This window comes from Vibrio sp. SCSIO 43135, assembly GCF_023716665.1.
GTDB classification, from domain to species: Bacteria; Pseudomonadota; Gammaproteobacteria; order Enterobacterales; family Vibrionaceae; genus Vibrio; species Vibrio paucivorans.
The window spans coordinates 2,302,307-2,417,649 of the sequence record NZ_CP071859.1; the positions used below are offsets into that span (position 1 = coordinate 2,302,307).

General features: G+C 45.0%; 103 protein-coding genes, 17 tRNA genes and 3 pseudogenes (2 of these 123 running past the window's edge). 50 read left to right on the top strand and 73 right to left on the bottom strand.

Going from position 1 to position 115,343, the window contains the following annotated elements; translation table 11 throughout:
* Positions 1-310, bottom strand: the 5' end (the start) of a protein-coding gene (prfA, locus tag J4N42_RS10210; RefSeq protein WP_252027772.1) for a peptide chain release factor 1. It extends 779 nt beyond the left edge of the window; the window shows 310 of its 1,089 coding nt (coding positions 1-310); its start codon is at positions 308-310; its stop codon lies beyond the left edge, outside the window.
* Positions 311-367: 57 nt separating this feature from the next.
* On the bottom strand, positions 368-1,627 hold the full coding sequence (hemA, locus tag J4N42_RS10215; RefSeq protein WP_252027773.1) for a glutamyl-tRNA reductase: 1,260 nt from the start codon (positions 1,625-1,627) through the stop codon (positions 368-370).
* A 161-nt stretch (positions 1,628-1,788) separates the two neighbouring features.
* On the opposite strand from hemA, the gene lolB reads away from it, so the two are divergent.
* From lolB to J4N42_RS10315, 20 genes are all read left to right on the top strand, one after another.
* Positions 1,789-2,400, top strand: coding sequence for a lipoprotein insertase outer membrane protein LolB (gene lolB, locus J4N42_RS10220; protein WP_286036645.1), 612 nt, complete (start codon positions 1,789-1,791; stop codon positions 2,398-2,400).
* Entirely contained in the window at positions 2,401-3,273 is an 873-nt protein-coding gene (gene ispE / locus J4N42_RS10225) for a 4-(cytidine 5'-diphospho)-2-C-methyl-D-erythritol kinase (RefSeq protein WP_252027775.1), read from the top strand. It abuts the gene before it with no gap.
* Between the two features lie 28 nt (positions 3,274-3,301).
* A complete protein-coding gene (locus J4N42_RS10230; RefSeq protein WP_252027776.1) occupies positions 3,302-4,246 on the top strand; it encodes a ribose-phosphate pyrophosphokinase in 945 nt (314 codons plus the stop codon).
* Positions 4,247-4,406: 160 nt separating this feature from the next.
* Positions 4,407-4,997, top strand: a complete 591-nt coding sequence (gene pth / locus J4N42_RS10235) for an aminoacyl-tRNA hydrolase (RefSeq protein WP_252027777.1) — start codon at positions 4,407-4,409, stop codon at positions 4,995-4,997.
* A 10-nt stretch (positions 4,998-5,007) separates the two neighbouring features.
* The gene (ychF, locus tag J4N42_RS10240) at positions 5,008-6,099 is read left to right on the top strand and encodes a redox-regulated ATPase YchF (protein WP_252027778.1); all 1,092 of its coding nucleotides are present in this window, start codon (positions 5,008-5,010) and stop codon (positions 6,097-6,099) included.
* A gap of 283 nt (positions 6,100-6,382) precedes the next feature.
* A tRNA-Met gene (locus tag J4N42_RS10245) sits at positions 6,383-6,459 on the top strand.
* A gap of 49 nt (positions 6,460-6,508) precedes the next feature.
* Positions 6,509-6,593: transfer RNA gene (locus J4N42_RS10250), tRNA-Leu, on the top strand.
* A gap of 43 nt (positions 6,594-6,636) precedes the next feature.
* Positions 6,637-6,711 (top strand) — tRNA-Gln (locus J4N42_RS10255).
* A gap of 82 nt (positions 6,712-6,793) precedes the next feature.
* Positions 6,794-6,870 (top strand) — tRNA-Met (locus tag J4N42_RS10260).
* A gap of 56 nt (positions 6,871-6,926) precedes the next feature.
* Positions 6,927-7,011: transfer RNA gene (locus tag J4N42_RS10265), tRNA-Leu, on the top strand.
* Positions 7,012-7,025: 14 nt separating this feature from the next.
* A tRNA-Met gene (locus J4N42_RS10270) sits at positions 7,026-7,102 on the top strand.
* Positions 7,103-7,155: 53 nt separating this feature from the next.
* Positions 7,156-7,240 (top strand) — tRNA-Leu (locus tag J4N42_RS10275).
* Between the two features lie 56 nt (positions 7,241-7,296).
* A tRNA-Gln gene (locus J4N42_RS10280) sits at positions 7,297-7,371 on the top strand.
* Between the two features lie 68 nt (positions 7,372-7,439).
* A tRNA-Leu gene (locus J4N42_RS10285) sits at positions 7,440-7,524 on the top strand.
* A gap of 56 nt (positions 7,525-7,580) precedes the next feature.
* Positions 7,581-7,655, top strand: a tRNA-Gln gene (locus tag J4N42_RS10290).
* A gap of 68 nt (positions 7,656-7,723) precedes the next feature.
* Positions 7,724-7,808 (top strand) — tRNA-Leu (locus J4N42_RS10295).
* A 56-nt stretch (positions 7,809-7,864) separates the two neighbouring features.
* Positions 7,865-7,939: transfer RNA gene (locus J4N42_RS10300), tRNA-Gln, on the top strand.
* A 68-nt stretch (positions 7,940-8,007) separates the two neighbouring features.
* Positions 8,008-8,092, top strand: a tRNA-Leu gene (locus tag J4N42_RS10305).
* A 56-nt stretch (positions 8,093-8,148) separates the two neighbouring features.
* A tRNA-Gln gene (locus J4N42_RS10310) sits at positions 8,149-8,223 on the top strand.
* Between the two features lie 68 nt (positions 8,224-8,291).
* A tRNA-Leu gene (locus J4N42_RS10315) sits at positions 8,292-8,376 on the top strand.
* Positions 8,377-8,857: 481 nt separating this feature from the next.
* Here J4N42_RS10315 and J4N42_RS10320 read toward each other — a convergent pair.
* From J4N42_RS10320 to J4N42_RS10390, 15 genes and pseudogenes are all read right to left on the bottom strand, one after another.
* Entirely contained in the window at positions 8,858-9,991 is a 1,134-nt protein-coding gene (locus J4N42_RS10320; protein WP_252027779.1) for a flagellin, read from the bottom strand.
* Positions 9,992-10,462: 471 nt separating this feature from the next.
* Positions 10,463-11,602 carry a flagellin gene (locus tag J4N42_RS10325; protein WP_252027780.1) on the bottom strand — a complete coding sequence of 380 codons (1,140 nt, stop codon included), beginning with the start codon at positions 11,600-11,602 and terminating at the stop codon, positions 10,463-10,465.
* A gap of 359 nt (positions 11,603-11,961) precedes the next feature.
* Positions 11,962-13,155: a flagellar hook-associated protein FlgL gene (gene flgL, locus J4N42_RS10330; protein WP_252027781.1), complete on the bottom strand. Its 1,194-nt coding sequence runs from the start codon at positions 13,153-13,155 to the stop codon at positions 11,962-11,964.
* Positions 13,156-13,166: 11 nt separating this feature from the next.
* The gene (flgK, locus tag J4N42_RS10335; RefSeq protein ID WP_252027782.1) at positions 13,167-15,041 is read right to left on the bottom strand and encodes a flagellar hook-associated protein FlgK; all 1,875 of its coding nucleotides are present in this window, start codon (positions 15,039-15,041) and stop codon (positions 13,167-13,169) included.
* A gap of 190 nt (positions 15,042-15,231) precedes the next feature.
* On the bottom strand, positions 15,232-16,140 hold the full coding sequence (flgJ, locus tag J4N42_RS10340; RefSeq protein ID WP_252027783.1) for a flagellar assembly peptidoglycan hydrolase FlgJ: 909 nt from the start codon (positions 16,138-16,140) through the stop codon (positions 15,232-15,234).
* Between the two features lie 11 nt (positions 16,141-16,151).
* Complete coding sequence (locus J4N42_RS10345) at positions 16,152-17,243, bottom strand: flagellar basal body P-ring protein FlgI (RefSeq protein WP_252027784.1); 1,092 nt, start codon at positions 17,241-17,243, stop codon at positions 16,152-16,154.
* Between the two features lie 57 nt (positions 17,244-17,300).
* Positions 17,301-18,081: pseudogene (flgH, locus tag J4N42_RS10350) on the bottom strand (flagellar basal body L-ring protein FlgH).
* A gap of 21 nt (positions 18,082-18,102) precedes the next feature.
* Positions 18,103-18,891, bottom strand: coding sequence for a flagellar basal-body rod protein FlgG (gene flgG, locus J4N42_RS10355; RefSeq protein WP_252027785.1), 789 nt, complete (start codon positions 18,889-18,891; stop codon positions 18,103-18,105).
* A 21-nt stretch (positions 18,892-18,912) separates the two neighbouring features.
* Entirely contained in the window at positions 18,913-19,662 is a 750-nt protein-coding gene (flgF, locus tag J4N42_RS10360; protein ID WP_252027786.1) for a flagellar basal-body rod protein FlgF, read from the bottom strand.
* 203 nt (positions 19,663-19,865) lie between these two features.
* Positions 19,866-21,170 carry a flagellar hook protein FlgE gene (gene flgE, locus J4N42_RS10365; protein ID WP_252027787.1) on the bottom strand — a complete coding sequence of 435 codons (1,305 nt, stop codon included), beginning with the start codon at positions 21,168-21,170 and terminating at the stop codon, positions 19,866-19,868.
* 27 nt (positions 21,171-21,197) lie between these two features.
* Positions 21,198-21,908, bottom strand: coding sequence for a flagellar hook assembly protein FlgD (flgD, locus tag J4N42_RS10370; RefSeq protein ID WP_252027788.1), 711 nt, complete (start codon positions 21,906-21,908; stop codon positions 21,198-21,200).
* A 17-nt stretch (positions 21,909-21,925) separates the two neighbouring features.
* The gene (gene flgC, locus J4N42_RS10375; protein WP_252027789.1) at positions 21,926-22,342 is read right to left on the bottom strand and encodes a flagellar basal body rod protein FlgC; all 417 of its coding nucleotides are present in this window, start codon (positions 22,340-22,342) and stop codon (positions 21,926-21,928) included.
* A gap of 4 nt (positions 22,343-22,346) precedes the next feature.
* Positions 22,347-22,742 (bottom strand): flagellar basal body rod protein FlgB, encoded by a 396-nt coding sequence (gene flgB / locus J4N42_RS10380; protein WP_252027790.1) that lies wholly within the window; start codon positions 22,740-22,742, stop codon positions 22,347-22,349.
* A gap of 241 nt (positions 22,743-22,983) precedes the next feature.
* Positions 22,984-23,811, bottom strand: a complete 828-nt coding sequence (locus J4N42_RS10385) for a protein-glutamate O-methyltransferase (protein ID WP_252027791.1) — start codon at positions 23,809-23,811, stop codon at positions 22,984-22,986.
* A gap of 10 nt (positions 23,812-23,821) precedes the next feature.
* Complete coding sequence (locus J4N42_RS10390) at positions 23,822-24,748, bottom strand: chemotaxis protein (protein WP_252027792.1); 927 nt, start codon at positions 24,746-24,748, stop codon at positions 23,822-23,824.
* Positions 24,749-24,823: 75 nt separating this feature from the next.
* On the opposite strand from J4N42_RS10390, the gene flgA reads away from it, so the two are divergent.
* From flgA to J4N42_RS10405, 3 genes are all read left to right on the top strand, one after another.
* Complete coding sequence (gene flgA, locus J4N42_RS10395) at positions 24,824-25,570, top strand: flagellar basal body P-ring formation chaperone FlgA (RefSeq protein WP_252027793.1); 747 nt, start codon at positions 24,824-24,826, stop codon at positions 25,568-25,570.
* 117 nt (positions 25,571-25,687) lie between these two features.
* Positions 25,688-26,005 carry a flagellar biosynthesis anti-sigma factor FlgM gene (gene flgM, locus J4N42_RS10400; protein ID WP_252027794.1) on the top strand — a complete coding sequence of 106 codons (318 nt, stop codon included), beginning with the start codon at positions 25,688-25,690 and terminating at the stop codon, positions 26,003-26,005.
* 29 nt (positions 26,006-26,034) lie between these two features.
* Positions 26,035-26,460: a flagella synthesis protein FlgN gene (locus J4N42_RS10405; protein ID WP_252027795.1), complete on the top strand. Its 426-nt coding sequence runs from the start codon at positions 26,035-26,037 to the stop codon at positions 26,458-26,460.
* 70 nt (positions 26,461-26,530) lie between these two features.
* Here J4N42_RS10405 and flgP read toward each other — a convergent pair whose 3' ends face one another.
* Together flgP and J4N42_RS10415 are read right to left on the bottom strand one after the other, a co-directional pair.
* The gene (gene flgP, locus J4N42_RS10410; protein ID WP_252027796.1) at positions 26,531-26,962 is read right to left on the bottom strand and encodes a flagellar assembly lipoprotein FlgP; all 432 of its coding nucleotides are present in this window, start codon (positions 26,960-26,962) and stop codon (positions 26,531-26,533) included.
* Between the two features lie 9 nt (positions 26,963-26,971).
* Positions 26,972-27,607, bottom strand: a complete 636-nt coding sequence (locus J4N42_RS10415; protein ID WP_252027797.1) for a FlgO family outer membrane protein — start codon at positions 27,605-27,607, stop codon at positions 26,972-26,974.
* Between the two features lie 162 nt (positions 27,608-27,769).
* Between J4N42_RS10415 and J4N42_RS10420 the strand changes: the two genes are divergently transcribed.
* From J4N42_RS10420 to J4N42_RS10430, 3 genes are all read left to right on the top strand, one after another.
* On the top strand, positions 27,770-28,903 hold the full coding sequence (locus J4N42_RS10420) for a flagellar assembly protein FlgT (protein ID WP_252030824.1): 1,134 nt from the start codon (positions 27,770-27,772) through the stop codon (positions 28,901-28,903).
* A gap of 322 nt (positions 28,904-29,225) precedes the next feature.
* Positions 29,226-29,302: transfer RNA gene (locus J4N42_RS10425), tRNA-Arg, on the top strand.
* A 210-nt stretch (positions 29,303-29,512) separates the two neighbouring features.
* Entirely contained in the window at positions 29,513-30,019 is a 507-nt protein-coding gene (locus J4N42_RS10430) for a Fe3+-citrate ABC transporter substrate-binding protein (protein WP_252027798.1), read from the top strand.
* Between the two features lie 85 nt (positions 30,020-30,104).
* Here the strand turns inward: J4N42_RS10430 and gltX are convergent, their stop codons facing one another.
* The 3 genes from gltX to J4N42_RS10445 all read right to left on the bottom strand — a co-directional run bounded on the left by gltX (position 30,105) and on the right by J4N42_RS10445 (position 33,499).
* Positions 30,105-31,532 carry a glutamate--tRNA ligase gene (gene gltX / locus J4N42_RS10435; protein WP_252027799.1) on the bottom strand — a complete coding sequence of 476 codons (1,428 nt, stop codon included), beginning with the start codon at positions 31,530-31,532 and terminating at the stop codon, positions 30,105-30,107.
* Between the two features lie 106 nt (positions 31,533-31,638).
* Complete coding sequence (locus tag J4N42_RS10440; protein ID WP_252027800.1) at positions 31,639-32,271, bottom strand: YccT family protein; 633 nt, start codon at positions 32,269-32,271, stop codon at positions 31,639-31,641.
* 103 nt (positions 32,272-32,374) lie between these two features.
* Entirely contained in the window at positions 32,375-33,499 is a 1,125-nt protein-coding gene (locus J4N42_RS10445; protein ID WP_252027801.1) for a porin, read from the bottom strand.
* Between the two features lie 475 nt (positions 33,500-33,974).
* Here J4N42_RS10445 and J4N42_RS10450 point away from each other — a divergent pair, with 475 nt between their 5' ends.
* Both J4N42_RS10450 and J4N42_RS10455 read left to right on the top strand, forming a co-directional pair.
* On the top strand, positions 33,975-36,671 hold the full coding sequence (locus J4N42_RS10450) for a heavy metal translocating P-type ATPase (protein WP_252027802.1): 2,697 nt from the start codon (positions 33,975-33,977) through the stop codon (positions 36,669-36,671).
* A gap of 15 nt (positions 36,672-36,686) precedes the next feature.
* Positions 36,687-37,130 (top strand): DUF411 domain-containing protein, encoded by a 444-nt coding sequence (locus J4N42_RS10455; RefSeq protein ID WP_252027803.1) that lies wholly within the window; start codon positions 36,687-36,689, stop codon positions 37,128-37,130.
* Between the two features lie 76 nt (positions 37,131-37,206).
* Here the strand turns inward: J4N42_RS10455 and J4N42_RS10460 are convergent, their stop codons facing one another.
* Complete coding sequence (locus tag J4N42_RS10460; protein WP_252027804.1) at positions 37,207-37,872, bottom strand: porin; 666 nt, start codon at positions 37,870-37,872, stop codon at positions 37,207-37,209.
* Between the two features lie 443 nt (positions 37,873-38,315).
* Positions 38,316-40,973, bottom strand: coding sequence for a beta-N-acetylhexosaminidase (locus tag J4N42_RS10465; protein ID WP_252027805.1), 2,658 nt, complete (start codon positions 40,971-40,973; stop codon positions 38,316-38,318).
* A 402-nt stretch (positions 40,974-41,375) separates the two neighbouring features.
* Here J4N42_RS10465 and J4N42_RS10470 point away from each other — a divergent pair, with 402 nt between their 5' ends.
* Positions 41,376-42,245, top strand: coding sequence for a TraB/GumN family protein (locus J4N42_RS10470; RefSeq protein ID WP_252027806.1), 870 nt, complete (start codon positions 41,376-41,378; stop codon positions 42,243-42,245).
* A gap of 102 nt (positions 42,246-42,347) precedes the next feature.
* Entirely contained in the window at positions 42,348-42,764 is a 417-nt protein-coding gene (locus J4N42_RS10475; protein ID WP_252027807.1) for a hypothetical protein, read from the top strand.
* 469 nt (positions 42,765-43,233) lie between these two features.
* Here the strand turns inward: J4N42_RS10475 and J4N42_RS10480 are convergent.
* Positions 43,234-43,310: transfer RNA gene (locus J4N42_RS10480), tRNA-Pro, on the bottom strand.
* Between the two features lie 256 nt (positions 43,311-43,566).
* Between J4N42_RS10480 and J4N42_RS10485 the strand changes: the two genes are divergently transcribed.
* From J4N42_RS10485 to rluF, 3 genes are all read left to right on the top strand, one after another.
* The gene (locus J4N42_RS10485) at positions 43,567-43,707 is read left to right on the top strand and encodes a DUF3149 domain-containing protein (protein ID WP_252027808.1); all 141 of its coding nucleotides are present in this window, start codon (positions 43,567-43,569) and stop codon (positions 43,705-43,707) included.
* 180 nt (positions 43,708-43,887) lie between these two features.
* Positions 43,888-44,469, top strand: coding sequence for a DNA endonuclease SmrA (gene smrA, locus J4N42_RS10490; RefSeq protein ID WP_252027809.1), 582 nt, complete (start codon positions 43,888-43,890; stop codon positions 44,467-44,469).
* Between the two features lie 79 nt (positions 44,470-44,548).
* Positions 44,549-45,592 carry a 23S rRNA pseudouridine(2604) synthase RluF gene (gene rluF, locus J4N42_RS10495; RefSeq protein ID WP_252027810.1) on the top strand — a complete coding sequence of 348 codons (1,044 nt, stop codon included), beginning with the start codon at positions 44,549-44,551 and terminating at the stop codon, positions 45,590-45,592.
* A gap of 54 nt (positions 45,593-45,646) precedes the next feature.
* Here rluF and upp read toward each other — a convergent pair whose 3' ends face one another.
* Positions 45,647-46,273: a uracil phosphoribosyltransferase gene (gene upp / locus J4N42_RS10500; protein ID WP_252027811.1), complete on the bottom strand. Its 627-nt coding sequence runs from the start codon at positions 46,271-46,273 to the stop codon at positions 45,647-45,649.
* Positions 46,274-46,450: 177 nt separating this feature from the next.
* Between upp and purM the strand changes: the two genes are divergently transcribed.
* On the top strand, positions 46,451-47,491 hold the full coding sequence (gene purM, locus J4N42_RS10505; RefSeq protein ID WP_252027812.1) for a phosphoribosylformylglycinamidine cyclo-ligase: 1,041 nt from the start codon (positions 46,451-46,453) through the stop codon (positions 47,489-47,491).
* A 2-nt stretch (positions 47,492-47,493) separates the two neighbouring features.
* Positions 47,494-48,135, top strand: a complete 642-nt coding sequence (purN, locus tag J4N42_RS10510; RefSeq protein WP_252027813.1) for a phosphoribosylglycinamide formyltransferase — start codon at positions 47,494-47,496, stop codon at positions 48,133-48,135.
* 94 nt (positions 48,136-48,229) lie between these two features.
* Here the strand turns inward: purN and J4N42_RS10515 are convergent, their stop codons facing one another.
* On the bottom strand, positions 48,230-49,075 hold the full coding sequence (locus tag J4N42_RS10515; RefSeq protein WP_252027814.1) for a class II glutamine amidotransferase: 846 nt from the start codon (positions 49,073-49,075) through the stop codon (positions 48,230-48,232).
* A gap of 57 nt (positions 49,076-49,132) precedes the next feature.
* Positions 49,133-49,708, bottom strand: a complete 576-nt coding sequence (gene lpcA, locus J4N42_RS10520) for a D-sedoheptulose 7-phosphate isomerase (RefSeq protein ID WP_252027815.1) — start codon at positions 49,706-49,708, stop codon at positions 49,133-49,135.
* Positions 49,709-50,016: 308 nt separating this feature from the next.
* Here lpcA and fadE point away from each other — a divergent pair, with 308 nt between their 5' ends.
* A complete protein-coding gene (gene fadE / locus J4N42_RS10525) occupies positions 50,017-52,461 on the top strand; it encodes an acyl-CoA dehydrogenase FadE (protein WP_252027816.1) in 2,445 nt (814 codons plus the stop codon).
* 189 nt (positions 52,462-52,650) lie between these two features.
* Here the strand turns inward: fadE and J4N42_RS10530 are convergent, their stop codons facing one another.
* Positions 52,651-53,901: a TIGR03503 family protein gene (locus J4N42_RS10530; protein ID WP_252027817.1), complete on the bottom strand. Its 1,251-nt coding sequence runs from the start codon at positions 53,899-53,901 to the stop codon at positions 52,651-52,653.
* A gap of 8 nt (positions 53,902-53,909) precedes the next feature.
* Positions 53,910-54,650 (bottom strand): DNA polymerase III subunit epsilon, encoded by a 741-nt coding sequence (dnaQ, locus tag J4N42_RS10535; RefSeq protein ID WP_252027818.1) that lies wholly within the window; start codon positions 54,648-54,650, stop codon positions 53,910-53,912.
* A gap of 56 nt (positions 54,651-54,706) precedes the next feature.
* On the opposite strand from dnaQ, the gene rnhA reads away from it, so the two are divergent.
* Positions 54,707-55,171: a ribonuclease HI gene (gene rnhA, locus J4N42_RS10540; RefSeq protein WP_252027819.1), complete on the top strand. Its 465-nt coding sequence runs from the start codon at positions 54,707-54,709 to the stop codon at positions 55,169-55,171.
* A 186-nt stretch (positions 55,172-55,357) separates the two neighbouring features.
* On the opposite strand, the gene J4N42_RS10545 is transcribed toward rnhA, so the two are convergent.
* A complete protein-coding gene (locus J4N42_RS10545) occupies positions 55,358-56,098 on the bottom strand; it encodes a methyltransferase domain-containing protein (protein ID WP_252027821.1) in 741 nt (246 codons plus the stop codon).
* Positions 56,099-56,137: 39 nt separating this feature from the next.
* On the opposite strand from J4N42_RS10545, the gene gloB reads away from it, so the two are divergent.
* The 3 genes from gloB to J4N42_RS10560 all read left to right on the top strand — a co-directional run bounded on the left by gloB (position 56,138) and on the right by J4N42_RS10560 (position 59,206).
* Positions 56,138-56,896 carry a hydroxyacylglutathione hydrolase gene (gene gloB, locus J4N42_RS10550; RefSeq protein ID WP_252027823.1) on the top strand — a complete coding sequence of 253 codons (759 nt, stop codon included), beginning with the start codon at positions 56,138-56,140 and terminating at the stop codon, positions 56,894-56,896.
* 70 nt (positions 56,897-56,966) lie between these two features.
* Positions 56,967-58,532 carry a lytic transglycosylase gene (locus J4N42_RS10555; RefSeq protein ID WP_252027825.1) on the top strand — a complete coding sequence of 522 codons (1,566 nt, stop codon included), beginning with the start codon at positions 56,967-56,969 and terminating at the stop codon, positions 58,530-58,532.
* Entirely contained in the window at positions 58,529-59,206 is a 678-nt protein-coding gene (locus J4N42_RS10560) for a YIP1 family protein (RefSeq protein WP_252027827.1), read from the top strand. The genes J4N42_RS10555 and J4N42_RS10560 overlap by 4 nt, the downstream gene beginning before the upstream one ends.
* Positions 59,207-59,220: 14 nt before the next feature.
* Here J4N42_RS10560 and J4N42_RS10565 read toward each other — a convergent pair whose 3' ends face one another.
* From J4N42_RS10565 to rpsB, 21 genes are all read right to left on the bottom strand, one after another.
* Entirely contained in the window at positions 59,221-60,087 is an 867-nt protein-coding gene (locus tag J4N42_RS10565) for an endonuclease/exonuclease/phosphatase family protein (protein ID WP_252027829.1), read from the bottom strand.
* A 42-nt stretch (positions 60,088-60,129) separates the two neighbouring features.
* Positions 60,130-60,468 carry a nitrogen regulatory protein P-II gene (gene glnB, locus J4N42_RS10570; RefSeq protein ID WP_038203435.1) on the bottom strand — a complete coding sequence of 113 codons (339 nt, stop codon included), beginning with the start codon at positions 60,466-60,468 and terminating at the stop codon, positions 60,130-60,132.
* A 211-nt stretch (positions 60,469-60,679) separates the two neighbouring features.
* Positions 60,680-60,994, bottom strand: coding sequence for a c-type cytochrome (locus J4N42_RS10575; protein WP_252027831.1), 315 nt, complete (start codon positions 60,992-60,994; stop codon positions 60,680-60,682).
* Positions 60,995-61,046: 52 nt separating this feature from the next.
* The gene (gene tilS, locus J4N42_RS10580) at positions 61,047-62,357 is read right to left on the bottom strand and encodes a tRNA lysidine(34) synthetase TilS (RefSeq protein WP_252027833.1); all 1,311 of its coding nucleotides are present in this window, start codon (positions 62,355-62,357) and stop codon (positions 61,047-61,049) included.
* A gap of 137 nt (positions 62,358-62,494) precedes the next feature.
* Entirely contained in the window at positions 62,495-63,454 is a 960-nt protein-coding gene (gene accA, locus J4N42_RS10585; protein WP_252027835.1) for an acetyl-CoA carboxylase carboxyl transferase subunit alpha, read from the bottom strand.
* Between the two features lie 43 nt (positions 63,455-63,497).
* Complete coding sequence (dnaE, locus tag J4N42_RS10590) at positions 63,498-66,977, bottom strand: DNA polymerase III subunit alpha (protein ID WP_252027837.1); 3,480 nt, start codon at positions 66,975-66,977, stop codon at positions 63,498-63,500.
* Positions 66,978-67,074: 97 nt separating this feature from the next.
* Positions 67,075-67,704 carry a ribonuclease HII gene (gene rnhB, locus J4N42_RS10595; protein WP_252027839.1) on the bottom strand — a complete coding sequence of 210 codons (630 nt, stop codon included), beginning with the start codon at positions 67,702-67,704 and terminating at the stop codon, positions 67,075-67,077.
* A 2-nt stretch (positions 67,705-67,706) separates the two neighbouring features.
* Positions 67,707-68,855, bottom strand: a complete 1,149-nt coding sequence (gene lpxB, locus J4N42_RS10600) for a lipid-A-disaccharide synthase (RefSeq protein ID WP_252027841.1) — start codon at positions 68,853-68,855, stop codon at positions 67,707-67,709.
* 92 nt (positions 68,856-68,947) lie between these two features.
* Entirely contained in the window at positions 68,948-69,736 is a 789-nt protein-coding gene (lpxA, locus tag J4N42_RS10605) for an acyl-ACP--UDP-N-acetylglucosamine O-acyltransferase (protein WP_252027843.1), read from the bottom strand.
* Position 69,737: 1 nt separating this feature from the next.
* On the bottom strand, positions 69,738-70,190 hold the full coding sequence (fabZ, locus tag J4N42_RS10610) for a 3-hydroxyacyl-ACP dehydratase FabZ (protein WP_252027845.1): 453 nt from the start codon (positions 70,188-70,190) through the stop codon (positions 69,738-69,740).
* 97 nt (positions 70,191-70,287) lie between these two features.
* Positions 70,288-71,322 carry a UDP-3-O-(3-hydroxymyristoyl)glucosamine N-acyltransferase gene (gene lpxD / locus J4N42_RS10615; RefSeq protein WP_252027847.1) on the bottom strand — a complete coding sequence of 345 codons (1,035 nt, stop codon included), beginning with the start codon at positions 71,320-71,322 and terminating at the stop codon, positions 70,288-70,290.
* A 7-nt stretch (positions 71,323-71,329) separates the two neighbouring features.
* Positions 71,330-71,839, bottom strand: coding sequence for an OmpH family outer membrane protein (locus tag J4N42_RS10620; protein WP_252027848.1), 510 nt, complete (start codon positions 71,837-71,839; stop codon positions 71,330-71,332).
* Positions 71,840-71,853: 14 nt separating this feature from the next.
* Positions 71,854-74,268, bottom strand: coding sequence for an outer membrane protein assembly factor BamA (bamA, locus tag J4N42_RS10625; protein ID WP_252027850.1), 2,415 nt, complete (start codon positions 74,266-74,268; stop codon positions 71,854-71,856).
* Between the two features lie 39 nt (positions 74,269-74,307).
* Complete coding sequence (gene rseP, locus J4N42_RS10630; RefSeq protein ID WP_252027852.1) at positions 74,308-75,666, bottom strand: sigma E protease regulator RseP; 1,359 nt, start codon at positions 75,664-75,666, stop codon at positions 74,308-74,310.
* Positions 75,663-76,871 carry a 1-deoxy-D-xylulose-5-phosphate reductoisomerase gene (gene ispC, locus J4N42_RS10635; protein WP_252027853.1) on the bottom strand — a complete coding sequence of 403 codons (1,209 nt, stop codon included), beginning with the start codon at positions 76,869-76,871 and terminating at the stop codon, positions 75,663-75,665. The genes rseP and ispC overlap by 4 nt, the downstream gene beginning before the upstream one ends.
* A 42-nt stretch (positions 76,872-76,913) precedes the next feature.
* Positions 76,914-77,756, bottom strand: a complete 843-nt coding sequence (locus J4N42_RS10640; protein WP_252027854.1) for a phosphatidate cytidylyltransferase — start codon at positions 77,754-77,756, stop codon at positions 76,914-76,916.
* Positions 77,757-77,769: 13 nt separating this feature from the next.
* The gene (gene uppS / locus J4N42_RS10645) at positions 77,770-78,525 is read right to left on the bottom strand and encodes an undecaprenyl pyrophosphate synthase (RefSeq protein WP_252027855.1); all 756 of its coding nucleotides are present in this window, start codon (positions 78,523-78,525) and stop codon (positions 77,770-77,772) included.
* Between the two features lie 108 nt (positions 78,526-78,633).
* Positions 78,634-79,191 carry a ribosome recycling factor gene (frr, locus tag J4N42_RS10650; protein ID WP_252027856.1) on the bottom strand — a complete coding sequence of 186 codons (558 nt, stop codon included), beginning with the start codon at positions 79,189-79,191 and terminating at the stop codon, positions 78,634-78,636.
* A gap of 96 nt (positions 79,192-79,287) precedes the next feature.
* Entirely contained in the window at positions 79,288-80,019 is a 732-nt protein-coding gene (gene pyrH, locus J4N42_RS10655; protein ID WP_252027857.1) for a UMP kinase, read from the bottom strand.
* A gap of 161 nt (positions 80,020-80,180) precedes the next feature.
* Positions 80,181-81,023 (bottom strand): translation elongation factor Ts, encoded by an 843-nt coding sequence (gene tsf, locus J4N42_RS10660; protein ID WP_252027858.1) that lies wholly within the window; start codon positions 81,021-81,023, stop codon positions 80,181-80,183.
* 131 nt (positions 81,024-81,154) lie between these two features.
* The gene (rpsB, locus tag J4N42_RS10665; protein ID WP_252027859.1) at positions 81,155-81,883 is read right to left on the bottom strand and encodes a 30S ribosomal protein S2; all 729 of its coding nucleotides are present in this window, start codon (positions 81,881-81,883) and stop codon (positions 81,155-81,157) included.
* Between the two features lie 346 nt (positions 81,884-82,229).
* Between rpsB and map the strand changes: the two genes are divergently transcribed.
* The 3 genes and pseudogenes from map (at position 82,230) to J4N42_RS10680 (ending at position 86,334) form a co-directional block, all read left to right on the top strand.
* A complete protein-coding gene (map, locus tag J4N42_RS10670) occupies positions 82,230-83,108 on the top strand; it encodes a type I methionyl aminopeptidase (RefSeq protein WP_252027860.1) in 879 nt (292 codons plus the stop codon).
* A gap of 101 nt (positions 83,109-83,209) precedes the next feature.
* Positions 83,210-85,835 (top strand): annotated as a pseudogene (glnD, locus tag J4N42_RS10675) (bifunctional uridylyltransferase/uridylyl-removing protein GlnD).
* Positions 85,836-85,950: 115 nt separating this feature from the next.
* The gene (locus tag J4N42_RS10680; RefSeq protein ID WP_252027862.1) at positions 85,951-86,334 is read left to right on the top strand and encodes a DUF3461 family protein; all 384 of its coding nucleotides are present in this window, start codon (positions 85,951-85,953) and stop codon (positions 86,332-86,334) included.
* Between the two features lie 77 nt (positions 86,335-86,411).
* Here J4N42_RS10680 and pgpA read toward each other — a convergent pair whose 3' ends face one another.
* The 16 genes and pseudogenes from pgpA to vcdP all read right to left on the bottom strand — a co-directional run bounded on the left by pgpA (position 86,412) and on the right by vcdP (position 100,294).
* Positions 86,412-86,915 carry a phosphatidylglycerophosphatase A gene (gene pgpA / locus J4N42_RS10685; RefSeq protein WP_252027864.1) on the bottom strand — a complete coding sequence of 168 codons (504 nt, stop codon included), beginning with the start codon at positions 86,913-86,915 and terminating at the stop codon, positions 86,412-86,414.
* Between the two features lie 2 nt (positions 86,916-86,917).
* Complete coding sequence (thiL, locus tag J4N42_RS10690; RefSeq protein ID WP_252027866.1) at positions 86,918-87,886, bottom strand: thiamine-phosphate kinase; 969 nt, start codon at positions 87,884-87,886, stop codon at positions 86,918-86,920.
* Positions 87,887-87,984: 98 nt separating this feature from the next.
* Positions 87,985-88,452, bottom strand: coding sequence for a transcription antitermination factor NusB (gene nusB, locus J4N42_RS10695; RefSeq protein WP_252027868.1), 468 nt, complete (start codon positions 88,450-88,452; stop codon positions 87,985-87,987).
* Positions 88,452-88,922: a 6,7-dimethyl-8-ribityllumazine synthase gene (gene ribH, locus J4N42_RS10700; RefSeq protein ID WP_004415274.1), complete on the bottom strand. Its 471-nt coding sequence runs from the start codon at positions 88,920-88,922 to the stop codon at positions 88,452-88,454. Before ribH ends, nusB begins: the two co-directional genes overlap by 1 nt.
* Positions 88,923-89,079: 157 nt before the next feature.
* Positions 89,080-90,188: pseudogene (gene ribBA, locus J4N42_RS10705) on the bottom strand (bifunctional 3,4-dihydroxy-2-butanone-4-phosphate synthase/GTP cyclohydrolase II).
* Positions 90,189-90,225: 37 nt separating this feature from the next.
* Positions 90,226-90,879 carry a riboflavin synthase gene (locus J4N42_RS10710; protein WP_252027870.1) on the bottom strand — a complete coding sequence of 218 codons (654 nt, stop codon included), beginning with the start codon at positions 90,877-90,879 and terminating at the stop codon, positions 90,226-90,228.
* A gap of 2 nt (positions 90,880-90,881) precedes the next feature.
* Positions 90,882-92,018 carry a bifunctional diaminohydroxyphosphoribosylaminopyrimidine deaminase/5-amino-6-(5-phosphoribosylamino)uracil reductase RibD gene (ribD, locus tag J4N42_RS10715; protein WP_252027872.1) on the bottom strand — a complete coding sequence of 379 codons (1,137 nt, stop codon included), beginning with the start codon at positions 92,016-92,018 and terminating at the stop codon, positions 90,882-90,884.
* A gap of 12 nt (positions 92,019-92,030) precedes the next feature.
* Positions 92,031-92,480 carry a transcriptional regulator NrdR gene (gene nrdR, locus J4N42_RS10720; RefSeq protein WP_252027874.1) on the bottom strand — a complete coding sequence of 150 codons (450 nt, stop codon included), beginning with the start codon at positions 92,478-92,480 and terminating at the stop codon, positions 92,031-92,033.
* Positions 92,481-92,658: 178 nt separating this feature from the next.
* The gene (locus tag J4N42_RS10725; protein WP_252027876.1) at positions 92,659-93,447 is read right to left on the bottom strand and encodes a hypothetical protein; all 789 of its coding nucleotides are present in this window, start codon (positions 93,445-93,447) and stop codon (positions 92,659-92,661) included.
* 127 nt (positions 93,448-93,574) lie between these two features.
* Complete coding sequence (locus J4N42_RS10730) at positions 93,575-94,825, bottom strand: glutamate-5-semialdehyde dehydrogenase (protein WP_252027878.1); 1,251 nt, start codon at positions 94,823-94,825, stop codon at positions 93,575-93,577.
* Between the two features lie 18 nt (positions 94,826-94,843).
* Positions 94,844-95,983 (bottom strand): glutamate 5-kinase, encoded by a 1,140-nt coding sequence (proB, locus tag J4N42_RS10735; RefSeq protein WP_252027879.1) that lies wholly within the window; start codon positions 95,981-95,983, stop codon positions 94,844-94,846.
* Positions 95,984-96,105: 122 nt separating this feature from the next.
* Entirely contained in the window at positions 96,106-96,495 is a 390-nt protein-coding gene (crl, locus tag J4N42_RS10740; RefSeq protein ID WP_252027881.1) for a sigma factor-binding protein Crl, read from the bottom strand.
* A gap of 101 nt (positions 96,496-96,596) precedes the next feature.
* Positions 96,597-97,844, bottom strand: coding sequence for an esterase FrsA (frsA, locus tag J4N42_RS10745; RefSeq protein ID WP_252027883.1), 1,248 nt, complete (start codon positions 97,842-97,844; stop codon positions 96,597-96,599).
* A 92-nt stretch (positions 97,845-97,936) separates the two neighbouring features.
* Positions 97,937-98,401, bottom strand: a complete 465-nt coding sequence (gene gpt / locus J4N42_RS10750) for a xanthine phosphoribosyltransferase (protein WP_252027884.1) — start codon at positions 98,399-98,401, stop codon at positions 97,937-97,939.
* A gap of 36 nt (positions 98,402-98,437) precedes the next feature.
* Positions 98,438-99,727 (bottom strand): NCS2 family permease, encoded by a 1,290-nt coding sequence (locus J4N42_RS10755; RefSeq protein WP_252027886.1) that lies wholly within the window; start codon positions 99,725-99,727, stop codon positions 98,438-98,440.
* Positions 99,728-100,207: 480 nt separating this feature from the next.
* On the bottom strand, positions 100,208-100,294 hold the full coding sequence (gene vcdP, locus J4N42_RS22660) for a small protein VcdP (RefSeq protein ID WP_016767614.1): 87 nt from the start codon (positions 100,292-100,294) through the stop codon (positions 100,208-100,210).
* 450 nt (positions 100,295-100,744) lie between these two features.
* On the opposite strand from vcdP, the gene J4N42_RS10760 reads away from it, so the two are divergent.
* The gene (locus tag J4N42_RS10760) at positions 100,745-102,217 is read left to right on the top strand and encodes an aminoacyl-histidine dipeptidase (protein WP_252027888.1); all 1,473 of its coding nucleotides are present in this window, start codon (positions 100,745-100,747) and stop codon (positions 102,215-102,217) included.
* A 60-nt stretch (positions 102,218-102,277) separates the two neighbouring features.
* On the opposite strand, the gene J4N42_RS10765 is transcribed toward J4N42_RS10760, so the two are convergent.
* Positions 102,278-102,817 carry a DUF3332 domain-containing protein gene (locus J4N42_RS10765; protein ID WP_252027890.1) on the bottom strand — a complete coding sequence of 180 codons (540 nt, stop codon included), beginning with the start codon at positions 102,815-102,817 and terminating at the stop codon, positions 102,278-102,280.
* A gap of 358 nt (positions 102,818-103,175) precedes the next feature.
* Between J4N42_RS10765 and J4N42_RS10770 the strand changes: the two genes are divergently transcribed.
* Genes J4N42_RS10770 through J4N42_RS10780 form a run of 3 tightly spaced genes read left to right on the top strand, consistent with a single transcriptional unit; the run spans position 103,176 to position 105,572 of the window.
* Positions 103,176-103,616, top strand: coding sequence for an ATP-dependent zinc protease family protein (locus J4N42_RS10770; protein ID WP_252027892.1), 441 nt, complete (start codon positions 103,176-103,178; stop codon positions 103,614-103,616).
* Entirely contained in the window at positions 103,616-104,521 is a 906-nt protein-coding gene (rimK, locus tag J4N42_RS10775; RefSeq protein ID WP_252027894.1) for a 30S ribosomal protein S6--L-glutamate ligase, read from the top strand. Before J4N42_RS10770 ends, rimK begins: the two co-directional genes overlap by 1 nt.
* On the top strand, positions 104,481-105,572 hold the full coding sequence (locus tag J4N42_RS10780; protein ID WP_252027895.1) for a succinylglutamate desuccinylase/aspartoacylase family protein: 1,092 nt from the start codon (positions 104,481-104,483) through the stop codon (positions 105,570-105,572). The genes rimK and J4N42_RS10780 overlap by 41 nt, the downstream gene beginning before the upstream one ends.
* Positions 105,573-105,682: 110 nt before the next feature.
* Here the strand turns inward: J4N42_RS10780 and J4N42_RS10785 are convergent, their stop codons facing one another.
* Positions 105,683-107,044 carry a sodium-dependent transporter gene (locus J4N42_RS10785; RefSeq protein WP_252027896.1) on the bottom strand — a complete coding sequence of 454 codons (1,362 nt, stop codon included), beginning with the start codon at positions 107,042-107,044 and terminating at the stop codon, positions 105,683-105,685.
* A 336-nt stretch (positions 107,045-107,380) separates the two neighbouring features.
* Between J4N42_RS10785 and J4N42_RS10790 the strand changes: the two genes are divergently transcribed.
* Entirely contained in the window at positions 107,381-109,924 is a 2,544-nt protein-coding gene (locus tag J4N42_RS10790; RefSeq protein WP_252027897.1) for an Ig-like domain-containing protein, read from the top strand.
* A 91-nt stretch (positions 109,925-110,015) separates the two neighbouring features.
* On the opposite strand, the gene J4N42_RS10795 is transcribed toward J4N42_RS10790, so the two are convergent.
* Both J4N42_RS10795 and J4N42_RS10800 read right to left on the bottom strand, forming a co-directional pair.
* Positions 110,016-110,759 carry a YggN family protein gene (locus tag J4N42_RS10795; RefSeq protein ID WP_252027898.1) on the bottom strand — a complete coding sequence of 248 codons (744 nt, stop codon included), beginning with the start codon at positions 110,757-110,759 and terminating at the stop codon, positions 110,016-110,018.
* Positions 110,760-110,845: 86 nt separating this feature from the next.
* Positions 110,846-111,322 (bottom strand): GreA/GreB family elongation factor, encoded by a 477-nt coding sequence (locus J4N42_RS10800; protein ID WP_252027899.1) that lies wholly within the window; start codon positions 111,320-111,322, stop codon positions 110,846-110,848.
* Positions 111,323-111,408: 86 nt separating this feature from the next.
* Here J4N42_RS10800 and J4N42_RS10805 point away from each other — a divergent pair, with 86 nt between their 5' ends.
* Entirely contained in the window at positions 111,409-113,352 is a 1,944-nt protein-coding gene (locus J4N42_RS10805) for a RecQ family ATP-dependent DNA helicase (RefSeq protein ID WP_252027900.1), read from the top strand.
* A gap of 48 nt (positions 113,353-113,400) precedes the next feature.
* Here the strand turns inward: J4N42_RS10805 and dinB are convergent, their stop codons facing one another.
* Positions 113,401-114,465: a DNA polymerase IV gene (gene dinB, locus J4N42_RS10810; RefSeq protein WP_286036651.1), complete on the bottom strand. Its 1,065-nt coding sequence runs from the start codon at positions 114,463-114,465 to the stop codon at positions 113,401-113,403.
* Positions 114,466-114,624: 159 nt separating this feature from the next.
* On the opposite strand from dinB, the gene J4N42_RS10815 reads away from it, so the two are divergent.
* Positions 114,625-115,343, top strand: the 5' portion of a protein-coding gene (locus tag J4N42_RS10815) for a diguanylate cyclase (RefSeq protein WP_252027901.1). Its footprint extends 499 nt past the window's final position; 719 of the gene's 1,218 nt are visible here — the first part of the coding sequence; the start codon lies at positions 114,625-114,627; the stop codon falls past the right edge of the window.

Below are 115,343 nucleotides of genomic sequence, written 5' to 3' on the forward strand. Positions count from 1 at the left end.
GTAAAAGCAAGATTTGAAGTTCGTCAGTAAGACGTTCGATCGTCTCTTTTGCGTCCTTAATCTCTTCTTGCGCCATTTCTCGCATTTCTGCGTCATCTTCGTTAGCCATTTCTTCAGCAGCCACTAAATCTTCTTGAGCTTGCTGGTATGACTGGAAGCACTTAGTCACTTCTTCCAGTTGAGAATACTCTTTCGAAAGAGCGCGGAATTTATCTTGATCACCAATTACATCTGGATCACCAAGCAGGTGTTGAACTTCTTCATAACGCTCAACGAGAGTTTCAAGCTTTACTAAAATCGACGCTTTCATACATTCTTTCTTAAGTTAGGTTTTCTTAAATTGGGCTTTCTTTTACGGCAAAGGTAATTATGGCAGGTCATCAAGACCTAAGCTTTGTCTAATTACCGTTAATTTTGCTGGCTCGCCCTGTTCGGCCGCACTTTGCAATGCACGGGTCGGGGCATGAATAAGCCGGTTGGTCAGCTTATTACTAAGCTCTAGTAGCACTCGCTCTGGATCGTTACCCGCAGCCAGTGATTGTAAACTTTTTTGTAGCAGGTCTTCTCGGATGTCATTGGAAGATTTGCGGTATTCTCGGATACTATCTACGGCCTGCAACGAACGCATCCAAGTCATAAACAAAGCACTTTCTTCACTCACAATAGCTTCAGCCTGAATGGCTTCGACTTTGCGCTGCTCAATATTGCTTTCGACAATGGACTGCAAATCATCAACGGAATACAGGTACGCATCACTTAAGTCACCGACTTGAGATTCAATATCTCTTGGTACGGCAATATCCACCAGTAACATCGGCTGGAAACGTCTCGCTTTCAGTGCAGTTTCGACCATACCTTTACCAATAATAGGTAGAGGACTCGCCGTCGAACTGATCACGATATCTGCTTTAGCGAGATGTTCTGGGATTTCTGGCAGACTAATCACTTGAGCGCCAAACTGCTCGGCTAACCCTAACGCCCTTTCACGGGTACGGTTAGCCACAATAATGCGTTCACAACCATTTGCGGCTAAATGCTTAGCAACCAGTTCAATTGTCTCACCAGCACCAACAAGCAACACGGTTGAATCCGCTAACGATTCGAAAATGTGTTTCGCCAAAGTGCATGCCGCATAAGCGACTGACACGGCATTGCCGCCAATATCAGTTTCCGTTCTCACTCTTTTGGCAACGGAAAATGCTTTTTGGAACAGTTTTTCCATCGACGAATCGACAGATTTGTATTCACGAGCATCAGAATACGCTTGCTTTACTTGACCAAGAATCTGAGGCTCACCCAATACCAAAGAATCCAAGCCGCAAGAAACACGCATCAGGTGTTTAATGGCGGTTTGCTCTTCGTGGGTATATAAGCTTGGTTTAAGCTCTTCAGGGCTTACTTGGTGAAATTGAGAAAGCCAATCAATAACCTTACTTTTACTGCCTTGTTTCACGTCACAGTAAATCTCGGTACGGTTGCAGGTAGAAAGGATAACACTACCGTTAACATTTGAATTTGCGCCTAGTTGTTTTAGTGCTTCTGATAATTTATCAGGACCAAAAGCCACTTTTTCACGCAATTCAACCGAAGCTGTATTGTGATTAATTCCAATAGCAAGCAAGGACATGTAATGTGGGTTCTCTGAATCGAAAATACAAATAAGGCCAGAATTTTACTTGATGACCCCATTTATTAAAAGGGTCAAACGGTTTTGTTTTCCTGACTTCGTGATATCAATGATATAGTAACGAGTAATCCTTCCTAAAATCGAGCAAATAGCGAGCAACTATGAGTTTCATGAGTCGTCTTATCTCTTTCTTAGTCGCCTTTTTAATTTTGTCCGGATGTAGCTCATTACCGGAAAGTCAGATGAGTGTTGAATGGCAAGCACACCAAGACAAGCTCGCGAGTATTGAAACTTACAAAGCCGTAGGCAAGCTCGGTTATATCTCTCCACAGGAGAGGCAGTCACTAAATTTTCAATGGACGCATTCGCAAGACCGCAGCCAACTAAGACTAACCAACTTCCTCGGCCAAACCGTACTCAACCTTGTTATTACACCTCAAGGCGCGATAGTAAATACTTACGATGACCAAACATTCTCAGACGTGAGTGCGACCCAATTGGTCAAAAGGCTCACGGGGTTAACGATTCCTGTGGACCAACTCCAAGACTGGATGCGTGGCATGCCCACCGGAAGTGACAGCTACGAATTAAACGTAAACAACACACTTTCGACCCTCAATAAAACCATTGCTAATCAAAACTGGCAGTTAGAGTACTTGTCTTATCAGGACATTGACTTCAACAGCTCACCTCTGCCGTTACCGCAAAAAATGAGACTCAATCAGGCCGACACCAAGATTAACTTAGTGATCTCTAAATGGACGCTTAACTAAATGATTTCCTGTACAACTCACTGGCCTTCGCCAGCCAAACTGAATTTATTCCTCTATATCACCGGGCAGCAAGAAAACGGTTACCACGACTTACAAACTCTATTTCAGTTCCTCGATCATGGTGACGAGCTGTCTATCACCACAAGCTCAGAAGGCACGATAACAATCCTCCCTGAAATACCAGGATTGAAAACCGAAGATAACCTTATTTACAAGGCTGCTATGGCTTTACGGGCATATACTGGCTGCCTGCTCGGAGCAGAAATAGTACTGACTAAAAAACTCCCTATGGGAGGTGGTATTGGTGGTGGTTCCTCCAATGCCGCAACCACGCTAATTGCCTTGAATTACCTATGGGATCTGAAACTTTCAGACATTCAGCTGGCAGAGATCGGATTAGCACTCGGCGCCGATGTACCAGTATTTGTCCGCGGATTTGCTGCTTTTGCTGAGGGTGTAGGTGAGCACTTAACTCAAGTATCCCCCCAGGAGAAGTACTACTTAGTAGTTAGACCCAGCGTAAGCATAGCAACAGCGGACATATTTAGGCATCCCGACTTGACCAGAAACACGCCGAAACGAGCCATGGCAACACTTCTTGAGCAAGAGTACGTAAACGATTGCGAAAAAATTGTCCGAATGCTGTACCCAGAGGTTGATAAGCAACTTTCATGGCTGCTACAATACGCGCCGTCAAGATTGACGGGTACTGGATCTTGCGTTTTTGCTGAATTTAGCAGCAAGAAAGAAGCAGAAGCAGTGCTTGATCAACTGCCTGACACTGTCTCGGCATTTGTCGCTCAAGGGCGTAACATCTCGCCATTAAAAGAGACATTGGCTGAATACCAATCAGCCCACCACAACTCTATTTAAAACTGGACGCAACCCTGAGGTTTCCACCGTGCCTGATATGAAGCTATTTGCTGGTAACGCAACACCTGAACTAGCCCAACGTATTGCTGACCGTCTATACATCTCTCTTGGCGATGCTACTGTAGACCGTTTTTCTGACGGCGAAGTCGCTGTACAAATCAACGAAAATGTTCGTGGTAGTGATGTATTCCTAATTCAATCGACTTGTGCACCAACCAATGACAACCTAATGGAATTGGTGGTAATGATTGACGCAATGCGCCGTGCTTCAGCGGGCCGTATTACTGCGGTAATCCCATACTTCGGTTATGCACGTCAAGATCGTCGCGTACGTTCTGCACGTGTGCCAATCACTGCAAAAGTTGTTGCAGACTTCCTTTCAAACGTTGGTGTAGACCGCGTTCTAACTATCGACCTACACGCAGAGCAAATTCAAGGCTTCTTCGATGTACCTGTAGATAACATCTTCGGTACACCAGTTCTACTTGAAGACATGCAAAACCGCGGCCTTGAAAACCCAGTAGTGGTTTCTCCAGACCTAGGTGGCGTAGTTCGAGCTCGTGCGACAGCGAAAGCACTTGGTGATGTTGACATCGCTATTGTTGATAAGCGTCGTCCACGTGCAAACGTTTCTGAAGTAATGAACCTAATCGGTGACGTTGAAGGTCGTGACTGCGTTATCGTAGACGACATGATCGACACAGGTGGCACACTATGTAAAGCAGCTGAAGCACTAAAAGAGCGCGGTGCGAAGCGAGTATTCGCTTATGCTACTCACGCTGTATTCTCTGGTGCAGCAGCGCAGAACATCAAGAACTCAGTACTAGACCAAGTAATCGTCACTGACTCAATTTCTCTTTCTAAAGAGATGGCAGCGACAGGCAAAGTAACCGAACTAAGCCTTTCTCGTATGCTGGCTGAAGCGATTCGCCGTATCAGTAACGAAGAGTCAATCTCTGCGATGTTCAACTAAAGACGAGTCTTTAGAACAACATATAAAAGAAGCACCCACTTTGGGTGCTTTTTCTTTTGTCGTCGTATCACATCGGTGACATGCCTGCGCGCTTCTCGCTCAACAGATAACTTCTGTGCTATGATACGGCGCTTTTTGAGATCCCAGAGAGATTCTAACCGTGAGTCAACCAATTAAACTTCTTGTAGGCCTTGCCAATCCAGGTCCTGAATACACTCGTACAAGACACAATGCAGGAGCATGGGTCGTCGAGGAATTAGCAAGAGTCCACAATGTCACTCTAAAGAACGAAGCGAAGTTTTTTGGTCTGACGGGACGTATCATGGTTAACGGACAAGATCTTCGCCTGCTGATCCCAACAACTTTTATGAACCTGTCTGGTAAAGCGATTGCAGCTTTGGCTAAATTTTACCAAATTAAGCCAGAAGAGATCATGGTTGCCCATGATGAGCTAGATTTACCACCAGGCGTCGCTAAGTTTAAAAAAGGTGGTGGTCATGGCGGACACAATGGCCTACGAGACACCATTAGCAAACTTAGCAACAATAAAGATTTTTACCGCCTCCGGATTGGTATTGGCCATCCTGGGCACAAAGACAAAGTTTCAGGTTATGTGTTAGGTAAAGCCCCTGCTAAAGAGCAAGAGTGCCTAGACGCGGTTGTAGACGAATCAGTACGCAGCCTCGACATCTTAATCAAAGATGGCCTAACAAAAGCACAAAACCGCTTACACACGTTCAAAGCTGAATAAGGTTACTATCATGGGTTTTAAATGTGGCATTGTTGGTCTACCAAACGTTGGTAAATCTACGCTATTTAATGCACTAACTAAGGCGGGTATCGAAGCCGCAAACTTCCCGTTCTGTACTATCGAGCCAAATACTGGCGTGGTTCCTGTTCCGGATCTTCGCCTAGACGCGCTTGCGAAAATCGTTAACCCACAGAAAATTCTGCCAACAACAATGGAATTTGTTGATATTGCAGGCCTTGTAGCTGGAGCCTCTCGCGGTGAAGGTCTAGGTAATAAATTCCTAGCTAACATTCGTGAAACAGACGCTATCGGCCACGTTGTTCGTTGTTTCGAAAACGAAAACATCGTTCACGTTGCGGGTAAAGTATCTCCGATCGAAGATATTGAAGTCATCAACCTTGAGCTTGCTATGGCAGACTTGGATTCTTGTGAGCGCGCAATCCAACGTAACGCTAAAAAAGCAAAAGGCGGCGACAAAGACGCTAAATTCGAACTTTCTGTATTAGAAAAGCTACTACCCGTTCTAACTGAAGGTGGCATGGCTCGTACCGTAGAACTTGCTAAAGAAGAAGCAGCAGCAATTGGCTATTTAAACTTCTTAACGCTTAAGCCAACCATGTACATTGCGAACGTTAATGAAGACGGTTTTGAAGACAACCCGTATCTTGATGCAGTACGTGAGTACGCAGAAAAAGAAAATAATGTTGTTGTAGCAGTTTGTGCCGCTATCGAATCTGAGCTTTCAGAGCTGGACGATGCAGACCGTGAAGAGTTCCTAGCAGACATGGGAATCGAAGAGCCAGGCTTGAACCGAGTAATCCGTTCAGGTTATGAGCTGCTTACTCTTCAAACTTACTTCACTGCAGGTGTAAAAGAAGTTCGTGCTTGGACTATTCCAGTAGGAGCGACTGCGCCACAATCTGCTGGTAAGATCCACACCGACTTCGAAAAAGGTTTCATCCGAGCTGAAGTGGTTGGTTACGACGATTTCATTCAATATAACGGCGAATCGGGTGCAAAAGACGCAGGTAAATGGCGTCTAGAAGGAAAAGATTACATCGTAAAAGATGGTGATGTAATCCACTTCCGCTTCAACGTCTAGTTGAACTGATGAAAAGCTAATCGAAAGCCAGCAAACAAGCTGGCTTTTTTTCGTTTTTAAGCTTTCTTAAGTGCGAATACGAAACAAGTTAACTTGTTCTAAACTTGCTGTTTTGATAACAGTTTTCGATCACAAACGCGTCTCTTTGCTTAAAAAGAAACCGAACGACCGTTTTATCGGGATTTATTAAAAAAAACTATTGACGGGTTTAGCTCAACTCCGCATAATGCGCCCCGTTCCCAGCGAGACAACAACGTTTCACTGAGAGCAACAATATGGCATTGGCTACGTAGCTCAGCTGGTTAGAGCACATCACTCATAATGATGGGGTCACAGGTTCGAATCCCGTCGTAGCCACCATTTCCTAAACGCTTTTTACTTTAAACCGTAAGAGCTGTTAGGAAATAATGCGGAAGTGGCGGAATTGGTAGACGCACCAGATTTAGGTTCTGGCGCCGCAAGGTGTGAGAGTTCAAGTCTCTCCTTCCGCACCATTATTTAGAATAACTTGTTTGCTAATGACAAGTTATTCGCTGTTGGGCTATCGCCAAGCGGTAAGGCAGCGGCTTTTGATGCCGCCATTCCCTGGTTCGAATCCAGGTAGCCCAGCCATTAATTATAAAAGTGCTATTTATCTTGAAAAAGATGATGACACTCGCGATGAGATTATATATATTGTCTCGCTCGCAAAGATGGCTACTTAGCTCAGTTGGTTAGAGCACATCACTCATAATGATGGGGTCGCAGGTTCAAATCCCGCAGTAGCCACCACAATTCATTCAATAGTTTTTACCAGTTAACTGTTGATGATATATAGATATTGAGACGCGGAAGTGGCGGAATTGGTAGACGCACCAGATTTAGGTTCTGGCGCCGCAAGGTGTGAGAGTTCAAGTCTCTCCTTCCGCACCATACTTTGACAATTTGGCTACTTAGCTCAGTTGGTTAGAGCACATCACTCATAATGATGGGGTCGCAGGTTCAAATCCCGCAGTAGCCACCATTTCCTAAGCGCTTTTGTTTGCTTTAAACATTGAAAAGCTTTTAGGAAATAACGCGGAAGTGGCGGAATTGGTAGACGCACCAGATTTAGGTTCTGGCGCCGCAAGGTGTGAGAGTTCAAGTCTCTCCTTCCGCACCATTATTTAGAATGACTTGTTCTGTTGCCTAAGAGTAATAAAACAGATTGTTCGCTGTTGGGCTATCGCCAAGCGGTAAGGCAGCGGCTTTTGATGCCGCCATTCCCTGGTTCGAATCCAGGTAGCCCAGCCACTACAACGTCTCATTGATTTACCAATCATCAGTGATGACCATACTCTTAGCAGAGATTAAACAGCTATGCGGAAGTGGCGGAATTGGTAGACGCACCAGATTTAGGTTCTGGCGCCGCAAGGTGTGAGAGTTCAAGTCTCTCCTTCCGCACCATTATTTAGAATGACTTGTTCTGTTGCCTAAGAGTAATAAAACAGATTGTTCGCTGTTGGGCTATCGCCAAGCGGTAAGGCAGCGGCTTTTGATGCCGCCATTCCCTGGTTCGAATCCAGGTAGCCCAGCCACTACAACGTCTCATTGATTTACCAATCATCAGTGATGACCATACTCTTAGCAGAGATTAAACAGCTATGCGGAAGTGGCGGAATTGGTAGACGCACCAGATTTAGGTTCTGGCGCCGCAAGGTGTGAGAGTTCAAGTCTCTCCTTCCGCACCATTATTTAGAATGACTTGTTCTGTTGCCTAAGAGTAATAAAACAGATTGTTCGCTGTTGGGCTATCGCCAAGCGGTAAGGCAGCGGCTTTTGATGCCGCCATTCCCTGGTTCGAATCCAGGTAGCCCAGCCACTACAACGTCTCATTGATTTACCAATCATCAGTGATGACCATACTCTTAGCAGAGATTAAACAGCTATGCGGAAGTGGCGGAATTGGTAGACGCACCAGATTTAGGTTCTGGCGCCGCAAGGTGTGAGAGTTCAAGTCTCTCCTTCCGCACCATTATTTAGAATGACTTGTTCTGTTGCCTAAGAGTAATAAAACAGATTGTTCGCTGTTGGGCTATCGCCAAGCGGTAAGGCAGCGGCTTTTGATGCCGCCATTCCCTGGTTCGAATCCAGGTAGCCCAGCCACTACAACGTCTCATTGATTTACCAATCATCAGTGATGACCATACTCTTAGCAGAGATTAAACAGCTATGCGGAAGTGGCGGAATTGGTAGACGCACCAGATTTAGGTTCTGGCGCCGCAAGGTGTGAGAGTTCAAGTCTCTCCTTCCGCACCATTATTTAAAACCCAGCTTAACGGCTGGGTTTTTCGTTTTGGTCAGTCGAGCTTACCCACTCAATCGCTAATCAATCTAGCTAATCAACTCACTCGATATCCTCTTTGATCAATACAAATTTCAACTGTACTTAAGCTTAAACGTCAGCAGAGCTTCTAGTCATAGGGGCATATCGAAGAAATTCATCAGGTGTGTCGCGGCTAGGTATACCGATTTCCAATTTTAATGACAAGGTTGCCCATCAACCAATAGATCGGCGCTACAAATTGGAAACTCGGAGGATCACTAACTGCGTACGGTTATCTAGTCGGCTGAGTTACGATTCGACTGTAAATGACGCAATCACCTGGGTTCATCTCGTTATTGATTTCATAACACACTCCAGTTTTTAGCGTGGAAAATACTACTTTGTTTAGGACGGGATAATTAGGGTGAAAAAAAACCCAGCATTAAGCTGGGCCTTTTATTCGTGACTCTCACCTTAGCCAAGTAGACCAAGAGCTGAGTTAGGAGCTTGCTTTGCTTGCGCCAGAACAGAGCTAGAGGCTTGAGAAAGGATCTGCGACTTAGTCAGTGCAGTTGTCTCTTTCGCAAAGTCTGTATCTTTGATACGACTCTTAGATGCATTCACGTTTTCGTTAATGTTTTCTAAGTTGTTGATAGCGTGGTCAAAACGGTTTTGGAACGCACCTAGTTCTGCACGATGGCTATCTACAAACTTCAATGCTGCATCAACGACAGCAACTGATTGTTGTGCACCGCCAACAGTACGAACATCGATAGTATCAACTGTTTCAGCTTGAGCCTGACCAATTCCAAGTTCACCAGCTAAACTACCACCAAAGGTCGCAGCGCCTTCTACTTTGTTATTACCTGTGAAGAGCTGAAGCTTGCCGTCTTCATCTACTGAAGCCGTAACCATATCGGTTTGACCATTGATGTAAGTTGCTAGCTGCTCGATATCATCGCCTTCTTTAGCGTTGATAGCGATATTTTGCTGCACGCCAAACTTATCAGTCAGTGCGATTGTTAGGTCGTTAGCACCTGCTTTCACTTCCCAATCTTTGTCTTGGCCGTTAGCCGCTTTGTACGAGTTACCACCCATCATCGTATTGTCGCTACGCATGTTGTTCAGGGTAAGCATTACTGCTTCACCATTATCCGCACCGATCTGGAATGATTTAGTAGAAAACGTACCATTTAGTAGCTTGTTACCACCAAATGATGTGGTTTCAGCAATACGGTTCAACTCGTTGTTAAGAGCTGTTACTTCCTCTTGAATCGCAACACGCTCAGATTTTGAGTTAGAGCCGTTTGCAGATTGAAGTGAAAGATCACGCATACGTTGAAGAATGTTAGTGGTTTCGTTCATTGCACCTTCAGCTGTTTGTGCAATCGAAATACCATCATTCGCGTTACGAACCGCAACGTCCAAGCCACGACTTTGTGCATTCAAACGGTTAGAGATCTGTAGACCCGCTGCGTCGTCTTTCGCACTGTTGATTTTAAAGCCAGATGATAGACGTTCCATTGATGTTTGCTGAGCATTATTTGCACTGTTCAAATAACGCTGCGCTGTCATCGCTGATACGTTTGTATTTACATTAACCGCCATAGTGGTTTCTCCTATTGATTTTCCGGCGTAGCGGAAATTTCCGAACGGTTTCCGACGTCTCGGAAAACCAATTAGTTCTCTCAAAGTACCCTTATTAACGACACGGTTTGAGATTCCTTTAGAAAAAAAATAGGTAAAAAATAAAAAATACACGAAAGCAATGAATAACAAGACCTTACGCCCAGAAGGTAAAAAAAAAATTAAAGAAAATTGAGGTTTGGTCGAGAGGGGGGAACGCTAAATTGCAGATAAGAAAAAGCCCCTTTTCCTTTGAGAGAACTGGGGCTAGTTGGTAGCCAGAGCCAATGTGGAGATCAAGAGAAATGAACACATCACCGGCTGACCGGGTGCATGCTTATCGTAAAGTCACTAAACGTAAGTGAGAGAGTCTAATAACCAATAATAATCATGCTTTGCCATTGATCCTTTACTCTATGCCCACGTCTGAACACACAAGTAAAGTCTCTGGGGTTACTGCAATAGTGACATTGCAGAGTTTGGCAACTGTTTTGCTTGAGCAAGTATCGAAGTACCTGCTTGTTGCAGAATTTGTGATTTCGTTAATTGAGTCGTCTCTTTGGCGAAATCGGTATCTTTAATACGACTGTTAGAAGCTTCAACGTTTTCTTGGATATTCGCCAAGTTGTTAATGCTGTGGTTAAGTCGGTTTTGCTTCGCACCTAGGTCAGCACGCTGAGAGTCTACATAACGTAGTGCAGCGTCGATAATACCTACCGCGTTTTGTGAACCACCTACTGTCTTAATATCAATATCTTGAACAGTAGACGTTTGACCTAATCCACCAGCAAGGCCAAGTTCACTTGCCAGTCCACCTGATATAGCGAAGTTACCTTCTAGCTCATTTTCGGCGATAAAGATTTGCAGCTTACCTTCTTCATCAACCGAAGCTTTTAGCTTGTCAGTTTGACCGTTAATGTAAGTTGCTAGCTCTTCGATGTCTTGGCCTTCTTTTGCCATGATATCAACCGTAGTCTGCTCACCTTTATCGTTGGTGTATTCAAACTTAATGTCTTTTGCTGTTGGTGGAACATCCCACGTTGCCGTCTTAGGTTGAGCGGCAATGAATGTGTGCCCACCCATGCGAGAATCATCCGCACGGATACTGGTCAAGCCCATGATAATAGCTTCACCTGAACTCGCACCAATTTGGAATGAAGCATCACCAAACGAACCATTCAACAGCTTACGTCCACCGAATGATGTTGTCTCTGCAATACGGTTTAGCTCGTCTTGCAGTGCTACAGCTTCTTCGTTCAGCGCTTTACGCTCAGACGGCGAGTTCGTGCCGTTCGCCGATTGCAGAGCTAGGTCACGCATACGCTGAAGAATGTTAGTCGATTCGTTCATCGCACCTTCTGCTGTCTGAGCAATGGAAATACCATCGTTGGCATTACGCATAGCTACATCTAGGCCACGAGACTGTGCGGTTAATCGGTTCGAGATCTGCAGGCCAGCTGCATCATCTTTTGCACTGTTGATTTTGTTACCTGAGGATAGGCGTTCCATCGAGGTATTCAATTCACCAGTTGCCTTATTTAGGTAACGCTGCGCGGTTAGCGCTGACACGTTAGTATTTACTGTAATGGTCATACTTTGCTCTCCTAGTGAGTTCGCAAATGCTTTGCGAAGCGGCCAGCTTAATCTCATTTGGAAGCACTGACCGTAAGTGACTTATATCCCTTATTTACTAGGGTTACTCGTCTATAAATTCGCTACGTACACTGATTAATACAATTTATGTGCCAAGTTATAAAAACCCATCAAATAAAACATTAACCACCTTAATATCAACAACTTAGATCATTAGGTAATAAGTAAGTTATTTTCTTATTACTTGCTTTCCAAGTTGTGCTGGGCGGCATTGCCGCTCTTTTGCCTCCCTACCCAATCAGTGAGGAAGCACAACACATCACTTCGCTCATACGGCAGATGCACGTATGGCATTAAAGTTAGATGTAGTTAAATAGAGTGAGGTCTTTCGTTTTGCCGAATGCTTGTTGTGACGCTTGCAGTGCCCGAGTGTTTTCATTGAACTCAATAACGGCAGCCGCATAGTCCAAATCTTCGAAATTACTTCTAGATTTAGCTAACGTAATCTTGAAGTCTTCATGTTGCTGCTCTTGGATATCTAAAGTACCTAAACGTGCACCAACGTCAGTACGCGCTTTGTTAAGGTGTATAAATGCAGCATGGAATTCTTGCGTGATCTGATGCAGCTTCGCAGTAACATTCGGGTCTGACACTGAACCCTTGGATAATTCCATCGCGTCTCTAAAGCTATCGAAGATGGAATAAGTCTTTCTAGGTTCGAGTGAAATGGCATCACCTTTGGTGATCTGCCCTTTTACCTGAATAGTAACGTCTTGGTACTTGATGCCCACCGAAGGGTCAAACTCATCGGCTTTTACTACAGCACCGTCTTGCTCCAGCTGATAACCAAACTTACCATTCGCCATATCAACAAAAGTCACTTTATAGACTGATTGATCATCTGGGTTAGTATTAACAGCACGCTCTAATAGAAGATCGGAACCATCATTCAATTGATACTGAGGCTCGTAATCACCAAATGGATTATCAATCTCCATAAACATCTTGCTGCCAGGGTCATTGATTGCCATCTCCAAACTGTTAGAGATTTTCATCTTGCGCTGGTAGTCATCACCTGCGTAACTTACGTTCCCTTGATTGTCTTTGAAGAAAGGTTGATTCTTCGGTTTTGTACCGGCGAATATGTAGTTACCAGACTCGTCTTGTACATTAACAAGGTTCAAAAAGTTATTGGCAATCTCTTCAATTTCCCTAGATTTAGCCACCCTATCTTCCGGTGATAACGAGCCGTTAATCATTTCCATTACAGTACGTTTCGCTTCATCGGCAAAACTCTCCGCATTGGAAACAATGACTTCATGATGTTCTAGGCGGTTTCTCACCAACACGATCGCATCAACATACTGGCGTAATTGTTCCGATTGCTGAGTTACATTCTGGATATAGTGAGCCGCAAGCGGATCATCACTGGCTTTTTGCAGCTTTTTGCCCGATGCCAGCTGCGCTTGGTTGTGGTGCACCTGAGTTTCTTGGCGGCGCAAATCATTTTGTACCGACTGATAGTTATGGAAGCTAGAGATTCTATTTAACATTAATTAGCCTCCTACCTTAGTGCCAAGATGGTGTTGAATGTGTCATTTGCCGCTTGGATAATGCGTGAAGACGCCATATACGACTGTTGAAACTTCATCATGTTTGCCGCTTCTTCATCCAGGTTTACACCAGCGATAGATGCAATGCGCTCTTGGGCCGCTTCTTTTTCTAAGCGTGCTACGTCTGCAAGACGCGAGGCCGTGGACGTTTTAAGCGCAACATTGCTGTTTAGGTTTTGGTAAACGTCGATGATGGTCGACTCTTTATCATTCAGCTTTTTCGCTGTTTGCAGATCCTGCATTTTACGTAAGTTGCCGTTGTCACCTTCGGAAGGGACAAGGTTTGCCGTAAACTTATCATTCGGCAAAGCGCCAGCTGAAAGCTCAAACGTGGTGCCCTGAACCGTCACAGGCCCAGTAGGTGGGTACGCTTGTGGCTGCATCAGCACTTTGCCTTTGGTATCCGTTACAGCAAACTGATCGCCCTTTGGTGAAATCACCACTTCGAACTCTCGGAGGTCGCCCGCAGCTCTAATCTTGAAGCTCGCACTACCTTGTGCAAAGGTGGTTGATGCCTGATAGCTTTGAGCCGCAATCGCAGTTGGATCATTGGTACGCATCTGAATCTGTGCCGCCCCTTGGCGCGTTGGGCGAATAAGTATACGTTCTCCAAGCTCTAGCCCTTTTCGGACCTCTATTCGCATCCCATCAACCAGCAACTCTCCACCGACTAGAGGAGCCGTAATACGTTCTCCAGTTGGCTTAGTGACAATGTAGTCGCTGCCGTTGTATTGCAGAGAATACTCGCCCCCTTGAAGCTGGGCAGTATCATCAATAAATACAGCAAGCTCAGCATTCGAGCCCGCAGGTTGAACAACACGAGATTTTGCGACTACTTCAGAGTTCATATCAGTAAAGATAAGACCACCTACGTTGCCTCGTAGGTCCAAACCTTGAGATTGTAATTTATTCACCTCATGTGCAAAGGCAGTGGAAAGTAGGCCCATCTGATCCATTACTTGAGGAATATGCTCATCACGCATGTCCAAAATGGCGCCAATGTTACCGCCAATATCTTTAGCGGTAATGGCCTTGATACCTTTGCCTTCCACCATTGCAAGACGACGTTTATGCACATCTGGGTACCCATCCATGACCGCTAGTTGGCTTGCTTCAGTGCCGGAAACTAGAGTATGTCCGTTACCAATATGGACGTTGTATCCCTCGTTATTTTGACGAGTGGTAACCGTAACCTTGGTGTATTGAGAAAGTTCGTTGACGAGTTCGTCATGCTGATCTTTTAAATCGTTATGCGGCGCTGGAGTTCGCATCATTAAACGCTGCAAATCTCTTAATTCATAGGCAATCTGATTGATTCGTTCCACACCCATATTGAGCTTTTTGTTGGCAACGTCAGATTGCATCCTTACCGTCTCGTGGAAATCGTTGAGATTCTTAGCAATGAGCTCCGCTTTTTCGAGAACAACTTTACGTGAACCGACATCATTTGGGCTATCAGCTAGTGTTTTAACGGCATCAAACCATTGGTTCAGGTTCTCTGGAATTTTTTTGGAAGTCACTGAAGACAGCATGCGCGTCAACATGTCTAAGTTTTCTTCTGTGTCTTTACGAAAAGCATTATTGGTCGTCGAGAGGTTCAACTCATTAACGGCAAATTGATCCCATGAGCGGCGAACATTTTCCACGTGGACACCCATACCATAGGTCTGCCCACCAAAGTGACGAGGATCATTGGTTCCTTGGATTACAGATTGACGGCTATAACCTTCTGTATTCACATTAGAAATGTTATGACCAGTCGTGTTTAGCTGTCTCTGAGATGTGAGAACACTTTGTGCCCCTAAATTCAGAAGATCTGACGACATACGCCCCCCAAAAAACCAATAAAATGGAGTAGTTACTACTCATCCACTAGTTAAAAAGCAATATGTATGCCAAGTGGGTAATATTTACATTAAACAGGGGGTTATAGCGTCTATTGTTTGGAAGTGCGGGAGGCAATACCTGAGAATTGAGCACATAATAAAACCCGCAACAGCGGGCTTTATTATGTGCTTACATTTGGTCGATTCGTTGTTTAACTCGAAGGACCTTGTCTGCGTATTTAGGGTCTGTGGCGTAACCCGCTTGATGGATGCCTCGAATAAAGTCTTCAGAGCTGCCGTTGTTCTGTAGCGCTGTACTGTAACGTGGGTTCTGGTTAAGGAATCGCACGTAATCATCAAAGCTATCTTGATAACTTTGATAAGAGCGGAATGCTGCTTTCTCTTTCACTGGCGTATCACCATGATATTCCAGAGTTTGAGTGGCTACTTTATCACCTTGCCAGCTTCTATCCGCTTTAATATTGAATAAGTTGTTACTGCTTCCACGTGAGTTCTTAACCACTTTTTGCCCCCACCCTGTCTCAAGAGCAGCTTGTGCAAGCAATAGCGAGGAATCAACACCGAGCGCCTTGGCGGCTTGCTCAGCATACGGCTTCATAGAAGCAATAAAGCTTTCCGGAGATTCAAATGAGGTAGGTTCAGCAGCTAAAGGAGTAACATCATTACCAGATTGAGCCCGCATTTCGCGACTACGTGCTACTTTGTCCATGATTTCTTCGAAGTTGTCTTCTCGATTAGCGGCATTAGGGTCATTGATTGTCCCCGTGCTCAATTGAGCAACGATCATATCAGCTAGGCCTAACGAGCCAGACTTGCTCATATCACTCGCCATCTGTTCATCCAACATCTGACGATAAAATTGCTCGTTTTGGCTATTCATTAAACCGGAATCAAACGTAGAGTTGGCATCACGCATTGATTTGAAAAGCATCGAAGTGAAAATCGCTTCAAACTGTTTCGCAGCTGCAGTCAAGGCCGCTTTCTCGCCTTCACCTTCTCCGTTCACGGCCTGTTGTCGAAGCTTGTCTAAGCTAGCAATGTCATGTACGAATCCGACATCATTTCCATTGTTAATCATGACATGGCCCCTTAGATAACTATCAATTGGCCTTCAATTGCACCCGCTTGTTTAAGCGCTTGCAGAATGGCCATGAGATCAGAAGGTGCAGCGCCGACTTCGTTCACCGCACGAACGAGATCATCTAGGGTTAGACCAGGTTCAAACTTGAACATTTTTCCCTGTTCTTCAGTCACTTCAATATCAGTGTCAGGGGTAACTACTGTTTCTCCGCCACCAAAGGCATTAGGCTGGCTCACATTCAGGTTTTCTTTAATCGCTACAGTCATTCCACCGTGAGTTACGGCGGCAGGTTTTAGCCTTACATGACGCCCTACGACAATAGTACCAGTACGCGAGTTAACGATAATTTTTGCAGCACCATCTGCTGGGTTGAACTCTAAGTTTTCGATCGCAGACAAGAAAGCAACTCGCTGGCTCACATCGCGTGGAGCACGAACTTTTACTGAGGTCGCATCCACAGCAGATGCCATTTGAGGGCCTAGGAAGTTATTGACCGCATCAGCCATACGTTGAGCAGTGGTAAAATCAGATTCAAGCAAGTTAAAAGTGATAAAGTCACCTCGGCTAAATGGCGATGGTATTTCTCGCTCGACGATTGCGCCGCTAGAAATCATACCTGCAGTAGGGTTATTACCCACGATTTTCGAGCCATCTGCGCCCTCCGCGCTGAAACCACTCACCACAAGATTACCTTGTGCTACTGCATACGTTTCACCATCCAAGCCTTTTAGAAAGGTTTGCATCAATGTACCGCCACGTAGACTCTTCGCAGAGCCAATCGAAGAGACGGTTACATCAATGGTTTGGCCTTGTTTAGAAAATGCCGGTAGGTCTGCAGTTACAATAACTGCAGCGACGTTTTTAGTTTTTGGCTTAGTACCTGGCGGCAACTGAATGCCGAAGTTTTGCAGCATTGCATTGAAGCTTTGGTCTGTAAACGGGGTGGATTCACCTGTGCCCGGTAAACCCGTGACTAGACCGTAACCCACCAATTGGTTACTACGTACCCCTGCAACTTGCGCTACATCTTTGATACGCGCCGCTTGCGCGCTAGTGGCAATGAAACAAATGCCAATCAGTAACAGGGATAACTTTTTCATCATATATACCTTTCAATGAAATGAGCGTGAAGCCAAAAACTCGACCTTTCTACAACGTTATAATGAGACATTAAAGAATCGTGCCAAGAATCCAGGTTCTTGCATATCTCTGTTGGTACCCGTCCCAGAATACTGGATTCGAGCATTTGAAATACGGTTCGACGCAATGCTGTTGTCAAAATCAATATCGTCCGGTCGAATCGTTCCGCTTAATCGGATGTATTCATCGCCCGTATTCAGCGTTAGCCACTTTTTCACCACGAATGACGAGGTTGCCGTTTGCTAGCACTTCAATGACTTCAACCGTAATGAAACCAGAAATACTGTTGCTTTGGTTCGCTTCAGCACTACCACTGAAGTTATTGTCATTTTGTAAATTATAGGAGAAATCGTAGTCACCGATGTTCAGTGGTTGTCCACCCACTTCAAGCGGTTCCATTGAAGAGTCATTCGCTTTCGAAAGGTCAGCATCTGCACTTTTCGCCGCTTTGGTGCTCTCATTCAGTTCAACAGTGATGATATCGCCCACACCACGTGGCTTTGAGTCATCATATAAACTATTTGCACTGGCCAAGTTAAACAGAGAGCCCGTTTCTGCCGCATAGTGCTCTGGCGCGTGTTTAGGGTGAATTGGCGCCCATGCAGGATCTCCTGCAACCGGATCATTACGTCCGCGCAGTGCATCCGTAAGTCCCGATTGATCGTCAGAAGACTTATCTCCTTCAACCGCATCAACCGTCGTCGTGCCCTGTACAACATCAGAAGTCTCTATTGGCTCTTGAAATGCTGAACAGCCAGCTAGAACCAACAATGAAAGAACAGAAATTTGGCGAATCATATCGAATTCCTCAATTCAAACTTATAGCTGTTGGTTCACAAAGCTCATCATCTTATCTACCGCTGAAATTACTTTCGAATTCATTTCGTAGACTCGTTGAGCTTCGATCATATTAACCAACTCTTCCGTGACATTAACGTTTGAAGTTTCAAGCATCGCTTGGCGGATATCACCAAACCCATCAAAACCCGGAACACCCTCCTGTGGGTCACCACTTGCCCCTGTCGGCAAGTAAAGGTTTTGGCCAATAGGCTCTAGACCACCAGGGTTGACGAAGTCTACGGTAGTAAGCTGACCAACAACTTGGTTATCTTGCTGACCAGGGAGGCGAACGGATACTTCACCGTCCGTACCCACAGTAATGCTTGTTGCATCTTGTGGAATAACGATCTCTGGTTCGACGGTATAACCTGCGCCAGATGTGACTAACGCACCTTCATCATTCACCGTGAATTGACCGTTACGCGTGTAACCAATATTGCCGTCTGGCATCAAAATTTGGAAAAAGCCATCACCTTCAATCATCATGTCCAAGCTATTGCTTGAGGTCTGAGTATTACCTTGTGTATGAACTTTTTGTGTAGCAACTACTTTAGAACCCGCACCAAGCATTAAACCGCTTGGCAGTTCGGTATTCTGAGAAGACTGGCCGCCAGGTTGATTAATATTTTGGTAAAACAAATCTTCAAAAACCGCACGGCTTTTCTTGTAACCCACTGTCGATGCGTTGGCCAAGTTGTTCGAAATCGTTGAGATATTGGTTTGCTGGGCGTCAAGTCCAGTCTTACTGACCCATAATGCTGGATGCATAGTCGTCTCCTTAAATCCTTATTAGCTCATACGAAGGAGAGAATCGGATGCTTTATCCATATCCTCTGCCGTGCTCATCATCTTGACCTGCATTTCAAATTGTCTTTGCAAATCAATTAGACTTGTCATCTCACCTACCGCGTTCACATTGCTTCCTTCAATGGCGCCAGTAAGAAGTTTGACATTGGCATCTGCTTCATATGCCACATTTGGCTCTTTCGAACGAAAAAGGCCATTGGAATCTTTGAATAAGGCTTGGTTATTGGTATTGGTAAGCTTAATACGATCAACCACTTCAATAGCATCTGCAGGAGCGCCTTGAGGTACAACCGAGATCGTACCATCAGTACCTATTTCGACTTTGCTTAGCGGGATAGGCAACGTAATTGGTGCCCCATTCTCACCAAGTACAAGGTGGCCTGCAGAATTGGTGAGTAAACCGTTTTGGTCAATCTTTAGGTTGCCGTTACGAGTGAGACCTTCTTTGCCGGTCTTATCCATTACAGAAATCCAGCCGTTACCCTTGATCGTGACATCGAGATCTCGGCCTGTCGTAATGACGCTGCCCTGTGCAAAGTTCTGCCCTGGTCGCTCAGTCATGCTAAATACGCGGCTAGGTAAACCATCACCATAAGCCTGCATTGACCTTGCTTGCGCCAAATCAGCACGGAAACCCGTGGTACTAACGTTTGCAAGGTTGTTAGCTCTAAGCTGTAAAGCCTGCATATTTTGCTTTGCGCCACTCATGGCAAGAAACAGTGCGCGATCCATAACGTGCTCCAATAACCTATATTCAGATCAATTAAAGCAATGAACGTGCCAATTTTTATCTTATTGATATATGAGAGCTTTTAGCAAAAACGGCAAGCGAATGTAGAGATAAAGAAGTGAATTGCCATAGGTGGCAACAAGAGCAAGCCAGTGATTGCCACTCGCTTGCCATTGAAGTTGTTCATCGATAGGTGAATATTCGACTATCGAATCTGAAGGATATTTTGTTGTGTTTGGTTATGAACTTCTAAAGAACGAGAGTTCGCTTGGAAGTTTCGTTGAGCGGAAATAAGATCCACCAACTCTTGCGTCATATCGATGTTAGATTGCTCTAGTACACCACTACCAATTGAACCGAACGAGCCGGTGTTAGACTCACCCCAAACCTTTTTGCCCGACAGGTTGGTAGAATCCCACTGGGTTCCCCCTTTCTTAGCCAAGCCTTGCTCATTTGCAACACGAACCATTGCAACACGTCCAAGGATAACTTCCTCACCATTTGAGTAAGTGCCGACAACGCTACCTTTTTCGTCAAAATCTACTTTGGCAAGGAAGCCAGTTGTCGCGCCATCTTCATCAAATGCCTGAAGCTCAAATGGAGCCGCAAATTGGGTTGAGTCACCGAGTTTAAAGTTCAAGGTTTGGTTAACATCCGCACCACCCAAATCAATTGGGTTAGCTCCCGAACCCAGAGGTTCAGTAGTAATAGGATTACCATTATTGAGGCTAGCAAGCGTACCATCATTGTTGAACCTAAAAGTATGACCGATATGGCCGGTAGGAGACGTTGCGTCACCTCCAGTAATGTTGACTGGCTTTTCACCGTCACCATCCGTCACTGTGTAGTAACTTTGCCAAGTGTTTGGCTGGGTCGCATCTTTCAAGTAATACGTAGTCAACTTGTACGATTGTCCCATTGAGTCGTAGACCGTTGAAGACGTTGAACGGTTGTAAGTTTCAGGATCGTTAATATCAAACAATGCTGGGTCTTTTAGCTCTGCATCGGCTGGCAAGTTAATGCCGATTTTCACGTTCTCTGTTTCTTTTGGTTTACCGTATTCTTTCGGAATCTGGATAGGAGAAGGCTCATAAGACAAGGCCTGTCCAGTTTCTTTATTGACTTGGTAACCTAGAAGATATTCCTCGTTCGCATTCACCATGTAGTTATTTTTGTTCAGGTGGAACGCACCGTTACGCGTCATTTCGTTAGTCGTAGGAGACAAACGATCTTTCGCAACAGCAAAGAAACCATTACCTGAAATACGAAGATCCATCGGGTTGTTGGTATAAACACTCGAACCTTCGTGAAACTGCTGGGCTACTTGAGAGGCTTGCACACCTTGCCCTGGAGTTGTTTTCGCATGAGTGAATAACGAGTTAGAGTACACATCACCGAACTCTGCACGCGACTCTTTAAAGCCGTACGTGTTTGCGTTAGCAATGTTGTTACTCGTTGTATTCATATCTAATTGAGCAGCCGATAAGCCGCTAAGTGCAACATATGACATTCTATATCTCCTATCTAGCTAGTGTGGCTATGCTTTGCCAACTTCTAGTACTTCAGCAAGTCGAACTGGCGATTCAAAACCAGCTAGATTGAGTAGTACATTACCATCGCCCTTACCTAGCAATACACTATTGACGTTTGCGTATGTTGAAACATCAAATTCTGTAGATTGCCCGTCGAGTATGCCCGAGGCTTTAACATTGTATTTGCCAGCCGGCAATGGATTTCCTTCTTGGTCTTTACCATCCCAAGTGACTCGGCTATCGCCCGCAGGCTGTGCACCGACATCAAATGTTCTGATAAGCTGGCCCATTTGGTCTTCAATACGAACCATCACGTTATCAACGTTTTTCGGCAGCTTGACCATTGCAGACATCTCACCGTCATCTTTCTTGCTACCCGCTGCTCCAGGAACTAGAACATCGCGGCCAACAAGTGATGAGGCTTGCAGCGCTTGGTTTGAGGTCATAGAAGAGTTCAGCGTATCAAACTGAGTGTTCATCTTGCCAATACCATCTACCGTTGCAAACGACGCCATCTGAGCGATCATTTGATCATTACTGACCGGCTTGAACGGATCCTGCTGGGACAATTGCTTAGTGAGCAACGAGAGAAAGTCTTCTTGTTTAAGAGCTTGCTTACCCGTTACTTCATCAGGCTTATTTTTGTCCTGTAGTTGTTTAAGCTGGTCGATATAGGACAAGCCACTCTGACCAACATTATTAATGTCTCCGGCCATCTGTTACCCCCTTATCCCTATTGACCCATCTGCAGCGTACGCAGCAGCATTTGTTTACTTGCATCCGCTACTTGCACGTTCGTTTGGTAAGAACGTGAAGCAGAGATCATATTCGCCATTTCTTCCATCACATTAACGTTTGGCTTATAAATGTAGCCTTCGTCATTCGCAAGTGGATGATCAGGGTTGTACTCAGCATCCAGTGGTTTATCACTTTCAACGATACCTAACACTTTCACTGGCACGTTATGATCACGGTTATAACGTGCTTTACTTAACTCCGCGCCAAATACAGCGTGGCGAGCTTTGTAGGTTTCTTCAGCAGAGCTAGAAACACTATCCGCATTTGCCAGGTTGCTTGAGGTCGTGTTTAGACGAACAGATTCAGCGCTCATTGCAGAACCAGTCACATTGAATACATTAAATAAGCTCATCTAATTATTCCCCTTTAATCGCTTTCGTTAAGTTCTTGAATTTACTTCCTAAGAAGTCAAGTGATGCCTGATGTCTGATTTGGTTCTGCATAAACAAGTTACGCTCTAGATCCACATCAACAGTATTGCCATCACCCGTGTCAGGTTGAGTAGGAACACGATAAAGCTGCTCCCCTGTCACTGTCGTTGAGGCAGAGATATGCCGACCATCGGTGCGGCTAAGACCAATGCTTGCCTCCGACGTTGCCGCCTGCAAGGCTCTCTTAAAGTCCATCCCTTTTGCCTTAAAGCCCGGTGTGTTTGCTTGAGCAATGTTGGTAGAAATCACCTCAGCATTGCGCTCACGTACACCAACCGTGTGTTGGTGGATACCTAAAGCATTGTCAAAAGAAATAGCCATACTTGCCTCAACTCAAAGAACTGACCGTTATTAATCTAGATAAAAGCAATTTGTGTACCAACTTTTATCGCAAATATCCAAATAACCGCTATCACACTACAAAAAGCAAATAACAGACCAACCTAGACCTATCTTTGGAAATGTACGTGAAGAGATATTCGAATGTCTCACCCTATATATAGCGCAGGAGCGCATAAAGAAAAAGCCCGGCAAGTTGCCGGGCTTTGAAATTCAAGAAACACTATTTGAGCTTATAGATGATCCCAGGATTACATCGAACCATATCAAAGCGGTCCGTTAGGCCTGTTAGTGATTCCGATGCCCCTAGTAACAAGTATCCGCCAGGGTTCAAGCTATTCGCTATTTGGTTCAAAACTTGAGACTTCATGTCTGGTGAAAAGTAGATCAGTACATTACGGCAGAAAACGATGTCGAACTTGCCGAGCAGAGCATAGCTTTCCATCAAGTTTTGCGGGCGAAAGTTCACCAAACGCTTAACGTTGTCTTTGACCTTCATACGTCCGTCACCCGCATCTTCGAAAAACGTTCTGCGGCGTTCAGGAGAGAGTCCGCGACCTAATGCAAGGTTGTCGTAAACACCAGCGCGACACATATCAAGCATGCTTGCCGAAATATCGGTAGCGGTGATTGATACATTAGGCAACATTCCCGGCTTACGCTGCTGAGTTTCTAAAACTGTCATTGCCATTGAGTAGGGTTCTTGACCCGATGAGCTTGCCGCCGACCAAATTTTAATAGGCCTTTTATTTGCGGCAATTTCTGGTAACAATTTTTCCGACAGCACCTGGAACGGGTACGTATCGCGAAACCATAACGTCTCATTCGTCGTCATGGCATCCACAGCGGCAACTCGAAGTTCACGATTCCGCCCCGTTACAACATCTCTTAATAAGTCAGATAATGATCCAACTTTGAATTTGGTGACCAAGGGGCTAAGACGACTTCTCACTAGGTACTGTTTACTGTCGCCCAGAACAATACCACACTGAGATTCTAAAAAGCGGCTGAAATCACGATACTCTTGATCGCTTATAGTTATCGCTGTCATTAATGTCTCTTTATTCTGTTAATGCTGTTTTAACCGCATTACCAAGTTCATCAGGGTTAAATTTCGCGATAAAAGAGTTCGCACCTACCCTTTCAACCATGGCTTGGTTAAAGACCCCACTAAGTGAAGAGTGTAGAATTACATACAAATCTTTAAGATCAGCATGGCGGCGTATCTCCGCTGTTAAAGTATAGCCATCCATTTCAGGCATTTCGATATCAGATATCACGAGAGAGATCTGATCATAGATACTACCTTCTGCAGACATTTCTACAAGCTTCTCATAGGCTTCTTTGCCATCTTTTACCGAAACAACTTCAAATCCGATTGAAGTAATTGCTCGCTCAACCTGCTTACGCGCAACAGTAGAGTCATCCGCAATAAGAATTCGGCGCACAATTTGCTTCTCTTCTTCTGCTTGTGCAATTTCTTCGCCGATGGAGGAATCCATCGTCTCGTCAACAGGGGCGATCTCGGCTAGAATCTTTTCCACATCGAGAATTTCAACCAGCTCGTTGTCGATATTGGTTACGGCCGTTAGGTAGTTTGCCTTACCAGCGCCGTCCGGTGGAGGAAGGATCGCCTCCCAGTGCATGTTGATGATACGCTCTACAGAGCTCACCAAAAATGCTTGGATAGTACGGTTAAACTCAGCGATTACGACGAAACACTTGTCTATATCGGTAGTTGCACGGCCGCCAATGGCCAAACTAAGATCAATAACAGAAACGGTATGGCCACGAATATGAGCAACCCCACGAACAAGGGGGTGTAAGTTTGGCATTGAAGTAAGCTTCGGGCACTGTAGGACCTCTTTTACTTTAAATACGTTGATCCCGTAACGCTGACGACCCATAAGTCGAAATGTTAACAGTTCTAATCGGTTTTGACCTACAAGTTGTGTACGCTGATTCACCGAATCAAGAATACCGGTCATAAGCTCATCTCCATCTCAAACTTTTGTTATAAAAGTGATAGTCTACTACAGGCTATGTTAAACCAGAGAAACAAAATGGTGTATTCTAAAACACATTGGTATTTTGTTACCATAACTAAGTGTAGAGCTATATATAAAAATTTTAATCACTCTATCGGCTTTTTGTTGGTTTTCTTTAGCTTCTATGCGCAATCTGCGACGATTGAACAAATTGAAGCCATTCAGCAAGCCGCTGAGAACTATATAATTAATAACGTTGAGGCCCCAACTGGGGGTAAACTCGACGCCACCGCAGCCAATATCGACACTCGCGTCTTCGCAACCGACTGTCCATCTCCCCTCGAAACATCATCGTCTTCTCTCAACGGGTCTGCGAGCAATATAACTGTGTTAGTAGAATGTTACGACGATAACTGGAAACTTTATGTTCCTGTACGTTTAACACTTTCTGGCCCTCAAGTTACAGTTGCCAGCCCACTGAGTCGGGGGCAAATCATCACAAATAATGATGTAACTATCAGTATGGTAGACCTGCATCGATCACGTCGGCAAGGCTTTTCCTCACTTAATGCCGTTGTTGGCGCTAAAGTGAAGAGGAACTTAAACGTCGGAAATGTTGTCGAAACAAGGGATATATGTGTCGTTTGTCGTAATGAAACGGTAGTAATTAGAGCAGTAAAACAGGGAATGGTCATCACAACCAAGGGTACCGCCCTCACAGATGGTGCAGCAGGCGAGCAGATAAGAGTGAAAAATACGAAATCCAACCGTATAATAGAAGGTATAGTAACAGGAATTGCAGAAGTCACGGTTCACTTCTGACCAATGAATGACTTATGCGACTGCCCAGTCAAATATTATGGGTAGAAATTATTAAAGTAATTTCTGTAGCAGTCGATAGTGACTGTACAGGTTCCCAAATCAAAGAAAGGCTAATTTATGGCAGGTATAGATAACATACGCTCTGGACACACGATGACATCGTCGACTCGTAACTCCACGCGTACAGAATCTAATGCATCTTCTGGTACTCAATCGTCGTCACAGTCTGGGGCCACAGACAAAGATGCAGTTTCTCTTAGTCAACAGGGAAAGGACATTGGGGCGATGCATAATCAAATGAGCACACAACCAAGCTTCGATAGCGCAAAAGTTGCAGCTATCAAAGAAGCGATCGCAAATGGTTCTTATACGGTAGATCCAGAGAAGCTTGCTGATAATATGATCAAGTTCGAAGATGAACTTGGCGGCCTATAGGCATACTTGTAGATAGGAGCGATTGAGTTATGGCAGCATTATTAAGCTTGGTCGAATTTCAACTCAAAAACGCCCATGATCTATCTACATTACTCGAGCAAGAAAAACACGCAATTGCCGCTCGTGTGGCAAAAGACATCGAGTCACTAGCAAAAGCTAAAGTCACGTTAATCTCTCAGTTAAAACAAACTGACGATCGAATAGCCTCTCATCCAGATGTTTCTAGCCTTTCAGAAGATGAGCAACTTAAATCGATGGTCAGCCAAGTACGTTCAATCATTCACGACTGCCAACAAGCTAATTTAGTGAACGGGGATGCTTTAGAGCGAGCACAGCTCAGCTTCAACAAGCTTAACAACCTAATGCAGCAGAGCCATGGTAAAGTTGGCATGACGTATAATGCAGGTGGACAGACTCATACACTTTCTACACTCGGTACCAATATAAAAGCATAAATGAATGACATTAAAAAAGCGGCAACTGATGTTGCCGCTTTTTTATTCTGGAGAGAGCTGATAATTGAACTTAAAATAGAGTCTGCTGGCGTTTATCTGGAACCTGTTGTACTTCTCCGTATTCACGAAGCTTTTCCATTTTTTGGATATCGAGCCTTAGTTCTGTCACATAGCTATCGCCAACTTTGTAGCTGCGTACCACTTCTGCACCTCGAATCACGCCATCAACGGCACCGGAAGTCCTTTCCGTTCCTAAGCGCTGATTTTTCAAGTCAGCTCGGCCGCTTACTCGCATACCATAGACTTGCTCTGCAAGCTCGCGATACGCATCGATCTTCGAGGCACGCATAGCACGGACTTGCTGCTCTTCTTCATTCTTTCCTACTTGCTCACTGATACTCGCGTACCCTACGGCTGTCAGCCAATCATCAGGACGCATGTTACTCAATGGTTGGCAACCTACCATGATTAACGCGGCAAGCATTACTATCCACTTACTCATTTCTTGCTCCTATGGACGTAAAATCACAGTATATGGTTGTGTCATGGTTGGATCTGAGCGAATTAGCACTCCATCCTGTGTCCGAATCGTATTCAGAGTATCTAAATCACGCCCAATACGATCAGCTGGCAAGAACCCTTGCGCTGTAGCGACAACCACTCGTGACTGCATACCAACCACACGTGCATTGACTAGCACGCCCCCTTCTTGGCGCAGCATCGTGCCAGTAAGGATGTATTGAATTTCTTGCTCTTGGGCGAGCTCTTTCCAATCACGGCTGAGTGCAAAATCACCTTGCTGGGTGACCTGAATATTGCCTGTGGTTTTGAAGTCCACAACTTTGAAACCACGACGTTGGAACTGGTGAATAAACCCTTCTGATACCGAGTTTCCTAACCAGTTGGTCGCATCCATACTTTGCAAATCAACAAACGATGTGACTGCAATCGGTGTTCTTGCTGACACGCTCGTATTTGAGATCATCAGATCTTCTGTCAGACTCTCAACAAAAAAGTCGAGAGTATGGCGCGGGCTTTCCATCAGCATAAATTGAGAACCCGAGTACGGCTCTTTACCGTTATATATTGGGGCGTAGGCACATGCAGTTAGGAATACTGCTGGCACTAACGTTAACCATTTTTTCATTCTCTTGATCTCCAGATATAATAAGGCATTCGAATGTTCAAAGCTTTGACGCTATAAAGTGGAACATTCCTTGCTTTTCTAACTCTGCTATTAAGAAGAAAGGCAATGCCTAAATCAGCTAGAAAATGAAAAGCAATATTTATACCTAATTGGCCGCAGATGATGAAAAAAAATATACTCTCCATATTTTCAGTACTTTATATCCTAGTGTTTAGCACGCTCGCTAAAGCAGAATGGTATGAAGTGACAGGAACTGCCACTATCGTATCCTCAGAAGAAGTGGCACGCCTGCACGCGCTAGAGGATGCTATCTATAAGGCGGTCAGTTTTTCTGGTGGTGACATTGGCAGTATTAGTAACTTAAGAGACTTTTTGGAAACAGACAAAAAAGAGTACCAGTTCACTAATCACGAAGTTCGCTACATCCTAGTTGAATCGGAAAGAAGCAAAGATGGTGTAATGACCGTAAGGGCAAGGCTAGATATTTATCCGTCGGCAAGCGGTTGCCACGTGAGCCAATACAAGAAGACCTTCTTAGTGGGTAATATCGATGTTGCCTCACCTCAACAGGCCGTTATGGGTCAAATTTATAACATTGGTGATGACTTCGCTCATGTAATCAATCGTCAAATTGATCAAGAGTCGGCCAGTTTTGTCTCAGTGGGCACCACCGACTACGAAATCAGTAAACGTTACCCTGAACGACTAAAAATGATCGCTCAAGACACTGGAGCGCAATACATTATTGGCGGTGTAATCACCGATCTAACAGCAACCATTGATAAGAAGCTACTGAGAGACGACGTAGTGAACCGACAGTTTGCCCTCGAAATGAAAGTGTTTGATGGGAAAACAGGCCATGAGGTGTATAACACCAATTACCGCGAAGTCGCTCGTTGGCCATTTGCTAAAACCAGCCAGATAGACACTAAGAGTGCTCGTTTCTGGGCCTCCACCTACGGAGACATGATGTTGCGTGTCAGCCGAAATATCATGTTGGACTTAGAGTCTGAGATTTCCTGTAAGATCACCCTGCCAGAAGTGGTGGCTAAAACCGGCCAAACAGTAACCATCGATCTTGGTCGGTTACATGGAGTACGTGAGGGTGACCAACTACAGCTTTGGCACACAGGCGCTTTTATCGACCAAAAAGGTCTACCTCGTAATAAGGTTACCCAGAGTGACATTACCCTAACCGTCACTCGAGTATACGAGAATGAGGCTGAGCTCAAAGTCGATCAAGCCAACCTAGCAGGCGCTATTCAAATTGGCGATGTAATGCACAAACAGCTTTAGCTGACTAGGGTCTGTTGCTCTTTCATGCTTAAGTTTTGTTCGAGATAAAATCGTTTTAGGTGAGGCGAAGACTGTGTAGCCTAGTCATTCTAAGCAAATAGTCTTCAACAAAGCATAAAACGATTTTAACCGAACCCCTCGGGCAGCATTTGTGGTTCATTTCTACTGCGTTATCGGCTTCTCATGTAGGCCAGCTACACATCCAAGCCTCTGCCTTGTATCAATTTCCCACAAAATGCTGCAAAACTCAGCTCGAAAGAACAACAGACCCTAAGAACTGCTTAACATATTCAATTTATTGAGTAAAATTATGGTTCTCTAAGCTCCCGTGGCACAGCTGGATAGCGCAGCCCCCTCCTAAGGGGCAGGTCATAGGTTCGAATCCTATCGGGAGCGCCACTTTTTAATATGGACCCAATCGGGTCCATTTCTATGTTTCTTGGATCCTTGTTCCAAAGTCACCCAAACACTGGCTTCCATTCACCTCTGCCGTACCGCAAGTTAACTTTTCTCTGATTTTGACCGCTGGGTTAGTCGATAGACTGCTACTTCTCGTTTCATGCTAAATCTACTAAAATGTCTATTAACAATATTATCGATAGCTATAAGATGAAAAAGAGTAATCTGACGACTAACACAGGGCACCGCTTTATTTCAAAAGCCAAAACGGCATTTAAGATCCATATTCATACTCCAGATGATACGGTCCTTCATCGCTCTGTCGGTTACATTCGTTTAGGTGAAAAGAAAGGACTAAAGAAGGCGATTAAACTAAGAAACGAGTTAGGTAGCCAAATGTGGGGGAAATTTTGGAGGCGGCTACTCAAAGACCCTTATTTGATGACTCGCTTGCCCCACTCTTTAGAACCAAAGATCATCTTCAAGCCTCGCCCCACCCTCGATAACCCAGATGGCAAAGACGAGTGCTATATCGCCGCGTGGAGAAACTACGATGACAACGGTAAATTAATTTATCGCAGCGTTGTATGTTCCATTAACAAGCATGGCAGGCTAGGAGCCTATTCCAAAACGAAGAAAGCGTTGCTTGAAGCAAATAAAGAGAACCTTGAGATCCTCGAGTTTATGGGACGTCTCAACAGCATCGACCTGAAATAGCCTCTTTAGGGGCCACTTTTCCCAAGTAGGCAGACATAAAAAACGCAGCCAGAATGGCTGCGTTTTTTAGATAAGGGAAGCTGAATTAAGCGTTCGCTTCGCGTTCTTCAATAAATGCGATAGCCATCTTAATACGAGCAACACAGCGCTCTTTACCTACGAGTTCCATTACTGCATCAACAGATGGAGATTGACCACCTCCTGTTACTGCAACGCGTAGCGGCATACCGATTTTACCCATACCAATTTCTAGCTCTTCACAAACGGCTGCAATAACACCTTCTTTGATGTTTGCTGTTGTCCACTCTTCTAGTGCTTCAGCTTTTGCAAGTGCAAGCTCTAGTGGGCCTTTAGCAACACCACGTAGGTGTTTTTTAGCCGCACCAGCTTCAAACTCAGAGAAATCTTCGTAGAAGTAACGAATCTGCTCAGCAAGTTCTACTAGTGTGTTACAGCGCTCACCAACAAGCTTGATCACTTCAGTGATTGCTGGGCCATTTGCAGTATCTAGCTTCTGGTTGTCTAGATGCCATTGTAGGTGCTCAGCCACGTACTCAGGAGCCGAAGTCTTGATGTAATGGTTGTTCAACCAAAGTAGCTTTTCAGTGTTGAATGCTGACGCTGACTTAGAAATAGCATCCAAAGTAAACAAGTTGATCATCTCTTCTTGAGAGAAGATTTCTTGGTCACCGTGAGACCAACCAAGTCGCACTAAGTAGTTGTTTAGTGCATTTGGTAAGTAGCCTTCATCGCGGTATTGCATAACTGATACAGCACCATGACGCTTTGATAGCTTAGCGCCGTCATCACCGAGGATCATTGCACAGTGTGCAAAGGTTGGTACTGGAGCACCTAGTGCTTCATAGATATTAATTTGACGTGGTGTGTTGTTGATGTGGTCTTCACCGCGAACAACGTGTGTGATGCCCATATCCCAATCATCAACGACGACAACAAAGTTATACGTTGGTGCACCATCAGTACGACGAATGATCAAGTCATCTAGCTGGCTGTTTGCGATTTCGATACGGCCACGGATCTGGTCATCAAATACGACACTGCCTTCTTTCGGGTTACGGAAACGGATAACAAATGCATCGCCTTCTTTTGCCTCTGCATTAGCAGCAACAATTTTCGGGTGCTCAGCATCGTAACGAGGCATCTCTTTTGCTGCTTCTTGCTCAGCACGGATTTCGTCTAGTAGCTCTTTAGACGCATAACATTTGTATGCTTTGTCTTCTGCTAGCAGCTTATCTACCATCTCGTTATAGCGATCGAAACGCTTAGACTGAAAGTAAGGACCTTCATTCCACTCAAGGCCCATCCATTGCATGCCTTCAAGGATCGCATCAACCGCTTCCTGAGAGTTACGTTCTAAATCAGTATCTTCGATACGCAGAACGAATTCACCGCCCTGGTTTTTAGCGAATAGCCAAGAATAAAGTGCAGTACGTGCACCACCAACGTGAAGGTAGCCAGTAGGGCTAGGAGCAAAACGAGTTTTAACCGTCATGTAAAATACCTTGATTGTCTATATGACTGCACCACTCCTTAAGCTAAGGATGGCGCCAAAATTGCGCGTTATTTTAGCACCGATGCGTAATTCTACAATCCTGATATTACTTTAAATTGCGCATAGCCCATTGCATAAATTGCTGCTGCTGTTCTGAGGTTAAATTGCCGAACTCTTGTTGCAATCCAGAAAGCCCTGGTGCTGGTTTATGTGTAGACTGGTTTTCTAATGTTGTAGCAACCGCTGTTGTGGCTACTGCACTGTTGCCCATTTTTGCATTGTAGTCAGCAACTTCACGCTCGTAATCGCGAAACCCTTGTAACCCGCCCTTATTTAGCTGTACAAGTTCGTATTTAACTGGCTTACCCTCTTCCGTTTCAAGCGTAAGTTCTGGGTTCTTTGCAAATTTGTTTGCATCTTCAATCGTGCGGAACTTCTCGTAGCTGATTGACAACGTTTGTTGATCTTTCACATCAAATTGAAGAAGCAGTGGCTGAGAATCAAACTTTCGACGCTTACCGTCTTCAAATACGATTTGACCAATCGTTACTGCAAGTTGGTTGCTACCGGTATTCAAAGCGATCGTATTTTTATCCTGATAGTGCTGCTCAGAAACCATAGCTCCATTGAGCACTCTAGGGGTAATTTCCGTTTGTAAGTTCAGAGCACCATCCGCAAAAGCGAGCGAAGAAAACAAAATAGGTGTAGCAGCAACTAATAATGATTTTTTAAAACGCATATTATTTTCCATTTTTGAACGAGCAAAGGGTATGTATCCACATACCCTTTTTATTATTCACATTACTGTACAAAGTTCATATCTGTAACTTGTCAGTGATTAATTAGAAGTAGTATTCAACACCTACAGAGTACTCACTGAAGTCGCCGTTAGTACCTGATGTCCAGCGGTCACTGCCGTCAACACCAACGATACCGTCGTTAAAGTCATTGAAACGAGCACGTGCATACAGTACTGCAGATGGGTCTACGAAGTACATGATTTGCGCTGAAACCACGTCGTCTTCAGAGTTGTCGATTGTTTGCCCATCACGCTCTAACTCAAAGTTAGCTGCATAGGCGATTTTGTACTGCCAATCACCTGTAGTGTACATCAGGCCAGATGACATAGAGCCTTGCTTCTCATCGACGCCTGTGTCTGTGCTTGCTTCCATGTGTTTGTACTGAGCAAACAATGAGATACCGTTGTCAAACCAAGCTTGAACACCTGCAAGATACGTGTTGTTTGTCCAGATAGCATCTTCAGCAGCAATGTTGTCATTGCGCTCATACGCTAGGTCAAATTGGAATGGGCCTACTTTGTAATGACCAGCTGCGCCGAACCAGTAGTCGTCACCAGCTCCCATGCCTGCACTGTCGCCAGCACCAGCTGCGATATCAAATGACAATGCATCCATGTACATAGGGGTATCCCAACGGATGGTGTTTGATTGACGGTCTTGATACTTAGCACCACCGATTGCGCCGCCCCAGTCGTATACGTCACCCAAACCTGGGTTAGACGCTGGCCAGTCAACCAACTCATACATAGGTGTTAATACACGACCTAAGCGGATTTGACCCATTGACTCACTTTCGAAGCCAACAAATGTGTCACGCTCACCAAGTCCAGCACCTTCACCGCCAAAGCTTGGATCTACATAGCCGCCTTCAATCTGCCAAATGAATGTTGGACCAAAGTTTGCAAATTGCTTTTTACCACGGAAACCAATACGTGATTCGTTGTTTAGCTGCATTCCGCCTAAGTTGTCATCTTGGACAGAGTTGCCAGAATCATAATCACGATACGCGGCCTGCATTGCGATGATTCCGTATACTTCATATGCAAAAGAGTCTTTAGTTAAGTAATTCTTAGCTGCATCACTGTTAGCGCCGTCAGCAAAAGCTGCGCCACTAAGCATTAAACTTGATACTGCTGCACCCAGAAGTGTCTTTTTAAAGTAAGACATAGATTAACCCCTATATATTTATTAGTTTTTCCTTGTCCCATAACAAATTGGCATTTGTTAATGGCGGACTATTTATGGACGGTATAATCTTGGCAAACTTTTTTCGCGGCAAGAAATCAGCTCAAATGTAATCTGAGCAACTTCAAACTAAACAAAAGAAAATAAAAATAAACACCAAAAATTCAATAACTTAAACACAACCAGACCAATTACATAAACGTCAAAATGGTTACAAAGCAAAAAAACCACCAAATATCGGCCATTTATTGCCAACAAGATCACTATGCTTTTTTGTTGTTTTACGGAACTTTATAAAAGCCTAAATAAATATTTGAAATAGCTCGCAAACTAAAAGCAGCTAAGTTGGGTAAATAGAGATGATTTTGACGTTTTTACTTAGTCAAACTCCTCCTATTGACCTTCCCCCTAAGGTAAGGTTTATGCTGCTGATAAATCGTCTCAATTGGTGAATAGCATGAATACTTTCTCGTTGCCTTTATATGGCCTTAACTGCATGGGGTGTGCAAATAAAATAAAGCGCGCTTTGCAAGAAGAACATGATGTAAGCATTGAACAGCTATCTCCCACTCATATTGAGTTGATCACACCATCAATCTATAAAGCTATTCACGCAACAATCTTGAAACAGGGCTACAAAGTCGGCAACAAACAAGAATTTTTACTCAGTGGATTGAATTGCAATAAATGTGTCGAAAAGCTAAATAAACACTTAGCGGACTCGGATGATTTGGTTATTTTAGATATATCAACCACATCCCTTATCATTAACACTCACATCGACAGCCATCTAGTCCAAAAACTGATTGAACAAATCGGTTTTGAAGGCGAACTCAACACTCAACAACAAAAAACAGCCACTCACGATTCAGCTGCACCAAGTGTAGATACCCCTACTCCAGCATCAGCTAGTCATCAAACAGTAAGCACACACTTACAGATAAATGGGATGACATGTGCGAGCTGTGTAGCATCGGTAGAAAAAGCATTAATGTCCGTAGAAGGTGTCGTGAAAGCTCAAGTCAACCTGTCAGAATCCAGTGCTTTGGTATTGAGCGATAACGAACTCGTTGAGTCGAAGCAGCAGCAGCTACTGGATGCCATCAAGACAGCCGGCTATCTAGGGGAGCTTGTTGAAAGTCCAAAGGCTGCACAAGAGAAACAAGCGCAGCAATTAGCCAGCAACCGGTCACGGCATAAACGTAATGCATGGCTAGGGCTCATAGTCGGCGGCCCTCTTATGGCTTGGGGTGTTTTCGGAGGGAGTATGATGATCCGAAACACTCAAGATCAGCTCGCTTGGGGAGGTATCGGATTACTCTGTTTACTACTACTTTGTACCGCGGGTAAACACTTCTTTCGCAATGCGTGGCAAGCACTGATTCATAGACGTGCAACGATGGACTCCTTAGTTGCAATGGGCACGGGTGCCGCCTGGCTCTACTCAATGCTTATCGTGCTTTGGCCTGGATGGTTCCCTGAATCTGCACGCCATGTTTACTTTGAGGCTAGCGCAATGATCATCGGGCTTATCTCCCTTGGCCATTACATAGAAGCTAAAGCGAAAGCCAAAACAACACATTCGATTCAAGCACTAATAAATTTACAGCCTCAAACGGCCCTATTGATCGCTAATGGCATTGAGCAGACCATTGCCGTTGAAGATATTAAAACAGGCATGACGCTACGCATTAGACCAGGAGATAAAGTGCCTGTTGATGGCATCGTTGTTTCAGGTTCTTCCTACATCGACGAATCAATGCTAACTGGTGAGCCAATCCCGACCCATAAAGACCATGGCGATAACGTTTCAGCGGGGACACTAAACCAAGACGGCAGCTTAGTGATCACCGCTGAAGGAGTAGGCAGTGAGACGATGCTTTCACGCATTATTCAATTGGTTCGCCAAGCGCAAAGCAGTAAACCGGCAATAGCGAAACTCGCCGACCAAATATCGGCAGTATTTGTCCCTATTGTCGTTGTTATCGCATTGGTAGCAGCCGCAGTTTGGTACTTCGTCGGACCGCAACCAGCTCTGAGCCACATGCTCGTCGTTTCTACTACTGTACTTATCATTGCTTGCCCATGTGCTCTTGGGCTTGCAACGCCTTTATCCGTCACCGTCGGAGTAGGTAAAGCGGCCGAATTAGGCATTTTGATCCGCGATGCTGACGCTCTGCAGTCTGCCAGTAAGATCAACACCGTTGTATTTGATAAAACAGGAACTCTGACCCAAGGTAAGCCTAGCGTCCAAAAATTGTTTGATATAACTGATCAGCAAGATTCCATACTCGAAATGCTGTATGGCATTGAACGCTTATCTGAACATCCATTGGCCAAAGCGGTCTGCGAACATATCGATCAAATGGGCTTTATCGCTAAAGAGCCTAACAGCTTCAACAATCTTCAAGGTCGTGGCGTCGAAGCTTCTTTTGGGCAAGATTCGATGGTCGTTGGTTCCTTGCAGCATATGGAGTCGCAAGGAATATCTCTCACTTTATTTGAAGCTGAAATTCAAGAATGTATAGACAATGCTTGGACGCCAATTGCGGTCGCACTCAACAATAAAATTCAAGGACTCGTTGCTGTCTCGGACCCGATAAAACCCGAAGCGAAGAGAGCTATCGAAAGTTTGAAAGCGTTAAACATCGATACCGTTATGTTAACTGGCGATAATCAAGCCGTCGCCCAAGCTATTGGTCTCCAATTAGGCATCGACAGCGTTATTGCTCAAGTGCTGCCGGATCAAAAAGCGTCTCAAATTCAGAATCTACAAGCGCAAGGCAAACATGTTGCCATGGTGGGAGATGGGATTAATGACGCGCCAGCTCTGGCTCAAGCTGATCTAGGTGTTGCTATGGGTGCAGGTAGCGATGTGGCGATAGAAAGCGCACAAGTTACCTTACTGAACTCATCGCCTTTATCCGTAGTTAGAACAATTGAGCTATCAAGCGCGACAGTCAAAAACATGAAACAAAACTTGTTTGGCGCCTTTGTATATAACTCTCTTGGTATACCAATCGCTGCTGGTGTTTTATATCCAGCATTTGGTTTTCTATTAAGCCCTGTTTTTGCAGGTGCTGCCATGGCTTTATCTTCTATTACTGTTGTAAGCAATGCTAATCGCTTACGCCTGTTCCAAACCAAATACTAACACTCAGAGGTAATCATGAAATTGAAAATAATGACTATCGTTCTTGCCGCCACTGCCTCCGCCAATGCATTAGCTGCAGACGTTATTAACCATAAGTCACCATATTGTGGTTGCTGTGGAGAATGGACTAAGCATATGGAAGACGCAGGCTTCTCGGTTGAAGAAAAGCTCCATGAAAATATGAACCCAATTAAACAAAAGCTAGGCATTACACCAGAGCTTGCTTCCTGCCACACCGCCGAAATTAACGGGTACGTGTTTGAAGGCCACATCCCAGCAGAGGATATCAAAGCATTTCTTGAAAACCCGCCGAAAAACGCAGTTGGGCTTGCCGTCCCCGGGATGCCAATGGGTTCTCCAGGAATGGAATATGGCAATGAAAAAGACGCTTACTCTGTTTACGCCTTTAACGACAAAGGACAAGTGTTTGAATATCGTCGTTACGAAGGTAACCAATAAATAAAAAAGAGCCTGGTATTAACCAGGCTCTTTACTTTAGGACTTTAAGGACTTTTTAAAATCTGAATTGGTTCGATTAGAAGCCGTAAGAAGCACCGAATACGAATGCATTGTTCGTGTTGTCGCCTTGGTTACGGTACTCGAAGTATGGTTGAACGCCTTTACGAGTCCATGTAGCACGAAGCTCGTGGTCCATCGACTCAGCTTCGATTAGGTATACGTTGTTGTAGCTAAGTGCTACATCTTCATTCAGTGTGTAACCGATGCGGTTATCCATGCGGTAATCAGTTTTATCATCACCAATTGCATCAATGTGTGCACGAGTACGGTTGCTCAGTTGGATACCGTTGTCGAAGTTGTAACCGATCTTAACTAATGGACGGTATTGCAGGCTCTCACCCTGGTAAATCACGTGTTGGTAACCAGCAGCAACCCAGAAGTTGTCGTTAATAGCGAAAGACTGCTCACCACCTACAGTAGTGTAAACAGAATCTTGCTTAGATACGCCGTCTACTACTGCGATTTCACCTAGTTGGATACCATCAAACTCAGTGTAAACAGTGAAGCCACCAAAACGGTTATCAAAAGTGTGGCCAGCTTCTAGAGTAGAAGTTACATCAGAGCCGTGCATTTTATCGCTGTCTGAGTGGAATTGTAGGTTACCCGTTACGTAAGAAGAACCAGCGAAAGCGCTTGAAGCGAATGCAAGAGAAAGTGCACTTAGTGCGATAACTTTTTTCATAATTAACTGCCTTTAAAATGTAATTTAGCCGCGGTTCTTATTAGGTATATCATTCACCACCGACCGCAAGTTGGGGTTGCCTCCCTGGCATGGCAGCCATATTGCAAGAATTAATTCGCCCTGAAAAATAAAACCTCAAATATAGTGATCTCACGCATCACCCAAAAACATAAACAGATAACTTAACTACAAAAACAATCACTTATCGACACATATAAAAAAGGCTAAAGTCAGTCAAAGTGAGCCAGATCACTATTAATAGGATTAACAGTTAACCAATCGCAGTGTGAGATCACATCAAATTTAGCGATTTTGACAGGCAACTTAATTTTCGTTGATAAAAATCCGATCTCGATCACTAGTGTGACCACAGTATTTAATTCACGCCGATAAAAAAAGCCCCAAGCTATCGCTTGAGGCTTCACCAATAGTTTTGCTAAATGTTACTGAACAATAGTTACTCGGCTCGTGCGTTCACCTGTCGCAGACACAGAGCGAATCATCACTTCCCCTTCTACCTGAGGTTGATTGTCCGCAGAGTAAGTCAGCCACTTCTCACCATCCAGAGAGTATTGAAGTTCAACACCAGGGAACTGAACGTTCATGACTAGCTTGCCATCTTCTACTTTCGCACCTGGTACAGGTAGGCGGTAGTCGATACCTGATTTCTCTAGCTTAGCCAGTTCACGTTGACCAAGAACGTTCGCAAAGCGGTTGTAGTCTTGGTTTAGCGCAGCTTTGTCTACTAGGTTAGAGTTTTGCGAGTATTCAACACCCACTTTGTAGTCGTTTTCCCAATCAGCACGGTGCCATGCACGCTCAGCGGCTGCTAGTACGCGAGGGAATACCATGTACTCGTATTGCTCATCGTTACGTACTGTCTCAGACCAAAGCTGTGCTGATAGACCGTAGAAAGGTTTCGCTTCGATTTCACCTTTACCAGTGAAGCCATTGCCATCACGGTCTACAGAGGTTTCTGCGTTCTGAGGCATGTTCTCTGGTGCAAAACCAAACATCTTACGAGTATCTGTTGCACGTGTTGCCCAGTAGTAACCACGCTCTTTCGGGTCAACTTCGTATGGCATGTCCATGTACACGTAGTCTGGGTTAGAAACGATCACGTCGTAACCTTTCTTCGACCATTCGTACACTGATGATGTGCCACCCCAGTAAAGAACGTCCCAGAAGTTAACACGTGTGTTTTCTGTTGCGAACGCTTTCTCACCTTCACTGTATTTAAGACCATCTTGCCAAGCTTGGAAGTTTGGAATGCCCTTCTCTGCCACAATCTTCGACACTTCTTCTGCGAAGTGGCTTGGTAGATGAGCAAAGTCACTTACCGTACCGTCTGCAATTAGCGTCTGACATTGTGGAGACTGTGCGAATGGCTTGTCTTGTTTAGACAGGTCGATCGTACCTTTCCAAGCAACTTTATCTTCCGCGTTGACGTCTTGGAAACCAGCGCCTAGCTTGATGTTCTTCGCTTCGTCACCACCAAAGTGCCATGTTGTTAGCGGCATGCCCGCTTCTTGGTGCATTGCTGCTACTTCTGAAATCACTTTATCAACAAAGCGAGTTGAGGATTCCATACATGGGTTGATGAAGCTTTGCTTGTTGTAGAACTGAACCGTCGTTACGTTCGATGTATCTTGAGGATCCATCAGGCGGTACTCGTTCGCTTCTGCTTCTTTACCTTCTTCCATTAGACGGTCGTAACGTGCTTCCATTGATACCACTGCTGCACGAGCGTGCGCTGGCATATCAATTTCAGGAATCACTTCGATGTTACGCGCTTTCGCGTACTTCAAGATGCCCACGTAGTCTGCTTTGCTGAAGAAGCCAGAACCAAAGTTGTCTGTCGTTGCACCTGAGCCAAGCTGAGGCAGTAAACAGCTTTTCTCTTCCAAATCGAAACAACGGTTAGCACCCACTTCAGTCAGCTCTGGCAGACCCGGGATTTCTAAACGCCAGCCTTCATCATCCGTTAGGTGAAGGTGTAGTTTGTTCATCTTGTACGCTGCCATTTGGTCTAGCGTTGCAAGAATTGCGTCTTTAGAGTGGAAGTTACGAGCCACGTCCACCATCACACCACGGTAATCAAAACGCGGCGCGTCTTTAATAGACAGTTGTGGTAGAGAATCAGCATTTTGGCTATCTACCAGGCCAAAGATAGATTGTACTGCGTAGAAAGCACCCGCTTGGTCAAACGCTTTAATCGCAATACCGTCGCCTTTGATGCTCATCTCGTAAGCACCAGATTTTGCTAATTCACCTGTGAAGTCTGCAGGAACAACAGTGATGCTTACAGGAAGATCACCACGAACATCCACACCTACCACTTCTGCACGATCTTGAATTGCTGCGTATTGAGTCGCATCGAATGCGTCTTTAGGCAGCGCAATACCCGCCGCGATATCCACTGTACCTTCGCCTGTTTCAACAGACATTGGCGTTGGTAGTAACGTGGTTGATACGTCTTGTTTTGCCAGGTCTTCGTTCTTCTCGAAACGAGACACAGCGTTTGCAAATACGTTGTTGTCATCTGGCGTACGTTTCAGGTTGTTATTGTTACCTTCTAGACCAGTGACGAAAGACGATACATCTTCTGTATTCAAAGAAGCGATCATTTTAGGCTGTGCATTTGGTGCAGCAACAAACGCGCCTGGCATGAAGTCAGTTTCAAATAGCTGCCAGTATTCAGCAACAAGAGGAAGCACAACCTCTTCACCCGCAGCAAAACCATCAAACTTATCGGTTGGTTCTAGTTTGTGTAGGTCACCCGTTACGCGAGAAATTTTGAACTGCTCGTTTTCAACATCCAAAATCAGACGAATGCTGTGGAAGTAAATAGCCCAATCTTTAGAGTCAACCGCTTCACCTTGGTTAACTAGCGTCATGTTTACTTTGTTACAAGACGCCCACTCAGCGCCCATGTCTTGACATGCAAGACCTTCATTTGCGCCGTGGTTGGTTAGTACTTCATATTGAATATCAAGGTTGTCAGCGAGCGTGTTAACCGTAGATTGCTCAGTTGACGTAAAAGAAGAACACCCAGCTAAAGTAGCAACAACAGAGGCTGCTAGAAGACTTTGTTTAAACATCTTACTTACCCTAAAAGTGAAATGGTGCGAGCCAAAACAGCTAGCAAAATTGCGATGCATTCAACATAGCTCGAGTTATTTTAGGTCGTAAAATTAATCATCATTGGAAGTGATCGGAGTCAAACTTTGAAATAAGGTATTATTTTTTTATCTTAAAAAACAGAACGTTAATCACAACGTCAAAATCGACACAGTATTATTAACGAGTTTACTGAGAAGGAAATCACACTTATTTCTAGAAAACAGTAAAAAATTTAGCCAAGCATCACAAAATGCCTCTGACTGGGATACACTTTGATCTTAGCTCCAAATAAGAAATGTGATTTTTTCCACAAATATTTCTCGTCAACTTACGTTAAAAAGTTTTGTTTTGACAATTTTTACTCACAGGTCTCAATCCACATGCTCAGATCCTTAAGCCTATTGTTACCACTCTTGTTTTCCACACTATCTGTGGCTGAACCACTGTACTGGCAAGCTAAGAAAGGCGAATTGACATATACCATCATGGGCTCAGTTCATATCGGTGATGAAAGCATGTATCCACTCCCGAAGCCTATAATGGATAGACTAAACTCTTCCGACGGATTGATTATTGAAACCGACATAAGAAAGACTCAGGGAATTACATACCCTGAAATGCAGTACCTATCTCAGGATGTGCTTTCATCCCGGCAAAAGTCTGATCTAAAGGGCATTGCCAAATTTCTGGAATTGAATGATAAGCAGCTACTCAGCTCACCTCCTTGGGCTACAGCGCTAACGATTCAGATGAAGCAAACGGAATATTTGGGCTACCAAGCCGCTTTAGGTGTCGACGCTCACCTCATGTATAAAGCAACAATCAAAGAAATCCCAATATTAAGTTTGGAGTCATTGCAGTTTCAGGTCGACCTGTTTACCGGGCAACCAGAGTCAGGCAAAGAATTCCTAGTCAGCGCTATCGAAGAGTTTGATCATGTTGAAGGCGTACTACCCTGCTTAATAGAAAGCTGGCAGGCCGGAGACAAAAGTAAATTGGAGGAGTTCGCACAACTTGCTGCAATGTCACCGGAGCTCGAAAAAGCGTTTATTCACGACCGAAATGTAGACTGGGCGCAAAAACTTGCTAATCCACCGTGGAGCAAAAAACAGCAAGGGCAATATTTGATGGTTGTGGGTGCGCTCCACCTAGTCGGTGAAGACAACGTTCTAGATTTACTCAAGCAAAACGGATTTTCCATTTCTCAGCAGTCTACCAGTAGTAAGGCCAGCTGCAATTTTAAGTATTAAATAATAATAACTAGCTATAACACCTCTCTGACATATAGCTTGCTACGAAGATTACTATTTTGAGCAACATTTATAACGCTCTGTATCAAATAGGTTGTTTGCATGCGCTATTCCATTGCTATCCTTTCATTATTAACAATCCTACCGACCACTGTTTTTGCCAGTGAGCGGTGTACTGTCGATACTTTTCAGCCTGTCGATATTCAACCTAGCATTACAGGTGGTGTCTACGATAAAGAAAGCGGTCAATTTCTCACAACGACGAAACCACCGATGCGTTGTGCCTCTGTCACTTTTTATACCCAAGTGACTCGCAACCGTATCGCACGAGACATGGGACATGAGTTCACTGCAACTTACTTTGATGGTGAAGAAGGTGCCTCTCACTCAATTAAGTTCGACGACGATGCGGTAAAAGCCGGGTATATTCGCGTAGGCCCAAATAACCCAGCAACGGCTTACCTTTGTTTCACCACAGCAGAAACCCCCATTCAATCTATCCGATGTGATGTGAAATAACCTAGTCTAAGGTCTAGGCTCAAAGAGATACCCTTTGAAAATCTGGCTAACCCTCGCTGGTTCGATGTTCTACACCTTGAATACAAAAAGGCTCTACATATAAGTAGAACCCTTTTTCAAAGTAGTCTCTGAAGAGCCATATTCTAACTTCAGGCTCCCCCCTAAGGTTCTAGCCCTATTTCTATGCTCCTAAATGAAGAAAGCCTGCTTAATAAAGCAGGCTTTCTTAAAATGGTTAGTGAAGAGGGATTCGACGCGACTGGGCTTCCAGACCCCGACCCTCTGGTCCCAAACAAATAACACCAAAGACGAAAAAGGTTCTACATTTCTGTAGAGCCTTTTTCTCAATATGGCGGTGAAGAGCCATATTCTAACTTCAGGCGAACCCCATTTGGTTCGCTACTATCAAAACCAAATTTGCTGCCGCTGAAATGACGAAAGCCTGCTCATTGAGCAGGCTTTCTAAAAGTGGTCGGTGAAGAGGGATTCGAACCCCCGACCCTCTGGTCCCAAACCAGATGCGCTACCAAGCTGCGCTATTCACCGAGATTGTTTTCACAAGCTTTGCCTGTCAACGGATGCGTATATTACGGATTCCTGCCCCGAACGCAAGCCATTTTAGCGAGTTTTTTACAAAACAGTACTGTTCGATTAAATGCTACTCAACCAAAACCAAAATGTGATTAAAAACACATCAACAGAAACAAGTTCACAACCCATAAGAAACAATTGATCCAGATCAGTACCAAGCATTTAACTGACTTATAAATTAAAACCTGTCTTCGATACTTTTGGAGGAAACATGGACTTTTGGCTTGATCTCCTATTTGGTAATGCAGTGGGGCTATCTTCGATGATAGTAATCTTTGGCGCTTTAGGTCTGATGCTGTTTTATGGCGGCTTCATCCTCTATAAAGTTAAGAACGACAAATCTCCTCACTAGATCGCTTAGCTACTATTAAACAATAGAGTAACGCTATGCACCGAAGTAGATTACCTGTCTACTTCGGTTTTTTATTTTTCTTCCTCAGATATGTAACACGACCGCACGCACGAGGTGCTAGTGATATTCGTTGCTGATATAATAGTTAGCATTCCGAATTTCGTGATATGAGCTGTTCCCATGTCGAATCAAGACGAGCTTGACCTCTTCAAGCAAATGATGGGGGATGTCAAACCCATCAAACAAGATACTGCTGAACTGAAAAAGACTCACACAGTATCAGACTCTCAATTAGCAAAGCGGCAAGCCGCTATATGGCTATCGGAACAAGATCCTGAGTATTTGTCTGTCGACCACGCCGAGATGCTCAAACCAGAAGACATCATCGAATTCAAAAAAGATGGGGTTCAGGAAGGGGTATATCGCAAATTACGTTTGGGCAAATACCCGATTCAAGCCAAACTGGACCTACACAGACGCACTCTTAAAGAAGCTCGTGATGACGTTGTTGGCTTTCTTAAGCAGTGCATTCAACTTGATATTCGTACCGTATTGATTGTTCACGGCCGCGGTGAAAAGTCCAATCCACCAGCGCTAATGAAAAGCTACGTCGCTAGTTGGCTAAATCAAATCAAAGACGTGCAATGCGTGCATAGTGCGCAGAGATTCCATGGTGGTACGGGCGCGGTTTACGTATTACTACGAAAGAGTGCAGACAAAAAGCTGGAAAATCGTGAGCGCCATCAAAAACGCATGGGCTAACGTTTCATACGATGCTAGAATCGCCCGCTTACTTATTACTCCACCAAACTAAGCCGTTGAGAAACGTAAAGAGGTCAAGATGACAACCGACAACGCTAAACGCCTAAACAAATTTATCAGTGAAACGGGATTTTGTTCTCGTCGTGAAGCCGACCGCCTCATAGAGCAGGGCCGTGTCACTATCAATGGTAAAATTCCAGAAATGGGGACTAAAGTCGTATCGGGTGACGACGTTCGTGTCGATGACAAGCCACTAAAGTCAAAAGAGCGCCCTATCTATATCGCATTGAACAAGCCAACCGGTATTACGTGTACGACTGAACGTGACGTTCCTGGCAACATTGTCGATTTTATTGGCCACCACAAACGCATTTTCCCAATAGGCCGCTTAGATAAACCTTCAGACGGGCTTATTTTCCTGACCAACGACGGTGATATTGTTAATAAGATCCTTCGTGCGGGTAACAACCACGAGAAAGAATATGTGGTTCGCGTTGATAAACCTATTACCCAAGAGTTTCTTACCCACATGGCATCAGGCGTCGATATTCTCGATACCACAACGCTGCCATGTAAAGTCACGAAGGAAACCAAGTTCTCATTTCGAATCGTTCTGACCCAAGGTTTAAATAGACAAATCCGTCGTATGTGTGAAGCGTTGGGCTATGAAGTATTTAAACTTCGCCGCGTACGTATCATGAACATTTCTCTAGACGGCATTCCAAATGGAAAGTGGCGTTACTTATCGGATGATGAGGTATCAGAGATCTTATCTATGTGTGAGGATTCTAGCGGCACTGAGGACGCGTCGAAAATCGACGGCAAAGGTAAAAAAATCCGTAAAGCCACGGATGCCAAACTGTTTGATAGCCGAGAAGAAAATCAACCATCCAAAGCGAGACGCAATCAAAAGCAGAAAACTTTTCATGGCCGTAACGCTGACGAATTTAGACATGCGCCTAACTCGAAGAAAGGACGTGGCAAACCAGATAATAGCCGAACGAATAATAGCAAAGGTAATGGCGGTAAGGGAAAAACGTATTACAAGCCAGACAACAACGAAAGCTCTACACGCCAATCAAATAAACCACGTAAGTCTGGCACTTTGAGCCTGAAGAAATAAGCAGACATAAAAAAGGAGAGCAAATGCTCTCCTTTTTTGATTGGCTCAATTCAATTACTGAGTACCAAAAATCTTATCGCCCGCATCACCCAAACCAGGAACGATGTAGCCTTTGTCATTTAGCTTCTCATCAATAGCAGCAGTGTAAAGTTCTACATCTGGGTGCGCTTTCTCTAACGCTTCAACACCTTCAGGAGCCGCAACCAGTACAAGAACTTTAATCGCCTTACAGCCTTTCTCTTTAAGAAGGTCGATCGTTGCGATCATAGAACCACCCGTTGCTAGCATTGGGTCAACTACAAGCGCAATACGCTCGTCGATGTTCGATGCTAACTTATTGAAGTAAGGAACAGGCTCCAATGTTTCTTCATCACGGTAAATACCAACAACACTGATACGTGCGCTTGGCATGTGCTCAAGAACGCCATCCATCATGCCTAGACCCGCACGTAGAATTGGCACAACTGTCACTTTCTTACCTTTAATTTGGTCCACTTCCACTGGACCATTCCAACCTTCAATGGTTACTTTCTCTGTTTCAAAGTCTGCAGTCGCTTCATAAGTTAATAGGCTACCTACTTCGGTCGCTAACTCACGAAAACGCTTCGTGCTGATGTCACCTTCTCGCATTAGACCAATCTTGTGTTTAACTAGAGGGTGTTTTACTTCAACAACTTTCATTTCCATCTCCGGCAATATGGGGAACATTTAAACAAACCTTCGAATTATACACGATCTCAAAATAAATTTCAGGGTGATTAGAACAATAAAAAAACTCGCGCAAACGTTTGCTCTTTATGTTTAACCGCTGGTAGAATAGCGCCGTTTTCATATCCAACTTTAACCGAGGACTTCCCTGTGAGCGGTAACAACTCTTCTCTAAGCTATAAAGACGCTGGTGTAGATATTGATGCAGGCAACGCGCTTGTTGATCGAATTAAAGGTGCGGTAAAGCGCACTCGTCGCCCTGAAGTTATGGGTGGTATTGGCGGCTTCGGAGCCCTATGTGAACTACCAACTAAATACAAGCAACCTGTACTAGTGTCTGGCACTGATGGTGTAGGTACTAAGCTTCGTTTAGCTCTGGATATGAACAAGCACGACACAATCGGTATCGACCTTGTCGCTATGTGTGTGAATGACCTGATCGTACAAGGTGCAGAACCTCTTTTCTTCCTAGACTACTACGCAACAGGAAAACTAGACGTTGATACTGCAGCTGACGTAGTTTCTGGTATTGCTGAAGGTTGTATTCAAGCCGGTTGTTCATTGATTGGTGGCGAAACGGCGGAAATGCCAGGCATGTATGAAGGCGAAGACTACGATGTAGCAGGCTTCTGTGTCGGTGTAGTAGAAAAAGAAGACGTTATCGATGGCACAAAAGTCGCAGCTGGTGATGCACTTATCGCTGTAGGTTCAAGCGGTCCACACTCAAATGGTTACTCTCTTATTCGTAAAATTCTAGAAGTGTCTGGTGCCGATAAGAGTGAGGAACTAGCAGGCCGTACTATTGGTGAACACCTGCTCGAGCCAACTAAAATTTACATTAAGTCTGCGCTTAAGATGATTGAGCAGCACGACATCCACGCAATTTCGCACATCACAGGTGGCGGCTTCTGGGAAAACATCCCGCGCGTGCTTCCAGAAGGTACAAAAGCAGTCGTTGATGGCAACAGCTGGGAATGGCCAGTTATTTTCAAATGGCTCCAAGAGAAAGGTAACGTAACGACTCACGAAATGTACCGCACATTCAACTGTGGTGTAGGCCTAGTGATCGCCCTTCCTAAAGATCAAGCAGACGCAGCTGTTGAGCTATTAAATGCTGAAGGTGAAAACGCTTGGGTTATCGGTGAGATCGCAAACGCTGCAGCTGGCGAAGAACAAGTAGAGATCAAATAAGTATGAAAAGTATCGTCGTTTTAGTTTCAGGGAACGGTTCTAACCTACAGGCAATCATTGATGCATGTGACAAGGACATTACTGGTGGTCGCGTGACCGCAGTATTTTCCAACAAAGCCAATGTCTATGCTTTAGAGCGTGCTGAGAAAGCCGGTGCAGCAGCACACTTCCTTGACCCTAAAGCCTTCGATACCCGTGATGCGTTTGACCACGAGTTGATGAAGCAGATCGATGAATATAAGCCAGACGTCATTGTACTTGCTGGTTACATGCGAATTCTAAGTGGTGAATTCGTTCGCCACTATATGGGCCGCATGATCAATATTCACCCTTCTCTGCTACCTAAGTACCCTGGCCTTAACACTTATCAGCGTGCTATCCACGCTGGAGACGAAGAGCATGGTACTAGCGTTCATTTCGTTACCGAGCAGCTTGATGGCGGTCCTGTTATTTTGCAGGCTAAAGTGCCTATTTTCGACGAAGACACGGTCGAGACTCTCACTGAACGCGTTCAAACTCAAGAACACAAAATCTACCCGATGGTGGTTAGGTGGTTGGTTGAAGAGCGTTTAGTGATGAAAGATGAAAAAGAGGCTTACCTTGATGGTGCTCTACTGGGTATGCACGGTTACGCTGAAGAATAAATGCCTTTAGGCAAATAAAAAAAGAAAAGGTTGATGTACATGCATCAACCTTTTTTATTTCTCGGCCTTAGCCAAAGTAAGCCAAACGATTCAGTTACTCCAACGGTTCAGTTGGTGCCTGGCATTTAGGCTTCGCTTCAGCAAACGCCACATCGGTTAGCTTGGCAGCATTTCCGTCGATGAGCTCGCCAAAGTGGAATATCCCATACTCCCCTGGCTTCATCCGATGCCAAACTTCGTTGTCCGTCAATGGTTGTGTCGCAATAACCGATACCACATCATTTGGCGTAGTTTCTTCTTGGAAGTTAATCGTGACATCTTCATCAATCAGGCTCGCTTTCCCAAACGGAGCTCGACGTGTAATCCAATACAGATGGTTAGTGCAGTATGTCATCACATACTCACCATCCGACAATAACATATTGAATACACCTTTACCCTTCAACTTGTCGCAGCATTGTGCGACAAACTTAAACATCCCCACCATATCTTGAGGAGGTTCAGGATATCGCTCTTCAAGCTGCTTCATGATCCAACAAAAAGCACGTTCGCTGTCTGTCTGCCCTACCGGTAAATAGCGCCCGACAGACAAGTCTTGATAATCACTTAGCTGACCGTTGTGTGCAAACGTCCAGTACTTACCCCATAAGTCACGAGTAAATGGGTGGGTGTTTTCTAAACTTACCCCACCTCGGTTCGCCTGTCTTATGTGACTTACGACAGCACAACTTTTTATCGGATAGTTTTGTACCAGCTCGGCAATCTTTGATTTACAGCTTGGGTTTGGGTCCTTAAAAGTACGAAACCCTTTCCCTTCATAGAAGGTAATCCCCCAGCCATCTCTATGCGGGCCGGTATTGCCACCTCGTTGCATCAAGCCTGTAAAGCTAAAGCATATATCTGTCGGTACATTGGCGCTCATGCCGAGCAATTCACACATGGTTTATTGGACTCCTTTACTCTAAACCAATTATACAAGCCTCTAAGACAACACGCCTTAGGCCATCTCTTTCTCAATCAGCTGAATCACAATGTGAATAATCTTAATATGAATCTCTTGAATACGGTCAGCATAACCAAAGTGTGGCACGCGAATTTCGATATCCGCTAGGCCTGCCATTTTACCGCCATCTTTACCAGTAAGAGCGATGGTTTTCATTCCTTTCGCTTGTGCCGCTTCGATAGCTTTTAGAATGTTGCCGGAATTGCCTGATGTTGATAAACCAAACAGTACGTCGCCTTTTGAACCAACGGCTTCTACATAGCGAGAAAATACAAAGTCATAACCAAAATCGTTACTCACGCAAGACAAATGGCTTGGATCTGAAATCGCGATTCCTGGATAGCCAGGACGATTCTCACGATAACGGCCTGTCAGCTCTTCGGCAAAATGCATAGCATCACAGTGCGAACCACCATTGCCACAAGACAACACCTTACCACCTTGTTTAAACGACTCAGCGATAAGCTTGGCTGCTGCTTCAATTTGAGCAATATTGTGCTCGTCACTTAAAAATTTATTTAGTACGTCGGCAGCTTCTGTTAATTCACTTTTGATTAAATCCTGATACATGGCGAGTTCTCTTATCGTTCTGAGTATTTGAGCATGGGGTGCTGGGTTTAGCACATTTGTCTCAAGTTTACTTAAACATTCCCGACTGTCGATAGTTAGCTTTCAAGATTTGTTGCTTTCTTGCCATTCCACGACAACTAAATCGTCTTCCGCTTCAAATATTAGAACTTTCACTCTACTTAGATCACTTTTTGCGCACTTTGAGGTTTTACATTTTATTAATATTTTGATTACACTTATAACTGGTTAGACCTCTTACAAGATATCTGCAATATCAATGGGTGATAGTTGCTAATAAGGAAAATTATATGGAAATCTTGCTCTCTATACTTGGCTTTGCTGCTGTACTCGGCACCTGCCTATATCATCGAACGTCTTTGGTGGCATCTGTCGCTGCTCTGACTGCTACGATGTTTGCGCTTTCAATCTTTGGCGCAGCTGGACATATAAGCTGGGCACTGTTCATTGCTGCTACTGCGTTACTGGCCATCCCTTCCGTGCGCCAGTCTGTAATAAGCCGCAAAGCTCTAGCGTTGTTCAAGCAGGTTTTACCTGCCATGTCGCAAACTGAAAAAGAAGCGCTAGATGCTGGTACAGTGTGGTGGGAAGCCGACTTATTCAAGGGCAAGCCCAATTGGCAAAAGCTGCACACTATCGCTAAGCCTCAGCTAAGCGCAGAAGAGCAAGCTTTCTTGGACGGCCCAGTTAATGAAGTATGTGCAATGGTCAGCGACTATCAAGTTACCCATGAGCTTGCCGATCTGCCTCCTGAGGTGTGGCAGTACCTGAAAGATCACAAGTTCTTCGCCATGATTATCAAAAAGAAATACGGTGGATTGGAGTTCTCGGCTTACGCTCAATCACTTGTATTACAAAAGCTAACCGGTGTTTCTAGCGTATTATCCTCTACCGTCGGTGTACCAAACTCTTTGGGCCCTGGTGAGTTGCTGCAGCATTACGGTACTGAAGAGCAGAGAAATCACTACCTACCAAGACTTGCAGAAGGTAAAGAGATCCCATGCTTTGCTTTAACGAGTCCTGAAGCAGGGTCGGATGCAGGCTCTATCCCAGATTTTGGTGTGGTATGTAAAGGTAAGTGGAAAGGCAAAGAAGTGTTGGGTATGCGCCTAACGTGGAACAAGCGCTATATTACTCTTGCTCCTGTTGCCACCGTATTAGGTTTGGCGTTTAAACTGCGCGATCCTGAAGGGCTGCTGGGTGACACTGAAGATCTCGGAATCACTTGTGCCCTGATCCCTACGAATTTAAAAGGTGTGGAGATTGGTAACCGTCACTTCCCACTTAACGTCCCATTCCAAAACGGTCCGACCAAAGGCCAAGATATTTTCGTTCCTATCGACTTCATCATCGGTGGGCAAGAAATGGCTGGCCAAGGCTGGAGAATGTTGGTTGAGTGTCTTTCTGTTGGCCGTGGTATCACGCTACCATCAAACTCAACAGGCGGTATCAAAACTGCTGCTTTAGCTACCGGAGCTTATGCTCGAATTCGTCGCCAGTTCAAACAGCCTATCGGCCAAATGGAAGGTGTCGAAGAGCCTCTAGCTCGTCTTGGCGGTAACGCATATGTTATGGATGCAGCCAGCAACCTGACTGTGGCTGGTATTGACCTGGGTGAAAAACCATCCGTCATCTCAGCAATTGTGAAGTACCATTGTACTCACCGCGGCCAACAAAGCATCATCGACGCGATGGACATCGTTGGCGGTAAAGGCATTTGTTTGGGTCCATCAAACTTCTTAGCGCGTGGCTATCAAGGTTCGCCAATCGCAGTAACCGTTGAAGGCGCAAACATTTTGACTCGCTCTATGATCATCTACGGTCAAGGCGCGATCCGCTGTCATCCATATGTGTTGGCAGAAATGGATGCCGCGTATTCTGAAGATGCTAATGCACTCGATAAGTTCGATTCAGCGCTCGCTGGACATGTTGGGTTTACCATGAGTAACTTGGTCCGCAGTATCTGGTTTGGCTTGACGGATGGCTATGGCTCTTCTGCTCCGACTACAGATGCGACTAAGCGCTACTACCAACAACTTAACCGCTATAGCGCAAACTTGGCGCTTCTATCTGATATTTCTATGGCAGTTCTTGGCGGTTCTTTGAAACGTAAAGAACGCTTGTCTGCACGTTTAGGCGACATATTGAGCCAACTTTACTTGAGCTCAGCAACACTAAAACGTTTTGAAAACGAGGGACGACAAAGCGCTGACTTAGCTCTTGTTCACTGGGGTCTACAAGACAGCCTGAAACAAGCAGAAGAAGCGATCGATGAGTTCCTAGCTAACTTCCCTAACAGAATTGTAGGTAAGGCTCTGCGTGTTCTACTCATGCCATTTGGACGAGTACGTAAATCTCCTTCAGACAAACTGGATAGCCAAGTTGCTAAGATTCTTCAGACACCAAGTGAAACGCGTTCTCGTCTTGGTCAGGGCCAGTACTTAGAAGCCTCAGAACATAACGCTGTTGGTAAATTGGAACAAGCGCTAGAGATCGTGCTTAAAGCAGAGCCGATTTTCACTAAAATCTGTAAGGCAACCGAGCAACGTCGTCCATTCTTACGCTTAGATCTGGTTGCGGAGATAGGCCTTGAAAAAGGTATTATCAGCCAAGAAGAAGCTGAGCTTCTAAAGCAGGCAGAAGTACATCGTTTATACGCTATCAATGTCGATGATTTCTCCCCAGAGGAACTCGCAGCAAAGCCGCAGCTTCCTGCGATGGGTGAAGTCGCATAGCAAAACATAATTCATCAGTAAAAAGGGCAGCCTAATGGCTGCCCTTTTAGTTGGATGCGTTCGACTATTCGCTCAGTATGAGTAGCGCTACCACATATTAGACTCAATAATGCCTTTAGCTACATGACTCACTCAGTCGTGTCGGATACAATTAAGAAGCATCATAAAAAGTGCGAGAGATGGACTTCATCATTTCTTCGGCATATCCAACTGCATCTCTGGCATCATCTCTTTCTTAGCCCGTAGTTTACCGCGAATAAACCAAGCAACTAACCCCAGAAGAATCGCAAACACATTACCACCAACAATCAACAGGATGCTACGCATGCGTTTTTCTTCGCGCATCTCAATCAAACGCATTTCTTCCAAGCGCTTTTGTTGCTCTAACTGTTGCTGCTCTTGAAGCTTACGAGTGGCTTCATAGTCGACTTCTTCTAAAACGCTGTAACTCATCTCCGAGGTCATGAAGCTCAAAGCGCGCCCGGACGCTAAATCCGTTGCGTAAATCGAACTGTTCCAAGTAAAGTTACCTAGCTCACCACTATTGGGGACTTTAACCGAGACTGACATCGATTCATCTTGGCTGGAGTTCTGTACTACCGTTTCTGCGCCATTCATATCCATATGTTTAACCGACAGGGCCAAGGAACCTGGAGCAATCATGCCTTGCTCGCCAGAAACCGCCACTTCATGAGGCATCCCATCTTCACGCGATTGAATGAATGTGGCTTGAACCGGCGTCGGATAGACCAAGACTTCTTGCTCTTGCGCTCTTAAAAAGACACCATTGCCAGAAGTCACTCTGACGCGATACTTGCCAGGCTCTGGTGAAATTGGTAGCGATACGGTAAATACACCGTCTCCCGGAAACTCGTCCAAGCCTGTTCCATCGTCAGAAAATTCACCAATAACCACTGGAACCGGTTTGGCTTCTTTAGCTAGGGTTTCTTCGTTTTCAACGAACTTAGTAAACGTGACCCGCAGGTTCACCCTGTCCAAGAAATCACGTACCACCAGCGGCTTTCCATCTGAAGTTAGGCGCGCGGTAAACTTGATATCTTCACCTTGGAAGAGTCGATTAGGAAAAACGTCTGTTTCCAGAGCTAAATTTGAAATCAGCTTTATTTTGTTCTTAGGCGTGACCTTACCTACCGCTTGCCAAGGGCCTGGCATAGGATTATCCACAGAGATAATGTCCATGGCTGATTCCTGATACCACTGCACATTATCTGGGCTACGCCACGCATAGTATTTCTTACCATCAGGACGCACTAATACCACTGGTTGCGAACGTTCAGCGCGGTAAATGACAAAGGTAATTTGTTTGATGGTGGGATCCACTCGAAAACGGTTATCGAGTAGAGACATTGAGGATTCTCCGCTAGCGAAGCTTGTTACGCTGAACACTAAGCCAATTATGGCGATTAAAATCCTCAACATTTTTTCTCCTACTGACGCCAGAGGCAACTACCGGCCTTCTCGACAATGTCCAATCTAGAATTGTGTGCTTCTACTTCATCGGCGCTTGCTAGTAAAACCTTTAGCGCTTTTCGCCCTCCAGCGACACGTTTTATGCTTTCACCACCACTTTCACCCTGCGTCTCAGCATTAAATTGCAACGCCGTTTGTCCGCCGGTCATGGCCAAATAAACATCAGCTAGGATTTCAGCATCGAGCAATGCCCCGTGAAGTACACGTGCAGAGGTATCAATAGTGTAATGCTTTGCTAACGAGTCGAGGTTCTTCCTTGCTGGCATGTTGGGCATGCGCTTGGCCATTGCAAGGGTATCGGTCACTTCACAGTAATCTATGGTTTGACCTATGGTCTCATCCAGCATGCGAAATTCGTGATCCATAAAGCCCACATCGAAGGGCGCGTTATGGGCGACTAGCTCAGCGCCTTGAATGAACTCTAAAAACTCTTTGTGAACGTCTCGATAATCGGGCTTATCACGCAAGAATTCATCAGTGATACCGTGAACTTCAATCGCATCGGGTTGAATCTCGCGATCTGGCTTTATATAAACGTGAAAATGTCTTCCAGTCAGCTTACGGTTGATGATTTCTACCGCACCAATCTCAATGATTCGATGCCCTTGGTAATGTGGCCCACCTTCTCTGTTCATACCGGTGGTTTCGGTATCGAGAACGATGATGCGCTTGTGCTCAGAATTGTTGCTGGTATTCATAACAAATTGTGTGTCAGACTATGCAGATAATGTGCTTAACCCAATAGTATCAAATCATGACGAAACAGGTGGAAATTTTCACTGATGGTTCTTGCTTAGGAAATCCTGGGCCTGGTGGCTATGGCATTGTACTTCGTTACAAGCAAACCGAAAAAACTCTCGCCAAAGGTTACACGTTGACCACCAATAACCGAATGGAAATGCTTGCAGCCGTTGTTGCACTCCAAACTCTTAAAGAGCCGTGTCAGGTTATTTTAACCACCGATAGTCAGTATGTGCGCCAAGGTATTACTCAGTGGATTCACAACTGGAAAAAACGTGGTTGGAAAACAGCCGATAAGAAACCGGTGAAAAACGCTGACCTTTGGCAGGCCCTCGATAAAGAGACAGCTCGACATGATGTTGATTGGCGCTGGGTAAAAGGCCACGCAGGACACCGTGAGAACGAGATGTGTGATGAACTTGCACGTGCTGCAGCCGAGAACCCAACAGAAGAAGATATCGGTTATCAGCCAAGCTAGTGGCGTTATCAAAGCTCACTGAAAAACAAAATGGCTGCCCGAAGGGTTCGAGCTAGGCGCCCCCGTTAAAATCGTTTTATGCTTTGTTGAAGACTATTTGCTTAGAATAACTAGGCTACACAGTCTTCGCCTCGCCTAAAACGATTTTATCTCGAACAAAACTTAACCACGAAAGATCAACAGCCCCTAGTCTTTAGAGACTCGATTGTTAACCCGGTAATTGACACTCACTGGTGATAATCGACGCTTCAATCTCCAATGCGGCTTAATAGGTTTTAGTGGGTAAGTGCGCTTACGTGCCACAATAAAATACAAACTCCCCATTGGAGACGCCCAATCCCCTAAACTGCCTTCCAACCAAGTCCACATAGTGCGGTACTTTTGCATCGGAAACAGCGCGTATGAATCACAGTGAATGACTTGGTAGTTCAACACACTAAGCCAATCCTTTATCCGGTTTGGCGTAAACATCCTTCCACTCCAAGGCAGGTTATTACGACGCCACGGCATCAAACTCGCAAGGCCAGTAAAGCTGATTGGGTTAAACCCAGTAAGAATTAAATAACCATCATCAATCATAACCCTATCGACTTCGCGGAGCATTCGGTGAGGGTCGTTACAGTAATCAAGCTGATGAGACATGATGACAGCATCAAAGCTTTTTTCTAAAAAGGGTAAATCGTAACCATCTGCAATCACATTATGCAAAGGGTTCTGGATATCTAGGTTAACTTGATGTTGAATGTTACAGTTGCAACTGGTGAGTTCACAACTCAACCCACCCAACTTGAGCATATGATACCCGAACAGCTTTGGGCACCATTCATCAAGGCGCGTTTGGATTGACTCACTCACCCATTGGCCATTTTTCAGTTGCGACCACGAATGAGGTTTCTCAAGCTTCTTTTCACTACGTGCTGGCTTCATTAATAACCTGCTTAACTTAAGGTGACCGGAGACTCAACAATGTTAACTATCAAAAGCATACCTGCATTTAACGACAATTACATCTGGCTGATCCAAAATAGCGATCAACGCTGTGCTGTCGTCGACCCGGGCGATGCTAAGCCAGTTTTGCAGTACATAGAGCAACACGGCCTCACCCTCGACGCGATATTGATTACCCACCACCACAACGACCATATTGGCGGTGTGCCAGACTTGGTCCACAAGTTCCCAGATATTGATGTCGTAGGCCCAGCTCATGAACCTATTCCAACTCTGACTCACCCGGTTGAAACAGGGGATCAAATTAAACTTTTTGATGAAATTTTCTTCGTACTTGGGCTTGAAGGACACACCCGAGGCCATATTGGATATGTGGGAGATGGCAAACTATTTTGCGGCGATGTGCTATTCTCTGCAGGGTGTGGCCGTGTTTTTGAAGGCACCATGGAGCAAATGTTCACCTCTTTGAGCAAGCTTGCAGCACTTCCAGAAGAAACCCTCGTCTACTGCGCCCATGAATACACTGCGAGTAACGTCGCCTTTGCCATGGCTGTAGAGCCAGACAATGACCTGCTACATAAGTATCGTGAAGAGGTCAATCGTAAGCGAGCTCAAAACACCCCAACCTTACCCACAACCATTCGCCAAGAAAGATGGATTAATCCATTTTTGCGATACGACGAGCCAAGTGTGATTAAATCGGTCGCAAATCGAACAGCAAAAACAGATCCTTTATCAATCTTTACTGCATTACGTGAGTGGAAGAACGAATTTTAACGTTTTGCTGCTTGTCACTCCCCTAGAGTGACAAGTATTATCAGCAGCCGTTCAAAAAAAGGGCTGTAAAATGCGATTACGTTACAGCTGGGTACTTGCACCATTGATTTTATCAGGGTGTCAACTTACCCAGTCTTCGGATCAATCTAAAGATTCATCTCCAACCAATCTTCCAAAAGAAGAAGTTGCCGTTTCTCCAACGCCGAAACCAGAGCAACCAAAAACCGATCCGATTCCCGTCGTGACGCCACAAACCCAGCAAGATGTTTGGCAACGCATTGCTATGCAGCTGGAAATGGAAATTCCTGATCATAAAACGGTTGATTACTACCGAACTTGGTACCTAAAACACCCTAACCACCTTCGTACAGTATCGAAACGTGCTGAACCGTTTTTGTACCTCATCGTCGACAAAATTGAACAGCGTAATATGCCACTTGAACTTGCGCTATTACCTGTCGTAGAAAGCTCTTTTGACGCGTTTGCCTATTCGCACGGAAGTGCGGCTGGCTTATGGCAGTTTGTTCCTGGCACCGGAAAAATGTACGGTCTTGAGCAAGACTTCTGGTATGACGGTCGACGTGATGTCGCAGCAGCAACAGACGCTGCGCTCGATTACCTTACTTACCTAAACAACCGTTTTGATGGCAACTGGAACCATGCTATTGCCGCTTACAATAGCGGTGGTGGCCGTGTTTCAAGTGCTATCCGTAAAAACAAAAAACTCGGTAAGCCGATTGATTTCTTCTCTCTCGATCTACCGAAGGAAACCAGCGGTTACGTACCAAAGTTACTTGCTTTGGCAGACATCGTAGCGAACCAAGAGAAATATGGCTTAACCATTCCAGCCATTGCCAACCAACCCGTTGTTGACTTAGTTGATCCAAAAGAGCAACTAGACCTTGCTATTGCAGCCAATTATGCAGGCATCTCAGTTAAAGAGCTTCAGAGCTTAAACCCAGCGTATAACCAATGGGCTACGTCACCAGATGGCGTACAACAGTTGTTGCTTCCAGTTGACTCCATCGAAGGCTTCAAGGCCGAAGTCGAGAAGAACCGTGGCAAAGGCATGAAGCTTGTTCGCTATAAAGTGAAATCGGGAGATAGCCTGAGTGTATTGGCGAGCAAGTACAACACTACCACCAGCGTGATCCAAAAAGCGAATGGTTTGTCAGGTAACACGATTCGTGTTGGTCAGCACTTAATGATTCCAACATCGACCAAAGACGAGACGACTTACGCACTCAGCGCCGCTAACCGCCTGCAGAAAACTCAGTCTCAATCACGTGGCCGATACAAACTCACTCACACAGTGGCTAAAGGCGATAGCCTCTGGACTATAGCTAAAGCCAATAAAGTCTCTCATCAGTCTTTGGCTAAATGGAACGGTATGGGGCCTCGTGACACCCTACGTGTTGGCCAGAAACTGGTGATCTGGAAGGACAGTAGTGATGGCGCGATCATTCGCACGGTATTCTATCGCGTACGTTCTGGCGACACGATCAGTGGTATCGCCAGCAAGTTCAAAGTAAAAAGCAATGACATCGTGAAGTGGAACGACTTGAACAAGTCGAAGTATCTGCAACCGGGCCAGAAGTTAAAACTGTACGTCGATGTGACTAAGGTGAGCGTATGAACCCGTCTAGCAACCCTTTGATAATGTTGGTCGATATTTTTCGTTCTCCTTCAGCATGTTACCTTGCGTTGTATCAAAGAGGGACTTGGGGATGGCAGCCTTATATCTTCCTTATCCTTAGTCCATTTCTATTTTGGGGTGCATACTTCGATATCGTCGATTTCGACTGGTTGTCAACCGCTCTTAAGCCACAACTTAACCCTGAGCAGTTTGCACTACTTGACGCCAACACATTAATGGCAAGCGAAGTAATTAGCGACATTGTTGGCCGAACCATTACCATTTTTATGTTGGCTTTCTGGTTCAACTTAGCCACTAAAGCAAGTCAACATCAACATGGCTTTTGGCGCTGGTTTGCTGCTGGTGCTGTCATCACCTTCCCAGCGGTACTTGGTGATCTCGCCAGTTACGCCAGCTTGCTTCTCAAGCATGGTCAGGTCATGAGCTATGCGGCTGACCTCAACAGTCTAAACGGCTTACTTAAGCTGCCATTGACTAATCCATGGTCTCAATTCGCGAGTTCATTCCCGCTATTATTACCTTGGTACATTGTATTAGGTTACGCTGCGGTTGGTACTTGGACCGAGTTTGACCGAGGCCAAGCACTGGTTATCTCTGCGCTGCCTTGGGTTGGTTACTACCTAATCTGGGCCATCTATATATTAGTTAGCTAAGGAATAGACACCAGTTAAGGTGAGTTGCTCATTAAAGCAAATTCCACCAACAACGGGTTATGATCAGAAGCGTCCGATTCGGGCGCTTTTGCGTTTTGGAGAGTAAGCCCACGGTAAAACACATGATCCAATGGCAAACCATTGATAAATTCTTTGCGATGATCCGGACTAAATCGCACTTCCTGCAAGTCAAGAGCCTCAAGGTGGCTTTTCATCACCGCTAACCTTTCTTCGCTCCAGCTATTGAAATCACCCGCGAACACAATTGGCCCGGTATGGGTAGTAAGTTCAGCAACTAAGCTATCGAGTTGACGTTGGTACTCCTCAGTACCATAAGTAAAGTTCACTGAATGGATATTAACAACCGCTAGCGATTGCCCGTTTGAAAGTGGGTAGACAGCATACAAACCGGATTTGGGTAACCTTAACCAAGGCTCCAGCTCTGTATAAGCACACGCTAATGACGGAGCGTGTTTCGATAGGTTTAACACCCCGGCAGAGACGTCAAAAGCTTTGAAAGCATCAACTTGACTGCCGAACCACTGACGTTCGGAAACCCAAACCTTGAGTTCATTCGTCATACTCGCTTCTTGCAGCAGGACTAATTGCTGGCCTCTCGAATATTGATTAAGTGCTTGCTGCCAATTCTCTCTATTTTGTTTGTATATGTTCCAAACGAGTATCGAGAGTTGGCCTTTATCATCAACCGGGACAGTGCTCTCTGAGTGAAAACAGCGAAGTTCAGGTTGCGCATTATCTTGCGTCACTACAGATAACTGAGGTGATATAGGTAATTTGAAAATGCTTTGGTAAGCAGCGATACCACCAAATCCCACCGCTAAGACAACAGCGGCTGCTATCGAAAATTTCTTAATGCTCATCGTATGCTTAATAATAGAAAAAGGAGCCGTAAGGCTCCTTTTTTAGATTGCGTCTTCGTCTTCTTCGCCAGTACGGATTCGTACCACTCGCTCGACATCAGTAATGAAAATCTTACCATCACCAATTTTGCCAGTTTGAGCTGTCTCGATAATTGTATCTACACACTGGTCAGCAACATCATCAGTCACCACGATTTCAAGCTTCACCTTTGGCAGAAAGTCAACCATGTATTCCGCGCCACGGTATAATTCGGTATGACCTTTCTGACGACCAAAGCCTTTCACTTCAGAAACAGTCATGCCAGTAATGCCAACTTCAGCTAGTGCTTCACGGACATCATCCAACTTAAATGGCTTGATAATCGCTTCAATTTTTTTCATGTTCATCCCTTAAACTTTCATCAACTTAGCTTATTATCTTCTAGCTGATTTAAACAATCAATTGTCTTATACCCAATTAAAAAGCCCAAGCTTAGTAACTTGGGCTTGTTGCAGCTTAATCTGCAAGTCTAATTCGATTTAATTCAAATCTACCGAACTATCTGACTGAGGCTGTTCGACATTTTGGACTTGCCACTACTGAGAGCTCGCCTTACTTAAGACTAGCGTAGTATGCTGCTAAGTTTGCGATATCCTGATCACTTAACATTGCAGCTTGAGGTTGCATAACAGCAGCATTACCACCATTACGTTCTTTGTTTTTGTACGCGTTCAGTGAAGAGATCAAGTACTGCTCGTTTTGACCTTTCAGATTTGGATACCCCGGAATCAAAGCGATACCGTCAGCGCCGTGACATGCGGCACATACTGCAGCTTTCGCTTGGCCCGCAGCAGCGTCACCAGCAGCTAAAACGTTGCCACTTAAAAGACCCATTCCAATCACTATTCCAATTGCGACTTTCTTCATTGCTTTTCCTTTTTGCTTGTTTTTATTTTCAGCGATTTTAAATAAAAACCACTTACTTGTCCCAGATGAGTTCACAGTCTTGGCCATAAAACGCTTTGTCGACAAATAACCCAGCGACCGCGGCAACCTTGTCATCCACCAGTATTATTGGGGTTCTACGTCTGAGCCAGCTCGGAAGACCATATTCTTGAAACAATTTCTTAAGCTTTCTACTGTGCCCACGTTCGCAAGGGTGTGCACTCAGCCCTTCAGGGTTGAACATCACTTTGATTTCTCGGCCAACCAACGCTTTGGCACTGAGCTGCCCTTGTTTTTTCGTTTCAAGTATCGATAGTTGTCCGAGCCCGTCAGGAAGGTTCAGAGGTTGTTCCAGTGAGATAGACGCTTGCCACAAAGATACATCGCTGAAATCTGGTACCAAATAGAGCCTCTGTTGAAAGCGGCGAACCTGAACATTGGTCAAATTCAGGATGGGGTTTGCATCTCCTTTTGCTAGAGCGACATCTTGCCAAAGTTGATGAATGTGTTGCTTGCTCGGCATGAGCTGATGATTGTGTTCAAACCACATACGAAGCAATCTGTTACGCGCTAATACGCTATGTGAGTGCAGCGCTGCTATGTCGATGCTACTGTCCGCTCGCAAAGCCATTGAGAAAGGCTGAAAAAGCAGTTCATTCAGTAACTGTTCTTGCTCGGCACATAAGCTGGCACTACGGGCTACAGATTGGGTAAACGATGGCCATCTCGCTGCCATAACAGGCACTACCTTATGGCGAATGAAGTTGCGGTCAAACCGAGTATCAAGATTACTCTCATCCTCAACCCAACTTAGCTGATTCAACGTAGCGTATTGCTCGATCTCATTGCGGGAGCGTGACAACAACGGCCTAACTAAGCGACCATGGTTCCATGCTGTGTCACTCGACATTGATGCCAAGCCTTTAGGGCCACTTCCTCGCTTCAACGCCAGTAAAAAGGTTTCTGCTTGGTCATCAAGATGTTGCCCTGTCAGCAACAGATCGTTAGCGCCAATGTAGTTATTTAGCACCTGATAACGCGCATTCCTTGCATGACTCTCGATGTTACCTTGCTGCTTATCCAACTCAACATGTTCAACAATCAAGTTGATATTCTCGTCATCACACCACTTCTGACATTTCTCAGCCCACTGGCCCGCATTGTCGCTTAAACCATGATGGACATGGATAGCGAGACATTCCACCTCATGCTCTCGCTTATACCGTCCAAGCATGTGTAGTAAGACACGAGAATCCATTCCACCACTCAAAGCCAAAACGACTTTCTCAATGGAAGAGCTATACTGGTTCAGTTGATTGGCGAAGTGAGGGTAGAAGTCATCCATATAAAAGCTAGTTCCTGTGGTGATAACCGCATTCTAGGCATTAGTATATCTGCGACAGCTGCGATTTACACTTACGCCATAAACAGCAGACACAAAAAAGGCCGGGATATCCCGACCTTTAAATGGTTCGCTTTCGGTTAACAGTAACCGTAGCTCATTAGGCGCTGGTAGCGACGCTCTAGTAGAGAGTCATTGTCAAACTGTTCAAGTTCATTTAGCTGCTTAAGCAGAGTCGCTTTCATGTTCGCCGCCATTTGCTGGTGATCTCGATGTGCACCACCTAATGGCTCTTCGATGATTTCATCGATCAGCTCTAGCTCTTTCAGGCGTGGAGCGATAAGGCCCATAGCTTCTGCTGCTTGAGGCGCTTTATCTGAGTCACGCCATAGGATTGAAGCACAACCTTCTGGTGAGATTACAGAGTACGTAGAATATTGCAGCATGTTCACGTAATCACCAACACCAATTGCTAGTGCACCACCAGAACCACCCTCACCAATCACGTTACAAATAACAGGAACTTTAAGGCCAGCCATTACTTTTAGGTTTTTCGCGATCGCTTCCGATTGGCCACGCTCTTCTGCGCCAACACCAGGGTATGCACCTGCAGTATCAATAAACGTAATGATAGGCATGTTAAAACGCTCTGCCATTTCCATCAAACGAAGCGCTTTGCGGTAACCCTCTGGCTTAGGCATACCGAAGTTGCGTTTAACTTTTTCTTTAGTCTCTCGACCTTTTTGGTGGCCAATGACCATAACTGGGCGACCATCTAAGCGAGCCATACCACCAACAATCGCTTTATCGTCAGCAAATGCGCGGTCGCCAGCCAGTTCATCGAACTCTGTAAATACATGCTCTAGGTAATCCAGAGTGTATGGACGAAGTGGATGACGAGCTAGTTGAGCTGTTTCCCACGCACCTAAATCGCTAAAGATTTTCTTTTTAAGCTCTAAGCTTTTCTTTTCAAGTTGTTCAATTTCTTTGTCTAGATCAACTGCTGCATCACCACCGTGACGAGAAACGTCACGTAGTGCTTCAATCTTCGCTTCAAGTTCAGCAATTGGCTTTTCAAATTCTAGAAAGTTTAGGCTCATTTATTGATCCTTTTAGTGTTCAGCTGTGTTAGCAGCTCAACGTTTAGTTAAATTCGAGTTCGACCTGGCTTGAGCCAAGCAACTGTTTCAATTCGTCTAATAATGTATCGCTTGGCGTTACACGCCATTCTGTACCTAGCGTTAGGCGCGCTCTGGCATCGGCTCGCTGGTAATATACATTGACAGGCACACTGCCTGCTCGATGAGGCTCTAGAATTCGACTAAAGCGCTCAAAAAACTGTCCGTCAATTTGCGATTCTTCGATCGTAACGGATAAACCACGAGTGTATTTCTCGCGTGCGCTCCCTAAGTCCATGACTTCGCGCGCGGACATTTTAAGACCACCATTGAAATCATCAAAGCTGACCTGTCCAGAAACGACCAAAATTTTATCTTTTTCTAACAGTTCTGCGTATCTGTCAAGCGCATCTGAGAATAACATGACTTCCATTCGGCCTGAACGGTCATCTAAAGTCATGATGCCAATACGTGAACCTCGCTTCGTAGTCATCACTCTTGCCGCAATAACTAACCCCGACACTGTCAATGACTGATCACGCCTCGTCGGCGTGGCATCTTTTAGTCGACAGCTGGTGTATTTACCCAGTTCCTTTAAGTAAGCATTAATTGGGTGCCCCGTTAAATACAAACCTAGTGTATCTCGTTCACCTTCTAACCATACTTTCTCTGGCCATGCCGGAACTTTAGTGTACTTATGCTCTACTTCTTCCGGAGCATCAGTCAGTACGCCAAACATGTCAGCCTGACCAAACGCTTCTGCTTGGTGATGCTGGCTGGCCGCTTTTACCGCATCATTTAGTGACGCCATCATTGCTGCACGGTGAGGTCCTAACCGGTCAAGTGCACCAGCATAGATCAATTTTTCAATCACACGTTTATTGACCTTTTTAAGGTCAATACGCGCACAAAAATCGAATAAATCTTTGAAGTGGCCACCTTTTTCGCGCGCTTCTAAAATCGCATCGATAGGGCCTTCACCCACCCCTTTAATTGCACCGATACCGTAAACAATGGCCCCAGTTTCATCTACGTTGAAACGATACAAACCTTTATTAATATCCGGTGGCAGCAGCTTCAGTTTCATTCGGATACATTCATCCACCAAGCCAACCACTTTCTCGGTATTATCCATATCAGCGGTCATTACCGCTGCCATAAATTCAGCTGGGTAGTGGGTTTTAAGCCAAAGTGTTTGATAGGAAACTAACGCATAAGCTGCTGAGTGCGATTTGTTAAATCCGTAACCGGCGAACTTTTCCACCAAGTCAAAGATTTTCATCGCGAGTTCGCCGTCGACGCCATTGTTCTCAGCGCCCTCTTTGAAGGTGCCACGTTGCTTGGCCATTTCCTCAGGTTTTTTCTTACCCATTGCACGGCGCAGCATATCCGCACCACCCAATGTGTAGCCAGCTAAGATCTGTGCAATCTGCATTACCTGCTCCTGATACAGGATAATGCCGTAAGTCGGTTCTAACGTCTCTTTCAGAGACTCGTGCTGCCAAGTTTCATCAGGATAAGAAATTGCTTCTCGACCATGCTTACGGTCGATAAAGTTATCAACCATGCCCGATTGCAGCGGCCCTGGTCGGAAAAGTGCTACCAAAGCGATGATGTCTTCGAAACAGTCAGGTTGAAGGCGTTTAATTAGATCCTTCATACCGCGAGATTCAAGCTGGAATACCGCCGTTGTCTCAGAGTTTTGCAGCAAGTTAAATGACGCTTGATCTTCTAGGTCAATAGACTCGATACGTACCGGAGGCTTACCTTCTCTTTCTAAGCGTGGGTTAATCAGCCCCAGTGCCCAGTCAATGATGGTTAGGGTTCTTAATCCCAAGAAGTCGAATTTAACCAACCCCGCTGTTTCTACGTCGTTTTTATCAAACTGGGTAACGGGGAAGTTACCTTCTGAGTCAGCATAGATTGGTGCGAAATCGGTGATTGTCGTCGGTGAAATTACAACACCACCAGCGTGCTTACCTGCATTTCGAGTACAGCCTTCAAGAATGCGACACTTGTCGATTAGCTCCTTGACTTCTTCATCGTTGTTGTAAAGCTCTGGTAGCGCTGGTTCAGCATCAAATGCTTTAGCGAGCGTCATGCCTGGATCAGGCGGCACCAACTTAGAGATTCTATCAACAAAACCAAATGGGTGGCCCAACACACGGCCTACATCTCGAATTACCGCTTTTGCCGCCATCGTACCGAACGTAATAATCTGAGATACCGCATCTCGGCCATACATTTCGGCCACGTGGTCAATAACCTGATCACGCTTATCCATGCAGAAGTCGATATCAAAATCGGGCATCGAAACACGTTCTGGATTCAAGAATCGCTCGAACAGCAAATCGTACTCAAGCGGATCTAGATCTGTGATGTCTAGCGCGTACGCGACTAGGGAGCCGGCACCAGAGCCTCGTCCAGGACCAACGGGAACGTCATTATCTTTCGACCACTGGATGAACTCCATTACGATCAAGAAGTAACCAGGGAAACCCATGTTGTTAATTACTTCGAGCTCGATTTTCAAGCGCTCATCATATTCAGGGCGGCGCTCGGCTCTGACTTGTTCATCAGGAAACAAAAATGCTAGGCGGCGCTCTAACCCTTCTTCAGACTTCTTAATCAAAAAGTCTTCTATCTTCATACCTTCAGTTGGGAAATTAGGTAAGAAGTACTCACCTAAGCGAACGGTAACATTACAGCGTTTGGCTATCTCGACACTGTTTTGTAGCGCTTCTGGAATATCAGAGAATAGCTCGCACATTTCCTCTTCACTTCGAAGGTATTGCTGTGCGCTGTAGTTTTTCGGCCTTCTAGGGTCATCAAGGGTAAAGCCATCGTGAATTGCTACTCGGATCTCGTGCGCATCAAACAGCTCTTGCTCTATAAAGACTACTTCGTTCGTTGCGACAACCGGTAGATCATGCTTCTCGGCGACTTCAAGGGCGAAATGTAAGTAAGTTTCTTCGTCTGAACGCCCAGTTCTAATAAGTTCAAGATAAAAGTGGTCGGCAAAGTGCTGCTGATAAAACGCTATCGACTGTTCGACTAAAGCAGGATTACCTTTAAGTAGTGCCTTACCTATTTCACCCTCTTTAGCGCCAGACAACACGATAAGCCCTTTGGCGTGCTCAGCAAGCCACTCTTTGTCTATCACTGGCTGATGCTGTACATGCCCGCGTAAATAGGCTTTTGAAATCAATAAAGTAAGGTTTTTATAACCATCGTTATCTTTAGCAAGCACCGTGAGTTTAGTTAATTCATCACCAAACTCTTTCGATTGCATCGAGAAGTCAGCACCCACAATAGGCTTAACGCCACAGCCATGAGCGGTCCCATAAAACTTCACCAGACCGCATAAGTTGGTAAAGTCGGTGATTGCCATCGCAGGCATACCTAACTCGGCGACTTTCTTCACCAGAGGTGGGACTTTAGACAGGCCGTCGACCATAGAGAAATCACTATGGACTCGGAGGTGAATAAACTTTGGGTCTGACATTAACTGCTTCCTGAAGAAAAAGCGAAGGGCTTTCTAATGGCTTGGTAGTTTACGTGATTGCGTGTGCGGCTTAAAGGCACACGCTCAAACTTCTGACTTACTCGAGACCAAGTGCTCGTTTAACCGGCTTAAAGCTCTTGCGATGCTGTTCAATTACACCATGTTGTTCAATTGCTTCAAAGTGTGCCTTAGTTGGATAACCTTTGTGCTTAGCAAAACCAAATTCAGGATGTAGCCTATCCAACTCTTCCATTTCTTGGTCCCGCACTACTTTTGCAATGATCGACGCTGCGCTAATTTCTGCAACTCTCATATCCCCTTTGACAACCGCGATACCATCCATCGGTAAATCTGGGACTCGGTTTCCATCAATTAGGGCCAGATCCGGAGTAATGTTTAACCCTGCAATTGCGCGCTGCATAGCAACCATTGTGGCTTGCAAAATATTGAGCTCATCAATCTCCTGAGGAGAACATCGCCCGACAGACCAAGCTAAGGCCTTTTCTTTGATTTCGGGAAGTAACGCTAGACGCTTTTTCTCTGATAGCTTTTTAGAGTCGTTCAATCCTTCAATCGGGTTGTTCGGGTCGAGAATTACAGCGGCAGTCACGACATCACCCACCAATGGTCCTCGCCCAACTTCATCAACCCCGGCAACAGTTTGGTACCCTTGCGGAATTTCGAACGGAGGAAGTTCTGTTTTCGAATTTTTCTTTTCAGTTGGCATGTTTAGTTTCGTTCAAATTGTATTAGTTCAAGGACAGCCTTCGCAGCTTGCTCATCGGCGTTTTTACGAATCCATTTATGCATATCGGTGAACCGTTCGATCAATTCGGTATTATCAGCAGTTAACATTTCTTCCACTGCCGGTACCAGAAACTCTGGCTCACACTCTTCCATAAGTAGCTCTTTAACCAGTTCTTCTCCAGCCAATATGTTGGGTAACGAAACAAACTCCGTTATCGCGAGTTTACGAACTAGCCAACCAGTAAGCCTATTCACTTTATAGCCGACGACCATAGGTCTTTTGAGTAACATACACTCGAGAGCAACCGTTCCTGATGCAAGTAACACAGCATCAGAGGCAGTAATCACATTTCGTGCAGTGTCTTGCACGATAGTAAACTCAAGTTCTGGTGCAGTTTGCTGCCAAATTTCTTCAAACTGCTGTCGGCGCTTATCGTTGACTGCAGCGACAACGAACCCAAGCTCTGGGTGGGATTTCTTGAGCTTTTGGCAAGTTTCTATAAATGGTTTAGCAATAAGTCCTACTTCACCGCCTCGGCTACCAGGCAGAACTGCGAGCCACTGCCTATTTGGATCTAAATTGAGATGCTCTTGAGCTTCTGCTTGATTAGGAACTAAAGGAATTGCATCAGCAAGAGTATGGCCGATAAACTCACAAGCCACGTTGTATTTATCGTAGAAAGCTTTTTCAAACGGAAGAAAAGCTAAGACTAGATCCGTTGCCGCATCGATCTTGAAAATTCGTTTAGGTCGCCACGCCCATACCGACGGACTTACATAGTGAACCGTTTTAATCCCGGCTTTTTTTAGGTCTAGTTCCAAGCGTAAGTTGAAGTCAGGAGCATCAATACCGATGAAGACATCCGGTGGGTTGCTGATAAAGTATTTAACCAACTCCGCTTTCACTTTGAGTAAACGAGGTAAGCGGCCCAGAACTTCGACCAATCCCATCACAGCGAGTTCTTCCATATCAAATAGAGACTCACAGCCTTGAGCAATCATTTTTGGTCCACCGATACCAACAAACTCAGCATTTGGATGCTGTTGCTTGACGGCCTTGATAAAGCCTTCTCCTAGCGTGTCACCTGACAACTCACCAGCAATAATGCCAATTCGCAACGGTTTATCCATAACTCAATTTTCCCTTTCTACGGGTCATCAAAATACAAAAAGATCGCTACTCATAGAGATAGCGATCTTCATTACACACCGTTCACGATGTTTTAGCGAATAATACCACGAGTCGAATTTTCAATTAGCGTAGTGAACTGGCCAATTGATTCATACTCTTTCGCCATTTCTTCTAGAACTGGCATCACTTCAGCGATGGTTTTTCCGCTACGGTAGATCTCTTTGTAGGCACTACGAATAGCGCGGATTTCAGGTTTCTCAAACCCACGACGCTTCAATCCTTCCACATTAATACCAAATGGTTTGCAGTGGTTACCTTGTGCCATTACAAATGGAGGAACGTCTTGTACTACCACAGATGCTCCACCAACAAAGCTATGTGCTCCTACAGTACAGAATTGATGTACCGGTGATAACGCTGAAACAATCGCGTAGTCTTCAATGGTTACATGGCCAGCCAACGTCGCGTTGTTACCCATGATGATGTTATCACCCACAACACAGTCATGAGCAATATGAACGTTGACACAAAATAGGTTGTCGCTACCCACTGTCGTAACGCCTTTATCCTGAACTGTACCACGATGCATCTGAACGCTTTCACGAATCACGTTGCGGTCGCCAACCACTAAGCGGGTGTCTTCACCTTGATACTTCTTGTCTTGACACTCTTCACCAATCACAGCAAATGGGAAGATACGGTTGTCTTCTCCAATTACCGTTGGCCCTTTGATTACGACATGTGACATCACTTCCGTGCCACGACCGATTTCAACGTTTGAGGTAATATAAGTAAAAGGGCCTACTGTTACGTCTGCGCCAATTACCGCTCCCTCTTCAACCACCGCACTTGGGTGGATTTGAGCACTTTCATGAATCATATTAAAACTCTCGGCGAGCACACTTTAGCTCGGCAGAACATACAACTTCGCCATCGACTTTTGCGATGCAATCAAACGCAGCAATTCCACGGCGCTCTTTTACAAATGTTACTTCAATAACAAGTTGGTCACCTGGTGTCACTGGCTTGCGGAACTTAGCTTTATCAACACTCGCGAAGTAGTACAGTTCGTTATCTGCAGGAGCACCAAACGATTTAAATCCTAATAAACCCGTTGCTTGCGCCATTGCTTCAAGGATAAGTACACCTGGGAAAACGGGTAGTTGAGGGAAGTGACCTGTGAACTGAGGTTCGTTTACTGATACGTTCTTAATCGCCGTCAGGTACTTTTCTTCTTCAAAGTCTGTTACACGATCAATCAGCAAAAATGGGTAGCGATGAGGCAAAAGCTCCTGAATTTCAGTAATGTCCATCGTTTTCTTTTCAGTAGTCAAAGTCAAATTCCTATAAAGTAAAACTTCAAAAAATAATCGCCAATATAATAGACGAAAAAGACTCGCATTTCGCGAGCCTTTACCGAGAAAGTTGGAATTAAGATTCCTTTTCTTGCTCTTCAAGCAATTTTTCAACTGCTTTAAGGCGTTTGTTCATCTCATCAATTCGATGAACTCGAGTCGCCGTCTTACGCCACTCTTTGTTGGTTTGCAAAGGTATACCTGATGAGTACATCCCCTTCTCGGAAATGCTGCGCATCACCATCCCCATACCGGTAATCGTAACGCCATCTGCAATTTCGATATGACCATTGATTACCGATGCACCACCAATAATGCAGTATTTACCAATTTTGGTACTTCCTGCCACAACTGTACCACCCGCCATGGCTGTACCATATCCGATCTGTACGTTATGCGCGATTTGAAGTTGGTTATCCAGAATAACGTTATCTTCAATAACCGTATCTTCTAGAGCACCACGATCTATGGTAGTACATGCGCCAATTTCGACACGATTGCCAATTCGAACCGTGCCTAGCTGAGGAATTTTTATCCACTCACCTTTTTCGTTAGCGTAACCGAAGCCATCCGCACCAATCACCGTACTTGATTGAACCAAACAATCAGAACCGATCACGACCGAATGATAGATGGAAACATTTGCCCACAGCTTTGTATTCGTTCCAATCTTGGCATTCTTGCCAACAAAACAACCTGCACCGATTACAACGTTGTCGCCTAGCTCTACGCCAGACTCAATCACTGCATTCGCACCAACCGCTACGTTATTACCCATAACCACATCAGTGGCGATCACTGCAGTTGACGCAATGTTATCAGCGGGTTTAGGAGTAATGTCCAGAGCTTGAGCTACTTTAGCAAACGCTACATAAGGATCATCCACAACTAGAGCATTACCAGCACACAGCTCACGTTGTGCTTCTTTTACCATAACAACTGTCGCTTTACAGTCGGCAAGGTGTTTTGCATATCTAGGGTTGGACAAGAAAGTCACATGCCCTGCTTCAGCTTTATCCATTGGAGCTACCATAGTCACGCTAGCATTTGCGTCACCGTGCAACTCCCCCCCGGTTATTGCGGCCAATTCGGCTAAAGTCAGTGTTAACATAAACGTATTATTTTAGTGATTTGATTACTTGTTCAGAGATGTTGTACTCAGGTTTTGCGTAAGATAGAGCTTGAGCGTCAACAACCATATCGTAGCCTTCTTTTTCAGCAACCTTCGCTACAGCATCTTGAATGACTTTAAACAACTTTTGCTTTTCTTCAGCTTCGCGGCGAGCTGATGCTTTCTCAAGAGCTTGTGCTTTAATCTTGTACTTACTGTCAAGCTGACCAATTTCAATGCGCAGTTTTTCAACTTCTTCAGGGCCTAATAGCTCACCATCACGCTTTAGCTTCTCAATTTTAGTTTGAGCTTCAGCTTGAATAGCTTGCAGTTCACCCGCCTTATCTTTGAACTCTTCTTGCATTTTCTGCAGTACAACTTCGCGCTGTGGAAGAGCTTGAAATACTTGTGCGGTGTTGATGTAACCGACTTTCTGAGCCGCTTCTGCAGCATTAGCAAAGAACGAAGAAGTTAATACTGCTAGGCTAAGACCAGCCGCTTTGATCGCTTTATTCAAAATATAATTCCTTATTAGAAGGTTCTACCGATAGTGAAAGTGAAGACTTCTTTATCGTCACCCTCGTAATATTCTATTGGCTGTGCCAACGAGAAGACTAATGGACCCATTGGAGACATCCATTGCAATGCAACACCAACGGATGAGCGATAGTTTGATGGATCCGAATAGTCATAGTAATACTGGTTACCATAATCCGCACCAGAACTACGGTAATCAAATTCAGTGTCCCATACACTTGCCATATCGAAGAAGATACTAGTACGGATCTGGTTTCTCACCTCATCCGATGCAAATGGCGTAGGCACGATTAATTCCACGCTTGCCAGGGCAATGGCGTTACCACCGACTGAATCATCAGTCGCGGTATCGGTACCATTGTTCGAGTTTGAGTAGTCTCGATAAACAGCTTTCGGACCAGCTGAGTTTGAGCCAAAGCCTCGTAACGTCGTAAAGCCACCGGCGTAATAGTTCTCATAGAATGGGAACAGGTTATCTTGACCATCAGTTTGACCGTAACCATTGCCATAACCTAGGCGCCCGCGTAACAGTAGCGAGAACTCCCCTTTTTGAGTTAACGAGAAATACTGTCTTACATCATACTGCACTTTAAAGTACTGAACGTCAGAGCCAGGTACGGTCATCTTATAAAATGCACGTTGGTGGTTACCTGAAGTTGGGAAATACGTTCGGTTTAGCTTGTTACGAGTCCAAGAAACGTTGATATCGAAGTCATTGGTATTAAGAGAACCTTCACTATCAATGTTGCTTGCTTGAGAGGCTAAGAATTGCTCTACCTGCAGGTATGGGCTTAAGTTACCAATCTTGTTATGTGTATAACCTACACCAAACTCAAAAAAGTTAAGTTCATCGAATGGGAAACCCCAAGTCAAACTAGCGCCGTAACTTTCATTGGTGTAGTCGACGATACCTGCCTCGGAAGCTTCAAACTCGTTGTAGAAAATTTTACCACCAAGACTCACACCATCAAGATTCCAGTAAGGGTCGCGATAATCCAAACTGACATTCTTTTGGTAGTCGTTCATCATGGCGTTTACGCCAACACGGTTACCTGATCCTAGGAAGTTATCTTGCTGTAAGCCCACTTGGAAGCTAACACCCGACTCAGTACCATAACCGATACCAAAGTTCACACTGCCCGAGTTAGCCTCTTTGACGTTGTATACAAGATCGACTTGGTCTTCACTACCAGGGACACGGACGGTCTGAACTTCAACAGTTTCAAAGAAACCTAAACGATTCAAACGAGTCTTACCCGTATCGATCGCTTTCGAGTTTAACCAACTGCCTTCCATTTGACGCATTTCTCGGCGAAGAACTTCATCTTTCGTCGAGTTGTTACCAACAAATCGAATATCTCGTACATAGATACGATTACCCGCCTCGACATTAATGACAAGCGATACTTCTTGAGTTTCATCATCAAATTCAGGGATGGTTCGAACTTGTGGGTATGCGTAACCCGCCTCCCCAAGAACACGCTTAACATCTTCTTCTAAGCGAGTTACAGATGACCCATTATAAGTATCACCATCTTCAAATGGGATCATCGACTTAAATTCGTCTTCTTTGCCTATCAGCTCACCACGGAACTGGACATCTTTGACTGTATAAGGATTGCCTTCATCCAACCCCAAAGTGATGTATACACCTTTCTTATCAGGAGAAATAGCAACTTGGGTTGAATCTACTTGAAACTTAAGGAAGCCTCGATCTAAATAGTAAGATTTTAATGCTTCAATATCACCCGCTAAAACCTGCTTCTGATACTTATCGTCCGCTAAAAAGTTCCACCACGCGACATCGACATTCAAGTTAAAACGGCTCAACAGTTCTTCGTCAGTAAAAACTTCATTACCGATAAAGTTGATCTGTTTGATTTTTGCCGAAACCCCTTCGGTAAACACAAATTTCAAATCTGAACGGTTACGAGGAAGAGGTGTAACAACAGCTTTCACTGTCGCATTGTATTTACCAACACTGTAGTAAAAGTCTTCCAAACCTTTTTCGATATTTGAAAGCGTTGTGCGATCTAGGGCTTCGCCTACACGGATACCTGATGCATCAAGGTTTTGCTGCAACTGCTCTTCTTTAATTGCATCGTTACCTGAGAAAGAAATGCTCGCAATTGTCGGTCGCTCTTTGACCTGAACAACTAAAACATCACCATCCCTTAATACTTTTACATCTTCAAAGTTACCAGACGTGTATAAAGCGCGAATGATTTCCGCGACATCTTGGCCATCGACATTGTCGCCAATTCGCACAGGCATGTTCAATAGTGCAGCACCCAGTGCTACACGCTGTAATCCTTCGATTTTGATGTCCTGAACAACAAAGTTTTCAGCACCATTTGCAGATACACTCGTCGCTAGGAGCGTTGCAAATAGAATATTTTTCATCGCCATATTTGTTTTAGTTATTCCTTACTACAACCTTTGCCTTGTTTACAGGCGAGTAAAATCGTTAAAAATTGCTATAGCCATTAAGGAGAAAATAATTGCTCCTCCAATTCGATACCCCATCTCTTGGACCTTCTCAGGTACAGGGCGACGGATAATGGCTTCAATGGCAAAAAAGAGCAAATGTCCACCATCAAGCATAGGCAGCGGAACCAAATTAATAATCCCTAGGTTAACGCTAATCAGCGCCAAGAACCCCAAGAAATAGACCAACCCGTAATCAGCTGTTGTGCCAGCCCCCTTCGCAATCGAAATAGGACCGCTTAAATTGTTTAGACCTACATCGCCGACAATCAGCTTTTTAAGCATCCCTACCGTTAGGTTAATGACTTGGATTGTCTTATCTATCGATTTACCAACAGCTTCGAATACACCATATTGGAGGTCGAATCGATAACTTTCCGGCCATTCTGCGACCTCAGGAGCAATCCCAGCAAAACCAATATTGCCACTTTGGGAGTCACTACGGCTGTCTGGTGTTAACGTTAGCATCTGCAGCATACCATTTCTTTCAATCTGCAAAGCGATATCTGTCTCTGGATTGCCGCGAATTAACTTCACAACTTGCTGCCAATTTTCAATTGCTTGGCCATTAGCTGCGACGATACGATCACCACTCTCTAATCCAGCTCTCGCACCTGCCCCCTCTTCCGACACAGTATTCAACGTAGTCGAAATCTCTGGAGTAAATGGCCTAAATCCAAGTGCTCCCATAGCAGACTCTGTTTCTGGGTTAAAGTTCCATGAAGTGAGATCTAAAGTTTTAGTTTGTTCGTAGTCAACGCTTTCTGAAGGTTTAACCGTTAGCGTTAATGAGCTATCGCCAATATGGGAAATTAAGCCCATATTCACAGATTCCCAGTCTGCGGTTTTGACGCCACCGATTGAAGTAAGTTCCATGCCCGGTTCCAAACCTGCCTGCGCGGCAATTGAATAAGGAGTCACTTCTCCAACGACCGGTTTGACTGCTGGTACTCCAATCAGGAAAACAGCCCAGTAAGCAAAAATGGCGAACAGAAAGTTAAATACAGGACCTGCTGCTACAATAGCCGTTCTAGCCCATAAAGGTTTTTTATCGAACGCCACGCTATGTTGCTCTGGAGATAGTTCATCTACTCGACTATCGACCATTTTTACGTAGCCACCCAATGGGATAACAGACACACTGTATTCAGTGCCATCCTTGCCCACTCGGCTCCAAATTGATTTCCCAAAGCCTATCGAAAACTTTTCGACCTTTACGCCACAACGTCGAGCTACCCAAAAATGGCCAAATTCATGCACAGCAACCAATATGCCTAATGCAACAATAAATGAAACAAAGTTCCAAAGAATCCCAGTCATACTTTACACTCGCGCACTATTTCATGGGCTTTAATACGAGCTATTTTATCTAGCTCTATCAGGCCGTCCAAATCGAAATGAGATCCAGCCGTTGGTGCAGCGTTTACTTTCGACATTGTCAACTCGTTCACTTTCGCAATATCAGTGAAACCTATTTGATTCGTCAAAAATGCTTCTACTGCTATCTCATTGGCAGCATTTAGCGTGGTGGTTAGATGCTGGCCTTCATAACAGGCATCCATAGCGAGCTTCAAACAAGGATAGCGAGTATAGTCGGGGGCTAAAAATGTCAGCTCACTTACTTTGGTAAAGTCTAATGGTGCAACTCCCGCAGGAACCCTGTCTGGATAAGACATAGTACATGCGATAGGTGTCGCCATATCAGGCTCCCCCATTTGAGCAAGCACAGAACCATCATTGTACTGAACCATCGAATGAATCACAGACTGAGGGTGAATAATGACATCCAACTGTGACTTGTCAGCATTAAACAACCATTTCGCCTCAATGTATTCGAGGCCCTTATTCATCATAGTGGCAGAGTCGACTGAGATTTTCTTACCCATAGACCAATTTGGGTGCGCGATAGCTTGTTCAGGAGTAACGGTGGCTAGCATAGACGGTTCAGTATAGCGGAATGGCCCACCGGAACCAGTAAGCAGAATTTTGCTTATGCCATTTCCCGCCAGATCACAATGACCCATTTGATGTTGAACCGACTGCGGTAAACATTGAAAGATTGCATTATGCTCGCTGTCGACAGGCAACAATTCAGCACCATGAGTACGGACAGCGTCAATGAACAACTGTCCTGACATTACGAGTGCTTCTTTATTTGCTAGCAAGATACGTTTGCCCGCCTTCACGGCCGCCATTGTCGGTAAAAGCCCAGCGGCCCCAACAATAGCGGCCATAACGGTATCAACGTCTTCCAGTGAAGCGGCTTCACACAAGCCTTGCTCTCCCGCAAGAACTTCCGTCATGATACCTTCTGACTTCAGCATTGTTTGTAGTTCGCCAGCAGCTTTAATATCTGCCATTACTGCCACACGTGGACGCCACTTTTTGCAAAGCTGCATCATCTTTGCAACGTTACTCCCGGCCGCCAATGCCACAATCTCGAATGTGTGAGGGTTTTGCTCAACCACTTTTAGCGTACTGGCACCAATTGAGCCTGTTGCACCTAAAATAGTTAATTTACGCATAATGAAACCGAAACCTAAGTAAGCAGAACTAATGCTTATTTACTAAAAGATGAAATACAGAAGAGCGAACACAGGAAATGCTGCAGTGAGGCTGTCTACGCGATCCAAGATACCACCATGCCCCGGAATAATGTTTCCACTATCTTTAATACCCGAGACTCGCTTAAACATACTTTCAACCAAATCCCCTAGCACGGAAATTACGACGGTGACAAAAGTGATTGCAATCATAGCCCCGGCACTAGAAAACTCAATTCCGAATCCCTTAGCGGCAACCCAAGCAACAAATATGGCGGTTATAATCCCACCGATAAGTCCTTCAATCGTTTTATTCGGGCTCACTGAAGGTGCCATTTTGCGCTTACCCAAGCTCTTACCAGCGAAATAGGCTCCACTGTCGGCAGCCCATACAATTAAGCAGACAAATAGCACCAACTTAGCGCCATGATAAGGCGACGCATCAATGCTCTCCGCCCTTAACAGTAGAACACTCCAGAAAAACGGCAATAAGGTAAGGACACCAAATAGGTGTCTTAAGATGTTAGAGTCCTGCCAGCTTGCACTAGATCTAGGATAAGTGATAGCGAGTAAGCTCGAAGCAACCCACCAAGCACCACCTAGAGCCAAGACAAAATAGTGAGCGGGTAACACTGCATTAAGGCTAGTGGCATCAAAAGGAATGACAAGAAGGCTTAGGCCACTAATTGCAATTGCTGGAACAAGTGCAGTCACTCTAGACTTATGCTCCACAAATTGGGTCCATTCCCAAAAACCAATTACTGTAATCACAGCGATTGCAGCAATAAACGCGTCCAATGGGAGTTTGAAAATCCCTAATATAACCAACGGCGCCAAGATAAGCGCTGTAATTATTCTTTGCTTCAAACTAATGAATCCTTTATTGATTATCCATCAATGCCTTGATTTGTTCACCGGTGCAACCAAAACGTCTTTCACGATTAACAAACCAAGTCACTGCTTCTACTAAACTGTCCTCACCAAACTCGGGCCAGTAAATAGGAGTAAAGTACATCTCTGCGTATGCCAGTTGCCATAACATAAAGTTACTTATGCGGCATTCACCACTGGTTCGTATCAACAAGTCGACTTCAGGAATGTCTGACATCGTTAAATGCTGAGTAATGAGCTCTTCATTGATATCGCCCGATGATAACTCACCAGATTCCACTTTCTGTGCAAGAGCGCTCATCGCTTGGGTGATGTCCCACTTACCACCATAGTTAGCAGCGATATTGATGACCATCCCCGTATTTTGAGCTGTTTTCGCTTCAGCTTCAGCAATTTTTTTCTGTAGTCGACTACTAAAGCGGCTTTTGTCACCAATAATACGTAAGCGTAAATTGTTCTTATGCAGTCGTTTCACTTCTGTAGAAAGTACAGTGATAAACAGTTCCATAAGCACACCGATCTCTTCTTCAGGTCGACGCCAGTTTTCACTACTAAAGGCAAATAAAGTTACTGCTTTAATACCAAGCCGAGTCGCCGTCGAAATAGTTTTGCGCACCGCCGCTACACCATTTTTGTGGCCGAACACACGAGGTTTCCCTTGCGCTTTAGCCCAGCGGCCGTTTCCGTCCATGATGATTGCGATATGCTGTGGAAGTGCGTCTACTGACAGTTGAGACTTTTGCATAGAGGTGGCTTGATAGATAGACATTCAGAATAGTGATGAGAGAGATTAGCATAAAAAAGCGCTGTGCCATATACACAGCGCTTTCAAAAAAGAAGAGTTTATAAGCTATTAAACTTCCATCAACTCTTTTTCTTTAGCAGCTAGAACTTCATCAACTTTCTTTACTGCTACGTCAGTCAGCTTTTGAATCTCGTCTTGTGCTTTACGATCTTCATCTTCTGAAATTTCTTTGTCTTTTAGCAGAGCTTTTAGCTCGTTGTTCGCATCACGACGGATATTACGGATTGCGACACGACCGCCTTCCGCTTCGCCACGAACGATCTTAACTAGATCTTTACGACGCTCTTCTGTCAGTGGTGGAAGTGGAACACGAATAACTGTACCAGCCGACATAGGGTTCAAACCTAGGTCTGATTGCATGATCGCTTTTTCAACTTTTGCAGTCAGCTCTTTATCAAATACCGTGATAGCTAGCGTACGTGCATCTTCAGCAATGACGTTGCCCACTTGATTTAGTGGAGTTTGAGCACCGTAGTACTCAACAGAAATACCAGATAGAAGGCTTGGATGCGCACGACCTGTACGAATTTTGATTAGGTTGTTTTTTAGCGCTTCAACGCTCTTGTCCATGCGCTCTTGCGCGTCGTTTTTAATTTCGTTAATCACAATTTCACCTTAAATATGTGCTCTTTCGCTAAGAAAGCTGAAGAGGGGAAAGTTCAGAAGTTCCTTGCCAAGCATCACTCGACAAGGAAACACAGCTTACTCAGCATCGCTGATTAGTGTACCTTCAGTTTCACCCATCACCACGCGGCGTAATGCGCCTGGCTTGTTCATATTGAATACACGGATAGGCATTTTATGGTCACGCGCTAGAGTGAACGCTGCCAAATCCATTACTTTAAGCTCTTTTTCAAGAACACTGCTGTAAGTAAGCTTATCATACAGCTCTGCATCTGGGTTGGCTACTGGGTCTGCAGTAAATACACCGTCTACTTTTGTTGCTTTTAGAACTACATCCGCTTCAATTTCGATACCGCGCAAACAAGCAGCAGAATCTGTCGTGAAGAATGGGTTACCAGTACCTGCAGAGAAGATAACAACTCGGCCTTGACGTAGCTGACTGATCGCATCAGCCCAGTTGTAGTCGTCACACACACCTTTAAGTGGGATAGCAGACATCACACGCGCGTTAACATAAGCACGGTGCAACGCATCACGCATAGCTAGGCCATTCATTACAGTTGCTAGCATACCCATATGGTCGCCAACAACACGATTCATACCCGCTTCAGCAAGGCCTGCACCACGGAACAAGTTACCACCACCGATAACGACACCGACTTGAACACCTAGTTCTACCAGTTCTTTAACTTCTTGAGCCATACGATCCAAAATAGTTGGGTCGATACCAAAACCTTCTTCGCCTTGTAGCGCTTCGCCACTCAGTTTTAATAGGATACGTTGATACGCTGGTTTAGGGTTCGTAGTCATGGAGTTTACCTTCCAAAATGAGAGTTGTTGATTAACAGTCATGGATGAGCTTTAGTCTCAATAGATGAGTAAAAGCGCATTCATCACTGAAATAGTCTTCTCTTATCATAAAAAGACCGCAGCCTTGGCTACGGTCTAATATGTATGCAGGTCTCTAAGGATTAACCTTTTTGAGCCGCTGCTACTTCTTCAGCGAAGCTCATTTCTTCCGCTTTCTCGATACCTTCACCTACTTCTAGGCGAACGAAAGTAGAAACAGAAGCGCCACGCTCTTTAAGGATTTCACCAACAGATTTCTTAGGTTCCATTACGAACGCTTGACCTGTTAGAGAAATCTCGCCAGTGAACTTCTTCATGCGGCCAACAACCATCTTCTCTGCGATTTCAGCTGGCTTGCCTTCGTTCATTGCGATTTCAACTTGAACAGCTTTCTCTTTTTCTACTACGTCTGCTGGTACGTCTTCTGGGTTAACGAACTCAGGACGAGAAGCAGCAACGTGCATAGCTACGTGCTTAAGAGTTTCTGCGTCGCCTTCACCAGCAACAACAACACCGATCTTCTCACCGTGACGGTAAGCAGAGATAGCAGCGCCTTCAACGTATTGTACGCGACGGATGTTGATGTTTTCACCGATCTTAGCAACTAGAGCGATACGCTCTTCTTCGAATTTAGCTTGAAGCTCTTCTGCAGAAGCTTTAGTCGCTAGAGCGTCAGCAGCTACTTTTTCTGCGAATGCAGTGAAGTTAGCATCTTTAGCAACGAAGTCAGTTTGGCAGTTCACTTCTAGAAGAGCAGCAACGCCGTTTTCTTCTTTGATGATGATTGCGCCTTCAGCAGCAACGTTACCTGCTTTCTTAGCAGCTTTCGCAGCGCCAGACTTACGCATGTTTTCAATTGCTAGTTCGATGTCGCCGTTTGTTTCGTTCAGCGCTTTCTTACAGTCCATCATGCCTGCGCCAGTGCGGTCGCGCAGTTCTTTAACTAGAGCAGCAGTAACAGCCATTCTAAATTCCTCAGTTGATTCTGGATTTGGTAAAAAACAGGGGCCTACATTTTCGGCCCCTGCTGATAACTATAACTCAGTTTATGCGACAACCATGTTGCGCATAAATTAAGTGTGACTCGGAGCAGCTATTATTCAGCTTCTACGAAGCCGTCTTTTTCAGCAGCAACAGCAACGTCTTTGTTACGACCTTCTGTAACCGATTGAGCTGCAGCGTTTAGGTAAAGCTGTACAGCACGGATAGCATCGTCGTTACCAGGGATAACGAAGTCAACGCCATCTGGGTTAGAGTTAGTATCAACTACAGCGTAAACTGGGATACCTAGGTTGTTTGCTTCTTTAACTGCGATGTGCTCGTGATCAGCGTCGATTACGAATAGAGCGTCTGGTAGGCCGCCCATATCTTTGATACCACCAAGAGATTTCTCTAGCTTCTCCATTTCGCGAGTACGCATTAGAGCTTCTTTCTTAGTTAGCTTGTCAAAAGTACCGTCTTGAGACTGTGCTTCTAGGTCTTTTAGACGCTTGATAGACTGACGAACAGTTTTGTAGTTTGTTAGCATACCGCCTAACCAGCGGTTGTTAACGTAGAACTGGTTGCTTGCAACAGCAGCTTCTTTAACAGCTTCAGATGCAGCGCGCTTAGTACCAACGAAAAGAACTTTACCTTTTTTCTCGCCAACTTTAGCAAGCTCAGCTAGAGCTTCATTGAACATTGGAACAGTTTTTTCTAGGTTGATGATATGAACTTTGTTACGAGCACCAAAGATGAATGGCTTCATTTTTGGGTTCCAGTAACGAGTTTGGTGACCGAAGTGAACACCAGCTTTAAGCATATCGCGCATTGATACAGTTGCCATTTTATAATCCTCTATGGGGTTAGGCCTCCACATTCCCCATAACTCCGACCCGTACTATCAGTAGGGCACCCCGGAATATGTGTCGGAATGTGTGTGATTTAAAGATAAATGTTTAAGGAAATCACTAATCAGCTTCGCCAAATTGTTCTCAAAACAATGGAGAGAACTGACCAAGAATTCCGGCGCGCTTTATACCATATTTTTAGGCCACCTGGCTAGTAAAAGTTAAAAAACTGCTGCGCGAGTTTTCTCCCCTTCAGCTTCAACTGATACACATTCGCAAACCATCCTGATAGAATGCGCGCATAAGCACGTATAGTGCCAACGAATTTGTAGAGAAAAGCCAATGTCAATCAAGATCAAAACTGCTCAAGAAATCGAACGCATGCGTATCGCAGGTGCGTTAGCTGCTGAAATCCTAGAAATGATTGAACCTCATATCAAAGAGGGCGTCACAACCGACGAACTGAACCAGATTTGTCATGATTACGGAATCGAGAAAGGTGCTTACTCAGCACCACTAGATTACCACGGTTTTCCAAAATCAATTTGTACCTCGATTAACCACATCGTTTGTCACGGTATTCCAGCAAGCCAAGACGAAATTGGCAGTAACGGTCAACCTAAACCCGCTGTACTAAAGAACGGAGATATCATCAATGTCGATATCACCGTCATTATTCCAGATGACGAAAATGCGGATTTGAGCACTCGCCCGGCGGGATACCATGGTGATACTTCAAAAATGTTCCTTGTTGGTGATGTTTCACCTGCAGATAAGCGCCTTTGTATGGTTGCTCAAGAGGCACTGTATATCGGTATGCGCAAGGTGAAGCCGGGGGCAACCGTTGGTGATATCGGCACTGCTATCGAAAAATACATCAAAGAGAACAATAAAAAGAACCCACGCAACAAATTTTCTATTGTGAAAGACTTCTGTGGTCACGGTATTGGTAACGAGTTCCACGAAGAGCCACAAGTTGTTCACTACAAAAACAGCGATCGCCGTGTATTGAAAGAAGGTATGTGCTTCACCATAGAACCAATGATTAACGCGGGTAAATTTGGCTGCAGTGTCGACGCAGAAGATGATTGGACAGTCTATACTGGCGACGGCAAAAACTCAGCACAGTGGGAGCACACTCTACTAGTGACTGCCACTGGATGTGAAGTACTGACACTACGAAGCGAAGAAGACATCCCTCGCTTGATGAAAAACGCCTAACTCCTCTTTCAAATATCCCTGCCCTGCAGGGATATTTTTTTATCGACTTCTATCTGTTAAATTAACTCTACACTGGAGTTAACTTGCATGGATCGCAATGTATGCCGTACCAATCACCTCTGAACTTTTCGACACAACAGCTTTCAATCAGCGAATTAAAACAGCAACTCGAAACCTTTTCTAATTATCAACGTACCGAATTCCTTAATCACCACCCGGTTACCGACCTTGTATTAGGTCGCTCGGAGTATATGGACTTGCTATTGCACCGCCTATGGCAAGAATTTGGTTTCGACCAACTGCCCAACATTAGCCTTGTCGCTGTGGGTGGCTATGGTAGAGGCGAACTTCACCCTTTATCGGACATTGATATTCTAATCGTGTCTAAGAAAACACTTCCAGATAACTTAGGCAGTAAAGTGAGTGAGTTCATTACCCTACTATGGGATTTACGATTGGAAGTCGGTCACGCAGTGAGAACGGTCGAAGAATGTTCCCAGATCGGTAAAGACGACCTAACCGTCGCCACCAATCTGCAAGAGGCTCGATTACTTTGCGGCTGCGAAGATACATTCCACCAGCTAAAACTCGCCATACATTCTGAATCCTTTTGGCCAAGTGAAACCTTTTACAAAGCCAAGATTCAAGAACAAAAAGAACGTCATGCTCGCTACCACGACACCACATACAACTTAGAGCCAGACATCAAATCAACGCCCGGTGGTTTACGCGATATACATACCCTAAGCTGGGTTGCTCGCCGCCACTTTGGTGCCACCTCACTGCTCGAAATGAGTCGATTTGGTTTCCTTACGGATGCCGAATACCGCGAGCTGGTTGAGTGCCAAGACTTTCTCTGGCGAGTTCGTTTTGCTCTGCATATCGAGCTTAAGCGTTACGACAATCGACTAACGTTTGCTCATCAAGCACAGGTCGCTGAACATCTCGGTTATGCTGGAGAAGGGAACCGCGGTGTCGAAATGATGATGAAGGAGTTCTATCGAACCCTACGTCGTGTCGCTGAACTAAACAAAATGCTGCTTAAGTTGTTTGACCAAGCGATTCTCAACAATGGTGTGGTATGCGAACCAGAAATCATTAGCGAAGATTTCCAACGCCGTGGCAAACTTATCGAAGCGAGAAAACCGGCTCTATTCCAAGCGAGACCTGAAACCATCTTGGATATGTTTATCCACATCGCCAATGACTCGAGCATTGAAGGCGTCGCCCCCCCTACTCTTCGCCAACTCCGAACGGCAAGACGAAGACTGAATCGCTTTTTGCATACGATTCCTGAAGCACGTGAAAAGTTTATGGAACTGGTTCGCCACCCTAACGCGCTGCATAAAGCGTTCAGCCTAATGCACAAGCTAGGTGTGCTTGCTGCTTACTTGCCACAATGGAGTCAGATTGTTGGTCAAATGCAGTTCGACCTATTCCACGTCTATACAGTAGATGAGCACAGTGTGCGCCTTCTCAAGCACATTAATACGTTCAGTTACGCTGAAAATCACCAAAAACACCCTATCTGCTGTGAAGTCTACCCGAGAATACAGAAGAAAGAATTACTGATCCTCGCCGCTATTTTCCATGACATAGGCAAGGGACGTGGTGGTGATCACTCCGAGATTGGCGCGGTCGAAGCCTATAACTTTTGCATGGAACATGGCTTATCCAAGCCAGAAGCTAAGCTAGTCTCCTGGCTGGTTCAAAACCATCTTCTCATGTCCGTTACGGCTCAACGTCGAGACATCTACGATCCAGAAGTAATCACTGAATTCGCTAAAAAAGTACGTGATGAAGAATACTTAGAATTTCTTGTCTGCCTCACTGTCGCAGATAATTTGTGCAACCAATCCAGAGCTTTGGAATAGCTGGAAGCGCACGTTGTTAGCAGAATTATTCTATTCAACTCAAAGAGCGCTACGAAGAGGGTTAGAGAACCCTGTCGATGTAAGAGACAGGATTCGCCATAACCAACAAATGGCCTCGGCGTTACTAAGAAAAGAGGGGTTCTCAGCACGCGAAATCGAGGTCCTTTGGCAGCGTTTCAAAGCCGACTACTTCCTACGCCATACTCATAAGCAGATTGCTTGGCATGGCAGCCAACTCTTACAACACGATAATCCAAACGAACCGCTGATTTTAATCAGTAAGAAGCCTACACGTGGTGGCACTGAAGTATTTGTGTACAGTAAAGACCAACACGCTCTGTTTGCGACAGTGGTTGCTGAACTGGATAGACGAAACTTCAACGTTCACGATGCTCAAGTTATGACCAGTAAAGATGGATTCGTCCTCGATACTTTTATGGTGCTCGACCAAAATGGTGAAGCCATAGATGAAAGCCGCCATAAAGCCGTAACCAAGCATCTTATACATGTCTTACAAGATGGCAGGCCAACCAAAATTAAAACCCGCCGTACTCCACGTAACCTACAGCACTTCACGGTCAAAACTGGCGTCGACTTTTTACCAACCAAAAGTAAAAAACGTACCTTGATGGAGTTTGTCGCCTTGGATACTCCTGGGCTACTTGCCACTGTAGGGGCCACTTTTGCTGACTTGGGCGTTCACTTACATGGAGCAAAGATCACCACCATAGGTGAGCGCGCAGAAGACCTTTTCATCCTAACTAGCAGCACAGGTGGGAAACTCAATGAAGATGAACAAAATCAGCTGCGCGAAAGGTTGATTAATAACGTTGCCGAGCTGGCGCCAAATTAAGCGCGATCTTGCCCACAAGTTAAACAGACAGCCTAAATATCAACTATCTACCACGAATTTAGGCTGCTACATTAGTAAAGGTAAATAACACCCAACAACACCATAGAGGTAGCCTATGTTTCCAAACCTCACTGGCTTAGGAATTCAAGAACCTAAGCAAATCGAGCGTTATTCTCTTAGACAAGAAGCGCACAAGGATGTGTTAAAAATTTACTTTCACAAACAAAAAGGGGAGCTGTTTGCGAAGAGTGTGAAATTCAAATATCCCCGCCAAGTGAAAAATGTACTGGTTGATAGCGGCAGTCATAAGTACAAAGAAATTACAGAAATTAACCGTAATTTAACGCTAGTAATTGATGAGTTAAACAAAATAACCAAGCCAGAGAAGCTAGCCGAAGTCGACGTGAAGCAGAAAATCCTCACCGACTTACGTCACTTAGAGAAAGTGGTTTCAAGTAAAATTGCGGAGATTGAAGCTGACCTTGAGAAACTCAAGTAAGTTGCTTCAGTACGAGATAGAGAAAAGGGCTGACATCATTGTCAGCCCTTTTCTATTTATATGCAGTTTGGACTTGTCTACAACCAACCAGCATAACGACCAATAAGGTAAAGTGAGACACCCGCCATAATACCAGCGACAATATCATCAATCATGATCCCTAGCCCACCGTGGATTCGTTTATCCAACCAACCAATTGGCCACGGTTTTACCATGTCAAAAAAGCGGAATAGTATAAAACCGGTCAGTAACCACTTCCAATCCGTCGCATCAAGGTTGAACAACGGAATGACTAACATGGTGATCCAAAATCCAGCGAATTCGTCCCATACAATCGAGCCATGGTCATGTACGCCCATATCGTCTGACGTAACCTGGCAGATCTTAATACCTATGATGCAAGAGATGATGACAGCCAATACATAAAGAGGAAGTGGCAGTTGAACCAATAATAAATACAGTGGGATTGCCGCAACCGTTCCCATTGTGCCGGGAATGATTGGCGATAACCCGCTACCAAAGCCAGTTGCAAGCAGATGCCATGGATTTTTTAGTGAAATAAGCGCAAGTGGGTTTGTCATTTTTAAACCTTGAAATGATCGTAACCAGCTAATTGCCAGTCGATAGGATTACCTTGTTGATGCAGTTCTAACACACCTTGTGGCCTAACCTGACCAATGCATGTCACTTTAGCACCACAATGAGCCAGTGCACTTTCGACCATGCCTTTATTCTGGTCGGGCACAGTAAAGCACAATTCATATTCTTCACCACTGCTGAGCGCATATTTTTGAGCTGACGTGCTATCTTGCAAGTAGGCCCTAAGCGTATCAGAAACCGGAAGTAAAGAAACATCGATAGAAGCACCGACATTTGAACGCTTCAAGATATGGCCTAAGTCGGAAATCAGGCCATCTGAAATATCAATGGCTGCACTAGCAACACCAAGCAAAGCTTGACCAACTAGCACTCTGGGCGTAGATATATAGTGCCTTTTTTCTAACTCCAGCGCACTCGGCTGACTACGCTTAGCAGGATCCAAAATCACTTCTAGCCCAGCTTTACTGTCACCCAATTCCCCAGTGACGAATATCCAATCCCCGATTTCAGCACCATCTCGTTTAAGGGCTCTCTCTTCAGGTACAAAGCCTTGAACCGTCAAAGTCAGGCTCAGTGGGCCTTTGGTCGTATCGCCACCAATAAGCTGGATCCCAAAGTAATCAGCCAATTCAAAGAAAGATTGGCAGAACGGTTCTAGCCATTGTTCATCGGGCTCTGGCATCGTTAGAGCAAAACTGACCCACGCGGGTGTTGCACCCATTGCAGCTAAGTCACTGATGTTAGAAGCCAAAGCTTTATGGGCAACCCAGGCTGGGTTTGCACTAGCGAGAAAGTGAGTACCTGCCACTAATGTATCGGTACTGATCGCAATAGAAACATTTTCAGGAGGCTTTACAAGCGCACAGTCATCTCCCAAAGACAACAATACATCTTTGCGCTGAGATTGACGGTTAGAGAAGTATTTATCGATAAGGTTGAATTCGCCAGACATAGTCTATGTTACTTCAAAGTGGTGAGAGCCTAAAAAAGGTAAACGCTAAACAACAAAAAGGCCAGCAACTGCTGACCTTTTAATTGTAACGTATCTTGTTATTTCTTACGTACGTGTGGCGCGGCTTTATCTAGCACACCATTCACAAATTTGTGACTTTCTTCTGCGGCGAATACTTTTGCAAGTTCAATCGCTTCGTTGATTACCACTTTGTAAGGTACGTCTTCGCGACGAGTCATTTCATACATAGCAAGACGAAGCAAAGCAAGCTCCATCATGTCTAGGTCCTGCATAGGACGCGCTGTGTATGGACGAATCTTGCTGTCTAGCTCTGTGTGACTTAGCACAACACCTGTTAGTAGGTCACGGAAGTAAGCTACGTCAGTTTCTGGAGCAGTTAACGCTGGTTCAGCGGCATGATGCTCTTCTTCATCATACTTACCACCAGATAAAAACTGTTCTTCAATTGTGGCAACATTATCTTTAGTAATTTGCCAAGAATAAATTGCTTGTAAAGCAAATTGACGTGCATTACGACGTGCGGCTGGTTTCACACTGGCCCCCATTAGGAATCGATTTCAGATAGAACGTTAATCATCTCAAGCGCGCTCAGTGCAGCCTCTGCACCCTTGTTACCAGCCTTGGTTCCTGCGCGTTCAATTGCTTGATCGATTGTATCAACAGTTAGGACACCGAATGCGACTGGAAGGCTATATTCCAGAGACACTTGTGCCAAACCTTTATTACATTCACTACAAACATAGTCAAAGTGTGGCGTTCCGCCACGAATTACTGTACCTAGAGATACGATAGCGTCGAACTTTCCAGTTTTAGCAACACGTTGCGCAACAAGCGGTAGCTCTACAGCACCAGGACAGCGTACAACAGTGATGTTGTCTTCGCTAACTTGTCCATGACGCTTTAAAGTATCGATTGCACCAGAAAGAAGACTTTCGTTAATAAAACTGTTGAAACGAGAAATAACGATAGCAATTTTTGCATTTGGCGCTGGGAAGCCACCCTCGATCACTTTCATAAGCTTTCCTTTAACTATGTTCATCAAGTGAGAATCGCCGGATTCTAGCATAAAACTGTGAGCAATATCTAATAGGTTTTTGCAGAAATCTGACGGTTTTGAAATTAGAAAGCGAGGTAGTAACTACCTCGCCCAAAGATAATATCTGACCGCGAGGTTACTCGCAGACGTATTCCACCACGTTAAGCCCAAAGCCACCTAGTGCGTGATACTTTTTGTTGGTTGAAGAGAGTAAGCGCATATCGTGCACACCGAGGTCAGCAAGGATCTGCGAACCCACCCCGACACGGCGAGACGTACCTTGCTTTTTCGCCAATGTTGGCGCTTCACCTTTATCTTGCTGCTCAAACATCTTAACGCGATGGATCAGCAAATCTGTAGACTCCTCATTCCCCAAAATAACTAACACACCGCCTTCGGCACCGATACGCTTCATCGCTTTATCTAAGCTCCAGCTGCGCTGCGCATTGCGATCACTACGAAGTAAGTCCGTAAACGTGTCTTGCAAGTGCACTCGTACTAATGGAGCTTCACCAGCAAGATCACCTTTTTTCAATGCATAGTGTATCTGGTTATCAATCGTGTCGCGGAAGGTCACTAAGTCGAACTCACCAAACTCAGTGGGTAGCTTACACTCAGCTACGCGCTCAATGGTGGTTTCTGTGTTGTTACGGTACTCGATAAGATCTGCGATAGTGCCTAGCTTGATGTTGTGCTTTTCAGCGAACACTTCTAAATCAGGACGACGGGCCATAGTGCCATCATCGTTTAGGATCTCAACAATCACAGATGCTGGCTCACAGCCACCTAAACGAGCTAAGTCACACCCAGCTTCTGTATGGCCGGCACGAGTCAATACCCCGCCATCTTGCGCTGCAAGTGGGAAAATGTGGCCGGGTTGAACTAAGTCCGCCGCTTTCGCATCTGCCGCTACTGCTGCTTGAACTGTCACTGCACGGTCCGATGCGGAAATCCCGGTAGTACACCCTCAGCCGCTTCAATCGAAACCGTAAAATTCGTGGTGTATTGAGCGTTGTTGTCTTGCACCATTGGCGGTAAGCCCAAACGTTCACAACGCTCTTTAGTCATAGTCAGGCAGATCAAGCCACGGCCATACGTCGCCATGAAGTTGATGGCTTCCGGAGTGACGTGCTCCGCAGCCATAATCAGATCACCTTCATTCTCACGATCTTCATCGTCCATTAAGATGACCATTTTTCCTAAGCGAATATCTTCGATAATTTCTTGAGGCGTACTAATTGGCATTGTTCGTTCCTATGACATTGATTATATGATCTCGTGATTAAGCGAAACCATTTTGTTGTAAGAATTCCATGGTAAGGCGAGATTCTGGCTCAGACTCTTTTTGTCCTTGCAGCAGGCGTTCCATATAGCGAGCTAATACATCCACTTCTAGGTTAACTTTACGGCCTACCTGAAAGTCGGCGATAGTCGTTTCTTCACCAGTATGCGGCACAATAGTTAGCTTGAAGGCATTCTTGCGTAAATCATTCACCGTGAGGCTGATCCCATCAACCGTAATAGAGCCTTTCTCAGCGACGTACTTAGATAGTTCAGCGGGCATGGAAACCCAAAATTCAATCGCTCGACCAACTTGATTACGCTCAGCGATCTCACCAACACCATCTACGTGGCCAGACACGATGTGACCACCAAAGCGAGTGGTGGGTAGCATCGCTTTCTCTAAGTTCACTTTATCACCGGCCTGATAGTCGGTAAAACCCGTTTTATTCAGAGTTTCGACTGAAAGGTCGGCGGTATAACTTGTGTCGGTGTAGCTCACCACAGTTAAGCACACCCCATTGGTTGCAATACTGTCACCCAGTTTCACATCCGACATATCAAGCTTACCAACTTCCACGCTAACGCTGATGTCTTCACCTTTTGGTGTGATAGCGGTTAATGTACCTACAGCTTCTACTATTCCAGTAAACATAATCAGTCTTCTTTCTGTTTTAAGCAGGCAACAACACGAATGTCGCTGCCGACCTGTCGTAAATCAGTAATGTCGAGTTCTAGTACATCCGACATATTTTCTAACCCTAGCGCACCAAACAGGCCTCGACCATCGCTGCCCATCAACTTAGGAGCTAGATATAACACAATCTCATCGACCAACTGCTGCTCTATTAAAGAACGAGCTAGCGTTGCACCGGCTTCTACCCATATATGATTGATATCATGCTGTTTGGATAACGTACTCAGCGTTTCTTTCAGATCTAGCTGCCCTAGCGTGTTCAGAGGAACCGAGACTTCTGTCGCGACGGCATTTTGCTTGTGAGATGCATCAGTATGACTAACCGTCAATATCTGGCCGGGTGCTTGCCACAGTTTAAGGCTATCATCGAGTTGACCTGTTCGGTCCAAAATTACTCGGGTCGGCTGGCGAACCTCTTCGTCGCTCATAACCGCTTTGATTTGACTTGGCAACTCACTGTGGCGCACATTCAACGTCGCGTTGTCATATACGACTGTCTTACTTGTCGAGAGAATCGCTCCGGCTTTGGCCCTAAAGCCTTGCACATCTTTTCGAGCTTGCGGAGAAGTAATCCACTGACTTTGCCCGTTATTTAATGCGGTTTGACCGTCTAGGCTCGCCGCCATCTTTAATTGGACAAACGGCATTCCCGTTTTCATACGTTTGATAAAACCAGGATTTAATGCAAGCGCCTCTTCGCGCAGCAAGCCGACCTCCACTTCAATGCCAGCCTGTTGCAACATTTTTATGCCACGTCCCGCCACTTTTGGGTTGGGGTCTTCCATCGCACATACAACTTTTGCAACTTTTGCGTTGATTAACCCTTCAGCACACGGCGGCGTACGGCCGTAATGAGAACAAGGTTCAAGGGTGACGTAAGCCGTGGCGCCTTGAGTTCGGCTACCTGCCATTCTCATTGCATGAACTTCAGCATGAGGCTCACCCGCTTTGTGGTGAAAGCCTTCGCCGACAATTTCACCGTTTTGAACGATAACGCAACCAACATTAGGGTTTGGTGCTGTGGTGTATATTCCACGCTTCGCGAGCTCTAGCGCCCGCGCCATCATTTGATGATCGAATATTGAATAGGATGACATGAAACTTCAGGATTAATCTTCTAACTTGGCGATCTCTTCACCAAACTCTCGAATATCTTCAAAGCTACGGTAAACCGAAGCAAAACGAATATAAGCGACTTTATCTAGCTCTTTCAGTTGGTCCATAACTAAATTGCCAATCATTTCACTTGGGACTTCTCGTTCTCCGGTAGCGCGAAGTTGAGATTTGATCATGCTGATGGCTAGCTCAATCGAGTCTGCGCTCACTGGACGCTTTTCCAATGCTCGTTGAAAACCACCCACCATTTTGTCTTCATTGAAAGGTTCTCGATTGCCATTCGATTTAATCACTTTTGGCATGACGAGCTCTGCTGATTCAAATGTTGTGAATCGTTCACTGCAAGCCAAACATTGGCGACGACGACGGACCTGGTGTCCATCGGCAACTAAACGAGAGTCTATAACTTTGGTGTCGTTCTCAGAACAAAAAGGACAATGCATATCACCTCCAGTTGATGCACACGCTTTGGCTTTTCAGCAAAGCTCGAACAGTTTAGCGGAATTGGAGGATTTTAGAAAAGAGTTTGCACGAAAATGAGGCTGGAAGTCGTTTATGACGTGGGATTACATTGGGTCAGCTAAGCATCCGTGCCATAGCCACTTTTAAATTGAACAAAGGTTAGTCAAACTCAATTTTGTAAGACAGCCCAACGGTTGAATCAGCCTCATACAACGTGCTGTCATCATACGTTGCGTACAGGTTGATTGATTGGTTATGGGTGAACGCATAGCTTACGCCACCTCCAACCCAATAGTTACGGTAATCTTCGCTACCCATCGAACCACCGGCAAACGTCATTACAGACCAAGTTTCATTAATCGGTTTAAAAGCAAAGCCACCCAAGTAGCCCCCATGAGATTGCGTTGGCATCAGAACATATTCACTGACTTTCTTTTGCGGATCGTAGACCTCTTGCATCGAATCCCCATCGCTGTAGTTGTAGCCAAACATCGGGAATATTTGCCAACCTGCAGGTTCAATACCAAAATAACTCAGAGGCATAAATGTACCGATACTATAACTGGTGTTGCTCGAGCCATCGTCGTATTCACTATTGCTAAAATAGAAGTTAACAATTCCGATATCAAATAGCCAAGAACCACCCAACGTCCACTCTCCACCATCTCCGTATACCGATGCGTTCAGCATTCGAGCATCATCCAGCCCTACCGACCCCGACACCTTGACCTCCCCGGTATAACCAAGTGAGAACTTAGTCACCACTTTGGTTGGGTCATCGTGATGCTTTTCTGATTTGGCTTTTTTTATCGGGGTAGCTTCGTTTTCAGCGGCTTTCGAAGTCCGAATACTTTCAACTTCAGGCTTGGTATCGTTGGATTGAGTAGGTTCTTCTGCCATCGCACCACTTGCCAATAAAGCAAGCAGCGCAATTACCACTTTTTGCATTTCAATTTTCTTCCAAATAGTAAAAAGGCAAGCTCAATGCTTGCCTTTTTCAGTCAATTGGTCGCCAATGTAATGCATCTTTAATAAGCTGAATTACCACTTCACGCCATATGAGAAATTACATAGTTTATGGTCGAGGTAAGTAGTTAGCCTTACCAACCCACTTGTAACTTGTTAGCTCTTCTAGTCCCATAGGGCCACGAGCATGAAGCTTCTGAGTAGAGACGGCTACTTCAGCCCCTAAGCCGAATTGTGCTCCATCGGTAAAGCGAGTCGAGGCATTTACGTAGACCGCTGCAGAGCCAACTGAGTTAATGAACAACTCTGAGTTTTGTAGACTGTTAGTCATAATGGCATCTGAGTGGCTCGCGTTGTGAACACGCATGTGGTCAATCGCTTCTTTCACGTCGGCCACCACTTTAACGCCCAATGTGTAGCTCAGCCACTCGGTGTCAAAATCACCATCAGCCGCATCTTTGACTTGAGCAACACCTTCCAGTAATGCTTTGGCCTTTGGCTCAGCCACTAGAGTAACTCGCTCTGCTAACTGCTTAGCCAGTTTAGTCAGAAACTCTTGCGCGACTTTTTCATGCACCAATAAGGTATCTAGCGCATTACACGCTGAAGGACGCTGAACTTTTGAGTTTTCAACCACAACCAATGATTTGTCTAGGTCTGCACTTTCATCAACAAAAATATGGCTGATCCCAAAGCCGCCAATGATCACTGGAATCGTGCTGTTTTCTTTACACATTTTGTGTAAACCCGCACCGCCACGTGGAATGATCATATCAACGTATTCATCGAGCTTGAGTAGCTGAGATACCAATTCACGATCTGGCTTTTCAATGTACTGCACCGATGCTGCTGGCAGCTCTGCTTTTTCTAGAGCGGACTGAATCACTTTTACCAACTCCATGTTGGAGAAAAAGGTTTCTTTACCACCACGTAGAATACTCGCGTTACCCGTTTTCAAACACAGCGCTGCAATATCGATGGTCACATTTGGGCGCGCCTCGTATATTACGCCAACGACTCCAAGAGGCACACGACGGCGAGACAAAGACATGCCGTTTTCTAGCACTTTGCTGTCAATCTCACTTCCTACAGGGTCGTTTAAGCTAATAACGTTTCGTACATCAGTGGCAATACCCGCTAAGCGGTCTTGGTTAAGCAGCAGCCTGTCTAGCAGAGCATCAGTAAGCCCTGCTTCTCGGCCAAGTTCAATGTCCTTAGCGTTTGCCGCAAGGATAGTGTCAGCATTGGCTTCTAGTTCGTCTGCGATGATCGCTAGTGCTTTATTTTTTTGAGCCGTTGATGCCGTTGCTAAGTGGAAAGCCGCTTCTTTTGCCGCTTTACCCATATTCATTAATTCCACTTGGATTCCCTCTCAATTCTATTCTTGAATCACGACCAAATCGTCGCGGTGGATAACTTCCGAACCATAGTCATAGCCCAGAATAGAGTTAATATCTTTACTGTGTTTGCCTGCGATATTGGACAAGTCAGCACTCGAATAGCTTGTGATACCTCGAGCGATTAATTGGCCATTTGCGTTAGTCACACGAGCTACTTCACCACGAGCAAATTCACCACTGACTTTCATCACGCCTTTCGCCAATAGGCTGCTTCCTTTGCCTACTACAGCGTTCACTGCACCGTCGTCGATAACAATATCTCCAGAAGCAGCAGGTCCCGCTAGTATCCAGCGCTTGCGATTTTCTAGAGCTTCATCGCAAGGCAAGAATCGAGTACCTTGTGGTTGCTCACTCAATGAATCTGAGATGACATTGTGAGCACTGCCCGCAGCGATGATCACTTCAATGCCTGCGCGACGAGCAATATCTGCTGCTTGCAGTTTAGTCGCCATACCACCAGTACCAAGCGTGGTACCACTGCCACCAGCAATTTTACGCAGCGTGTCATCAATAGTTTTCACTTCTTTGATCAGCTCAGCGTTTGGATCTTTACGCGGATCGGCCGTAAACAAGCCTTTTTGGTCTGTCAAAAGCAGTAACTTGTCTGCACCACACAAAATACCCACTAAAGCCGATAAATTATCGTTATCACCGACTTTGATTTCACTGGTGGCCACTGCATCGTTTTCGTTAACGATTGGGATAATATCATTCTCAACCAAGGCATTAATGGTATCTCGTGCGTTGAGAAAACGCTCACGGTCTTCTAGGTCAGCACGAGTAAGCAGCATTTGGCCAATTTTCAGGTTGTAGAGTGCAAACAACGATTCCCATGTTTGAATCAATTGGCTCTGCCCTACAGCAGCAAGCAGTTGTTTGCTCGCCATGGAGTTGGGCAGTGCGGGGTAACTTAAATGTTCTCGGCCTGCTGCAATTGCACCAGACGAAACAACCACCACTGAGTGGCCTTGTTTTTTTAACTCAGCACATTGACGGACAAGCTCGACCATATGAGCACGGTCTAACGCCAAAGTACCACCAGTTAGAACACTTGTTCCCAGTTTCACAACGACTGTTTTCGCTTGTGAAACGCTTCCGCTTTGTTGATTCGTTGTCATGTTGTCTTTTGAAATGAAAAACGTATAAGAGAAGATGTTTTAGCAATCAAATGAATATTTCACAAGCAGAAAAGGTGCGAAAACGCACCTTTTTAGTCGTAGAAGAAGATAAATACTTAAAATCAGACGAATTCTACAGATTCTTTATGTAACTCGACGTCTATATCGAACCTTTCTTTCAAGGTTGCAGTCAATTTATTGTGGAAGTCATCTTGTGTACGGTTCACTTCAGCGACGGCTTTCTTTGGAATACTGTCGCCCTGCCAATCTCCTGCTGAATCGTACTTACCGGAATGATACTTCGCTAGGAAGCCCTGCTCCGATAATTCTAACTCTAGCCACCACCCCCAAAACTCTCGTTCTTCTGGGGACTTTTTGTCGTTTACACACACTGACAAGCAATCAAACATGTAGTACCCCTCGTTTGATTGCGACTCCCTTAGATATGGACCAATTGCCCTTAACGTACTAATCAAGCGGTAATGAGTAGGTTTTTTCGTCATCTCTGACATATTGACTCTCCATTTCAATGGTAAGAATGACAATTATTATTATTTATCATGTGGTTATTTTTAACTCACATATATCATGCTTGACTAAATTAGGAGAGTTGTCATCTAAATAGTTCATCTTCTAGCCACTTTATGGCTAAATCGAGGGATTGCTCATATCCTTGTGTAATTGTTTTACTTTTTATTTGCTTAGCTTTTCCATATTGACTGAAAAGTGCAACGAGTTGATTATCTGAAAGCGGTGAAACCGGATCGCCTTCCAAACTAAGCGCTAAGATAGGCACCTTAGTTTTTCTACTCTGTAGAAATCCTTGTGATTTCAAAGACCAAGCTGTCATTTGCCCTGCTAAGCTATTGATATCCACCACCGACTTGCCTAACCGAGACGCCAGTACATCTAAGTACATTTTCGACATCTGCTTAAGTTTATCCGGTGAAGACAGCACGTCATGAATTGGGGCACCCAATGAAACACACGCTTTGATTTTATCTTGCTCCAAGAAAGACAAACGCACCATCGCATTGCCACCAAAGCGGAAACCAATCAACCCCACTTTGAAATGATCAACCCAAGGTAGTTTTGGCAATTCATTCACCACAGCCTGTACTAAACTAGATGAGTCCTCAGACAGTGGCCAATGAGAACTGTGGCCAACGGAAGGCATATCGACGGTTAGCATGGCGATATCACGTTTCGCAAAGTGATTTTTGAACAACTTCCACATATCCGACTGCAAGCTATCTAGGCCAGCACATACTATGACCACTGGCTGCGGCTTTTCAGTATTCGACAAATGCAAATTGACCGTGACTTTTTTGTTTTGATACGGGATTTCGAGTTGCTTAATGACGTACTTGGTCTTTTTGGCTCCTTCCGCATAGGCATTATGTGCAAGCACCTGAGCTTGTGCGGCTAAGTTATCATTTTTTAAATGAGGGTAGCCCGCAATACTGAAACATAGAGAAGCGGTAAATAGTTCATCTGCAGCTGATTCTCCGTCTAGCGTGCCTGAACGGCGTTGGTGTTCCATGCCAAGCTTGGTCCATTCATAGGCCCAGTTACCGCTGTGATAGCCCATCACGGTATCAAGCCAGTTGTCTTCCGTTCTCGAATGCTTAGAAGACGCTATCTTCGCCAATACAGCTTCTTGTTCTATTGGGTCAACGCCCTGCCAAGCCCACTGCAAACGATGCAGGTTACGGTACCAAGCCGTATCTGGATTGCTTTTCTTCTCGTCCAACACACTTTGGTTGCTTGGCATGTATTGAGTGAGGGCCGAGGTTTCTCTTGCTTGCTTATGCTTAACAAACAAGGTTTCGGAGAGGTTCTTGCTGACTTCTTCAGACATAGGGAGCTCTATTGCTTAGCGTGAATCTGCTCTAATAGTAATAAAAAAAAAGACCCTATAAAGGGTCTTTTTCCAAGAATTTAAGCAATCGCTTATTTTTGCTTGCGATTGATTGGCTCAGCGTACTGAATCGTCATATCCCAAGGTTGCTCGATCCAAGTGTCTTGAGCGATATCAACAACGTAGTCGTCTAGCAGCTCAACACCAGATGGCTTAGCACATACTGCGATAAGCTTCGCTTTAGGGTACATTTCACGAAGTTTACGTGCAGTGTCACCACTGTCGACTAGGTCTTCAACGATTAGGTAACCTTCGCCGTCACCTTCTGGCGCTTTTAGCACGCTCATATCACGTTGATGATCGTGGTCGTAGCTTGAGATACAAATAGTATCTACGTAACGAATTCCCAGTTCACGAGCCAAGATTGCACCAGGAACAAGACCACCACGGCTTACCGCCCAGATGCCTTTCCATTGCTCTGCAGGCATTTGCTTTTCTGCCAGTTGACGACAGTATGTCTGCATGTTGTCCCAAGTGATAATGAATTTATTGCTCATTGTAAAAAACCTAATATTTGAAATGTTGTGAATTCATTAAGCTACGATGTACTTGATGATAAAGATTGCCGACATAATCCATACACTCATGGATACTTCGCGGCCCTTACCACTAAATAACTTAATTGCAGCGTAAGCGATAAAACCTAGTGAGATACCTTCCGCAATAGAGAACGTTAACGGCATGAGTAAACAAGTCACTACTACCGGTGCCGCCTCTGTCAGATCTCGCCAATCAATGCTTACCAATCCAGAAAGCATTAGGATTGCAACATAAAATAGCGCCCCAGCGGTCGCGTAGGCAGGGATCATACCAGCTAATGGCGAGAAGAATAATGCAAGAAGGAACAAAATGCCAACAACTACAGCAGTTAAACCTGTACGGCCACCAGCTGCAACACCAGCAACACTTTCAATGTAAGAAGTTGTGTTTGACGTACCCAGCAATGCACCTGCAGATGTTGCAGTAGAGTCCGCTAGAAGTGCACGATTTAGACGTGGGATTTTGCCATCCTTGCCGATTAGATCTGCTTTTTGCGCCACGCCGACTAGTGTGCCCGCTGTATCGAACAAATCGACAAATAGGAATGCGAACACAACCGAAATCATGCCGATTTCAAACACTGCAGAAAAATCTAGCTGCATGAAGGTTGGTGCAATGCTTGGTGGCGCTGACATGATGCCTGCCCACTGTACGTCGCCAAAAACTAGACCTAGACCTGTTACTGCTAGAATCGCCACCATAACCGCACCTTTCATGCCACGGTGAACTAGAGCGATAGTTAAGAAAAACCCGATTGAAGCGAGCACTGCTGGTAGCGAGGTGATTGAACCAAGCGAAACCAGTGTCGCAGGGTTATCAACAACAATACCAGCGTTCTTAAGTGCGATAAAAGCGAGGAATAAGCCGATACCAGCAGAGATACCAGTACGCAGTGACATTGGGATTGAGTTGATGATCCACTCACGAATTTTGAACACGCTGAGTAAGATGAACAGCACACCGGATACAAATACAGCCGCCAATGCCACTTGCCATGTATAACCCATACCTAGCACAACGGCATAAGTAAAGAATGCGTTCAAGCCCATACCTGGTGCTTGAGCGATTGGGTAGTTAGCAACAAAGCCCATGATGAAACAGCCGATAGCCGCAGCTAAACAGGTTGCAACAAACACAGCACCGTGGTCCATACCTGCATCTGACAGCATTGCTGGGTTTACAAAGATAATGTAAGCCATGGTCAGGAAGGTAGTCACACCTGCAATAATTTCAGTTCTAACGGTGGTTCCGTGTTCGCTGAGTTTAAATAGTCTTTCGAGCATGTTCGAATCCTACAATGGGTAAAAAGTAAACGGTTGCGTAATCGATTGGCTGCAGATTATAAAGTTATCAAATACTAAATTCCAGATAGAATTAAGACTCTAATTAGGTTTTGCTAGAGTTATGACGATTTCAATATGCAGGCAATACAATAACTCTAGACAAAAGTTCTTATAATTCAAATTAATAGAAAGATGAGCAGCAAAAGTCTAAGTGATGCTTTTTTGCACCATGTCGCAAACTTTCATTGTGTATAACGGAGCAAATATGCGATTTGATATGAGTTTTAGAGAATAGAAACCGGTGATTATCATTCACTGGGGAAAGTATTTGTTGGCGGCGAAGTTTTAAGCACTTCAATTTAAAGATAAAAAAACGCCACTCAATTTGAGTGGCGGTTGAATCATGTCAGCAGCAAGCGCTGTAAAAAAATTCCAATATATAGGGGTGAACAAACTGTTCGAGTTACAAGCTTCCGCTAATTAGTAGCCAAAGCTAGTAGGGTATGCAAAGTTGCTAGTGTAAACAGAGCTGTTAAGCCAGAACATTGCAGATGGTAAACCTTTCATAACTATCACCTTTTAAATCAATTAAACATACGGTTGATTTCTCGGTTCCTTGGAGGCGATAAAACGGACTCATCCTTTGAGCATTTTGTCTTCTCTTTCGAAGTTGTGTACAAATATACCATCAAGAAATTTAATTACAAGAAAAAGAGTGATTAAAATCACATAATTTTCATTTATTGACTTACATCAAAAGAATTGAGTAATTAAATTACAAAACCATCAGCCAGTCTGCGTGATTTAATACTCAATGAGTTACACATTCAGCGTTCGAGGAATGTAGATGTTCTGTGACATTAATAAACAATTTCATCATTCACTAGACTACTCGCTCGATAAAGGGAGTGGTATGCTGTACATCACTACATCGTAGGTCATATCTAGATAATCAAACTGCATTATCAGCCAATTACCACTAAAAGATATGGCAAATCATTACAAAAGGAGTCATCCGTGTCTGAATTCCATTCTGAAATCAGCAACTTGTCACCAGCTCCACTGTGGCAGTTTTTCGATAAGATCTGTTCTATTCCTCACCCATCAAAGCACGAAGAAGCGCTAGCACAATACATTGTGAGCTGGGCAACTGAACAAGGTTTAGAGGTTCGCCGAGACCCAACTGGCAACGTTTTTATCAAAAAGCCAGCGACAGCCGGAATGGAAAACAAGAAAGGTGTTGTTCTTCAAGCACACATTGATATGGTGCCGCAAAAAAATGAAGATACAGACCACGACTTCACTACAGATCCAATCCAACCATATATTGATGGTGAATGGGTGACAGCCAAAGGTACAACCCTAGGTGCTGACAACGGTATGGGTATGGCGTCATGTCTTGCCGTACTGGCATCAAATGAAATCAAACATGGTCCACTGGAAGTCCTACTAACCGTTGATGAAGAAGCTGGTATGACAGGCGCCTTTGGATTAGAAGCGGGTTGGCTAGAAGGAGAGATCCTTCTCAACACAGATTCAGAGCAAGAGGGCGAAGTATACATGGGCTGTGCTGGTGGTATCGATGGCTCAATGACCTTCGACATCGCTCGTGAAGCACTTCCTTCTGGCTACGTTACTCGTCAGCTAACATTAAAAGGTCTTAAAGGTGGCCACTCTGGCTGTGATATCCACACAGGTCGTGGCAATGCAAACAAACTGGTTGCGCGTTTCCTAGCGGGCCACGCGCAAGAATTAGATTTGCGTCTTGTTGAGTTCCGCGGTGGTAGTCTACGCAATGCTATCCCACGTGAAGCCTTCGTAACAGTAGCGGTGCCAGCAGAAAACGAAGCTAAACTGGCTGAGCTATTTTCTTACTACACAGACTTGCTGAAAGAAGAGCTTGGTAAAGTAGAAACTAGCATTGTCTCGTTCAACGAAGCTATAGAGTCTGCTTCAGAGGTGATTGCAGTTGCTGATCAGCAACGCTTCATTGCTGCATTGAACGTATGCCCGAATGGCGTGATTCGTATGAGTGACGAAATTGAAGGCGTGGTTGAAACTTCACTGAATGTTGGCGTTATTACCACAGATGCAAGCAAGATTACCGTGCTGTGCCTAGTTCGCTCACTGATCGACTCGGGCCGCAGCCAAGTCGAAGGGATGCTAACTTCTGTTGCTGAACTTGCTGGTGCTCAAATTGAGTTTTCTGGTGCTTACCCTGGCTGGAAACCAGATGCAGATTCCGAAATCATGGCCATCTTCCGTGATATGTACGAAGGTATCTACGGTCACAAGCCAAACATCATGGTGATTCACGCAGGTCTTGAGTGTGGTTTATTCAAGAAGCCTTACCCTAATATGGATATGGTGTCATTTGGCCCTACCATCAAATTCCCACACTCTCCAGACGAGAAAGTGAAGATCGACACAGTCGCTCTATACTGGGAGCAAATGGTGGCACTGCTTGAAGCTATCCCAGCGAAAGCTTAGTTGCAGTACAATTAAAAAGCCGAGTCTGTGTGACTCGGCTTTTTATTGCCAGTTGATTCTCTATACCTTAGATGCCGCAAGCTCTTCTAGTTGTTGAATCGTGGTTTCAGCAACCAATTCACCGTCAATAAAGTACTGTACGTTCTGTTGGTCTTTCACACCCAAAAGTACCGCTTTCTCACCGTTACTGTATGTAATGTCCATTTGAATCGTATTTTCATCAATCTGCTTCATTTCGCCTTGCTCAAAAGAGCGATACATCGAGATAGGAGCAACGGGCGCTTCTTTCAACGAGTCGTCTAAGTCATCGTTAATATCTAGCATGGTATCGGTTTTGGTATCGAAGATGTGTGGCGAGCCATTGATTGGGTTTTTACCTGTCCAGAATTCCAGTGAGTTGAAAATAATATAGTCGGCCGCGGTAGTAATCGCGTAGACCGGAGCTAATAGAAAGTTCACACCAGCACGAGCATAGCGGTTATCCACGACTTCAACGTTAAACTGCATGAGCTTACCCGTTACAGCCATACTACCTACACAACCCGTCATACTTGCCGCGATCGCCGCAATAGCCACTGCTTTTACAATTGTTTTTTTCATAAGTCCCTCTAATTAAAGACGTTAACCATCCGAATAAGCATAGAACAGCTTCCAAGTTGCATATTAGAATTTGCCTTTTTTGCGAATAATTAACGCCAAAATGTGGCTTTTATCCCAGTTTTCAGTCGCTTATTACCCCTCCACCATCAATAAATAATTTTTGTCTTAATGGTCATTTTTTTTCGTTGGTCAGTAAAAAACTCTGCTGATACAGTCCGCCTCCTTGAAGCTTCTTAGGCTCATCACCAAAGCCTTCTTCAAGCGATAACTCAAATTTAAATAACCCTTTTAAGTTGTATCGGTGGACTCGCTTTATCCCAAATCGAGTCTGTATTTCTCTCTAATAGTTTGTAGTGCGATGAAACAAAAAATGATTGTTGGTTGGCGAGAAACCCTCAGCCTGCCTGGTTTAGGTATTGAAAAAATTAACGCAAAAATCGATACCGGGGCCCGAACGTCTTGCTTACACGCGTTTAAAGTAGAGAGCTTTAAAAAGGACGAAGCTCTTTGGGTTCGATTTTGGATCCACCCATTTCAGAACAATTCGGACGTGGTGACCGTTTGTGAGGCTGAAGTGGTTGATGAGCGTACCGTCCGCGATTCGGGCGGACACGAAGAACTGAGATACGTCATCAAAACAGAAATGAGTTTAGGGGGCCAAATGTGGCCAATTGAAATCACCCTAACCAATCGAGAAAACATGGCATTTCGAATGCTGTTAGGCCGCACTGCAATGCACCATCGTATTGTCGTCGACCCTGTGGAATCTTTTTTAATCGCTTTCGAGGAGAGCAAATAATGAAAATTGGTATTCTTTCACGTAACGCAAATCTGTACTCAACTAAGCGTCTGATTGAAGCGTGTGAAAGTCGTGGACACGAAGTGAAAGTCATTGATGCACTGCGCTGCTACATGAATATCAATTCCGATAAGCCAGAAATTCACTTTAAAGGTGAAGAACTGTATGGCTTTGATGCGATTGTTCCTCGAATTGGTGCATCTGTGACTTTCTACGGCACCGCTGTGCTACGTCAATTTGAAATGATGGGTGTTTACCCAGTGAATGAATCGGTAGCGATCACTCGCTCACGCGACAAGCTGCGCTCAATGCAATTGCTGTCTCGTAAAGGGATTGGTATGCCAATTACTGGCTTTGCAAGCAAACCAGATGATGTCAAAGATCTACTAGATATGGTCGGCGGAGCGCCTGTGGTCATCAAGTTACTTGAAGGGACACAAGGCATCGGCGTTGTACTGGCAGAAACGCGTAAAGCGGCTGAGAGTGTTGTTGAGGCGTTTATGGGCCTCAAAGCGAACATCATGGTTCAAGAGTACATCAAAGAGGCTGGCGGCGCGGACATTCGCTGCTTCGTCATCGGCGATAAAGTGATTGCAGCGATGAAAAGACAAGGTGCGGAAGGCGAATTTCGCTCTAACTTACACCGTGGTGGAACCGCTTCTCTGGTGAAAATCACTCCTGAAGAGCGCCGCACCGCAGTCGCGGCTGCGAAAATAATGGGTCTAAATGTGGCTGGGGTCGATCTACTAAGATCAGAGCGTGGTCCATTGGTCATGGAAGTAAACTCATCCCCAGGTCTGGAAGGTATCGAGGCCGCAACTGGTAAAGACGTCGCTGGGATGATTGTCGAATTTATTGAGAAAAATGCGGCAACAAAAAGGACGAAAACTCGTGGCAAAGGCTAAAAAAAATACGGCATTCGAATTCTTAGGTGAATTCGTTGCCCCAGGAGAGCGAAGAGTAATTGAATTAGAAGCTGCAAAGCTCTATACCCACTCCCCGCTTTCTATTCCAGTAGAAATTATTAACGGTAAACAAGCTGGGCCAACATTAATGGTCAACGCTGCAATTCATGGTGATGAACTCAATGGCGTCGAAATCGTGCGTCAACTGATCAACACCATTGATACCGATAAGCTAAAAGGGACGGTTATCGCCGTCCCGATCGTTAACGTGTTTGGCTTCATTCATAAGTCCCGTTATTTACCCGACCGACGCGACCTAAATCGTTGTTTTCCGGGAAGCGAAAAAGGTTCACTAGCATCACGTATGGCACATACGTTTTTTACCCAAGTAGTAAAACGTTGTGACTATATTCTGGATTTACACACAGGTGCCATTCACCGAACAAATCTGCCTCAACTGCGTGCAGATTTGAGTAACCCAGAAACGCTACGTATCGCGAACGCGTTTGGTACACCAGTGATCGTCGATTCACCTTTACGTGATGGCTCACTGAGAAGTGAGGCTGAAAAGCTCAATATTCCAGTATTGACCTACGAAGCAGGGGAAGCACTGCGTTTTGAGCCAATCTGTATCAGCGCAGGCTTTATTGGTGTTCAACGCGTTATGCAGGCTATCGGTATGCTTCGTGCGAGCCGCAAGAAGTTGCCTACACCGGTTATTGCGAAATCCACCAGCTGGCTTCGAGCAGAAAGTGACGGCATATTACGCACCGTTGTTACACTTGGTGAAAAAGTAGAAAAAGGCCAAGTATTGGCATACATTAGCGCACCACTCGGGCACAGTGAAATTGAACTGAAAGCTCACAAGGGAGGCATTGTCATTGGCCAGCAAACTCTACCTTTAGTCAACGAAGGGGATGCGGTATTCCACTTAGCTTACTTCACCCAAGACGATCAACAAGTCGAACAGGTTGTGGAAGAGTTTATCGAAGTCGCAGCAGACGCCGATGTCGAGCCACTCACGACGGGGCAAATTAACTCGCCAGTCTAAGCAGCTATCGCATCTTAAGTAACTAATGCATATAAAAAGCAACTAACGCATATAAAAAAGCCCTGAAGAAAACTTCAGGGCTTTGTCTATTTAGCTATAGCTAAAACGAATTAACCGAATGAAGCCCAGATCACGGTAGCGACCAACACCGGACATACAAACTTCACATACGCAGGCCACAACTTTCCAAACCAGCCTTGCGTGAACTCTGGGCAGCCTTGCTCTAGCTCTTTTATTTTTGCGTGTCGGCTCCAAACCCATCCACCAAAAAGGCAGAACATCAGCGCGGCTATTGGCTGTAAATATTGAGTGGCAATCATCGCAACTAAGCCAAACAAATCGCCAAAGTTAAACACGATAAATACACTGAATAACGCAATTGCGCCACCTAACACCCAGCTAGTAGCACTGCGTTTCGTATTGAAACGCTCACTGACTAACGCGACTGGACATTCCAGCATCGAAATAGACGAAGTAAGAGCCGCGATTGTTAGCAGTAAGAAGAAAACGATCGAAAAGATTTGTCCAAGGATCCCTAAGCTATCGAACATCATCGGCAACACAGTGAAGACTAACGTATCTGAGCTCAGTAAGGAGCCATCTTCTGCGTAAATCTGAACACCTTTTTGCATCGCAACAAACATCGCAGGCATCACGACTAGACCCGCGATAAACGCTACCGCCGTATCCACCAGCGTTACATTCATTGCCATCTTGGGTAGGTTTTCTTTCTTACTTAGGTAAGAACCATATATCAGCATAGAGCAACCACCAATGGTCAACGAAAAGAACCCCTGCCCCATAGCAGCTAAGATCAGTTGCCTATCCCAGACTTTTTCAAAGTCCGGCACCAAGTAATGCTTCAGCCCTTCCATCGCACCAGCTTGTGTCATGATGTAAATAAAAAGTAAGCCAAACAAAACAAACAGCGCAGGCATTAAACGCGTTGACCACTTTTCGATCCCTTGTTTTACGCCACCCTGCACTATCAAAATCGTCAACACATAAAATGTGATTGCCCCAAAAAGGTTGCGCTCGACGCTAAAACCTTTAAACCAGGCCGTTACCGCTTCTAAGCCGAGCAACTCAGTAACAGCGCCAAGCAAGAAACAAATCAACCAGCCGCCGACGATACTGTAGAAAGCAAGCACGGCGCAAGGAACCGATAGCCCCAGCCAACCTACCCATCCTCCGGCGCGTTTCGCCATCGGGTGAGAAGAGAGTGAACGCATGCTGTCTACAGGGTTAGCTTGTCCAGACCGACCGATGGCCATCTCAACAACAAGCATTGGAAATGCCACAACCAAGATCATGACAAGATAGACAAGTAGAAAAGCACCACCACCATTGCTGGCAGCCTGAGTCGGAAAACCCCAAATATTACCTAAACCAACCGCAGCGCCCGCCGCAGCAAGAATAAAACCAAGGCGTGAACCAAAGTGTTCACGTGTCGATGAATCTGTATGTGTCATAGTGTCAAATGCATCAATAAACTAGCGGACTAGTACGGTATTACTACACTCGCTAAAAATCAACTCCAACACAGCATTAATTTACCACAAAAACCACACAAGTTGGCACGTAACACCATGAAAAGGAAATTATATGGTTAATAAATCTTTTCCAATTTGTAATAAAAGCATATTCCGTGAAGTGAGCCGTAAAATGTTTGAAACCGTGCTCATATGCATAATAGAGACGTGATATTGAATGAGAAAAATTAAACTATTCATGTATTTAGCAAGCGAAATTCAAAACATAAGCTAGACGTTTAAGAGTCCATTATTAATTACACTAAGGAGAGGGAAATGGGCTCGAATATACTCAGAGCAGCAATCATCGCTGCGCTTGGGGTCAGTTACCAAGCACATGCTTATGATTGTACGGCATTAGCTAATTGGGATGCTGGTACCGTCTATAACTCTGGCGATCAGGTTCAACAGTCGAACATCGCCTACAAAGCAAGTCATTGGACGCAAGGTAATGATCCAGCCTCAAATTCCGGCCCATGGGAAGCTTGGGTATCATTAGGCCAATGTGATACTGGCGGTGGAAATATCCCCCCAGAGGTTTCACTGACCTCACCACTTAACAACGCCACCATCCCAGAAGGAACGGTGACGAGTTTGCAAGCCAACGCCTCGGACTCTGACGGTAACGTCGATAACGTTGAATTCTTTGTTGATAACCAGTCAGTAGCGGTCGTTACCCAACCACCTTACTCTGTCGATTGGACGGCCACTATTGGCGCAACTTCAGTGAAAGCCGTTGCAACCGACGAGCAAGGGGCCTCTACCACCAGCCAAGTCACTATTTCCGTCACACCGTCTGGTGGATTAGTACCTCCTTCAGTATCGCTGACTAGCCCTACGGGCAATGAGCAGCTGACAGCAGGAGAGACTCTTGTCATCTCCGCCGACGCTTCTGACTCGGATGGCTCCATCAGCCAAGTTGAATTTTTCATTAACAATCAGTTAGTCGCCACAGATACAAGTGAGCCATACCAATATAGCTGGGTATCTGAAGTGGGGACTCATAGCTTCAAAGCCAAAGCAACTGACAACGATGACCAATCAACCAATAGCCAAGAAGTCAGCCTGAGCGTATCGTCAAGCTCTAGTGGCGGCTGTGCAGGCATACCAAACTATGTAGCAGGGACAAGTTATACCGCCGGGCAGGAAGTCCAGAACCTCAACAATAAGTACCGCTGTGATGTCGCTGGCTGGTGTTCATCGAGCTCCGACTGGGCGTACGCACCAGGTGATGGTTTATATTGGACCGATGCATGGACAGATTTAGGCGCTTGTAGCACACCACCTGTAGTCACGATTCAATCACCACAAGATAACAGTGTTGTGCTCGCAGGCTCGTTGGTGACCATTGAAGCAGACGCAAGTGACACAGACGGTTCAATCCAACAAGTTGAATTCTTTGCCAACAACACGAGTCTTGGGATCGTCACCCAACCGCCTTACAACTATGACTGGTCTGCAACTACAATCGGCATGAACACAGTACGTGTCGTTGCAACAGATAACGAAAGCAATACCGGAGAATCGAGCGTTAATGTTAACGTGAGTGATCAAGACCTTGTTGTCTCACTCACCTCCCCTACATCAGGACAAACCGTTGGTTTAGGCAAAAACACCGTTATCACTGCAGACGCAACGTCACTAACCTCCAGTGTTAAGCAGGTGAACTTCCTACTCAATGGTGCCGTCATTGCTAGCGATACTACTGCACCATACTCTTACACTTGGGTACCTGGTGCCATCGGTTCATACACAGTCACTGCTCAAGCAGAAGATAACGCAGGCTCTAGTGTTGTGTCTGATGCTGCAACGATTACCGTTGTCGAGCAAACAGAGAAAACTCACAAGCTGATTGGTTACTGGCATAACTTCGTCAACGGTGCCGGATGCCCGATGCGCTTGGCTGACATGTCTGACGCATGGGATATCATCGATATCGCATTTGCGGAAAACGACCGCAGTAGTAATGGTACGGTTCACTTCAACCTGTATTCTGGCGACATCCACAGTAGCTGCCCTGCGCTAGATCCTCTGCAGTTCAAACAAGATATGGCGGCACTGCAAGCAAAAGGTAAAAAGTTCGTTCTGTCACTTGGTGGCGCTGAAGGCACGATCACTCTGAATACTGACCAAGATGAAGCTGCCTTTATTGCCAGCCTAACTGACATCATTGCTGAGTGGGGCTTTGACGGTTTGGATGTAGATCTGGAAAGTGGGTCTAACCTTGTTCATGGTTCTCAAATCCAAGCTCGTTTAGGACGTGCATTACTGCAAATTGAACAAAATATGGGTGGGGATATGTACCTCACCATGGCACCAGAGCATCCATATGTTCAAGGTGGCTTCGTGGCCTACTCAGGAATTTGGGGCGCGTACATTCCAGTGATCGATGCGACGCGAAGCACGCTAGATTTACTTCACGTTCAACTTTACAACAACGGTGGCTTACCAAACCCATACATGTCTGGTGCTGCGCCTGAAGGGTCTATCGATATGATGGTAGCTCAATCGAAAATGTTGATTGAAGGGTTTGAGCTTGCCGATGGTACGATGTTCGCCCCTCTACGTGATGACCAAGTCGCTATCGGCTTACCTTCCGGACCTAGCTCTGCGAACTCCGGACAAGCTCCAACACAAAACATTCTCGATGCACTTGACTGTTTAACCAAAGGAACAAAATGTGGCTCTATCCAGCCTGCATTTAACTATCCAAACTATGCAGGTGTGATGACATGGTCAATCAACTGGGATGAACACGATGGCTTTAATTTCTCGGGCCCTGTCGGGGACAAGCTAACCCAAATGAACAATGAACGTTAATCCGTTCATCTGATAGACAAAGTTACTTAGGGCTAAGTAAAAGAGCGCCATATTGGCGCTCTTTTTTTGACTTCAATGATTTAGTCGAACCCTAAATCGTAAATGTTTGGTAATCCTTCAACTCAGGGATTTTCTCATGCAGCTCAAGCTCTTGCTCCGCAATATCATCCAAAGATTCACACAGCTCCTCGCCTTGTTGCTTAATCTCTGCTGAATGCTCCTTTAAGCGCTCTTCCACTCGGACTTTTAGCTCCGCCATGCTGTCTGCCAGTTCAGTAAGGTTTAGCCCACCATCCTGTTTCATTTTTTCAGACATCGCATTGAATGCACTGGAGATGAATTCTTGATTAAATAACTGCTTCGCTTTTTCAAAGTCTTCTGCCCAAGACGCCGCCATCGACTCAAAGCTTTCTGCTGGCAAAACTAAATCGCCGTCTTGATAATAGCGAGCTTCAATATCAGCAAAGAATGCTTGCATTGACGCCTTAACGTCATCAAATGCACCCGGCGCATCCAGGCTTTGCGCGACATCATCAACGATGTCATTCGCTAAAGCTAACCCTTCACTGGCAATTTGTTTTGCTCGAGGCAAGTACTCATTCATGCTATCGCGGTACTGCTCGACCGCCGCTTGCTGCTCAGCGTTTAGCTCAATTTTTTCACCGTGAATATAAAGGTTATTACTGTCATCAAACACAGCTTTTTCACCGCTGGTTTGCTGAATTTCTAGAGTTTGCCCATCCAAATGGATTTCATTTTTGATATCAACTTTACACTGCGCAGCCCATACAGAGTGACTCATCAAAAGTGATACCAGTAAAATGCTTTTCTTCATAATCATCTCGACAATGGTTTTAAACAGTATACCCAAATTAAGGGTAAGAAGGTTAGCGGCTAGTCAACTGTGATAAAGAGCGATGTCTAAGCAATGTCCACAACTTCGTAATACACAGTAATACCGTTAATTGCCAGCTCGATCTCGTCTTCTACTTGCCTCCCAAGTAACGCTTTTCCAAGCGGAGCTTGCGGGGTTAATACCGACACTTCAATTCCCTGGCAATCTACACTCAATCCGCCCGCTCTAGGACCAATGAAGAAATATTTTCGTTCATTTTCTTCATTCGCAACGGTTACCAAAGAGGCCATAACCACCGTATCTGATGCTTCCCTAAGCACTAGCTCTTTAAAAACTCGAATATCTTCTTCGCATTCTTGCACTCTCATCGCTTGCCCATGCGCCAAATACGAGGCCTCTAGCGCCAAAGTATCGTACTTGTGTTCAGGTACTGTTTCTTCATCAGTGGCTGCATCGATGGCACGTTGAGTCGCAGATTGGGCGACCAATAAATTTTGTTCGAGCTGTAGCAAGATTATTTGGTGCAGATCAGATTTATTCATACATGTGTGCTGTGGTTTTCAAAGAGCTAAAGAATAGATTCAGGTACAATCAAGCGCAAGCTTTTCACTAGCAGGTTATGGGGATAATGATTGAAGATACGTTAAAGCAAGTATTTGGTTTCGACACACTAAGAGAAGGGCAGCGTCAAGTTGTAGAAACGATACTATCAGGCCAATCCAGTGCAGCGATCTTTCCGACTGGGTCAGGTAAGTCTCTTTGCTATCAATTGCCAGCGTTACACTTACCCCATCTCACATTAGTCATCTCGCCGCTTCTTGCATTGATGAAAGATCAACTGGCCTTCCTGCAGAGTAAAGGGATCGCGGCAGCCTCCATTGATTCGAGCCAAGATAGGCAACAAACCCAACACGTGATGCAGTCGGTACGCAATGGCGAAACCAAGATCTTGATGATCTCAGTTGAGAGGCTAAAGAACGAGAGGTTTCGTCACTTCATCGCTCAAGTGCCAATTTCACTACTGGTCATAGATGAGGCACACTGTATGTCGGAATGGGGACATAATTTCCGACCTGATTATTTAAAACTGCCTCATTACAAACAGCAGCTCAATATTCCACAAGTGTTACTCCTCACAGCAACAGCGACACCGAATGTCATCAGAGACATGCAAGGTAAATTCTCCATCAGTGCAGACAACACGGTTGTGACTGGCTTTTATCGCTCTAACCTTGATCTGACTATCTCGCCTTGCCAAGAGCACGAAAAAGCTGAAGCGCTGCATCGCGTTTTAGCTCAAGATCCACTCGCACCCTCCATCATCTATGTCACCTTACAGCAGACCGCGGAGCAAGTTGCAAAGCAACTGAACCAACAGGGCTTGCTTGCAACCGCATATCACGCTGGATTAAAAAGCGAGCAGCGCGACGATATTCAACAACGATTTATGAATGGTCAAATTCACTGCATTGTCGCAACAATTGCCTTTGGCATGGGGGTAGACAAATCCAATATTCGCCAAGTGGTACATTATGATCTCCCCAAATCTATTGAAAACTACTCACAAGAAATTGGCCGTGCAGGTAGAGATGGTCATACGTCACATTGCACCTTATTAGCGAACCAAACCGGCTTACATGTACTCGAGAATTTTGTTTACGGAGACACACCGGACAAAGAAGCGATTCAAAGCGTCATCGAGGAAATTTATCAACAAACTGGCCAGTGGGAAGTCATGCTGACTAGGCTATCTCGAGAGAGCAACATTCGACAACTGCCACTCAAAACACTATTGGTCTATTTAGAGTTGGCCGCTGTTATCGAACCAAAATACAGCTATTTCGCCGATTATCGTTTTAAGTTTGTTGCCACTCAGCAGCATATCGAAGAGCAGTTTTCCAGTGAACGTCGTCAGTTTGTTGAAGCTATCTTTGCCTGCTCGCCTAAAGCACGGACATGGTGCCAAGTCGATTTTGAAGCCTTATGGATGCACAGCCAAGCAGATAGACAACGTGTGATAGCTGCTATTGATTATTTCCATGAGCAAGGCTGGATTGAACTTGAAAGCAAACAAATCACCGATGTCTTTGGAGTTTGTGACACATCTAAACCAATACAGCAGCTTACTGAAGAACTGTTCCAACTGTTCAGAAATAAAGAAAACGCTGAGATAAATCGGTTACATGAGATGCTCAACTTTTTCCAAACCGAACATTGCTTGAGTCATCGATTAGCAAGTTACTTCTCGGATAACAATGCACCAAGTCAGTGTGGGCATTGCTCCGTATGCAGAGGGAATATCGCCACATTGCCAAGCAGTAGCCAGCTGAAGATTGACAACCAACTTCTTCAACAATGGTTGAATGAATTTAGAACAGCAAGTACCAAATCATCAGATACTCAACCGTTAAGCCCTGAGGCACTGGCGCGCTTTTTGTGTGGGATAACCACGCCACTGTCTACCAAACTTAAAGCTCGCTCGATGAGCGGCTTTGCCAAATTAGAGCAACACCCTTTTTCGACGGTTCTCGAAGCCGTGAAGTCCGTCAGTGGAATTGAGAATCAAAGATAAGTAATTATCGTGGGGGCCTTTGTTCGACGTGCTTTTCGAACAAAGGCCCTAAAAGAAGCTCAATTGCTTAGTTTGTTGATCTGGTTTAAGCATGACATTCAAGCCGAGTAAGCGTATCTCTCGGCCATTTTGACGCTTTAAGATATCTCGCAAGAGCCCTTTAAAATCTTCTAGCTCTAATTGACCATGAATATGCTCAATAGTCGTCAGTTGGAAGTCGGCAAATTTAAGCTTGATGCCCTGCTTTATGATGCTCTTATCAGGACTCACTTTCACCAAGCGCTGCTCAAGCTCGGGGTAAAGACGTTCTTCTATAACCTGCCAACATTCATCATAACTAGAAATATTCTCGCTGAACGTCCTCTCTACACCAACCGACTTGCGTTCACGCTCCACCACAATTTCACGTTCATCGATACCATGACTTCGTTTCCACAATGAAGCTCCCTGCCGGCCAAACTGTCGCAGCAGCTCTCGATAGTCACTTTGCTTGATATCTTCACAAACATAAAAGCCGGCTTTATGAAGTTTTTCTAAGCTCACTTTTCCCACTCCCGGAATCTTTTCTAACGGCAGCTTATCAACGACTTCTTGGACTCTTTCAGGAGGGATAACGAACTGCCCATTTGGTTTGTTCATATCTGAAGCGACTTTGGCCAAGAATTTAATCGGAGCCACTCCAGCAGATGCCGTAAGCTGAAGCTCGTTCCATATGTCCTCCCTGATCGCTTGAGCAATCAGTGTCGCTGACCCACGACACATGGTGGATTGGGTCACGTCTAAGTAGGCCTCATCAAGAGACAAAGGCTCTATAAGTGGTGTATAGCGACTAAAAATAGCTCGGATATGCTTTGATGTTTCTTTGTATACCTGCATTCTACCTGGAACAACCAAAAGATCAGGGCATAGCTTTAACGCTGTTGCGGTAGGCATTGCGCTACGTACACCAAACTGCCTCGCCTCATAATTGCAGGTACTGATCACTCCGCGCTGCTTTTCATGTCCGCCAACGGCCAATGGCCGATTTCGGTAGTCAGGATTGTCGCGCATCTCAACCGCTGCATAGAAGCAGTCCATGTCAACATGAATGATCTTTCTCGTTACTGACTCCACAGCCCACCAAAGAAAAACTGTACAAAAACACAGTATACAAAATAATGAACGTTCAGGCACGAAATTAGGTTGGTTCAAATATTAAAAATTAATCGTAGCCAAATCGCCTGACTAATTTATTATTAGTTGTATCAGGATAAAAATGATAGGGACGGATCTTTGAGTCAAAAAATACTTGTTGTCGAAGATAGTCGTGCGTTTCGCAATTACTTGGAACAGCAACTAAGCCAAGCTGGTTTCGAGGTACTTGCTGCCGAGTCAATCGAACAAGCAAACAAAATACTCCAACATGAACACCACCTACTATGCGCGGTGCTGGATTACTGCTTACCTGATGGCCAAGATGGCGAAATCATTGATATAGTCCTCAATCACGATCATAAAGTGATCGTCCTTACCGCCATGTTTCAGGAAGAAATACGCGAAAAAATGTTGGCTAAAGGTGTTTTGGATTACATCTTAAAAGACAGCATGGCCTCAGTTTCCTACTTGCTCCCGCTAGTAAAACGCTTAACCAATAATCAAAAGCATAAAGCGCTCGTCGTTGATGACTCAGCCGTGGTAAGAAAACACATTACTCAACTGTTGGAACACCAATACATTTCCGTATTACAGGCCAAGAATGGCATTGAAGGTCAGAAAGTCCTATCGGAAAACTCAGACATTACTTTCATTATTTCTGATCACGATATGCCAGAAAAAGATGGCATTACCATGATTCGTGAAATTCGCACAGACTACGACAAGAATCAATTGGCGATCTTAGGCCTATCCGGAAGTGACGATAGAACTATGACAGCTCGCTTCCTCAAAGCAGGAGCTAATGATTTCCTATATAAGCCGTTCAACCAAGAAGAATTTTTCTGTCGAGTTCATCA

Bases quoted from the DNA above. Each gene is read 5' to 3' on its own strand.
- lpcA (WP_252027815.1), bottom strand. From the start codon at position 49,708: ATGTATCAGGATTTAATCAAAAGTGAATTAACAGAAGCTGCCGACGTA.
- flgB (WP_252027790.1), bottom strand. From the start codon at position 22,742: ATGGCTATTTCTTTTGACAATGCTTTAGGTATCCACCAACACACGGTT.
- lpxD (WP_252027847.1), bottom strand. From the start codon at position 71,322: ATGTTAACACTGACTTTAGCCGAATTGGCCGCAATAACCGGGGGGGAG.
- J4N42_RS10770 (WP_252027892.1), top strand. From the start codon at position 103,176: ATGAAACAAAAAATGATTGTTGGTTGGCGAGAAACCCTCAGCCTGCCT.
- lpxB (WP_252027841.1), bottom strand. From the start codon at position 68,855: ATGGATAAACCGTTGCGAATTGGCATTATTGCTGGTGAGTTGTCAGGT.
- J4N42_RS10545 (WP_252027821.1), bottom strand. From the start codon at position 56,098: ATGAAGCCAGCACGTAGTGAAAAGAAGCTTGAGAAACCTCATTCGTGG.
- rluF (WP_252027810.1), top strand. From the start codon at position 44,549: ATGACAACCGACAACGCTAAACGCCTAAACAAATTTATCAGTGAAACG.
- dnaE (WP_252027837.1), bottom strand. From the start codon at position 66,977: ATGTCAGACCCAAAGTTTATTCACCTCCGAGTCCATAGTGATTTCTCT.
- upp (WP_252027811.1), bottom strand. From the start codon at position 46,273: ATGAAAGTTGTTGAAGTAAAACACCCTCTAGTTAAACACAAGATTGGT.
- J4N42_RS10440 (WP_252027800.1), bottom strand. From the start codon at position 32,271: ATGCGTTTTAAAAAATCATTATTAGTTGCTGCTACACCTATTTTGTTT.
- J4N42_RS10560 (WP_252027827.1), top strand. From the start codon at position 58,529: ATGAACCCGTCTAGCAACCCTTTGATAATGTTGGTCGATATTTTTCGT.
- fadE (WP_252027816.1), top strand. From the start codon at position 50,017: ATGGAAATCTTGCTCTCTATACTTGGCTTTGCTGCTGTACTCGGCACC.
- rnhA (WP_252027819.1), top strand. From the start codon at position 54,707: ATGACGAAACAGGTGGAAATTTTCACTGATGGTTCTTGCTTAGGAAAT.
- J4N42_RS10455 (WP_252027803.1), top strand. From the start codon at position 36,687: ATGAAATTGAAAATAATGACTATCGTTCTTGCCGCCACTGCCTCCGCC.
- flgF (WP_252027786.1), bottom strand. From the start codon at position 19,662: ATGGATCGCGCACTGTTTCTTGCCATGAGTGGCGCAAAGCAAAATATG.
- pgpA (WP_252027864.1), bottom strand. From the start codon at position 86,915: ATGACAAACCCACTTGCGCTTATTTCACTAAAAAATCCATGGCATCTG.
- J4N42_RS10445 (WP_252027801.1), bottom strand. From the start codon at position 33,499: ATGTCTTACTTTAAAAAGACACTTCTGGGTGCAGCAGTATCAAGTTTA.
- J4N42_RS10390 (WP_252027792.1), bottom strand. From the start codon at position 24,748: ATGACCGGTATTCTTGATTCGGTGAATCAGCGTACACAACTTGTAGGT.
- flgP (WP_252027796.1), bottom strand. From the start codon at position 26,962: ATGAGTAAGTGGATAGTAATGCTTGCCGCGTTAATCATGGTAGGTTGC.
- nusB (WP_252027868.1), bottom strand. From the start codon at position 88,452: ATGGGGGCCAGTGTGAAACCAGCCGCACGTCGTAATGCACGTCAATTT.
- smrA (WP_252027809.1), top strand. From the start codon at position 43,888: ATGTCGAATCAAGACGAGCTTGACCTCTTCAAGCAAATGATGGGGGAT.
- J4N42_RS10345 (WP_252027784.1), bottom strand. From the start codon at position 17,243: ATGAAAAAGTTATCCCTGTTACTGATTGGCATTTGTTTCATTGCCACT.
- crl (WP_252027881.1), bottom strand. From the start codon at position 96,495: ATGTCAGAGATGACGAAAAAACCTACTCATTACCGCTTGATTAGTACG.
- ispE (WP_252027775.1), top strand. From the start codon at position 2,401: ATGATTTCCTGTACAACTCACTGGCCTTCGCCAGCCAAACTGAATTTA.
- tilS (WP_252027833.1), bottom strand. From the start codon at position 62,357: ATGGATGACTTCTACCCTCACTTCGCCAATCAACTGAACCAGTATAGC.
- ychF (WP_252027778.1), top strand. From the start codon at position 5,008: ATGGGTTTTAAATGTGGCATTGTTGGTCTACCAAACGTTGGTAAATCT.
- flgE (WP_252027787.1), bottom strand. From the start codon at position 21,170: ATGTCATATGTTGCACTTAGCGGCTTATCGGCTGCTCAATTAGATATG.
- rpsB (WP_252027859.1), bottom strand. From the start codon at position 81,883: ATGGCAACTGTATCAATGCGCGATATGCTTAAAGCTGGTGTTCACTTC.
- J4N42_RS10485 (WP_252027808.1), top strand. From the start codon at position 43,567: ATGGACTTTTGGCTTGATCTCCTATTTGGTAATGCAGTGGGGCTATCT.
- accA (WP_252027835.1), bottom strand. From the start codon at position 63,454: ATGAGCCTAAACTTTCTAGAATTTGAAAAGCCAATTGCTGAACTTGAA.
- J4N42_RS10725 (WP_252027876.1), bottom strand. From the start codon at position 93,447: ATGCAAAAAGTGGTAATTGCGCTGCTTGCTTTATTGGCAAGTGGTGCG.
- ribD (WP_252027872.1), bottom strand. From the start codon at position 92,018: ATGTCATCCTATTCAATATTCGATCATCAAATGATGGCGCGGGCGCTA.
- uppS (WP_252027855.1), bottom strand. From the start codon at position 78,525: ATGCAAAAGTCTCAACTGTCAGTAGACGCACTTCCACAGCATATCGCA.
- flgJ (WP_252027783.1), bottom strand. From the start codon at position 16,140: ATGATTAACAATGGAAATGATGTCGGATTCGTACATGACATTGCTAGC.
- gltX (WP_252027799.1), bottom strand. From the start codon at position 31,532: ATGACGGTTAAAACTCGTTTTGCTCCTAGCCCTACTGGCTACCTTCAC.
- J4N42_RS10755 (WP_252027886.1), bottom strand. From the start codon at position 99,727: ATGCTCGAAAGACTATTTAAACTCAGCGAACACGGAACCACCGTTAGA.
- J4N42_RS10800 (WP_252027899.1), bottom strand. From the start codon at position 111,322: ATGAATAAATCTGATCTGCACCAAATAATCTTGCTACAGCTCGAACAA.
- proB (WP_252027879.1), bottom strand. From the start codon at position 95,983: ATGACAACGAATCAACAAAGCGGAAGCGTTTCACAAGCGAAAACAGTC.
- J4N42_RS10415 (WP_252027797.1), bottom strand. From the start codon at position 27,607: ATGAAAAAATGGTTAACGTTAGTGCCAGCAGTATTCCTAACTGCATGT.
- J4N42_RS10565 (WP_252027829.1), bottom strand. From the start codon at position 60,087: ATGAGCATTAAGAAATTTTCGATAGCAGCCGCTGTTGTCTTAGCGGTG.
- J4N42_RS10805 (WP_252027900.1), top strand. From the start codon at position 111,409: ATGATTGAAGATACGTTAAAGCAAGTATTTGGTTTCGACACACTAAGA.
- tsf (WP_252027858.1), bottom strand. From the start codon at position 81,023: ATGGCTGTTACTGCTGCTCTAGTTAAAGAACTGCGCGACCGCACTGGC.
- J4N42_RS10680 (WP_252027862.1), top strand. From the start codon at position 85,951: ATGTTTCCAAACCTCACTGGCTTAGGAATTCAAGAACCTAAGCAAATC.
- rnhB (WP_252027839.1), bottom strand. From the start codon at position 67,704: ATGCCAACTGAAAAGAAAAATTCGAAAACAGAACTTCCTCCGTTCGAA.
- J4N42_RS10460 (WP_252027804.1), bottom strand. From the start codon at position 37,872: ATGAAAAAAGTTATCGCACTAAGTGCACTTTCTCTTGCATTCGCTTCA.
- glnB (WP_038203435.1), bottom strand. From the start codon at position 60,468: ATGAAAAAAATTGAAGCGATTATCAAGCCATTTAAGTTGGATGATGTC.
- rseP (WP_252027852.1), bottom strand. From the start codon at position 75,666: ATGACTGGGATTCTTTGGAACTTTGTTTCATTTATTGTTGCATTAGGC.
- hemA (WP_252027773.1), bottom strand. From the start codon at position 1,627: ATGTCCTTGCTTGCTATTGGAATTAATCACAATACAGCTTCGGTTGAA.
- J4N42_RS10420 (WP_252030824.1), top strand. From the start codon at position 27,770: ATGAAAAAAAATATACTCTCCATATTTTCAGTACTTTATATCCTAGTG.
- J4N42_RS10320 (WP_252027779.1), bottom strand. From the start codon at position 9,991: ATGGCGGTTAATGTAAATACAAACGTATCAGCGATGACAGCGCAGCGT.
- ispC (WP_252027853.1), bottom strand. From the start codon at position 76,871: ATGCGTAAATTAACTATTTTAGGTGCAACAGGCTCAATTGGTGCCAGT.
- gloB (WP_252027823.1), top strand. From the start codon at position 56,138: ATGTTAACTATCAAAAGCATACCTGCATTTAACGACAATTACATCTGG.
- flgC (WP_252027789.1), bottom strand. From the start codon at position 22,342: ATGAGCTTATTTAATGTATTCAATGTGACTGGTTCTGCAATGAGCGCT.
- J4N42_RS10475 (WP_252027807.1), top strand. From the start codon at position 42,348: ATGCGCTATTCCATTGCTATCCTTTCATTATTAACAATCCTACCGACC.
- gpt (WP_252027884.1), bottom strand. From the start codon at position 98,401: ATGAGCAATAAATTCATTATCACTTGGGACAACATGCAGACATACTGT.
- vcdP (WP_016767614.1), bottom strand. From the start codon at position 100,294: ATGAAAGGTTTACCATCTGCAATGTTCTGGCTTAACAGCTCTGTTTAC.
- pyrH (WP_252027857.1), bottom strand. From the start codon at position 80,019: ATGACTACGAACCCTAAACCAGCGTATCAACGTATCCTATTAAAACTG.
- J4N42_RS10575 (WP_252027831.1), bottom strand. From the start codon at position 60,994: ATGAAGAAAGTCGCAATTGGAATAGTGATTGGAATGGGTCTTTTAAGT.
- J4N42_RS10405 (WP_252027795.1), top strand. From the start codon at position 26,035: ATGGCAGCATTATTAAGCTTGGTCGAATTTCAACTCAAAAACGCCCAT.
- J4N42_RS10780 (WP_252027895.1), top strand. From the start codon at position 104,481: ATGCGGCAACAAAAAGGACGAAAACTCGTGGCAAAGGCTAAAAAAAAT.
- lolB (WP_286036645.1), top strand. From the start codon at position 1,789: ATGAGTTTCATGAGTCGTCTTATCTCTTTCTTAGTCGCCTTTTTAATT.
- J4N42_RS10450 (WP_252027802.1), top strand. From the start codon at position 33,975: ATGAATACTTTCTCGTTGCCTTTATATGGCCTTAACTGCATGGGGTGT.
- J4N42_RS10470 (WP_252027806.1), top strand. From the start codon at position 41,376: ATGCTCAGATCCTTAAGCCTATTGTTACCACTCTTGTTTTCCACACTA.
- flgM (WP_252027794.1), top strand. From the start codon at position 25,688: ATGGCAGGTATAGATAACATACGCTCTGGACACACGATGACATCGTCG.
- ribH (WP_004415274.1), bottom strand. From the start codon at position 88,922: ATGAAAGTGATCGAGGGTGGCTTCCCAGCGCCAAATGCAAAAATTGCT.
- rimK (WP_252027894.1), top strand. From the start codon at position 103,616: ATGAAAATTGGTATTCTTTCACGTAACGCAAATCTGTACTCAACTAAG.
- J4N42_RS10710 (WP_252027870.1), bottom strand. From the start codon at position 90,879: ATGTTTACTGGAATAGTAGAAGCTGTAGGTACATTAACCGCTATCACA.
- J4N42_RS10790 (WP_252027897.1), top strand. From the start codon at position 107,381: ATGGGCTCGAATATACTCAGAGCAGCAATCATCGCTGCGCTTGGGGTC.
- J4N42_RS10385 (WP_252027791.1), bottom strand. From the start codon at position 23,811: ATGACAGCGATAACTATAAGCGATCAAGAGTATCGTGATTTCAGCCGC.
- thiL (WP_252027866.1), bottom strand. From the start codon at position 87,886: ATGTCTGGCGAATTCAACCTTATCGATAAATACTTCTCTAACCGTCAA.
- J4N42_RS10515 (WP_252027814.1), bottom strand. From the start codon at position 49,075: ATGTGTGAATTGCTCGGCATGAGCGCCAATGTACCGACAGATATATGC.
- flgD (WP_252027788.1), bottom strand. From the start codon at position 21,908: ATGGCCGGAGACATTAATAATGTTGGTCAGAGTGGCTTGTCCTATATC.
- map (WP_252027860.1), top strand. From the start codon at position 82,230: ATGTCAATCAAGATCAAAACTGCTCAAGAAATCGAACGCATGCGTATC.
- J4N42_RS10430 (WP_252027798.1), top strand. From the start codon at position 29,513: ATGAAAAAGAGTAATCTGACGACTAACACAGGGCACCGCTTTATTTCA.
- J4N42_RS10765 (WP_252027890.1), bottom strand. From the start codon at position 102,817: ATGAAAAAAACAATTGTAAAAGCAGTGGCTATTGCGGCGATCGCGGCA.
- J4N42_RS10795 (WP_252027898.1), bottom strand. From the start codon at position 110,759: ATGAAGAAAAGCATTTTACTGGTATCACTTTTGATGAGTCACTCTGTA.
- purN (WP_252027813.1), top strand. From the start codon at position 47,494: ATGAAAAGTATCGTCGTTTTAGTTTCAGGGAACGGTTCTAACCTACAG.
- frsA (WP_252027883.1), bottom strand. From the start codon at position 97,844: ATGTCTGAAGAAGTCAGCAAGAACCTCTCCGAAACCTTGTTTGTTAAG.
- dnaQ (WP_252027818.1), bottom strand. From the start codon at position 54,650: ATGAATACCAGCAACAATTCTGAGCACAAGCGCATCATCGTTCTCGAT.
- lpxA (WP_252027843.1), bottom strand. From the start codon at position 69,736: ATGATTCATGAAAGTGCTCAAATCCACCCAAGTGCGGTGGTTGAAGAG.
- bamA (WP_252027850.1), bottom strand. From the start codon at position 74,268: ATGGCGATGAAAAATATTCTATTTGCAACGCTCCTAGCGACGAGTGTA.
- flgK (WP_252027782.1), bottom strand. From the start codon at position 15,041: ATGTCGTCAGATCTTCTGAATTTAGGGGCACAAAGTGTTCTCACATCT.
- J4N42_RS10555 (WP_252027825.1), top strand. From the start codon at position 56,967: ATGCGATTACGTTACAGCTGGGTACTTGCACCATTGATTTTATCAGGG.
- flgA (WP_252027793.1), top strand. From the start codon at position 24,824: ATGGTGTATTCTAAAACACATTGGTATTTTGTTACCATAACTAAGTGT.
- J4N42_RS10465 (WP_252027805.1), bottom strand. From the start codon at position 40,973: ATGTTTAAACAAAGTCTTCTAGCAGCCTCTGTTGTTGCTACTTTAGCT.
- flgL (WP_252027781.1), bottom strand. From the start codon at position 13,155: ATGTTAAATAGAATCTCTAGCTTCCATAACTATCAGTCGGTACAAAAT.
- J4N42_RS10530 (WP_252027817.1), bottom strand. From the start codon at position 53,901: ATGTTGAGGATTTTAATCGCCATAATTGGCTTAGTGTTCAGCGTAACA.
- flgG (WP_252027785.1), bottom strand. From the start codon at position 18,891: ATGCATCCAGCATTATGGGTCAGTAAGACTGGACTTGACGCCCAGCAA.
- nrdR (WP_252027874.1), bottom strand. From the start codon at position 92,480: ATGCATTGTCCTTTTTGTTCTGAGAACGACACCAAAGTTATAGACTCT.
- J4N42_RS10325 (WP_252027780.1), bottom strand. From the start codon at position 11,602: ATGACCATTACAGTAAATACTAACGTGTCAGCGCTAACCGCGCAGCGT.
- J4N42_RS10785 (WP_252027896.1), bottom strand. From the start codon at position 107,044: ATGACACATACAGATTCATCGACACGTGAACACTTTGGTTCACGCCTT.